This window comes from Streptomyces abyssalis (assembly GCF_001751365.1).
GTDB lineage: Bacteria > Actinomycetota > Actinomycetes > Streptomycetales > Streptomycetaceae > Streptomyces > Streptomyces abyssalis.
On record NZ_LJGT01000036.1, the window covers coordinates 342,373 to 454,478 of the forward strand.

A 112,106-nucleotide genomic window follows, 5' to 3' on the forward strand; every position below is an offset into this window, starting at 1 on the left:
GCTCCGGCTGCAGCAGGTCCGCGATCTTCGCCCGGTCCTCCAGGTTGGGGCAGGCGCCGTAGCCGAGGGAGAAGCGGGCTCCCCGGTACTTGAGGGCGAACATGTCGGCCATGGCGGCCGGGTCCTCCGCGGAGATGTCCAGCTCGGCGCGGACCCGGGCGTGCCAGTACTCGGCCAGGGCCTCGGCGAGCTGGACGGACAGGCCGTGCAGCTCCAGGTAGTCCCGGTAGGCGTCCTTCGCGAAGAGCTCAGCGGTGGCCTCGCCGATCTTCGAACCGACGGTGACGACCTGCAGCCCGACGACGTCCTGCTCACCGGACTCCTCCGCACGGAAGAAGTCCGCGAGGCACAGCCGCCGGCCACGGCGCTGGCGGGGGAAGGTGAAGCGGGTGCGCTCGCTGCCGTCCTCGTTGAGGAGGATCAGGTCGTCGCCCTTGGAGACGCACGGGTAGTAGCCGTATACGACGGCCGCCTCCAGCATGTTGTCCGTGTGCAGCCGGTCCAGCAGGCCGCGGAGCCGGGGACGTCCGTCGGTCTCCACCAGCTCCTCGTAGCCGGGGCCCTCGCCCGTACGGGACTCCTTCAGACCCCACTGGCCCTTGAAGAGCGCACCCTCGTCGATCCAGGACGCGTAGTCCTTCAGGCCGATGCCCTTGACCACGCGGCTGCCCCAGAAGGGCGGCGTGGGGACCGGGTTGTCGGTGGCCACGTCGGAGCGCACCGAACCGTCGTTGACCTCCTCCTCCGGCACCTCACCGGCGGCGGACGAGGGGCGCTTGGGCACACGGCGCTGCTTCAGCGGAGGCAGCTCGACGCCGGGGACGCCGCGCTTGACGCCGATGAGGGCGTCCATGAGGCGCAGGCCCTCGAAGGCGTCCCGGGCGTAGCGGACTTCGCCCTCGTAGACCTCGTGCAGATCCTGCTCGACGTACGCCCGGGTGAGCGCGGCACCGCCGAGGATGACCGGGAAGTCCGCGGCCATCTGACGCTGGTTCAGCTCCTCCAGGTTCTCCTTCATGATCACTGTCGACTTCACCAGCAGGCCGGACATGCCGATGACGTCGGCCTTGTTCTCCTCGGCGGCGTCGAGGATGGCGCCGACGGGCTGCTTGATCCCCAGATTGACCACGTTGTAGCCGTTGTTGGACAGGATGATGTCGACGAGGTTCTTGCCGATGTCGTGCACGTCGCCGCGGACCGTGGCCAGGACGATGGTGCCCTTGCCCTCGTCGTCGGACTTCTCCATGTGCGGTTCCAGGTAGGCGACCGCGGTCTTCATCACCTCGGCCGACTGCAGCACGAACGGGAGCTGCATCTTGCCCGCGCCGAAGAGCTCACCGACGACCTTCATGCCCGCGAGCAGGGTGTCGTTGACGATCTCGAGCGCGGGACGCTCCCCGAGCGCCTCGTCCAAGTCGGCTTCCAGGCCGTTGCGTTCGCCGTCGATGATGCGCTGCTGGAGACGCTCGTCCAGCGGCAGCGCCGCGAGCTCCTCGGCCTTGCCCGCCTTCATCGCCTTGGTGTCGACGCCCTCGAAGAGCTCCAGGAGGTGCTGCAGCGGGTCGTAACCCTCACGGCGCCGGTCGTAGATCAGATCCAGGGCGGTGGTGACCTGCTCCTCCTCCAGGCGCGCGATCGGCAGGATCTTGCTCGCGTGCACGATCGCCGAGTCCAGGCCGGCCTTGACGCACTCGTCGAGGAAGACGGAGTTGAGGACGATGCGCGCGGCCGGGTTGAGCCCGAAGGAGATGTTGGACAGGCCGAGCGTGGTCTGCACGTCCGGGCGGCGCTTCTTCAGCTCCCGGATGGCCTCGATGGTGTTGATCCCGTCCTTGCGGGACTCCTCCTGACCGGTGCAGATGGTGAACGTCAGGCAGTCGATGAGGATGCTCGACTCGGCGATGCCGTAGTTGGTGGTCAGGTCGTCGATGATGCGCTCGGCGATGGCGACCTTGTTCTCGGCGGTACGGGCCTGGCCCTCCTCGTCGATCGTCAGGGCCATCAGGGCGGCGCCGTGCTCGCGTGCCAGGGAGGCCACGCGGGCGAAGCGGGACTCGGGTCCGTCGCCGTCCTCGTAGTTGACGGAGTTGATGACGGCGCGGCCGCCGAGCTTCTCCAACCCGGCCTGGATGACCGGCACTTCGGTGGAGTCGAGGACGAGGGGAAGGGTGGAGGAGGTCGCGAAGCGCCCGGCGATCTCCGCCATGTCGGCGACGCCGTCACGGCCCACGTAGTCGACGCACACGTCGAGCATGTGGGCGCCCTCGCGGATCTGGTCGCGGGCCATCTCCACGCAGTCGTCCCAGCGGCCGTCGAGCATGGCCTCGCGGAACTTCTTCGAGCCGTTGGCGTTCGTGCGCTCGCCGATCGCCAGGTACGAGGTGTCCTGGCGGAAGGGGATCATCTGGTAGAGGGAGGCGGCACCCGCCTCGGGCGTGGGTGTGCGCGTGGCCGGTTCCTTGCCGCGTACGCGCTCCACGAGCTGGCGCAGGTGCTCGGGAGTCGTACCGCAGCAGCCGCCGACCAGGGAGAGGCCGTAGTCGCGCACGAAGCCCTCGTGCGCGTCGCACAGCTCCTCCGGCGTGAGCGGGTAGTGGGCTCCGTCCTTGCCCAGTACGGGCAGGCCCGCGTTCGGCATGCACGAGACCGGCACCTGTGAGTGCTGGGCGAGGTAGCGCAGGTGCTCGCTCATCTCGGCCGGCCCGGTGGCGCAGTTGAGGCCGATCATGTCGATGCCCAGCGGCTCCAGGGCCGTGAGGGCCGCACCGATCTCGGAGCCCAGCAGCATGGTGCCGGTGGTCTCGACGGTCACGGAGCAGATCAGCGGCAGCTCGTGCGCGCCGGCGGCTTCCATGGCGCGGCGGGCGCCGATGATGGCCGCCTTGGTCTGCAGCAGGTCCTGGGTGGTCTCCACCAGGAGGGCGTCGGCACCACCGGAGATCATGCCTTCGGCGTTCTGCTGGTAGGCGTCGCGCAGGGTCGTGTACGGGGCGTGGCCCAGCGTCGGCAGCTTGGTGCCGGGGCCCATCGAGCCGAGCACCCAGCGGGGGCGCCCGTCTGCCTCGAACTCGTCCGCCACGTCGCGGGCGATGCGTGTGCCCTTCTCCGAGAGCTCGAAGTTGCGCTCGGTGATGTCGTACTCGGCCAGCGCGGCGTGGTTGGTGCCGAAGGTGTTGGTCTCCACACAGTCCACGCCGGCCGCGAAGTACTCCTCGTGCACCGACCGGACGATGTCGGGACGGGTCACGTTGAGGATCTCGTTGCAGCCTTCGAGCTGCTGGTAGTCGTCGAGGGACGGGTCCTGCGCCTGAATCATGGTGCCCATCGCGCCGTCGGCGACGACCACGCGTTCCTTGAGCGCCTTGCGCAGCGCTGCTGCCCTCGGGAAGGCGGAATCGGGCGTACTGCTCGGCGAGGCCATGAAGGGTTCTCCCTAAAGTGCGACGGCTGTCGGCTATGCGCTGTCCGGTCACTGCACTGAGGACGGCGCACCTGATCAGGGTATCGGGCGAACACAAGAGTGCAGCCGGGCATTCCGCGGAGCGGGGGTACGAGACGGCATGAAACGGGAGGAAGCCTGCTCAGCCGCACGGCGCTGCCGGTCACGGGGCGCACGCAGGGCGTTCAGGCCCGGCACGGGGAGAAACCGGTGCGCTCGCTCGTAAGGGGACCGGGCTACCGCCGGTCCCCATCAAGCGATACCGTTCGGCATTGTCGAACTCGATTCAGAGCGGCCCGTTGCGAGCAGGTCAGGAGGTGCCCGGTGGCCCGGAACATCCAGTCGCTGGAGCGGGCGGCCGCCGTGCTGAGGCTTCTGGCGGGCGGTGAGCGCCGGCTCGGCCTCTCCGACATCGCCTCGTCCATGGATCTTCCGAAGGGCACCGCGCACGGTCTGCTGCGCACCCTCCAGCAGGAGGGCTTCGTCGAGCAGGACGAGGCGACGGGCAAGTACCAGCTGGGCGCGGAGCTGCTGCGGCTGGGCACCAGCTACCTGGACGTGCACGAGCTGCGCTCGCGTGCTCTGGTCTGGGCGGACGACCTGGCGCGGTCCAGCGGCGAGAGCGTCTATCTGGGCGTTCTGCACCAGCAGGGCGTGCTGATCGTGCACCACGTCTTCCGGCCCGACAACAGCCGTCAGGTGCTGGAGGTCGGCGCGATGCAGCCGCTCCACAGCACGGCGCTGGGCAAGGTGATCTCCGCGTTCGACCCGGTGGCGCACAGCGAGGCGGTGGACGGCGAGCGCCGGCGCTTCACGGAGCGCACGGTCACCTCGCTCGAGGACTTCGAGGACGTGCTGGAGCTGACGCGGGCGCGCGGCTGGGCCGCCGACGTGGAGGAGACCTGGGAGGGGCTCGCCTCGATCGCGGCGCCGATCCGCGACCGGCGCCGCATGCCGGTGGGAGCGGTCGGCGTGACGGGGGCGGTGGAGCGTGTCTGCGAGGACGTCACCGCCGGTACGGGCGTGGTCGGCTCCGCCGCACCGCCCGGCGCGGCGGGCGGTGCGGGGGGTGCGCCCGCCGAGGCCGAACTGCGGGCGGTGCTCGTCGCCGCCGTACGGGACTGCGCGCGCGCCGTCTCACGGGATCTCGGGGCCCGGCGGTTCTGACCGGTGGTCCCGGCCCGGCGGCTGCGGGCGGACCGTTCCGGGAGGGCGGCTCCGGCAGGCGGACGGGCCGGCGGGCCTCGGAACGGCCTGAGGGCAGCGGAGGCGCCTGAGGGGACCGGCCCTCCCGGCCGCCCCGGCGTTCCGAGAACGACCGTTCCCCGCCCGGGGCACGGCGCCGGGACGCGGCGCGGCCCTCGCTCGTGCGGGGCCGTCGCCGCGGTCCCGGCTCCGCCCTGCCCGGAGATGATCTCCCCTGCGTACACGGAGTGCGGGAGTCCTGGGTCACACCCCTTGACGCGACCGTCACCAGGGACAAAACTGCCCACTCGGCGGTCGGCATTGTCGAACAGCGGACGGAACCGGCCCGCCCTCCCCATCTGGACAAGACAAAGGAGTCGCGGGTGTCCAGCTCCGACATCTTCTTCGGCGAAGTCATAGGTACGGCGATGCTCGTACTGCTCGGCGGCGGCGTGTGCGCCGCCGTGACCTTCAAACGCTCAAAGGCCTCCAACGCCGGCTGGGTCGCCATCGCCTTCGGCTGGGGCATGGCCGTCCTCGTCGGCGGCTACGTCTCGGTGGGCGTCTCCGGCGCGCACCTCAACCCGGCAGTCACCCTCGCCCTCGCCATCGAGGGCACCACCCCGTGGGGCGACGTCCCGCTCTACTTCGCCAGCGAACTGCTCGGCGCCATGATCGGCGCCGTGCTGGTGTGGCTCACCTACTACGGCCAGTTCCACGCCGACCTCGGTGACATGGCGGATCGCAAGTCCGAGAATCCGGGACCCGTGCACGGCGTGTTCTTCACGTCTCCGGAGATCCGCAACACCGTTCAGAACCTCGTCACCGAGATCATCGCCACGTTCGTCCTCATCATCGCGATCCTGACCCAGGGCCTGACCAAGGAAGTCGGGCTCTCCGGCGTGGGCGTGCTGCTCGTGGCCCTCACGGTCGTCGGCATCGGTCTGTCGCTCGGCGGTCCGACGGGGTACGCCATCAACCCCGTCCGTGACCTCGGCCCGCGTATCGTGCACGCACTGCTGCCACTGCCGAACAAGGGCGGCTCCGACTGGAACTACTCCTGGATCCCGGTCGCGGGACCGCTGATCGGCGCCGCGATCGCCGCCGGAGTACACCAACTCGCCTTCGCCTGAGCCGTGGCTCCCGGGCTCCCGGCGCCCGGGCTGCTCAGCTGCCGGGCCGGACCAGGGCCTCGACGCCCGGTCCGGCCCGGCAGCCCGGAGCACAGGCCCGGCGGCCCGGAGGTTCCGGACGGCGCGCGCGGCAGAGACCTCTTCCCACCCCGAAACACTTGGAGCAGGACATGAGCGAGACCGAGAACCAGTCCGCGGGCGCTTCCACCCACGGCGAGGGCCCCTTCATCGCCGCCATCGACCAGGGCACGACCTCCAGCCGCTGCATCGTCTTCGACAAGGACGGCCGTATCGTCGCCGTCGACCAGAAGGAACACGAGCAGATCTTCCCGAAGCCCGGCTGGGTCGAGCACGACGCCGCCGAGATCTGGACGAACGTGCAGCAGGTGGTGACAGGCGCCCTGGACAAGGCCGGCATCACCAAGGCCGACGTGAAGGCTCTGGGCATCACCAACCAGCGTGAGACGACGCTGCTGTGGGACAAGGCCACCGGTGAGCCCGTGCACAACGCCCTGGTCTGGCAGGACACCCGCACGGACACGCTCTGCCGCGAACTCGGCCGCAACGTCGGCCAGGACCGCTTCCGCCGCGAGACCGGCCTGCCCCTGGCCTCCTACTTCTCCGGGCCGAAGATCCGCTGGCTGCTCGACAACGTCGACGGGCTGCGTGAGCGCGCCGAGCGCGGCGAACTCCTCTTCGGAACCATGGACTCCTGGGTCATCTGGAACCTCACCGGCGGACCTGACGGAGGGCGTCACGTCACGGACGTGACCAACGCCTCCCGCACCATGCTGATGAACCTGCACTCGATGAACTGGGACGAGAAGATATGCAGCTCCATGGGCGTCCCCATGTCGCTGCTGCCCGAGATCCGTTCCTCAGCCGAGGTGTACGGGGAGGCGACGGGCGCGCTCGCCGGTGTCCCGGTGGCCTCCGCGCTGGGTGACCAGCAGGCGGCCCTGTTCGGGCAGACCTGCTTCGCCGAGGGAGAGGCGAAGTCCACGTACGGCACGGGAACGTTCCTGCTGCTCAACACCGGACACGAGGCGGTCAATTCGTACAACGGGCTGCTGACCACGGTCGGCTACCGCATCGGCGACGAACGGCCGGTCTACGCCCTGGAGGGCGCGATCGCCGTCACCGGTTCGCTCGTGCAGTGGATGCGCGACCAGATGGGACTGATCAGCACCGCTGCCGAGATCGAGACCCTCGCCAGCTCCGTCGAGGACAACGGCGGCGCCTACTTCGTACCGGCCTTCTCCGGGCTCTTCGCCCCGTACTGGCGGGACGACGCCCGGGGTGTGATCGCCGGCCTCACCCGGTACGTCACGAAGGCCCACCTCGCCCGTGCCGTGCTGGAGGCGACCGCCTGGCAGACGCGGGAGATCGTCGACGCGATGCAGAAGGACTCCGGCGTCGAGCTGACGGCGCTGAAGGTCGACGGCGGCATGACGTCCAACAACCTGCTGATGCAGACCATGTCGGACTTCCTCGACGCACCCGTCGTACGGCCGATGGTCGCCGAGACGACCTGTCTCGGCGCCGCCTACGCGGCAGGGCTCGCCGTCGGCTTCTGGTCCGACACCGACGAGCTGCGCGCCAACTGGAAGCGGGCGGCCGAGTGGACGCCCGACATGGAAGCGGCCGACCGCGACCGCGAGTACAAGAACTGGCTCAAGGCCGTGCAGCGGACCATGGGCTGGATCGAAGAGGAGAACTGAGAACGATGAACACCCTGCAGAGCGTCCCCACCCTCGGGACGCACCCGGCTGCCGGCGGCAATCCGAGCCGCGCCGAGACCAGGGAGCTGCTCGCGGGAGCGACGTACGACCTGCTCGTGATCGGCGGCGGCATCCTCGGAACCTCGGTGGCCTGGCACGCCGCGCAGTCGGGGCTGCGGGTGGCGATGGTGGACGCCGGCGACTTCGCCGGCGCCACCTCCTCCGCCTCTTCCAAGCTGGTCCACGGCGGACTGCGTTATCTGCAGACCGGCGCGGTCAAGCTGGTGGCGGAGAACCACCACGAGCGGCGGGTGCTGGCCAAGGACGTGGCGCCGCACCTCGTCAATCCGCTCAAGTTCTATCTGCCCGTCTACAAGGGCGGGCCGCACGGTGCGGCGAAGCTGGGCGCCGGTGTCTTCGCCTACAGCGCGCTCTCCGCGTTCGGCGACGGCGTGGGGCGCCTCGTCTCGCCCGCGCGCGCCGCGGCCGACAACCCGGGGCTGCGTACGGAGAACCTCAAGGCGGTCGCGGTCTACGGCGACCACCAGATGAACGACTCCCGCATGGCCGTCATGACGGTACGTGCCGCAGTCGACTCGGGCGCCGTGGTCCTCAACCACGCCGAGGTGACCGGCCTGCGCCGCACCGTCGGCCGCGTGACGGGAGCCGAACTGCGCGACCGCACAGACGGCAGCGAGTTCGGCGTCGACGCCCGTCTCGTGCTCAACGCCACCGGCCCCTGGGTGGACCACCTCCGCCGTCTGGAGGACAAGGGCGCCGCCCCCAGCGTGCGGCTCTCCAAGGGGGCCCACCTCGTGCTGCGCCGCAAGTCGCCGTGGCGGGCGGCGATGGCGACGCCGATCGACAAGTACCGCATCACCTTCGCGCTCCCGTGGGAGGACCAGCTGCTGCTGGGCACCACCGACGAGGCGTACGAGGGTGACCCGGGCGACGTACGCGCGACCCAGGCCGACATCCAGCAGATCCTGGACGAGGCCGCGTTCTCCGTACGCGACGAGCACCTGGACCGCGATCTGATCAGCTACGCGTTCGCGGGCCTGCGCGTGCTCCCCGGCGGCCCGGGCGGCGTGACGGCGGCGAAGCGGGAGACGGTGGTCAGCGAGGGAATCGGCGGGATGCTCTCGGTCGCGGGCGGCAAGTGGACGACGTACCGCCACATCGGCCGCGCCGTGATGGACAAGCTGGCGAAGCTGCCGGGCGGCTCGATCGCGCAGGACATGGAGCCCGTCGGGGAGTTGGTACGCCGCACCCCGCTGCCCGGGATCTCGAACCCGAACGCGGTCGCGCACCGGCTGCTGGTGGACCGGGAGCGCGAACCGGGCCCGCGCATGGACCCGTCGACGGCGCGTCATCTGGCCACCCACTACGGCTCGCTCTCCTTCGACATCGCGCGGCTGGTCAACGAGGACCCGGCGCTCGGCGAACGCATCCACCCGGACGGGCCGGAGATCTGGGCCCAGGTCGTGCACGCGCGCGACCACGAGTGGGCCGAGACCCCCGAGGACGTGCTGCGGCGGCGCACCACGCTCACCATCCGCGGTCTGGACACCGACGAGGTGCGCGAGCGTGTCGCGAAGCTCCTCGCGGAGCGCCGCAACTGACGGCCTGGGAAGCGGAGACGGCACAGGCACGAGAGCAGGGGGGACGGGGGAAGCGTCCCCGTGCGGCCGTGACGGGACTGCACGGGGATCGCAGGCGGGCGGGTCACGCCGGGGGGCAGGCCCGCCCGCCGTCATGCGGACGCCGCCCCGCCGTGACGCGGACGCCGCCCACGCGGGGAGCTCAGCGGGGAGAGCCCGGGCGCTCAGCCCTCGCCGCCGGAAGGTCCGGGCCGAAGCCAGACCGCGGTGTCCGGTGCGAGCAAGCCGTCGTACGGACCCGGCTCGCTCGCCAGCAGCCGCACCGCGCCGCCCGGAAGCGGCACCGGCCGCCCGGAGAGATTGACCCGGCATTCGAGCAGGGAGCCCCGGCGGAAGGCCAGTTCGCCGTCGGCGGCGTCCAGCCACTCCAGCCCGCCGCCCCGGGAGCGGGTGGAGCCGGCGAAGTCGCGGCGCAGCTTCAGCGCGGAGCGGTACAGCTCCAGGAAGGAGTCCTCGACTCCGCTCTGTGCCTCCACCGAGTGGGCTCCCCATCCGTCCGGCTGCGGCAGCCAGGCTCCGGCGGGACCGAAGCCGCAGGAGGGTCCCCGCAGCTGCCACGGGATCGGTACGCGGCAGCCGTCGCGGCCCTTGTTCGTACGGCCTGTGCGCTCCCACATCGGGTCGCGCAGCGCCTCGGCGGGCAGGTCCGCGACCTCCGGAAGCCCCAGCTCCTCACCCTGGTAGAGGTAGGCGGTGCCGGGCAGCGCCAGGGTGAGCAGCGCGGCGGCGCGGGCCCGGCGGCGGCCCAGGTCGTGGTCGGCGGCCGGTTCACGTCCGCCGGAGGCCAGCCACCCGGCGAAGTCGGTGCCTTCGGGGAGGCCGTAGCGGGTGGCGTGCCGCACCACGTCGTGGTTGGAGAGCACCCAGGTCGGCAGGGTGCCGACGGAGCGCGCGCCGTCGAGCGACTCGTCGATGACCCCGCGGAAGGACGCGGCGTCCCAAGGGCAGCGCAGATGAAAGAAGTTGAAGGCCTGGTGCAGCTCGTCGGGACGGGTGTAGAGCGGCAGCCTGGCGGCGCTGACGCCCGCTTCGGCGACGGCAGCGCGAGGAGGCCGGCAGGAGTCGAGGATCTTCCGCCAGGACCGGTAGACGTCGTGCACCTGGTCCCGGTCCCAGAACGGGTGGTCGTCGCCCTGCGGCGGCGAGTTGAGCGGTGCGGCGTCGTTGCCGAGTGTGTTGCGCAGCGGGGGCGCGAGGTCCTTGCACAGGCCGTGCGCGACGTCGACGCGGAAGCCGTCGACGCCGAGGTCGAGCCAGAAGCGCAGTGTCCGCTCGAAGTCCGCGGCGACCTCCGGGTTCTCCCAGTTCAGGTCGGGCTGCTCGGCGGCGAATATGTGCATGTACCACTGCCCGTCCGCCGTCCTGGTCCAGGCCGCGCCGCCGAACTTGGACTGCCAGTCGGCGGGCGGCTCACTGCCGCCGGCGCCCTTGCCGTCACGGAAGACGAAGCGGTCGCGGGCAGCCGAACCGGGGGCGGACGCCAGCGCCTCCACGAACCAGGGGTGCTTGTCGGAGCAGTGGTTCGGGACGATGTCGACGATGACCTTCAGGCCGAGCCCGTGGGCCCGCGCGAGCAGGTCGCGGAAATCGCCGAGGGTGCCGTGACGCGGGTCGACGTCCCGGTGGTCGGACACGTCGTAGCCCCCGTCGGCCCAGGGCGAGGGGTAGAACGGCGTCAGCCAGAGCGCGTCGACACCGAGCCCGGCCAGGTGTCCGAGGCGGTCGGCGATTCCGCGCAGGTCACCCATGCCGTCGCCGTCGGAGTCGGCGAAGCTGGGCACGTAGATCTGGTAGACGACGGCCTCACGCCACCAGGCGTCGGTGGCTTCCGTGGCTTCCGTGGGTTCCGGGGACGGCTGCTGGGGCGTGCTGGCTGTCACGGTGTCCTCTCATGAAGTGGCGCGTGCGGCCGCGGCACCCTTCCGCCCGTACGGACGCGGCGCGATGCCGACGGGCACTGTACGTACACCGCCGCAGGGCCGGAAGCGGCGGCCGCTGCCGAGCCTCATCGGGAGCGCCGTGCAGGTCAAGTGGACGGCATGGGGCACTCACCTCGCTGCTTCCCCTGACTCCGCCGGGGTGCCCCAGGGGCCGTCGGCACTCCGGGGACCCTCCGGCGGACGGTGCGTACCCGCCGGGCGTACGGGTGCGGCCAGGGCTGCGGCGTGCGCGCTGTCACGCCGTAGGCTGGTTGCCGCACGGAACAGAACGGCAGCCGGGTGCGCGTCTACGCACACTTCCCGGCCGGAAGGAGGCGCTGGGTGATCGAGCTCGAGGGAGTACCCGAGCTGGTCGACCCCGTCATGGTGGCCGCGTTCGAAGGCTGGAACGACGCCGGCGACGCCGCCTCCACCGCGGTCGGGCACATGGAGCGGGAGTGGAAGGGCGAGGTCTTCGCGGCGCTCGACGCGGAGGACTACTACGACTTCCAGGTCAACAGGCCTCAGGTGTGGCTGGACGGCGGCTCACGCAAGATCACATGGCCGACGACACGGCTCGCGGTCGTACGCGTGGACAACGCGGGCGGCAAGGGGAAGCCGCGCGACCTGGTGCTGGTGCGCGGCATCGAGCCGAGCATGCGCTGGCGCTCCTTCTGCAACGAAATCCTGGGCTTCGCCCATGAGTTGGGCGTGGAGATGGTCGTCGTCCTGGGCGCGCTGCTCGGTGACACACCGCACAGCCGCCCCGTCCCTGTGACGGGCGTGACATCCGATCCCGATCTGGCCCGCACGATGAACCTGGAGGAGACGCGCTACGAGGGGCCGACGGGCATCGTCGGCATCCTGCAGGAGGCGTGCACCCACGCCGGCGTGCCGGCGCTGAGCCTCTGGGCCTCGGTGCCGCACTACGTCTCCCAGCCGCCCAACCCGAAGGCCACCCTCGCGCTGCTGAACCGCCTCGAGGATCTGCTGGAGCTGAACGTGCCGCAGGGCGAGCTCCAGGAGGACGCGCGCGCATGGCAGTTGGGCGTCGACCAGCTGGCCGCGGAGGACAGCGAGGTCGCCGAGTACGTGCAGTCGCTGGAGGAGGCAAGGGACACCGCCGAGCTGCCCGAGGCCTCGGGAGAGGCCATCGCGAAGGAGTTCGAGCGGTATCTGCGGCGGCGTGACGGCGGTCCGGGAGGCGCGGGCAGCGGTACGCCGGGCGGCAACCCACGGGATTCCGGGGCGGGTTCCTCCCCCGCATTCGGCTCGGAGGCCCCTAAGCCTCCTGCGGGCGGCGGACGCTCCCGTCGTACGAAGCCGCCGGCGCGCGACGGCGCCAAGGACGACCGGAAGGACGACGAGGACACCGGCGGTGCCGAAGGGGGCAGGGAGACCGGCGGAAGCGGGGACGCAGAAGACCGCGACGCCGACGCAGGCAAGGACGGCGGCGGCGAAACCAGCGGAAAGGACGGCGGCGAGGGCAAGGCTGCCAAGCCCGCCACGCGCCGCGGCACCGCCGGCGGCGGCAGGAGCGGCGGCGGGCGGACCAGAAGCACCGGTGGCGCCAAGGACACGAAGGGCACCGGCAGCAGCCGTGGCAGCGGCGCCGCCGGCCGCGGCAAGTCCGCCAAGGACGGCGGCGAGAGCAAGGACGAGAACGGAAGCGGAAGCAGCAACGGCAGCGGCAGCAGCAGCAACAGCAAGGCCAAGCCCGCCTCCGACGGGGAGCAGGACGGGAGCGGCGGAAGCGGCGAAAGCCGCAAGAAGGACGGCAGGGGCGGCAGGAGCAGCGGCACCCGCCGCAACGGCGGGAAGCGCAAGCCGGACGAGACCGTCGAGCCGGACAAGGGCAGCGACGGCAACAAGGGCGCCAACGGCCAGGACTCCGACGAGGAGTGAGCACCCGGCGCACCGGAAAGGCCGCCCCGCCCGAAGACGAGCGCGATCCCCAAGTCCAGCGGGATCCCGCTGATCAAGCGGGACGGCAATTCCGGCCGGGCGCCTCGGCGCTACAGCGCGACTCCCAGCAGCGCGTCGACCGCACGCGAGACCAAGCCGGGCGCACCCTCGTCCGTGCCTCCCCCGGCCTCCTGTGCCGCCGCCCAGCGGTCGACGGCGGCAAGCGCGGCCGGTGAGTTCAGATCGTCCGCGAGCGCGGCACGGATCTCCTCGACGACGGCGTCGGCCGGCGGGCCGTCCGGCCGCGAGACGGCGGTCCGCCACCGCGCCAGCCTGGCCCGGGCCTCGTCGAGCACGTCGCCCGAGTACTCCCAGTCCGACCGGTAGTGGTTCGCGAGCAGCGCGAGCCGGATCGCGGCGGGATCGACTCCCTCGCGGCGCAGCTGTGAGACGAAGACCAGGTTCCCCTTGGACTTCGACATCTTCTCGCCGTCCAGGCCCACCATCCCCGCGTGCACGTAGGTCTGGGCGAAGGGGTGTTCACCGGTGAGGGCCTGAGCGTGCGAGGCGCCCATCTCGTGGTGGGGGAAGGCGAGATCGGAGCCGCCGCCCTGTACGTCGAAGCCCATGCCGAGGTGCTCCAGCGCGATGGCCACACACTCGATGTGCCATCCGGGCCTCCCGGGGCCGAGCGAGGCCCCGTCCCACTCCGGTTCGCCGTCGCGGGCGGCGCGCCACAGCATCGGGTCGAGCGGGCTCTTCTTTCCGGGCCGCTCGGGGTCGCCGCCCCGCTCGGCGGAGAGGATCCGCATGGTCTCCGCGTCGAGGCGTGAGACTTCGCCGAAGTGGGTGTCCGCGTCGACCGAGAAGTAGACGTCCCCCTCCAGTTCGTACGCGGCACCCTGGTCGCGCAGCCGCTCGACGAGGGGCACGATGCGCGGGATCGACTCGACGGCACCGACGAACTGCCGTGGCGGCAGCATCCGCAGAGCCGTCATGTCCTCCCGGAAGAGGTCCGTCTCACGCTCCGCCAGCGCCGACCATGCCTCGCCCGTCTCCCGCGCACGTTCCAGGAGGGGATCGTCGATGTCGGTGACGTTCTGTATGTAGTGAACCTGCCGCTTGGTGTCGAGCCACACGCGCTGTACGAGGTCGAAGGCGTTGTAGGTCGCCGCGTGCCCCAGATGGGTGGCGTCGTACGGAGTGATCCCGCAGACGTATATGCGGGCGACGGGACCGGGCGCCAGGGTGGTGCGGGCGCCCGTCGCGGTGTTGTGGATCTCCAGGTCGCGGCCCTGACCAGGCAGGGCGGGAACCTCGGAAGCGGGCCAGGCATGCATTCCCTGAGCCTAACCCGGACAGGAGTTCGCCTTCCTGACGGGACGGCCCCCTCCGTCCCCGGCCTGCGGAAATGGCCGGATAGGCGCTCTTGACCGCGCACGGCGGCGTGCGTAGGCGTCATGCGGAACCTGCGCACGTGTCACACGGGGGGCCACGGGATCGCCGGCCAGTCGCCGCTGGGCAGCGGGTGACGGCCGGAACTGATCAAGCCGTCGGTCCGCTTGCGCAGGGCTTCGACCTCGGCTGTGGTGATCAGTGCGGAGAGCCTGGTGGCGAGTGGAGCGCCGTCGGCCAGTGCCGCGCCGAGTCCGCGCAGCGTCGCGGTCGCCTCGGAGGTCAGCTCCTCGCCCGCCCAGCCCCACAGCAGGGTGCGCAGCTTGTCGTCCACGTTGAAGGTGACGCCGTGGTCGATGGCGTACAGCGCGCCGGTGGCGAGAGTCAGCAGGTGACCGCCCTTGCGGTCGCCGTTGTTGATGACAGCGTCGAGCACTGCCAGCCGCCGCAGCCGCTCGTCGTCGGCGTGCACGAGCAGCGCCGGGCGCGCGGAGCCGGTGTCCACGTGCCCGACGGGCTTCCAGCCCTCCCCCGGCTCGTCGCCCTCGACGATGGCCAGCAGCTCCCGGCCGCCGGCGGCCTCTTCGCCCCCGGCGGACTCGTGGGCCCCGGCCGCTTCGTCCCCTGCGGACTCGCGGGCCCCGTCCCCGTCCTCGCCCCCGTCCTCCTCATCGTCCTCCGGTGCGGTTCCGGGCAGCGGCCCCACCCACGCCTGGCACATGCCCTCGCCGTACGGCCCGTCGCGCAGCACCGTCGCCGGGATCAGGTCCCAGCCGGTCGCCCGGGAGATCTCGTACGCCGCGACCTCCCGCTGTGCGAGCGTGCCGTCCGGGAAGTCCCACAGCGGCCGCTCGCCCGCCACAGGCTTGTACACGCACGCGACGCGGTGCCCTTCGTGTTCGACCTCGCCGAAGAGCACGGCGTTGGAGGCCTGCCGGATCTGTCCCAGTACGGTCAGCGTGCCGAGCTCAAGGCGTGTGCGCGTCTCCTCGGCCGCGGGCGAGGCGGCCTCCTGCTGCTCCTGTCGCGGCGGACGGCCGCAATCGGCTGCCTGGCTCATTCGCCGCGCCGGTATCCGTTCTGACGCGGACACACATGGCCTTCCGGGTCGAGCGGGAGGCTGCACAGCGGACACGGCGGCCTGCCGGCGTTGACGACTTCGAGTGCGCGCTTGGCGAAGGCCCGTGCCATGGTGCCGTCGAGCCGCACGCGGAGCATCGGCGGCCCGTTCTCGTCGTCCTGGAGCAGCCGTTCCTCCGCGTCGGCGAGATCCTCGTCGGAGTCGGCCTCCAGTTCGACGACGGCCTGCGCCTCGACGACCATCCGCTCACCGTCGCCGTCCCAGGCCAGCGCCATGGTGCCGACGCGGAACTCCTCCTCGACGGGGGTCTCCAGGGGCTGCGTGTCGTCGAGTTCGGCCGGTGCCACCGCGGGCACCGGTGCGTTGCCGCCGGAGCGGCGCACGACCTCGTCCAGCAGTTCGTCGATCCGTTCGGCCAGGGCCTCCACCTGCGCCTTCTCAAGGGCGACGCTGGTGGTACGTCCCGAGGCCGACGCCTGGAGGTAGAAGGTGCGCCGTCCTGGCAGCCCGACGGTACCGGCGATGAATCGGTCCGGCGGGTCGTAGAGGAACACCTGACGGGACACGTCCTGCTCCGTTGTCGTCGACGTCTGATCGGTCTAAGGCACCCTACTGCCGCGCCGATCTTCCTGCTTAGGCTCCGCCCCCCACAGTGGCGTCGCTGCCCTCCGGGGAGCCCTCCTGGCCCTTCGCGCCCTCCTCCCCGGCGTCGCCGGGCTCCGGCTCCGGCGGTACGAGGGAGTCGAGTTCGCCCGTCTCCCCCAGCCGCAGCAGGAAAGGCCGCAGCGGGGTGTAGCGGATGACGGTGAGAGAGCACGGGCCGACGGCGATGCGCTGGAAGAGGTCCAGATGCATGCCGAGAGCGTCCGCGACCACCGACTTGATGATGTCGCCGTGCGAGCACATGGCGAACAGCGCGTCCGCCCCGTGGTCCGCCTCGATGCGCGCGTTCCACTCACGGACGGCCTCCACGGCCCGCGTCTGCATCGCGCGCATCGACTCCCCGCCGGGGAAGACCGCCGCGGACGGGTGCTGCTGCACCGTGGTCATCAGCGGTTCGTCGCTCAGCTCCGCGAGTTTGCGCCCGCTCCAGTCCCCGTAGTCGCACTCGGAGATGCGCTCGTCGGTGTGCAGGGGAAGCTCCGGCCGAGCCTGCACGAGCGGTTCCAGGGTCTCCTGGCAGCGCTGCATGGGGCTGCTGACCAGCGCCGTCAGCGGCAGCACACCCAGCCGCCCGGGAAGCGCCGCGGCCTGGGCCCGGCCGTGGTCGTCCAGAGCCACTCCGGGCGTGCGGCCCGCGAGCAGGCCGGAGGTGTTGGCGGTGGAGCGGCCGTGCCGTACGAGGATGAGCGTGGGCATGCCTGCCAGCGTAGGCGAGCGGCGGGAAGCGCCCGCCGGTGGTCCGGTGGGCGGCGGAGGGGCACAATGACCAGTCGTGATCGTGGACTGCGCCATCTACCAGGAAGGACGCCGCATGGAGCGGCCGTCCGGCTACTCCGACGCCCTCGACGAGGCCAGGGCGGCCGGGGACGCCTTTCTGTGGATCGGGCTGCACGAGCCGACCGAAGCCGAATTCGAGCTCGTGACAAGCGAGTTCGGGCTGCACCCGCTCGCCGTCGAGGACGCGCTCCACGCGCATCAGCGGCCCAAGCTGGAGGTCTACGAGGACTCCCTCTTCCTCGTGCTCAAGCCCGTCTCCTACGACCAGTCCGCCGCCGCCGTCTCCGCCGGGGAACTGATGCTGTTCGTCGGCGACTCCTTCGTGGTGACGGTGCGCCACGGCGAGGCCAATCCGCTCCGTGCGGTGCGCGAGCGGCTGGAACGCGAGCCGGAGGTCCTGCGGCACGGACCGACGGCCGTGATGTACGCGGTGAGCGACGCCATCGTGGACCAGTACATGGACGTCGCCGAGGACCTCCACATCAGTCTCGACGGGCTGGAGGAGGACGTCTTCTCCCCGGAGGCCCAGGCCGCCCGTGACACCGCGGGCCGCATCTACGGCTTCAAGCGGCAGGTGCTGGGCTTCCGGCGGGCGACCGGGCCGCTGGCCGACCCGCTGGAGCGGCTGATGCGTGCGGGAGTGCCGTTCGTCCACGAGGACTCCCGGCCCTTCTTCCGCGACGTGAGCGACCACCTGACCCGCGTCAACGAGCAGGTGGACAGCCTCGACCGGCTGCTGTCGGACATCCTCTCCGCGAACCTCGCCCAGATGAGCGTCCGGCAGAACGACAACATGCGGAAGATCTCCGCCTGGGCCGCCATGTTCGCGGTGCCCACCGCCATCGCCGGGATCTACGGCATGAACTTCGAGCACATGCCGGAGCTGCACTGGGTGTGGGCGTACCCGACCGTGCTCGGGGTCATCGTGACGGCCTGTCTGCTCCTCTTCCGCCTCTTCAAGCGCCGCGGATGGATCTGAACGCACCTCTCGGCCGCGCCGGACCGGGCAGGCCCGCCCGGCGGGGCCGAGGAGGGGCGACCCGGAGGGCGTCCGACGCGGTGCGGACCGTTGCGTAACCCTTGCGCCTGCCGCGCGTTGAGATGCGTAGCGGCCGTGGCGGGGAAGACCCCCGAGCCCCCTCCACGGCCGTAGGCATGCCCTCCGGCGGCCGCTAGGACGCCACTCCGGCCCGCTCCAGCGCTTCGACGCCCGCCCTCAGTCCCGCGATGCGCTCCTCCAGCGCGAAGCCGGCCGGGGCGAGGGAGAGAGTGGTCACTCCGGCCTCGGCGTAGGCGCGCATCCGCTCGGAGATCCGCTCGACGGGGCCGAGGAGGGTGGTGGAGTCGATGAGTTCGTGCGGCACTGCGGCCGCGGCGCCCTCCTTGTCGCCCGCCAGGTACTTGTCCTGGATCTCGGCCGCCTCCTTGCCGTAACCCATGCGCTGTGCAAGCCGGTTGTAGAAGTTCTGCTTGCGGCTGCCCATGCCGCCGACGTACAGCGCGGTGTACGGGCGGAACTGGTCCGCGAGCGCGTGGACGTCCTCCCCCACCGCCATCGGCACCGTCGGGCACACGTCGAAGCCGTCGAGGCCGGGGCCCTTGCCGGCCTTCTCCCGTCCCGCGCGCAGGTACCGGAGCGTGGTCTCCTCCGCGTGCTCGGGCGAGAAGAAGATCAGCAGAGCACCGTCGGCGATCTCGCCGGTCTGCTCCAGGTTCTTGGGGCCGATCGCCGCGATGTAGAGCGGGATCTCCTCGCGTACGGGGTGCACTGTGAGCTTGATCGGCTTGCCGGGACCGCCGGGCAGGGGCAGCGTCCAGTGCTCGCCCTGGTGGCTGAGCCGCTCCCGGGACATGGCCTTGCGGATGATCTCGGCGTACTCGCGGGTGCGGGCGAGCGGCTTGTCGAACTTCACGCCGTACCAGCCCTCCGAGACCTGCGGCCCGGAGACGCCGAGGCCGAGCCGGAACCGGCCGCCGGAGAGGGTGTCGAGGGTGGCCGCGGTCATGGCCGTCATCGCGGGCGTACGTGCGGGGATCTGGAAGATGCCCGAGCCGACGTCGATGCGTTCGGTCTGTGCGGCCACCCAGGACAGCACGGTGGGGGCGTCGGACCCGTAGGCCTCGGCGGCCCAGCAGACCGAGTAACCGAGACGGTCCGCCTCCTGGGCGACGGCGAGGTTGTCCGCGTCCATCCCCGCACCCCAGTAGCCGAGGTTGATACCGAGCCGCATACCGGCCCCCTTACTGATCAGTAACGTCGCTGTCCCGGGGACTCTAACGTGCGCTCACAAGTAACCTCAACGCCCATGGAGGCAAGGCACCTCGGCCGTACCGGCCTGCGCGTATCCCGAATCGGCCTCGGCACCCTCACCTGGGCGCGGGACACCGGCGAGAGGGACGCCGCCGACCAGCTCAAGACGTTCTGGGAAGCGGGGGGCACGCTGGTCGACACGGCCGACGTGTACGGGGACGGCGGCGCCGAGTACCTCCTGGGCAGGCTGCTGGAAGGCCTCGTGCCGCGCCGCGATCTGGTGGTCGCCACCAAGGCGGGAAGCGTGCCCGACCCCGACCGCCGCTTCGACTGCTCGCGCGGACATCTCCTGGCGGCGCTCGACGCCTCCCTGGAGCGGCTGCGCACCGACTACGTGGACCTGTGGCAGGTGCACGCCTTCGACCCGGCGACACCTCTGGACGAGACGCTGCAGGCCCTGGACATCGCAGTCAGCACCGGCAGGGCCCGCTACGCGGGCGTCTCCAACTTCAGCGGCTGGCAGCTCGCCAAGGCTGCCACCTGGCAGCTCGCCGCCCCCGGTGCGCGCACCCGGCTGGCGAGCACACAGATGGAGTACTCGCTGCTCCAGCGCGGCGTCGAACGTGAACTGCTCCCCGCCGCCCTCGACTTGGGTCTGGGCCTGCTGCCCTCCTCGCCGCTGGGCCGCGGGGTGCTCACCGGCAAGTACCGCCGTGCCGACCCGCCTCCGGAATCCCGCGGGGCCTCCGAGCATCTGGCACCCTTCGTCGCCCCGTATCTCGACGAGACGGCCGGGTCGATCGTCGACGCCGTCTCGACCGCAGCCGACGGTCTGGCGGTCTCACCGCTGCAGGTGGCGCTGGCCTGGGTGCGGGACCGGCCGGGAGTGGCCGCGCCGATCGTCGGTGCGCGCACGGCCGCGCAGCTCACCGAGGCGCTGTCAGTGGAGGGCCTTAGTCTTCCTGACGAGATCTGCCGCGCGCTCGATGATGTGTCGGCGCCGGTGCACCGCTATCCCGACCAGGACTGGAGCGAGCTGTGACGGACGACAAGGCAGCCGAACTCCTCGCGGCGGTACGGGCGGTGGAGAGCGGCGAGCGCTCCGCCGCGTCGTTCTTCACCGAGTCCGGACAGCAGCCGTCTTCGCCGCGCCCGCAGGCGCCCGCGGCATCGGCGGGCCCGCGACCGGCAGCCGCCGCGAGCGGCGCTGCGCAGCGCGGCCCGGTCACTGTGACGGACGAGTTGCGCGAAGTTCTCGCCGAGGGCGGCGCACCGGGGACGCTCGCCCCGCGAGTCGCGGAGGCGCTCGGCGAGCAGGCCGGCGGGCTGCTGCGTTCCGACCCGTGGCAGCTGCTCGCCGTCCGGGGCGTGACGCCCGAGCAGGCGGACGGCTTCGCCCGCGCCCTGCTCGGCGACGACAGCGGCCCCGGCGACGAGCGTCGCGCGCAGGCCCTCGTGGTGTGGCTGCTGGAGCGCGCGGCGCTGGCCGGGCACACGGCCCTGGAGCCGGCCGGCCTGTCCAAGGGCCTCTCCCAGCACGCGGTCCCGGAGCCGGACGAGGCGGTCCGTACGGCCATCGACGCGGGAGCCGTCCTCGTCTTCGAGGACGCGCTGGACGCGATGCCCACGGGCGGGCTTCCGCCGCCGCCCGCCCCGGGCGGCGAGGGCCAAGGCGGCGAGGGCCAGGGAGAGGCCGAAGAGCGGCCCGTACGGCTGTTGTTGGGGCTCGACCGCTATGCGCTCGCGGAAGAGAGCCTCGCGGACGGGCTCGGCCGGCTGATCAGCGCTTCCGCCCAGGCGGCGTCGTCGGCCGACGCGCCCCCGGAAGTCCCGGCCCGCTGGGAGGCGGCCGCCGCCTCCGCTCCGTCGCCCTCCGCGGCGGAGCTGATCCGGGCGGCCGCCGTGCACGGCCTGGTCGCCCACACCGGCGGCGAGGCCGCCCGCGCCGAGCCCGCCGCGCTCCTCGCCGCAGCCGCGCGGTCGGGGCTGCGGGCCTGCGCCGCCGTACACAGCGCGCGCGGACGCGACCGACTCACCGGCCTGCTGCCCGGCAGTGCCGACGACGACGGGGGCGATCAGACGGCTCCGCAGGTCGTCACGGTCGCCGGGCTGCTCGACGGCCGGGAAGGTCCGGCGCGGGACGCGGAGGGCGCCTGGGAGCTCGACCTGCTGATCGTCTGCGACGCACCGCAGCTCGACGCGGAGACCGCCGCCGCCCTCGTGGAGTCCCTGCCCGACGGTGCTCGGCTGGTGCTCAGCGGCGACCCGAACGTGCTCGGTTCGGCCGGGCCCGGCGAGGTCTTCGCAGACGTCCTCTCCAGCGGCGCCTGTCCGCGCATCGCCTCGCGCACTCCGGATCCCGGTCCGGTCGGCGAGCTCGTCTCCGGCATCGGCATCGGCGAGCTGAACCAGGTGGAGGCCCCCGGCAAGGAGGTCGTCATCGTTCCGGTGCGGGACGCGGGCGAGGCGGTCCACCGCACCGTTCAGCTCGTGGCCGACTCGGTTCCCCGGGCGATCGGCGTCCCCTCCGGCGACACCCAGGTGATCACCACGGGCCACGGCGGAGCTGCCGGCACCCGCGCGCTGAACGCCGCACTCAAGGAGCGGCTCCACCCCGGCCCCGGGCGTCTCGGCGGCTTCGACCCGGGCGACCGCGTGGTCCACACCCCCTCCCGTGGCCGTACGGAGCCGGCCGTGGTCGTCTCCGGCGAGGAGGACGGGCTGCGCCTCGAGCACGCTGTGACGGGAGAGAGCGTCGTCGTCGCACGCGACCGCGTCGCGGAGGAGCTCAGGCTCGGCTGGGCGGTCACGGCCCACCAGGCCGCGGGCATGAGCTGGCCGGCCGTGGTCGTCGTGCTGCCGGGCGATGCCGCCCCGGTGCTCACACGGGAGTGGGTGTACACGGCCTTCGGGCGGGGCGAGCGGCATCTGTCGGTCGTCCACGGCGCGGAGGACGCCCTTCCCCGCGCTGTCGCTTCGGTGACCGCTCCGGCCCGCACCACACGGCTGCGGGCACTGCTGACCCAGTCGGCGCGAGCGGCACGAGCAGCGGCGGTCCCGGACGCCGGGAGCGGGACGCCGGACGGGCCTGGAGACCAGCCGCAGGCGGAGCTCCCGTAGTAAGAGGCTCCGCGTCACGAACGGGAGAAGCCGCCCGTACCGGAGGAGCGCGGAACGCACAGGACGCCTGCTGCCGCCGGCGGGCCGGAAGCGGCGCCGCCCCTGCGGGTCACACCACCTGTGCGGTCACTCTTCGTCGTCCAGTTCGATGTCGGCCTCGTCGAAGACGGAGCTGACGTCGAAGCGGCAGATCACCCTTTCGGGGTCGGCCTGCTCGAACGGCGCTGTCAGCCACTCCCCCGGCTCACTCGGCTCGTCGGCCGCCGCCACCCACAGCGTCGAGTCGCCCTCGTCCAGACCGAACTCCTTGTGCCGGGTGGCGATCTCGTCGGCCTCGTACTCCCCGAAGAGGACGCCCAGTGCCGCGTGCACGCTGCCGCCCGCCGAGCCCGTGGCAGGGCTGCCCTCGTCCGCCGAGTCCGGGTCGAGGTCGGTGACCCGCTGAGCCTGAGCCAGCAGCCTCTGCGGCTCCACGACGGTGTAGTCCCGCCGGATCAGCACGCTCAGGGCGCTGGGAATCTCGGGGCCCGTGTAAGCGGGCATCGAGTCCCCTCCGGGGATCTCGAACGGAGTGACCTCGTCGTACTTTTCGTAGAGCAGCTCGTCGTAGGTTTCGCCCGCCGCGGCGAGTTCGTCGAAGGCGGCGTAGACAGCCGTGTCGGAGGCGCCGTTCCCGTTGTCTTTTCCGGCCCCTTCCGCCCGGCGCTCGACCGCTTCGAGGTGCCGGTCCAGCGCGGCTTTCACCGCTTCGGCGGCGGCGCGTACGTCGGCAGCGGTGGGCTGCTCAGCATCAGACATAGTGCAGACGCTATCCGGATCCGTCCTCTGCCCGCACAATAGATGAGATGCCGGAATACGAATTTCGCGATGTGTACGTTCCTCGCGGGGTGTCCCGCAAGGCGGCGACCCGACTGCTGACCGACCATGCCGAGTACGGGCACTGGGAGTTGGCCCGTACACGGCTCTACCCCGACGGCAGCCGCAGGGTGCGGCTGCGCCGCCGGATCATCCGCCAGCTGCACGCGACCTGGTGAGCCTCCCGGAGCGAGGAGGCGGCACCACGGACAGGCCGGACAGGACAAGGCGGCGGAGCGGGCCCCACCCGTGTGGTGCCCGCTCCGCCGTCTTTCAGGCTGTCCCTACTCAGCGCCGCGCGAGCCGCGAGGCACGACGGTAGAGAACGAAGCCGCCGATCATCAGGCCCGCGCTCAGCGGTGCGCCGATGCCGATCATCTCGCCGGCACCGGTGTGCGCCAGCTCGCCGGTGATCGGCTCGGACGCGGTCCGCACGTCGGACGTCGGGGTGACGTCGTTGCCGCCACCGGGGTTGTCCGGGCCGCCCGGGTTCTCAGGCCCGGGGTCGTCCGGGCCCGGGTTGTCCGGTCCCGGGTCCTCCGGCCCGGGGTCCTCCGGGCCCGGGTTCTCCGGCTCCTCGTCGGTCGGCGGCGTCACGTCGGAGTCGCCGCCGCAGTCGCCCGACGCGCTGTTGGAGTTGCCGAGCGCGCTGATGCCGTTCCCGCACACGTTGACCGGGACGTCGACGGGAGCCTGGACGTTGTTCCCGGAGCCGATCCCGCCCGAGTCCCCGGCGGTGCCGCTCGTCCGCGTCGAGCCGCTGTCGCCGCAGCTGCCGCCCGATGCCGAGTTGAGAGACCCGAGGACGCTCACCGTGTTGCCGCACACGTTGACCGGGACGCTGATGGGCGCCTGGACGTTGTTGCCCGCAAGCACCCCGGACCCGTTACCGGCGACTCCCTGAGTCGCGGAGTCCGCGAACGCCGTACCTCCCGAGAACGTGGCGAGCACGCCGCCCGCCGCGGCCACGGTGATCAGGCCTTTTCTGGTGACCTGTCGCATGGTTCTGATTCCCCTGCCTTGCTTTCTGTGAGTACTACAAGGACGCACGTAGGGGAGGGATCGGTGAATTCGTGTGTCCGCCCCCCTTGGAAGGCCGGACGGCATCGAGGCCGCGTACATACGCGCTGCGCCGCCTGGCTTCACTTCGTCATGCGTTGAGGATGACCTCAGTTGCCGGGGCAGGCGTTGCCGCCGGCCATGTTCATGTTCCCGATCACGGACACCGTGTTGCCGCAGACGTTCAGCGGGACATGGACCGGGGCCTGCACGTTGTTGCCGGAGGCAACACCGGGAGCGTTTCCGGCGGCTCCCGCAACCCCCTGGTCGGCAGCGGCGACGCCCGCACCCGCGAGCATCAGACCACCGGCGGCAGCCGCGACAGCGGCGACCTTCTTGATCATGAATTCCTCCTCGTTGGCATGCGGTTCAAACTGCGAACCGCACCACCTGTAACGAAGATGGAGGAATCCGGGTACGAGCCGACGCGGGCATTCACCCATTCCGGGCTCCAGCGCACAGCTGCCCGAATTTCACGCCCGTACGGACGGACGAAGGATCGCACACCGTTCCGGGAAATCCGGCGGCGTCTCCTCCGAACTGACCGTACGGGCGGCTCAGTTCGGCACCGGCGGACCGAGCGCTGACCGAGTCAGCACTTGTCCAGGAAGCGGTCGAGTACACGGACCCCGAATTTCAGCCCGTCCACCGGCACCCGCTCGTCGACCCCGTGGAACATTCCGGCGAAGTCGAGCTCGGGCGGCAGTTTCAGCGGGGCGAACCCGAAGCAGCGGATGCCGAGGTCGTCGAACGACTTGGCGTCCGTGCCACCGGAAAGCATGTACGGCACCGCCCGCGCGGCCGGGTCCTCGGCCTTCAGCGAGGTCTGCATGGCGTCCACCAGCGCACCGTCGAAGCTCGTCTCAAGGGCCTTGTCGGCGTGGACGTCCGAGCGCCGGACGCGAGGCCCGAGGACCCGGTCCAGATCGGCGAGGAACTCCTCCTCGTGGCCTGGCAGGAAGCGGCCGTCGACGTGGGCGGTGGCCTGGCCCGGGATGACGTTGACCTTGTAGCCCGCGCCGAGCTGGGTGGGCGCCGCGGTGTTCTGCAGGGTGGCGCCGATGATCTTCGCGATGCCGCCGAGCTTGGCGAGCGTCTCCTCCATGTCCTCGGGGTCGAGTTCCGTGCCGAGGGCGTCGGACAGCTCGTCCAGGAACGAACGCACGGTCTTGGTCACGCGCACCGGGAACTTGTGCCGTCCCAACCGGCCCACGGCTTCGCAGAGTTCTGTGATCGCGTTGTCGTTGTTGGTCATCGACCCGTGCCCGGCCGTGCCGTCGACCGTCAGCCGCATCCAGTGCATGCCCTTCTGGGCCGTCTCCACCAGATACAGGCGCAGGTCGTCGTTGACCGTGAAGGAGAATCCGCCGACCTCGCCGATCGCCTCGGTGACGCCGTCGAAGAGGTCGCGGTGGTTGTCGACCAGGTGACGCGCCCCGTAGAGGCCACCGGCCTCCTCGTCGGCGAGGAAGGCCAGCACAACGTCGCGCGGCGGCCTGCGTCCGCTGCGCAGCCGGTCACGTACGACCGCGAGGGTCATCGCGTCCATGTCCTTCATGTCGACGGCGCCGCGACCCCAGACGCAGCCGTCCGCGATCTCCCCGGAGAAGGGGTCGTGCGTCCAGTCCGCGGCGTTGGCCGGCACGACGTCCGTGTGCCCGTGGATCAGCAGGGCCGGACGGGAGGAGTCCTCCCCCGCGATGCGGGCGACCGTGGAGGCGCGGCCCGGACTGGACTCGAAGATCTCAGGTTCCAGACCGACTTCGGCGAGCTTCTCCGCGACGTACTCGGCGGCGGCACGCTCCCCCGGACCCTCGTTGTTGCCGTAGTTGCTGGTGTCGATCCGGATGAGATCGCGGCAGAGGTCGACGACCTCGCTCTCGGCGCCCGGTCCGTCACCGGCCGGTGCAGGGGTCGACTGGTTCACGCTGCCTCCTCGTATAGCCGCGGGGTCCGTCCCCATACTCCCTCTCACAGCGCGGGCACCCAAGAGCAGGGCGGGGAGCCGGGGTGATCGGGACCCCCGGTCGCAGTGTTAAAGTTGTCTCCGGCCGCACGCCGAAGGCGGGCGCCGCACCTTGTCGGGGTGGCGGAATGGCAGACGCGCTAGCTTGAGGTGCTAGTGCCCTTTACAGGGCGTGGGGGTTCAAGTCCCCCTCCCGACACATCCACAGCGCACCGCAGATGGTGCCGACCGGGGTTCCGGTCGGCACCGTTTGCGTCTCATGGGCCGGGCCGGGCTGAGGCCGAGGGCCAAATGAGCTTCAGGCGCCCCTCGTTGGGCCGCGCCCGCCCGGCCCGATGCGGCCGGGCGGCGGGAAGGCGCTCGGCGCAGGTCGGCGCCCGGGACTGGAAGCCGCATTGGCCTATACCAGCTGCCCTCGTCCCCGTATCCTCATCTCTGGCCGGTGGCACACCATCCCCCCACCCAGGTTGCGTGCCGGCACGGGCGACGACCCACGCGACTCTGCCCCCGAGCAGCCGGGTGAACTCTCGATCCGCCGCCTCCAGGAGGGTCACCATGAAAGTTCGCACCAGAAGCTCGGCGATCGTCGGCACCGTCTGTCTCGTCGCGACCTGTCTCGTCGCGGCGTTGGCCTTGAACACGGCGTCCGCCGACGAGCCCGCCGCTCCGCGTCAGGCGGAGGTCGTACTCAACGAAGTGGCCACGGCCGAGAACCCGGCCGCGGGCAAGGCAGGGCCGGGCGACACGGTCTGGATAGCCGAACGCGCCGGCCGCGTACGGGTCCTGGACGATCAGGGGCTCGGCGAGCCAGTCCTCGACATATCCGACGAGACCACCACCGACGGCGAACGCGGCCTGCTGGGCATCGCGTTCGACAAGGAGTTCGCGCACTTCTACATCTCGTTCACGGACCTCGAAGGCACCAGCACCGTGGACGAGTTCGCCATGGAGGGCGGCGAGATCCAGCCGGACACCCGGCGCACCGTCCTCACCCAGGAGCAGCCGTACGCGAACCACAACGGCGGCGACATCGCGTTCGGCCCCGACGGCATGCTCTACATCGGGTTGGGCGACGGGGGCTCGGGCGGCGATCCGCACGACCACGGACAGAACCTCGGCACTCTGCTCGGCAAGCTGCTGCGGATCGACCCGGGCGGCGGCGACCCGTACGCGATCCCGCCTGACAACCCGTTCGTGGACGACCCGGACGCGAGGGACGAGATCTGGGCGTACGGGCTGCGCAATCCGTGGCGGTTCTCCTTCGACGCGGGGACGGGCGACCTGCTGATAGGGGACGTCGGCCAGAGCAAGCGCGAGGAGATCGACTGGGCGCCGGCCGGCAGCAAGGGCGGTGAGAACTACGGCTGGTCACGCATGGAGGGCACACTCGTGTTCTCGGGCGAGGAGCCCGAGAACCACGTGCCGCCGGTCCATGAGTACGGCCGCGACGGGCTGGCCTGTTCGGTCACCGGCGGATATGTGTACCGGGGCGAGGCGATACCGGACCTGCGGGGCCAGTACCTCTTCAGCGACTACTGCGACGGCACCGTCCGCGCCCTGCAGATGGACAACGGCGAAGTGACCGGCGAGACCGACCTCGGGGTCAACGGCGGCGAGGTCGTCGCGTTCGTGGAGGACGGCGACGGCGAACTGTACGTACTCGACATCGGCGGCAGCGTCTCCCGCATCGACCCGGCGTAGCGAGCCCGGTGCGGCGGGTCCGGCACAACGGGCCCGGGTCCGGCTCGCGTTCGTACCGGTGCTCCCGCCGTATCTGCGGCGGGGGCACCGGCCGGCGCCCGCAGAGGAACGCCGGCCGCCTACGCCGTGTTCATGATCGCTCTGGACGGTCTCGCCACGGCCGTCCGTACGGTACGGCGCGCACCGCGGCTCGAAGACGTGTGGCGTACGGAGTGATCCGGCGTGCGAGCGGTGCCGTGTCTGCTCCTCATCCGCCAGGCACGGTCAGCGGCTGCGCCTCACCCCTGTGCCGTTCCCGCGGCCGCACGCCTGAGCGTGGTGGCGGCGCGCCCCGCCCGGTGTGCCCGGTGCAGGGAGAAGAGGGCTGCGCCGCCCGCGAGGACGGCGAGGGCCGGTTCGAGCAGCAGCAGTGCGCCGCCGAGCAGGACGCCCGTGGCGCCGATGATCTGCCACTGCCGTGCCGAGGTGCGGTAGCCCTCCAGGGAACGCTCGACCTCGGACGGGCCGGGGAGCGGGCGGGCAGAGGGGGAAGCGGTCGCCGGCCGCGCCCCCTCGTGCACGCCGAGCCAGAAGTTCACGGCGGCGGCGACCACGAACACCGCTGCCCACACCGGCGCGTCATGCGACGCCCGTACGGCTGCGAGCCCGAGGAAGCCCAGGCCGATCACCATGTAACGCCACTTCAACCGCCGGTTCATGAGATGACCTCCGCGTACGAGAGCATCGCGATGACTCCGCAGACCGTGAGGAACACCGAGCCGACGGCCACGAGGCTGCGCAACAGCTTGCTCATCCGGTACTCGGTGGGCATGTTGACCTTGTCGATGTAGAGCAGTCCCGCGCCGTAGATGCCGCAGGCGAAGACACCGCCGACGATGGACGCGGGGGTGATCAGATCCACGAAGTCCGCTCCCGTGGCGATCATCAATATGGCGCCGATGCCGGTCCAGACGTAGACGTAGGGCCTGATGCCCCGCTGGCCGCGGGCGCGGACCTTCTCCGAGACGGCCGCGAGACTCTCGTACGTCGTCCAGGAGTACGCCTCCCACAGGGCGTAGACGGTGCCGAAGAGCACCATGACGATGGCCACGATGTAGAAGTACTCGAAGACCGGTGCCACCCCGGCGAGGAACTGCGACTGGTAGGTCAGCACGTCGTTGCCCTCGGGAACCTGCTGCTTCTCCCCGAGTATCGCCGCACCGTTGATCATGAACGCCGCCGCGATGACGGCCATCGCGAGGAACGCTGCCATCATGTCGAAGAGGGGGGCACGGTTCCACGCGCGGGCCTTCTCCACGTCCTCGGGCTCTGCGGAGAGCGGGATACGGGCCCTGGACTCCTGCGCGGCCAGCCTCCGGCCTATCGCGTCGACGTCCCGGTGCCCGAGCATCCCCCACTTCTTCTCCCGGAGCATGCCGGTGTAGCCGATGTAGTCGTACATGCCTCCGCCGAGGCCGCCCATGAACACCACGAGTTCGACCCAGACCGAAGTCTCGGGGATCTCCGGGTACTTGTCGGCCACGAACGGGGCGTACTCGAAGCTGCCGGGCACCAGGCCGCCCAGCACGCCGAGCCAGTCGGGCTGCGCGACGAAGACCCCGATCAGGACGAGCACCACCATCAGGCCGGCGATGACGACCTGCACCCTCTCCAGCACCGTGTAGCCGCCCGCCCAGGACAGCACCGCCGCGAAGAGGAGGATTCCGATGGCGTAGGCGGTGGCGTTGCCCGCTCCCTGCGATGCGAGGAAGTCGCCGAGCGCGACGGCCACTCCGCTCGCCCAGCCCGGGAACGAGGCGAGGCAGATCAGCGCCAGCAGCACCGGAAACCAGCCGCGCGGACCGGGCATGACCTTGCCGAAGCGCGTCATGGGGTGTTCGCCGGTGAGCGTGATGTGCCGGTTGGAGGCGTAGACGAGCGCCCCCTTGGCGACCGTCCCCACGACGATCGCCCACAGAACGGTGTAGCCGAAGACCGCGCCCTCGCGCGAGGCGAGGATCGATTCGCCGCTCCCGATGGTGAGCGAGGCGATGATCGCGCCGGGGCCGAAGAACTTGAGGACCGTGGCGAGGCTGAAGCCTCCCCGTCGCAGCTCCGGGGGTGGTTCCGGGAGACGCAGCACGGGCTCTGCGTTGCGACCGATTTCTTCTGTGGCCATGTCAGTCCAGACGATCGTCTTCGTATATCCTATAGGATACGTGGAACAGGTCGTACGATTATTCGAGCCGGTCAGCTGCGGCGTCAAGGGAGTGGACCGCTCTCGTTTACGTCACGCAAGCACCGGGGCCAGCACACTCAGGGGGACACACCATGGACGGGTCACCTGCGGAAACGGCGCGCGGCGCGGCGCCGGCGACACCACTGCCCCGGCGTCAGATGCTCACGGACGACGTCCACGAGGCCGTCAAGGCACTGATCATGGACCACGCCATCGCGCCGGGCGAGCGGGTCTCGATCGACGGGCTCGCCCGCCAGCTCGGGGTCTCCCCCACCCCCGTACGGGAGGCGCTGGCCCGGCTGGAGACGGCGGAGCTGGTGGTCAAGGAGCCTCTGCGGGGATACCGGACCACGCCGCTCCTCAACCGCGAACAGCTCGCCGACCTCTACCGGTTCCGGCTGCTCATCGAGCCGTGGGCGGCGGCGAGGGCCGCCGAGAAGGCGGACGAGCGCGGCCGCGGGAGGCTGCGCGCGGAGATGGCGGCCTGCGACGCCCCTCACGAGGCGACGTACGACGCCTACAAGGCACTGACGGCGCACGACACCCGCTTCCACGTGCTGGTGGCGGAGCTGGCCGGAAGTGCGCAGGTGCGGCTCGCGTTCGAGCGCACCCACTGCCACCTGCACATCTTCCGGCTCTACTACGACAGCGGCATCGGCCGGCGGACGCTGGAGGAGCACCGCGCGATCACGGACGCCGTCCTGGCCGGGGATCCGGGGGCCGCCGAGGCGGCCATGCGGACACACCTGGAGACGGCCTATTACGAGCGGCTGCGGCCGGTGTCGGAGGCCTCGGGCGCGGAGCCGACCTGACGGAGCATGGCCTGCCGCAGTCCTTGCCGTCTGCTCAGTAGTCGTACATGCGGGCCGAGTACGGCCTGCTGGTGCCGGTCCCCGTGCCGCCGTCGCTGCTCATCGAACCTTCCTCTGCCGGGCGGGAGCGGGCCTCACCGGTCGTACTCCTTCTGCAGACCCGTCAGATACGCACGGGCGTCGGGGACGAGCTTCGCGGCGAGCTGGGACATGCCGGTGTGCGTCTCCAGATGGGGCACGACGTCGCGGCGCTGGTCGTAGTAGAGCGCGCTGGTCAGCCCCACTTCGGTGTAGACGATGTCCTGCAACTCCCGCTCCCCGAAACGGAAGTATGTGAAGTGGCCGCTGGTGCCGGGGTGCGCGCCGGCGGCGAGCGGCAGGATGCGCAAGGTGATCCGCGGCCTTTCCAGTGCCTCGATGAGCCGGCCGATCTGGGTGCGCATCACCCGCGGCGGGCCGACGAAGCGGCGCAGCGCGGCCTCCTCCATGACCACCCAAAGGGACGGTGCGTCCGGGGAGTCGAGCAGGTCCTGGCGGCGCAGCCGCAGTTCGACACGCTGCTCGACGGCCTCCGCCGGCGCCTCGGGGAAGCCGGCGCGTATGACGGCACGTGCGTAGTCCGCGGTCTGCAGCAGCCCGGTGACGTAGTGCGGTTCGTAGACGCGCAGCACACTGGCCGAGGTCTCCAGACTGACGTAGGCGCGGAACCAGTCGGGCAGGGCGTCCCGGAAGGAGTGCCACCAGCCGGGCTTGTTGGCCTGCTCCGTCATCGCCAGGAACTCGCCGGCCTCTTCGGGCCGGACCTCGTACAGCTCCAGCAACGCCTTGACGTAGGGCAGCTTGAAGCCCACCTGACCGCTCTCCAGGCGGCGTACGGTCAACTGATTGACGTCCAGGACGCGTGCCGCGTCGGACAGGCCCAGCCGGCGCTCCTCACGCAGCTCACGCAGCCGCTTGCCCAGGACGATGCGCAGCACCGTGGGGGCGTTCTGACCGCTCGGCAGCGGGCCGCCGCTCACGCGCAACCTCCTGACCGGGTGACAAGTACGTGCGAGAACACCTCAGTTGAACGGCGTTGCTGTGAACTTCACCCCGATGCCGTCGAGTTGAAAATATCAGGTGACCGCTCGCTCCTTGAAGAGCCGGGCAGGCACGGAAATCCGCTCGGCCTGGCGCGATGAGCTGGGCTCATGGGTGCCGTGTGGCCGGTCCGCCCTGCGGGGCGCCGTCCTCGTCGGAGCCGTCGGCGTCCTGCCGGTCCAGCCAGCCTGTGGTGATCAGGTACTGCCCGAGGATGTAGCCGGTCATGATCAGCAGCTCTTGCGAGGGCACCTTGCGGCCGGCCGCCTGCAGCCCGATCAGCAGGTCGGAGCCGACGAACGCCGCGGCCCCCGCGCCCACCCGGCCGCCGACCCCGAGTGCCGTGGCGCCCATGACCGTCAGGGCGAGGCTGTAGCCGGCGACGGGCAGCCGCAGCCGCTTGTCCAGCGTGGGCGCGAGCACGCCGTTCACGGCGGCCCAGCCGGCGAGGCAGCCGGCGGCCGTCCAGGGCTTGCGCCGCAGCGAGCGCAGCGCGCCCAGCCGTGCGTACCCGGTGGTGTAGTTGACCTGGGTGCCCAGGAAGGCGGCCATCCCCAGGAGGAAGGCCGGTTCGTGCTCGTCGAAGAGGAGGGCGGTGTCCCCGGCGGTGGCGAAGGCGAGGCCCGTGACGAGGGGGGCGGGTGCTGCTGACGTCCCGTCGGCCCGGCGACGCAGCACGTACGAGGCGAGGGCCGGCATGAGGAGCGGCTTCGCGGCGCGGCGCAGGCCGCGCGTACGGTCGCTCGCGACGGCCGCCAGATCCGCGGCGGCGAGGGCGCCGAAGGCGACCAGGGCGCTGCGGCCGTTCCCGTCGGGGCGGGTGGTGCGCGCGGCCGCCGCTGACGTCGCTCTGCGGATTCTGTGGCGGGTGGAGCGTCCTGTGATCATCATGCCGGGCAGTCTTGTCCGCGCCCGCACGGCCGGTCAACAGGGCCGGGGCGGCGCCGGAAGGGACTCACCTGCGACGCATTCGGTCGAAGGGGGCGAGTGGCGCGGCGCGGCCGGGGGCGGGCGTTCCTACGGTTCGTCGTGAAGGGCCGGACCGGCCGTGCCCGTCCATCAACCGGAGGCGCAGATGACCTCGGAGACCGCACGGCGGGAGCAGACCGCATGACCCCGCCCATCGTCGTGCATCCTCCGGCGACGGGCGGCGGCCGCCGTGTCACCGCGCACGCGGAGCAGCTGGGCATCGCCTTCCGCCAGGAGGACGTCAGCGAGTTCCTGCGTCACGCGGGCCTGAGCGAGGACGAGATCCAGCTCGACGACCCCAATCTGATCGAGTGGCGCGGCGGCGGTCCGGAGGTATGGGGCTGAAGCGCTCCGGCGCTCCGCCCTGCCGGAGACGCCGGAGACGGAGGCCGCCGGGAGCCGCGGCTCCCGGCCCGCTCAGCGCCCGCGAAGGAGCACCCCTGACGCGATGAACCCTGCCGCCCGCGGCGGTCGGTCCATGCAAGAGCAATCGCGCACATCGTGGCCGAGGAGGACGGAAGCCATGCAGAAGATCACTACGTTTCTCTGGTACGACGACCAGGCCGAGGAGGCCGTGAACCACTACACGTCGGTCTTCCCCGACTCGCGCGTGATCGACGTGCAGCGGTACGGGGAGGCCGGGCCGGGCGAGGCCGGCACGGTCATGACCATCGCGTTCGAACTCTCCGGGCAGCGCTTCACGGCACTCAACGGCGGCCCGGAGTTCACATTCAACGAGGCCGTCTCGCTCTACGTGGACTGCGCCGACCAGGCGGAGGTCGACATGTACTGGGAGAAGCTCGGCGACGGCGGCGAGGAAGGTCCGTGCGGCTGGCTGAAGGACAGGTTCGGCCTGTATTGGCAGATCGTGCCGCGGATCCTGCCGGAGCTGATCGGCGACCCCGACCCGGAGAGATCCGCGCGGGTGATGAAGGCGATGTTCGGGATGAGGAAGCTGGACGTGCAGGCTCTGGTGGACGCCGGCAAGCCGTGAGCCGGACGCCGCGTCCCGAGGGCGCGGTGGCGGTGCGCCGGACGCGGATGCGGGAGCGGGAACGCGAGCGGGTGCGGGCACGAGGTGAGGGCCTCGTGCCCGCACCCGTATGCTGCCGGGGCAGCGCCGCGCGTGAAGGGGACGACCGATGACGCCTGATCAGTGGGCCACGATCCGGCGGCTCGTGGAGTGGCTGGACTCCGCCAACGGCGACGGCGAGCAGGAGACGGCGATGCGCCTGATGAAGCTCGCCGAGGAGTCCGGCGAGGTGATGCAGGCGTACATCGGCACGACGGGGCAGAACCCCCGCAAGGGCCGTACGCACACCTCCGCCGACGTGGCCGCGGAGCTGTGCGACGTTATCCTCACCGCCGCCGTCGCGCTGCACCGGTTCACCGGCGACCCGGCGGCCGCACTCGACGCCAGGATCGGTGAGGTGGCGCGGCGTTCCCTGGTGCCGCACGGCCCGGAGCCCGTGCAGACGGCGCGGGATCCGCACGGGCAGCACCAGCCGCACGAGGCGAACGAGGCGCAGTCGCCTGACGAGCCGGGGCGGCCCCGCTCCGGCACGACAGCCGGCTGACGCGTCAGGTCAGGGCTGCGGCTCGGGCTTCTGCCGCCCGGGCGCGGTGTCGCCGTGACCACCCGTCAGTACGGGGGCTGCCGTCGCGGACCCCGTGTGGTCCGCCGCAGGGTCCGCGCCGCCCGCGTCCTTTGCGAGGCGGGTGCCGTCCGGACCGTCCCCGTCGTCCACGCGGGCGGTCGCGACGTCAGCGAAGGCCGCCGCGTCGCCCTCCGGGCCGCCGGACGCCAGCGCGCCCTCCGTGTCCGGGGAGAGCGACTTCTGGGCGCGTCCCATGGCGAGCAGCACGACGACCATCACCGCCGGACACAGAGCGAAGACGGTGAACGCTCCGGACGTGCCCAGTCCCGCGTCGAGCAGCACCCCGCCGAGCCAGGGGCCCACCATGGCGCCGACCTTGGCAACGGAGGACGCCCAGGCGGCGCCGTTGGCACGTATCGCCGTGGGATAGAAGGTGCCGGCGATGCTGGTGATGCCCCCGTGCCCGCCGTTGATGAACATCTTCGCGGAGATGATCACGCAGATGTACAGCACCGGCCCCGGGGCCCCGAGCCCCAGTGTCAGCATCGCGGCCGTGGCCATCAGCGGCATCCACAGGATGCTGCCCACGCCCTTGCGGTCCACGAACCTGCTGATCGCAAGCTGCGCGCAGGCGCCCGCGACGCTCGCCGCGGCGGCGATGAGAGCCGCGGAGCTGACGCTGAAGCCCATCCGCTCGTTGATGAGCGGCGTCCAGAAGACCATGAAGTAGATCAGTGCGGACGAGCACACGTACACGGTCCACAGCAGCGGCGTGATGCGTGCGAGTGAGCCACGGAAGAGCGTGACCGGCGTGAACTTCCTGCCCGGGGCGGCCGGTTGTGGATCGCCGGGCACGAAGTGCGTTGCCGGCTCCACCGCTTGGCCGGGCCACAGCCGGGTGAGGATCTGCGCGATGCGCCGGTCGGCGTCCGGACGGCCGCGCTGTGCCAGGAACTTCACGGATTCGGGAAGGAAGAGCATCACCGGTACGAGTGCGAGCAGCGAGCAGACGCCGCCCGCCACGAAGACCGAACTCCAGCCGTAGCCGGGCACCATGAGGTTGGATACGGGCCCGCCGGCCGCGCCGCCGAGCGTGTAGCCGACCATGATCACCGAGATGGCGGTGACGCGGAACCGCTTCGGCGCGTACTCCGCGGTCAGCGCCCAGGACAGCGGCAGCACTCCGGCGAGGAAGAACCCCGAGACGAAGCGCAGCACGAAGAGATGTGCGTACGTGTCCGCCAGGGCGAAGGCCATCATGAAGACGCCGAAGCCCGCGACGCACATCGCTATGGAGGGCTTGCGGCCGATTCGGTCGCCCAGATACCCCATGCACAGACCGCCGACGAGCGTGCCGAAGAGACCGACCGTGCCGAGCGTGCCCAACTGGGTGTCGCTCAGGCCGAAGTCCCCTTTCAGGTACGTGGCGGTGAAGGAGAGGATCTGGAAGTCGAAGCCGTCGAGGAAGGTGATCAGGCAGCAGATCCCGAAGACCCTGTACCAGGCCCTGCGGCCCTGCTGTTTCTCGATGAGCGGTGCGAGTTCCACGACGGGCGGTGAGGCGGGCCCGTCCGGGGACGACGGTGCGGATGACATGGGAAGCTCCTCGTCATTGAGGGTGTGCCGGGTGCGCGGGACGGACGGTGACCAGGCCGCGCCCGTCGCCGGCGTCGACGCGGACGCGGTCGCCGGTGCGGATCACGGTGAGCGGGTCCCGGTCCAGCGCGGTGACGGCGGGGACGCGGGTGACGACCGCCCCGAGGGCGGCCTTGGTGGTGGTCGTGACGTAGATCATCGCCAGCGGTGCGGTGCCGAGCAGGCGCGTCGACTGGAAGAACCCGGCCCAGCCCGAGGAGCCCTTGGCGCCGGGGAAGACGAGCACCTTGCCGGCGAACGACTGCCCGTACAGGGGGTGGCGGCGTTCGATGATCACGCCGCGTGCGGGGTCGATGCCGCCCCAGCCGGAGATCGTCGCCTGCGAGACGAGAGCCTCGCCCTCGGCCGTGCCGGGGACGACGGTCCTGCCGTGCAACTCGACCACGGCGTGAGGGTGTCGGCCCGTCTCAGGGGGCGACGGTGACGGGGCGGGGGCGCCTGCCGCGGCCGTCCGGCGCGTGCTCATCGCAGCTCTCCCTTCCAGCGGCCGGTGACGGCCGCGGAGATGCAGTCCTGGAGCGTGCCGAACCAGGCCTCGATGCCGAGGATCGCGGGCAGGTAGTGCGCCTGCTTCGCCGAGTCGGTGGCGAAGACCCTGGTGCCGGGCGGTGCGGAGCGGGACATGGCGGGGCAGGAGTCGGTCAGGACGCGGGCTCCGGCCCGCTCGATCGTGCCCGTCCATCCGTTGCGGTCGGCGGTGGTGCGCAGGGCTCTGGGCACCATCAGCCACAGCTGCGTCCCGGAGTGCAGGCGGCGGCCTTCGAGAAGGTGCGCGGTCTCCCGTACCTGGTCGAGGGAGGCGTGCGGGCAGCCGAGCAGCACGAAGTCGACATCGGCTCGCTCACCCTGGGAGTTGAGGTCCTCGTAGACGCCGCGGCGCTCGCGCTCGCCGTACGGCACCGCCTCCGGCGGCGCGGCCCCGGCCCCGGTCCCGTTCCCGAACGCGGCCTGTGTGGTGGGCGCTTCGGGGGTTATGCCGGGCAGGTGGTAGATCTCCACTCCCCCGGACGATGCCGCCGCAGCGCCGAAGTGCTTCAGGTCGAGCAGGTCGGGCTGCCTCAACTCGCCGGTCACGACCGGGCGTTCGTCCTGGACGAGACCGCCCGCGAAGTAGCCGAGCATGCCCCACTCCAGCGGTCCGTCGACGGGCGTGCGTGCCTCGATGAGATGGGTGCCGCGGCGGTTGGCGGCGTGGTGGTTGCCCCAGCAGGGGATGCGGCCGGTCAGCGACGCCGCGCCGGTGGACGCGGTGCCCTCGCAGTTCGTACGGGCGCCGAGCACGGAGTTGGCGTACACCACCGCGGAGGACTCCATCCACGCGACGTGCTCGCCGCGTACGGGGATGTTGCCGACCTGGTAAGGCGTGCACGTCGCGAGGATGTTGACGCCCTTGCGGCCGTAGAAGGACTCCGCGTCGCTCTGCAGCTCGATCATTTCCTTCGGGTACGGGGCGATGCCCTCGGAGTCCGGGCCGAAGGACTGCTGGAGCTGGCACGTGGGCACGCGCATGGCGGGAATACGCAGATCCTCGTCGCTGTCCAGGTTGATCACGGCGTACGCCTTGTCCCAGCCGCCCTCGCGCACGAGCCGGGCCTTCACGGGCGAGGGCTGGGTCATCGTCCCGGCGACGTTGCGGACGTCGCAGAGCCGTTCGGCGTCGAGCGCGCGGCCGTAGCGGACGAGGAGGTCCATCGCCGCCGCGGTCGCGGGGCCCTCGGCGCCGTCCAGCATGGCCTTGTCGGAGTCGGTGAGCAGCATCAGCGGTGGGCTCCTCGTGTGCGGGGTGAGAGGACCGCTCCCTCCTGCAGGGGGCGTACGGTGCGCCGGTAGACCGAGAGCCAGCCGCGCGCCGCCGTGCCGGCTTGGGAGGGCTCCTGCGTCCGTGTCTCCAACTCCTCCCGGCGCCGGGCGAGTTCGTCGTCCGGGACGAGGAGGTCGGCGCGGCGCGAGGTGAGGTCGACCGTGATGGTGTCTCCGTCGCGTACGAGTGCCAGCGGCCCTCCGTCGGCGGCCTCGGGCGACACCTCGCCGACGACGACGCCCTTGTTGACCAGACCGGACAGCTGCCCGTCGGTGACCACGGCCACCTGCCCCGTCAAACCCGCCCCGTCGAGGGCGAAGACAGGGCGGGACGCCATGCCCATGCCGGGCGTGCCCTTGGGGCCGAGGCCGCGGAGCACCAGCACGTCTCCGGCCGCGACTGCGCCCTCGCGCAGCCCGTCGAGGGCCGCGTGCGGGTCCTCGTAGACCCTGGCCGGTCCGGTGAAGGACGTCTCGCGCTGTTCGTCGACGGCGAGTTTGACGATGCCGGTCGCGGGGGCGAGGCTGCCGCGCACGAGGACGATGGTGGGCCGCCGTCCGTGCGGCTTGTCCGCGGGGCGGATCACCCGGCCGTCGGGGTGCGGCGCCCCGGCCAGGTTCTCGCCGAGAGTGCGCCCGGTCACCGTCCCCGCGCTCGTGTGCAGCAGCCCGCCGAGGCCGCGCATCACGCACGCCGCGCCGCCTGCCGCGTCGAACTCCTCTATGGAGTGGGGTCCGTTGGGGCGTACGGCGGCCAGCAGCGGGACGCTGTCGGCGAGTTGCTCGTACAGGCCGTAGACGTCGATGCCGGACTCGGCCTCCTCGGCGATCGCCTGCAGGTGCTTCACCGAGTTGACGGAGGCGCTGACCGACAGCATCAGCGTGACCGCGTTCTCGAATGCCGGGGGTGTGAGCACGTCGCGCGGGCGCAGATCCTCGTGCACGAGAGCGACGGCCCGGCTCGCGGCGGCACGCACGTCGTCCCGCATCTTCGCGCTCTCGGCGAGCACGGGAGTCGAACCCGGCAGTGCCATGCCGAGGGCCTCGCAGGCCATGTGCATGGAGTTGGCGGTGCCCATGCCCGCGCACACCCCGGGGCCTGCGACGGCGGTCTCGCTCATGCCGGTCAGCTCCTCCAGGGAGAGCCGTCCCTGCGCGTGGTGGCCGGCGCCGAGGAAGACGTCCTCGATGTCGCAGTGCCTGCCGCGGTAGGTGCCGCACGCCTGGTAGCCGCAACCGGCCATGACCGTCGGGAGGTTGATGCGGGCGGCGGCCATCAGCTGGCCCGGCGCGGTCTTGTCGCAGGAGGCCAGGCAGATCATCCCGTCAAGCTGTGCGCCCTCCACCGCGGCCTCGATGTCGTGGCTGATCAGGTCGCGTGCGGAGAGGATGTAGCCGCCGCGTCCTCCGGCGCTGTGGATGAAGTCGCTGGGTGCGACGGTGCGGATCTCGAAGCCCAGGCCGCCCGCTTCGTCGACCGCCTCCTTCGCCGCCCGGGCGACCGCGTCCAGGTGGCTGTAGCAAGTGGCCAGCGAGGACGAGGAGTTGACGATCGCGATCTTCGGCTTGGCCATGTCCTCGTCGGTGAGGCCGAGGGCGCGCCACTGTGCCCGGCGTACGGCCCACGGGGATGTGCCCGGCCGGTAGTTGCTGCGCAGTTCCGTCATGGCCTGCTCCTGCTCCTCGGTCCTCTTGCCTCTGGTCTGCCTCTTGCCTCTGGTCTGCATCGGGCTTCTGGTCCGCCTCGGGCCTCTGGGCGTCCTCTGCCGGCCGTCGCGGCCTGGCCGCCGGTCAGCCGTCGAGGTTGGCCTTGAGCCGTTCGCGCAGTGCGGGGACCTCGATGTCGTGCACGCTGCCGTCACCTCCCGCGAGGTCGAGGGCATGTGCCGCCCCGGCGCCCATCGCGGCGCACGGGCCCATCACCCGGACGCTGGAGAGGGCGGCTGCGTCGCCGTCGGCGCAGCGGCCCGCGGCGACGAGGTTGTCGGCGTCCGGGGAGAGCATCGAGCGCAGCGGCACGTAGTGCAGGTGGTCGGCGTCGAACATCTCCCACACGTAGCCCTCGGCGCGGTCGTGCAGTTCGATCGGCCACGCCGTACGGGCGACGGAGTCGGGGAAACGGGTGCCGGCGCGCACCTCGTCGAGGGTGAGCGCGTGCACGCCCTTGATCCAGCGGGTCTGACGGCGGCCCGGCAGCCCGTAGGAGCGCACCCGCGCCCTCCCGAACGCCTTGGGATATTCGGCGCGCAGGAACTCGACTACGAGGTCGGCCTGTTCGCGTCCTTCGAGCTGGGCCTGCGCGGCGCGTACGGGATCGAGCGGCGCTTCGACGTGGGTCATGTTCATCACGGCCGTGTTCCGGCCGGGGAAGAAGAAGGCGAGGCCGTCCCCGCGCAGCAGCCCGTACTCGCCGGCCTTGCGGGCGACGTGCTCGGCGAGTTCCTCACGTCCGGGCTGGTGCGTCTCGTCCAGGTGCTCCAGCACGATCTGCTGCGAGCCGTAGATGGTGCGCTCGGGGACCCGGCAGGGCAGTCCCGCCTCCCATGCGAGCGCGGCGTCGCCGGTCGCGTCGACGAAGCCGGGTGCCGTGACGCGGACGTCGCCGAAGCGGGTCGCGAAGGTGACGGTCCCGATGCGGCGCCCGGCGCGTTCGACGCCGGTGATGGAGGCGCCGAGGACGACGCGTATGCCCAGTTCGCGGATGCGCCGCTCGACCCACCGTCCGAGAGCCACTTCGTCATAACTGACGGTGATGGTGTGCCCGCGGTTGAAGTGCAGGTCGTCGCTCGCGCCGAGGCTGTCGAAGATGTCGTCGAACATGCCGTGGGTGAGCTGTCGGTAGCCGGGTGCGTTGCCGAACACCCCGCAGAAGAGCCCGATGAGGGAGTTGACCATCTGACCGCCGAGCACGGGCAGGCTGTCGACCAGCACGACGTCGCGTCCCAGCCGGGCCGACTCGATCGCCGCGGACACCCCGGAGACGCCCGCCCCCACCACGCACACGTCCGCGTCCAGGGCGTGGGCCGCGGGGCCGGGCGCCTTGGTGACGGTGCGCAGGGTGAGTTCGGACAGCGCGTGGGGCATGCGGCCTCCCTGGGTGAGCTGCGGCGGCTCCCTGCGGCGGGCGGGTGCGCGGCGGAGCAGGCGTCGCGGGCAGACTAGGAAGCCCACTTCCGGAAAAGGAACGTCCGGTTCAATAGCCTCTTCGGCTGGCTGCCATCAACGGCGCTTATGCCGTGGTCTCGACCCCAGGTCAGCCGGGCCGCAGGTCACGGCGCCGCCTCGGCCGCGGCCCGCGCCACCAGACCGCGCAGCCAGACGTTCGCCGGGTCCTTGTCGTAGACCGTGTCCCACCACAGGAGTTCGTCGATCTCGTCGAGCGGGACGGGCCACTCCACGGCCCGCACTCCCCGCTCGGCCGGCAGCCGGGCCGCGAGACGCGCGGGGTACAGCGCCACGCGGCGCGTGCCGGCGATGAAGTCGGGCACGGCCCGGTAGCTCTCCACCCGTACGGCGATCCGCGGGCGTATGCCGAGCGCCGTCAGCTGCCGGGTCGCCGGGGATGCGGAGGGATAGCCCGCGTCCCGGTGGTAGGGCACCACCCACGGCAGCGGCGTCAGGTCCGCCGGCCCGAAGGACTCCGCCTCGCACAGCGGATGGTCCGCCGAGAGGAGGCACATCCAGCGGTCCCTGAAGAGCGGCTGCGAGCTGACCGGCGTACGGAAGTGACCCAGCCGCGGGGAGACCATCCCGTCGACGAGCCTGATGGTCTCGACGATGTCGCCGCCGATCGTCTCCCGTACGAGCCGCATGTGCAGCGCCGCCCGTGGCGCCTCGCGGGCCAGCAGCCGCGAGAGCCGGTCGCCGAGCACGGTCGCCGGATAGTCGGACATCAGCAGCGTGAACTCGCGCCGGGAGTCGGCCGGTTCGAAGGCGCTGCCGGTGGCGAAGAGGCGTTCGGTGGCGGCGCAGACCGTCTCCACCTGCTCGGTCAGCTGCGTGGCGAGCGGGGTGAGGACGTAGGCGCCGCCCGTACGCAGCAGCAGCTCGTCCCCGAAGTGCCGGCGAAGCCGCGACAGCGAGGCGCTGACGGCGGGCTGGGACACCCCGAGTCGCTTCGCAGCCCGGGTGACGTTGCGCTCCCGGAACAGCTCGCGCAGTGTGACCAGGAGATTCAGGTCGAGATTGGCGAGGTGGGCGGGCGTGCGCTCGGGCGGGGTGGCCATGCGGGCAGCGTGCGTGGTGGGCCGCCGGGCGGCAAGCCCTCCGCAGGCAGAAACGGAAGTCACCATTCCTGCTCCCGGACCTCCGGTGCCGCCCCGGACCCCGTCCGTACGGTCCGCTCCCCCGCAGGCACCGGGCGTCATGTGCGTTGACGGATGGCGTCCGCCTGTCTAGCTTTCGCCGCGGGACGGCCCGTCCGATTCGTCCGAAGGAGAGCCACCATGCGCGAGGGGAACCGGGCGGCGGCGCACAGCGGCACCGGCACCGGCACCGGTTCGGTGACGGGCAGAGCGCTGCGCGTGCTGGAGGCCTTCACGCCCTCCGCTCCGGTGCTCACGCTCACCGAGATCTCCCGCCGCAGCGGACTGCCGCTCACCACGGCGCACCGCCTCGTGAGCGAGCTGGCCGACTGGGGCGCACTCGAACGCGACCCGGAGCGGGGTTACCGCATCGGCCTGCGCCTGTGGGAGATCGCGGCGCTCGCCCCGCGCGGCCTGGGCCTGCGCGAGGTCGCACTCCCCCACCTGTCGGACCTCGCGCGCGTCACCGGCGAAAACGTGCAGCTGGCGGTGCGCGAGGACCTGTCCGTGGTGTACGTGGAGAGGCTCGCGGGATGCGCTTCGGTGCCCGTTCTCACACGCGTCGGCGGTCGTTTCGCGCTCACTCCGACCAGCGTCGGACGCGTACTGCTCGCCCACGCGCCCGCGGACGTGCAGGAGCGCGCGCTGGCGCAGCGGCAGCGGAGCTACACCGAGCGGACCGAGTGCGATCCCGTACGGCTGCGCCAGGCGCTCGCGGAAGTCCGGCAGACCGGCGTCGCCGTGTGCGAGCGGCAGGTGACGATGGACAGCGTGTCCGTTGCCGCTCCGGTGCACGGTCCGGGCAACGGGCCGGGGAACGAAGTCGTCGCGGCGGTCTCGGTCGTCGCCCACGTGGAGACCGTCCAGGCCCACACGCTGGTGCCGCTCGTCCAGGTCGCCGCCTCCGGCATCTCGCGCGCGCTCGGCGCGCCGGCACCCGGTTCCCGCAGCGGCTACGGGGGCTCCGGCAGGTCGCGCAGCCGTACGGACAGGCAGGTCACGCAGCCCTCCAGCTTCTCGAACTCGCCGATGTCCACCGGGACGGGCTCATAGCCGAGCCCGGCGAGCAGCTCCGCGCTGCGGGGCGCTCCGGAAGCCATCAGGAGGCGGTTCCCGCCGAGGAGCACGACGTGGGCGCCGGCCTCCTCCGGCACCGCCCGGAAGCGGGGGAAGTACGACGGGTCGTCCACGAGCGGCGGATGGCCAATGACCGTGCCGTCCGGCAGCGCGGTGACGGCGGATTTCAGATGGAGCACCCTGGTCACGGGCACGGGGACCACGTGTGCGCCCAACGGCTCGAAGGCGGCGCGCAGTTGGCGCACGCCCTCCTCGTTCGTACGTCCGCCGAGGCCCACGTACACCGTTCCCCCGCTCTTGAGCACGTCCCCGCCGTCGAGCGTCCCCGGCGGTTCCACGCGGAGGACGGCGCAGCCCAGGGCGCGGACCGACTCCTCGACGGCTGCGGTCTCGGAACGCCGCGAAGCGGCCCCGGGCCGGCAGATCAGCGCCGTACCGCCCAGGACGACCACGGCGTCCTCCACGAACACGCTGTCCGGGCAGGTCTCTTCGGCCGGCACCTCGACCGTCCGCCAGCCGTTGTCCCGCAACGCCCGTACATAGCCGTCCCATTGGCGCACGGCGAGCGCCGGGTCGACCGGCACCCGCTCCAGGTGGGTGATCAGACCCTCCGCGAGACGCGGGACGGGCGGGCGTACGAGGGCGAGGGCCTTCGCTTCGGGCACGGGCTGACTCCGTATGTCGGCGGGCGGCGGGCGGTGATCGGCGGGCGCGGTCGCGCTACGGCGGGGTGATCGCACCCAGCAGCGCCCGCGCGCACAGGTCCCGCACGTGGTCGCGCGGCATGCGGGGCTCCTCCTCCAGCCACTCCAGGCAGACCGTCACCATGAAAGAGAGCCAGCCGCGCACGGCGATGCGGAGCGTGGGCAGGTCCGCGGCGATGCTCGCTGCTTCCGGGTCCGCGGCGAGCACGTCCAGGATCTGCCGTTCCTGTGCGGCGAGGCCTTGCCGGTAGACCTTGCGCACCGCCGGGTCTCCGGCCGCCTCGGCGCGGTGGAAGGCGCGGAAACCCTGCGCGTGGTTCTCGACGTATTCGAGGAAGCAGTCCAGGCCGCTGGTCAGCTGCTCCCGTACGGGCACGCCCGGATCGGCTGCGGTCAGGCGCAGCATCCGGCGGCTCTCCCGCTCGACGACGGCGGCGAAGAAGTCGTTCTTGGTCGGGAAGTAGTGGTACAGAAGCCCGCGCGAGACACCCGCGATCTCGGCGACGTGCTCGATCGAGACGTCCTCGTGGGGCCTGCTCGCGAACAGCCGCGCACCCACGGCAAGAAGCTCCTCGCGGCGCTCTTCGGTGCTCAGCCGGCGGCGCGTGCGCTCCCCCTGCTTCCCGCCCATGGAGCGTCACTTTACTTGACGCCCGTACGGCCCCTGCTCAGACTGGAGGTCTTATTGAACCGATGTATAACAAGCCCATACGGGCTTGCGGCACGGGGAGTTGAGGCGGATGGCCCAGGCACGGACAGCGGGCACGGCGGCCGGACCGGCGGGGCACGGCAGCGCGGGCAAGGGATTCCGCAGCGCCCGGCTGGGCTGGCCCGAGCTGCACCGCATTCCGCATCCGCCGCGCCGCGTACCGGTTCTGGGCGACGTGCTCGGTGCGAGCGTCCGCTCGCCGGTTCAGGACTCGATGCGCGTCGGGCGCCAACTGGGGCCGGTCTTCCGGCGCAAGGCGTTCAACAAGGAGATCGTCTTCGTGTGGGGCGCGGACCTCGCGGCCGAGCTCGCCGACGAGTCGCGCTTCGCCAAGCACGTCGGCCTCGGTGTCGCCAACCTCCGCCCACTCGCCGGCGACGGCCTCTTCACGGCCTACAACCACGAGCCCAACTGGCAACTCGCGCACGACATACTCGCGCCCGGCTTCAGCCGTGCGGCCATGGAGGGCTATCACCCGCTGATGCTCGACGTGGCCCGGCAGCTCACCGCCTTCTGGGACGAGCGCAGCCACGCCGGGGAAGCGGTCGACGTTCCGGGCGACATGACGAAGCTGACCCTGGAGACCATCGCGCGCACCGGGTTCGGGCACGACTTCGGCTCCTTCGAACGCTCACGGCCGCACCCGTTCGTGACGGCCATGGTCGGAGCGCTCTCGTACGCGCAGCGCCGCAACACCGCCCCTCCGCTGCTGGGCCCGCTGATGCAGCGCGGCGCCGCGAAGCGGGACAAGGCCGACCGCGCCTACCTCGACAGCACCGTCGACCAGGTCGTCGAGGCCCGGCGCGGCAGCGACGGCACCGGCGCGCGCGGCGATCTCCTGGACCGCATGCTGGAGACCGCCCACCCGGACACGGGCGAGCGTCTCTCGCCGCGGAACATCCGCCGCCAGGTCGTCACCTTCCTCGTCGCCGGGCACGAAACGACCTCCGGGGCACTCTCGTTCGCCCTCCACTACCTCTCGCGGAACCCCGCCGTGCTGCGGCGTGCGCAGGCCGAGGTGGAGCAGGTCTGGGGCGGCACCGAGGAACCCGCGTACGAGCAGGTCGCGCGGCTGCGGTACGTACGCCGTGTGCTGGACGAGTCGCTCCGGCTGTGGCCGACCGCTCCTGCCTTCTCCCGGGAGGCGCTGCGGGCGACGACGCTCGGCGGTCTCCACCCGATGCACAAGGGCGCCTGGGCGCTCGTACTGATCATGCTGCTGCACCGGGACCCGGCCGCATGGGGCGAGGACGCGGAGACCTTCGACCCCGACCGCTTCGAGCCGAAGGCGGTGCGTGCCCGGCCGCCGCACGTGTTCAAGCCGTTCGGTACGGGCGCACGTGCCTGCATCGGGCGGCAGTTCGCGCTGCACGAGGCGACCCTCGTTCTCGGGCTGCTGCTCCGGCGCTACGACTTCCGGGCGGACCCGGACTACCGGCTGGAGGTCTCCGAGCGGCTCACCCTGATGCCGCGCGGCCTCCGGCTGCATCTCACCCGGCGTACCCACTCGCCGCAGGCGCGGACGCCGGCCGCGGCCCGCGGCTGACGCGCAACGCGTCGCGTTCGCGCCCCTGTTCAGGTTCGGTGGCCGCCCGGCCCGCTTCCGGGCACTGCTCAACTGCCCTGTACGGCGGGCGAGTCGGCGGTCAGCGGCGTGTCCCAGTCCAGCTGCCGCGCCAGTTCACCGTCGGAGGTGGCGGCGGAGGCTGAAGAAGGCGCGGGCGCTCCGGTGCGGCTCTTCCACTTCGCCCGGTAGCCCTCCAGCGTCCGCTGCAGACGGCTGGGAGCCCGACGGGGCGTCAGCCGGGCGCTGTCGACGATGTTGCGCTCGACGCGCGGCCTGCGGAGCCTCTCGTACCGCTCCAGCGCCGAGCGCGTATCGGGGGCGTCGCGCAGCGACTTGGCGAGCACCACCGCGTCCTCCAGGGCCATCGACGCGCCCTGGCCGGTCGCCGGGGAGGCGGCGTGCGCGGCGTCGCCGATGAGGAGCATGCGCTCCGTACGCCACCGCGTGACGGTCGACAGGTCGCGGGCGTTCGTCACCATGAGCCTGCCGTCGGTCGCCGCGACGATGTCCGCGGCGGGTGTCGCGTCGGGCCGCAGCAGCGGCAGGAGCCGCTCACGCCACCGGGCCGGCGTGGTCTCCGCGATCTCGGCGTCGCTCAGCTCCTCCGCCGACACGCGGGCGAACCAGAAGGTCTCCCCGCCGGGAGAGACCGCATAGCCCATGGCGGCCGTGCTGCCCCGCAGCATCTCGATGCGTCCGGGTTCGTTCGGGGGCGTGGCCTCGGTGGTGTAGCCGTAGAAGACACGCTGTCCCGCATAGCGCGGCCGTGTTGCCTCCGGGTCGGTCAACGGCCGTACGACGGAGTGGATTCCGTCGGCGCCGAGCAGCAGATCGCCGCGCGCCGTGCTGCCGTCGGCGAACCCCGCCGTGACGCCGGCCTCGTCCTCGGTCGCCGTCACGAACCGTTGGCCGTGCCTGACGTCGATTCCGCGGCGTACCGCCTCCTCCCGCAGTACGGCGCAGAGTTCGGCCCGGCGCAGACAGCGGAAGCGCCGCAGCGGGTCGCCCGTCTCACCGAGCGGGACGGTGGAGACCACGGAACCGGTGTCGCCGGTCAGACGCATCGCCGTCAGTTCGAAGCCCGCGCGGGCCACGGCCTCGGCGGCGCCGAACTGCGCCAGGGCGAGCATGCCGTTGCTCGCGAGGGTCAGGAAGGCACCGATGTCCGCGCCGCTGTCCGGATGGGCCTCGTGCACGCTGACCTGGGCGCCCGCCTTGTCCAGGGCCAGCGCCGCGGCGGTTCCGGCGATGCCGCCACCGATGATCAGGATCCGCATCTTCGAAGCCCTCATTCGCTGGTCGGTGCGCCGGCTGCGGCGGCCCGTCGACGAGTCGTCTGCGCGGACGGGACTCTCCCGCACCGCTGATGGCCGCACCGTCATGCCGCCCGGGTGAACGGTACCCGCTTCCCGGACTCGGCATCCGGGGGCGCACGCGGCTGCGCCGCCGGCGCCCGTTCGGCGTCCATGCATCGGTGCCGGAGAGCCGGCTGATCTGGTCGGGCCGGTATATCAGGGTGCCGCGGCGCACGGGCGGTCGTTCTGTCACGGGGACGAGGCCGAGGTTCGCGCGGCCGGCCGTCCGGAGAGTGCGCGCGAGGCGGGGGCGCCCGGGAACCTCTCGGGTCGCCCGCCGGACAACCGGACAGGGCTCCGCAGCAGCGGGCGGGGGGGCGTTGGGCCGGGTGCGCCGGGGCGGCCGACGGGAGGCGCCGCGTGCGGGCGCCGCCGACGGGTCGCCCGCTCCCGGACCGGCTTCGCAGGCCGCAGCAGAAGCCGCTCCGGGAGCGGGGCCCTTCGCTGGGCCGGTCAGGTCCTGTCCGGGTGGTCTTCTCGTGCCCGCGAAGACCACCCGGACAGGACCTGGCGCTTGGGCGAAGCCGCACTCCCCGCTGTGCGACCCCGCACCCCCCAAGCCCGGCCCTTCCCCGGCAGGTTGACGGACGGAACACCGGGCACCCGGTGTTCAGCATCACGTTGACACTATGTCGTTGTGGGCTTCAAGCCGCAAGCATCGTTCTGATAATTTCAAAGCAAGTCGCAAGGAAAACGCTTGTGTTGACGCTCACACAGCTGCCCCGTCGGTCTGCCGGGGCCGGCACCCGTGTGCGGACGTTCGTCTGGAAGCGCTCACATGTGTCTCGTTGCCGGCCGCACCACTGCGTACGTGCTCTCGACCGCGCACGTACCCGATCAACCTGCGTAAGGAGTTCGGAAGATGAACCCTGATGCTGTAACCGGCCCTGACACCGGCAGCCTCCGTAACGGGATGTCCGCACGCGAACTGGGCGCCGAAGGCTGGCACAAGCCCTGGAGCGGGCAGAACGGCGGCGCCTGCGTCGAGGCGAAGAAGCTTCCCGACGGCCGGGTGGCGCTGCGCCAGTCGACCGACCCCGAGGGGCCCGTGCTGCTCTACACCCCGGAAGAGATCACCGCGTTCATCGAGGGGGCCAAGGCAGGGGCTGCCGACTTCCTCACGGCCTGAGACGGCACGGTGCCGCCCGGCGGCACCCCGTCGTGACCCGATCAGAAGGCAGGCCGGGTGCGGGAGTTGTGCCCGTACTCCGGCTTGCCCTGGAGCGCACTCCAATTCGTACCGTTCGCTCCATGACCACATCCGCAGCCACACCATCCACGGGACCCACCCCTCAGCGCGGTATCGCCTCGGGCTTCGGAGCCCGCACCACCGCGGCCGAGGTCCTGCACGGCATCGACCTGTCCGGGAAGCTCGCGCTCGTCACCGGCGGCTACTCGGGCCTGGGCCTGGAGACGACGCGTGCCCTCGCCGAGGCGGGCGCCCGTGTCGTCGTTCCCGCCCGGCGGCCCGACGCGGCACGGGAGGCGCTCACAGCGGTCCCCGGCACCGAGGTGGACACGCTCGACCTCGGTGACCTCGGCAGCGTCCGGGCGTTCACCGGCCGGTTCCTCGCCACGGACCGCGGCATCGACATCATGATCAACAGCGCGGCGGTGATGGCCTGCCCGGAGACGCGGGTGGGGCCGGGCTGGGAGGCCCAGTTCGCGACCAACCACCTCGGTCACCACGCGCTGGTCAACGGGCTCTGGCCGGCGCTCGCGCGGGACGGCGGCGCGCGTGTCGTCTCCGTTTCCTCGGCGGGCCACCGCCGTTCCGCGATCCGCTGGGACGACATCCACTTCGAGCAGGGCTACGACAAGTGGGCCGCGTACGGTCAGGCGAAGACCGCGAACGCCCTCTTCGCCGTCGAACTGGACGCGCGCGGCCGCGAGTCGGGCGTCCGTGCCTTCTCGCTGCACCCGGGGGGCATCCTCACCCCGCTCCAACGCCACCTGCCCACCGAGGAGATGGTCGCGTTCGGGTGGATCGACGAGGACGGCAATCCCCTGCAGCCGTCCTTCAAGACCCCCGAGCAGGGCGCGGCGACGCAGGTGTGGGCGGCGACTTCCCCGCAGCTGGAGGGCATGGGCGGCGTCTACTGCGAGGACTGCGACATCGCTCCGCAAGTGCCCGACGGGCAGAACTCCGGCCCCGGCGTACGTGAGTACACGACGGACCCGGAGCAGGCGGCGCGGCTCTGGGCGCTGTCGGCCGGACTGACCGGTCTCGACGCGTTCGCGGGGAAGTCCGGGGCCTGAGGGCGGGCGGCGGCGCCGGCCAGGACGTCCGGCGCCGCGGGCCGAGAGCCCGAGCGGCGCGTAACCGGATGCCGCCACCGGCACCCGCATGGCGCAGGCGGCCGCATTTCCTTCGGCTGACACGACGTCCGGCCCGGCCCGTGAGCCGGCGGTCTCCGGCGAGCCCGGTGTGCCGTGAGCGATCCGGTGCGGGAGCCGCCCGGCACAGGGAGGACCTGTCGCACCGTCAGCTGACGGTGCGACAACCTGCGCTTTCAGTGGGCCGACCACAGGAGGCGGGGCCCGGTTCGCTCTGCTACAGGTGATTTCGTGGTCCGCGTTTCTTTCAGAACTCCGAGAAAGTCAGAACGCGTTGCCCCGATGGGGTTGTCGCGTTCATGGCGTACTGCCTTTACTGGCGGGGCGCGGAATCCGATTTCAGCCCGTGCGGGGGACGGCAGGTCTGCCGCTCCCCGCACGGGTCCCCCCACGCATCGGTGCCCGAACTCCGAGCGCGGGAGTCATTCCTTCCCACTCCCGAAGGAGACCGAGATGGCTGCACATCCAGGCTTCGACCGTCGCGCGCTGCTCCGCGGTGGTGTGGCTGCCACGGCCGCCGGTGCGATCGGCCTGGGCGCCGCCGGCACCGCGCACGCCGCCGCCCCGGCCGCAGCGGCGGCCCGCCCGCTCCGGAAGTCCCGCGCCAAGGCCGCAGAACCGCGTATCTACACCACCGAGGAGTGGGGCGCACGGCCGCCCTCGGGTGAGATCGTCATCGAGGACCACGTACCGACCTTCATCGTCGTGCACCACACCGCCGAGCCGGGCAACAGCGAGGACTACTCGCTTGAGCACGCGAAGAAGATCTGCCGGGACATCCAGAACCACCACATGGACGGCAACGGCTGGTCCGACAGCGGCCAGCAGTTCACCAACTCCCGCGGGGGATTCCCCCTGGAGGGCCGCCACCAGAGCCTGTCCGTCGTCCGCGGCGGCACGCAGCACGTGCAGGGCGCCAACGTCGGCGGCCACAACAGTGAGGTCATCGGGATCGAGAACGAGGGCCTGTACACCGACGTCGACGTGCCGGTGGCGCTGTGGAATTCGCTCGTCCAGCTCGTCGCGTGGATCGCGGCCCAGTACGGCACGCAGCTGCAGAACATCCAGGGCCACCGGGACTTCAACTCGACCGAGTGCCCCGGCGACGTCCTCTACGGACGCCTGCAGGAGCTGCGCGACGCGGTCGGCGGCGTCCTCGGCGTCCCCGCCCCCTCCGAGGACGACGTGCTGACCTGGCCGCTGCTGAAGCCCGGGTCCGCCGGCGCGGACGTGCGCGCCGCCCAGCATCTGCTGCGCGGCAAGGGCTACCGGGTGCCGGTCGACGGCATCTTCGGTGCGTCGACCAGGCGGGCCGTGGCCGAACTGGCAGACCGGCACGGCGTCAAGCGCCACACCTGCTCGGCCGCGTACCACTGCAAGGACGACGAGACCGGCTACCTCGGCTCCGACATCTGGCCCCTGATCACCCCCTCGTCGCGCGCCGCGGGCGGCGACGACGCGGACGACGCCGTCAATGCGCTGCTGCGCAAGAACCGGCGCCGTGCCCGGGTCGCGTCCTCGGGGAAGCTCACCCAGTCCGACTGGAAACGGCTGCTGTCCTGACGCGGCAGCCCTGACGCGAGGGATGCGGCCGGGTCGCGCTCCCCGGCCGCATCCCTCGCTCTTTCCTCCGCCTCGGGGTCTGCGATGCTGGTCCGGTGCCGCAGACGCCCCGGGAACCGCTGCCCGTCACTCCCGACCCGCCGGTCTCCACGTCGCCGCCGCTGCTCACCCAGTCCTGGCTCGACCTGGCCTTCGTGCACTGGGCGGCCGACCCGGCGGACGTCGCGCCGCTGCTGCCGCCGGGCACCGTGCCGGACGTGCTGCACGGCAGCACGTACGTCGGCCTCGTCGCCTTCCGCATGCACCGCGTGGGCTGGTTCCGCCTGCCGGGCATCCCGTATCTCGGCAGCTTTCCCGAGACGAACGTACGGCTGTACTCGGTGGACCGACTCGGGCGCCGGGGCGTGGTCTTCCGGTCGCTCGACGCGGCACGCCTGATACCCGTCACGGTGGCACTCGCCGCGTTCCGCATGCCCTACAGGTGGTCGCGCATGTCGGTGCGCAGGGACGGCGCGGCCATCACGTACACCAGCAGCCGGCGGTGGCCGGGGCCGCGGGGCGCGCGCTGCCGGATGACCGTACGGACCGGTGAGCCGGTCCAGGAGCCCACTGAGCTCGAACACTTTCTGACAGCCCGCTGGGGCATGCACAACACCTTCTTCAACCGGGCGGTGTATCTGCCCAACGACCATCCCCGCTGGCCGCTGCACCGGGCCGAACTGACCGAGTGCGACGAGGACTTGGTGACGGCGGCGGGGCTGCCCGCTCCGGCCGGCGGGCCCGTCAGCGTGCTGTACTCGCCGGGTGTGCCCGTACGGTTCACGCGCCCCGCCCGCCCGGCGGGGGTACCGACTCCCTGAACCGGCGCTCCGCCACGGCTTTCTGCACCGGCTCTCCGGACCGCTTCTGCCCCGGCTCCGCCTGCCGCCGCCCCGTCACCTGCCGCCGCGCGCGCCGGAACGCCTCTCAGAGGGGGCCGCGGCGCAACCGCACCCGGTAGGAGTACTGCTCCGGCAGGAAATGACTCACCGCCAGCTCGACGCGCTCCCCGGCGGCCGTCGCGTAGAGCCGGTCGATACGCAGCACCGGATGACCCGGCTCGCAGCGCAGCTCCGCCGCCACCCGCCCGGGTGCCGCCGCCACCGTGATGCTCTGTTCGGCGTCGGTGATCGGCGCGGGCAGCCGCTCGTCCAGCAGACCGATGACGGTGACGGTGCTCACCGCTCCGCACTCGGTGAGCTCCGGCACGGACCGCAGCGTCTCACCGACGCCGGGCGGCAGCCAGACGGCGGTGTGGCAGAACGGCACGTCGTCGTGGAGCCGCAGAAAGGCGGCGGACTGCACCACGTCGCTGTCCAGACCGAGTCTGCCCGCGGCGTCCACGTCGATCTGCCGGCGCAGCGGGGACGACAGGCGCATCGTGGTGTCGACGGACAGGCTCATCAAGTCGTCCACCGAACCGAACTGGCGCAGATAGCGGCTGCCGCGCGGCGCCGCGAACGTGCCGCGCCCGGGCACCCGGTGCACCAGGCCCTCCGCCACCAGGTCCTGGAAGGCGCGTCGCACGGTCTGCCTGCTGACCTGGTACGTACGGGCCAGCTCGGCCTCCGTGGGCAGGCGCGCCCCGTCGGGGTAGCGGCGGGAGAGGAGACCGGCCCGGAGGTCGTCGGCGAGACCGCGGTACGCGCTGCGGGCACGGCCCGCCGCCCGAGCGGCGCCGGCCGGGGCAGCGGCGCCGGCCGGGGCGGCGGTGCCGGAGTCCGTCACGCGAGGGTCACCTCCGCGGTGGCGTGCGCGTCCTCGCGGCAACTGGCCACCCGCAGCCGCACGCCGGTACCGCCCCCGGTGCCGCTGCCATGGCCACCGCGGCCGCCCGCCGGCCCGCCCTCCCCGCACGTCAGCAGCCGCTCGCCGCAGAAGACGGGCTTGCGCAGCCTGTACGACAGCGCGCGCACGCTCCGCCCGGGCACCTCGCGCCGTACCAGCTCCAGCATCGACAGCACCAGCAGGGGCCCGTGCACGACCAGCCCCGGATACCCCTCGGTGCCGGTGGTGTAGGGCTCGTCGTAGTGGATGCGGTGCGCGTTGGCGGTGAGGGCGCTGAAGCGGAAGAGCAGCGTGGGGTCGGTCCGCCACGGCCGCTGCCAGCCGGCGTCCGCCTCGGGCGCCGTCACGGTGTCCGGCACGAGCTCCGCCGGTACGGGCGCTCCGCCACCGCTGCGGTAGACCAGGTCCACCTCTTCCGTCACGCACAGCGCGCCACCCTGCCGGTATTCGCTCCGTACAGTCACGAACAGCAGTCCGCCGCTCCGGCCCTCCTTGACCTCGGCTCCTCCGAGCGAGCTGGTCAGTTCGGCGTGAGTGCCGAGCGTCAGCGGTGCCCGCACATCGAGGCGGCCGCCCGCGAACATCCTCCTCCGCTGCGGCAGGGGCGGGAGGAAGTGCCCGTCGCGTGGATGCCCGTCGGCGCCGAGTTCGCTCTGCCGAGGCCAGTTCAGGAAGTGCAGCCAGTGCCACAGCGGGGGCAGCGGCTGCCCGGCGGCCGCCGCCGGGAACGGCAGTCCGAGCACGGCGGACAGCGCGGCTGACGGCCCCGGGTCGAGGGCGTCGGTGCTGTGCACCGGACCGGGCCGCCACGTACGGGCGATGTCGCGGAGTGCATCTGTGCCGCCGGCGGCCGTCGGCTCGGACACTGCCATCCCCTCGCTCTCGCGCTCCCGCCCTCAGGACACCGGCGGTTCCGGTACGTACAAAGCAGGGGCATTCTCTGGAGCGCACCGCCCAGCAGTCAACAAGAGCAGAAGTCTTCGCAGTTCACAACGGCATTGACACGGCGCGTGAATTGGCCGTACAAATCTGGGCGTACGGCGGCGGACGAGCCGGACGGCGGGCGTACGGACCGGGGGCGGAGTGCCCGTCGGCGGGTACGGAAGACAACGGACCGGAACGGAACGATCCGAACGGAGCGGAGCCCATGACCGATGTCCGGCCGCTGGACGGCATCACGGTCGTCAGCCTCGAACAGGCCGTCGCCGCGCCCTTCGCCACCCGCCAGCTCGCCGACCTCGGCGCCCGCGTCATCAAGGTCGAACGCCCCGGCGGCGGCGACTTCGCCCGCCGCTACGACACGACGGTGCACGGCAGCTCCAGCTATTTCGTATGGCTCAACCGCTCCAAGGAGTCCCTGAGCCTCGACGTCAAGGACGAGCGGGGGCGTGCCGTGCTGGACGAACTCCTCGCCCGCGCCGATGTGTTCGTCAGCAATCTCGCTCCCGGCGCCGCGGGCAGGCTCGGTCTGTCGCCCGCCGAACTCACTGCCGCACATCCGCGCCTGATCCCCTGCACCGTCTCCGGTTACGGCACGAGCGGACCATGGGCGGACCGCAAGGCCTACGACCTGCTTGTGCAGTGCCAGACCGGTCTCGTCTCGCTCACGGGCACGGGCGGCGAGTCCGCGCGGGCCGGGGTGTCGGTCGCGGACATCGCAGCGGGCATGTACGCGTACAGCGGCGTCCTGACGGCCCTGTTCACCCGCGCGACCACAGGCGTGGCCCGACCCGTCGAGGTCTCCCTGTTCGAGGCGCTCGCCGAGTGGATGGGCCAGCCCGCCTACTACACGGCGCACACGGGCACGCAGCCGCCGCGCCTGGGCACCCAGCACCCGACCATCGCCCCGTACGGCGCGTACACCGCCGCCGACGGCAAGGACGTGCTCTTCTCCATCCAGAACGAGCGCGAATGGGCCGCACTGTGCACGGAGTTCCTCCAGGACCCCGACCTGGCAGGCGATCCCCGTTTCGCCACCTCCCCGGCCCGCGTCGCGCACCGGGAGGAGCTCAACACCATCGTGGCGGAGCGCTTCGCGCGCTCGGAGTCCGAGGAGGTCATCGCGGTCCTCGACCGGATCGGCGTGGCCTGCGCGGGGGTCAACTCCGTCGCCGAGTTCCTCTCGCATCCGGTGCTCAGCGGGCGCGACCGCTGGCGCGAAGTGGCCGTTCCCGGCGGTGCGCACGTGCGGGCGCTGCTGCCGCCGGCGGACCTGGCCGGAACCGCCGCCCGCATGGGCCCGGTTCCGGCTCCCGGCGAGCACACGGACGCGCTCCTCGGCGAACTCGGCCGCTCTCCGGAGCAGGTGGAGGCTCTGAGGGCGGACGGCGTCGTCTGACGCCGCTCCCCGCCGGCATCCGCACGGGCGAGTTCGGCCGCGGCCCGCTCCCGCAGCCCTGCCGTTCCGCCGCGGCCCAGGCCCGGCCCGGGAGGTGACGGCGGGACCACCGGCGGCCGGCGCCGCGGGAGCTGCCCGGCCCGCACCTCACCGGCGTGACCCGCACGGGCCGCGGCGCGTGTTCTCCGGGAGGCGGGCCGCCCGCTGCTGGCTTAGCGTCGGCACATGGGATCAGGTGAGTCTCACTTCGACATCCTTCTGCAGCCGCAGACGGCCGACTTCGAGGGCCACCCCGAGCACGGCCCCGTCCTGCGCGTGATCAGCGTGCGGGCGACGGGCGCGCAGGGCGAGTCCGGATATCCGCGCTACGCCGGCGAAGGGGTCGAGGCGGACATCGACCCGCGGACCCGTACCGTCGAGGCGATCACCGTCGACGGGGACGAACTCCCCTACGGATGGGTCGCGGAGATCGCCGAGGAGGACGGCGCCGCGAGCTGACGGTGGTGCCGGGCCGTCACTCAGCCCGACCTGTCCGCGCGCAGCCGCACCTGCTCCGCCAGCCGGTCGAGGCTCTCGTCGAGCGCGGCGGTCACCTCGTGGTCCGGCGGCGCGTGCCCCTCGTCGAGGAACGAGAGATGCACGGTGACCGCACTCGCGCCGCCGCCGATGCCCTCCACCTGCAGCCAGCCCGCGTAGCGTCCGTCGTCCCGTGTGCCCCACTCCAGGCGGAGCTGGTCCCTGCGGGCGCGCAGCAGCGCCGGGGCGTCCCTGCCGGTGTCGTCGTCGTGCACGGTGACGGCGGGCGGTTCCTCCGCGTGTACGTGCAGCTCCCGCGGAAGCCACGTGTCGATCTGTTCGACGTCGCCGGCCTGCGCGAAGACCTCTTCGGGGAGGGCCGCCACGGTGCGGGAACGCTCGTGTTCGCTCATCGGCTCCAGGTTCCCGCCCGCAGGTGGTCAAAACGGACAGCACCGCGGGTGGTGCCGGTGCCCGCCCGGACGGGTTCAGACGGCCCGTACCCCGGCGAGGGTCAGTTCCGTGATCCGCTGCGCCGCGTCGGTGCGGAAAAGCGCGGCGCCCTCGCGGATGCGCTGTTCACGTACCGGCCCCGGCCGCACAGCGGTGTCCAGCGCTTCCGCCAACTCCTCTTGGCCGCGGGCGAGTCCGGACAGGCCGGCCTCGGCCATCGCCCGTACGCCCTCGGCGCCGTGCCCCGGCAGCGGCCGGTATCCGATCACCGGAACCCCGGCGGCGAGCGCCTGCGCGGCCGTCTGCCCCGCGGCGTTGTCGACGAGCGCGTCCGCGGAAGCCATCAGGTCCGCCATGTCATCGACCCAGCCCAGCGCGAGCGTCCCCGGCAGTGCGGCTGCCCGGCGCCGCAGCCGCTCGTCGCGGCCGCACAGCAGTACGGGGCAGAACCCGTGCGCCGCCAACTCCCGTGCCGTGTCCGGCAGTCCGGACCCCACACCCCACGCTCCGGCGGAGAGCAGGACCACCGGGCGCCCGGGAGCCAGCCGTCCGAACTCGCCACGCCAGTACCCGGGCGCGGATTCCCGAGCCGCCGTGAACGCCTCCGGTACCACGGGCCCGGTCGCCTCCGCCGGCCTGCCCGTGACCGCCGAGGCCGTACGGGCGGCCGACCCGGTCACGCACAGATACACGTCGTTGCCCGGGTGGAGCCATCCGCGGTGCACGGCGAAGTCGACGACCGTGACCACGCTCGGGATCTGCAGCACGCGGCGCTTGCGCAGCCTGCCCGTCACCTGGGCGGACAGATGGAAGGTGGAGATCACGGCATCGGGCTGCCAGGAGTCCACGATGCGCATCAGGGGACGTTCCGCCAGCGCCGCGAGGGGCGCGCTGCCCGGTCTCGGCACCGTGGCCCCGTCCGGACGGCCCGCCCCGTACCCTCCGTGCGCTCCGTCCGGCCCGGCCGCTCCGTGCTGCCCGCGCGGCCCCGGCGCGAGGAACGCGGCGTAGATCCACGCGTACAGCTGCGGCACGTGCCGGACCGCGCCCTTGTACCCCGCCCGCAGCGCGGGCCCCACCCCCGACGGGAGCAGTGTCAGGACATCCTGGATACGCGCCGAGTGGCCACGTGCCTGAAGCCGCTCGGCAAGCTCGCCGGCGACCGCGTCGTGACCCGCGCCCATGCTCGCGCTCAGCAGCAGAAACCGTTGCCGCACAGTGCTCCACCAGGTCCGATCGTCGGCGCCGGACCCCACGGCACGGCGCCCGTACGGGTGACTGGGTGCCGCGCTACCGGCAGGCCGAACCGGGCCCGATCGAGTGATTCGGGCTGCTGTACGAACGAACCCCCACAGGCGGCTGCGGCCTATAGCCAGCATTCTGGGAGTCCTGCTCCTGATCACCCGGAGGGTGTCATGTTCGAGGGTTCTGGGCGTCTCGCAGCGCGCGGCACGCAGCGGCCGGTGGCGCTCATCACCGGTGCCTCGTCGGGCATCGGTACGGCGGTCGCCGAGCAGCTCGCGACGGAAGGCAGCTGGCGCCTGCTGCTCAACGGACGTGACGAGGAGCGCCTCGGCGACGTCGCCGTGCGCACCCGGGGCACCGCTCTGCCCGCCGACGTCACCGACCCGCAGGCACGCGCCCGTCTCGCCCGCGAGGCGCTGGCGCACGGCGGGCGGGTCGACGCGCTGGTCGCCGGGGCGGGCATCGGCTGGGCCGGCCCCTTCACGGCACAGCCGGTCGAGTCCATCGACCGGCTGCTGGCGGTCAATCTCTCCGCTGTCGTGCACCTGGTGCGGCTGCTGCTGCCCGGGATGGTCGCCCGTCGCATGGGCCGCATCGTGCTCATCGGCTCCATGGCCGGCAGCGTGGGCGTACGCGACGAGGCGGTCTACTCCGCGACGAAGGGCGGCCTCATCGCGTTCGCCGACAGCCTGCGCTACGAGCTGTCCTCCACGGGCGTGCGAGTCTCCGTGGTGATGCCGGGCGCCGTGGACACCCCCTTCTTCGGCCGCCGCGGTGCCCCGTACCACCGCACCAGACCCCGGCCGGTGCCTCCTTCACTGGTGGCGGCGGCCGTACGCAGATCCCTCGTGCACGGCAGGCCCGACGCGTACGTGCCCGGCTGGCTCGGTCTGCCGGCGCGGCTGCACGGCGTCGCGCCCGGTGTCTTCCGCTCCCTCGCCCAGCGCTTCGGCTAGGAGTCGGTACGACGTGTTGCTTCTGGCGGTAAGTGTCTTCCTCGCGCTGCTGGCGGCCCTGGCCAACGCTGCGGCGTCCGTGCTGCAGCGGCGTGCGGCGGCGACGGAACGGGTCACCTCCAGCGGCAGGCGCTTCTCCTGGCTCACCCATCTCCTGCACCGGCCGGTGTGGATGTGGGGCTCGGCGATGCTCGTCTTCTCCGGGATCTTCCAGGCAGGCGCCCTCGCCACGGGCCCGCTCGCAGTGGTGCAGCCGGTCATGGCGACGGAACTGCTGTTCACGCTGGTCGTGGGCAGCGTCTTCTTCCACCGCCGCCCGGACGCCCGCGCCTGGTGGGCGTTCCTGTCGATGGTCACGGGCCTCGCCGTCTTCCTCATCCTCGTGCACCCCTCGGTGGGCACGACGCGGGTGCCGGTCGGCCGGTGGGTGACGGTCGGGGCGGTGGTGCTCGCCGCCGTGATCGGGCTGCTCGTGCTCGCCGCGAGACTGCCGTCGTCGCCGCGCGCGACGGTGCTCGGCACGGCGACGGCCTTCGGGTTCTCCGGTACGGCCGCGCTGATGAAGGACGCGGTGGCCCGGCTGTCGGACGGGCTGGTGGCTCTGCTGACGGCGTGGCAGACCTACGGCGTCGCCGTGGTCGGCCTGGCCAGCTTCCTGCTGCTGCAGATGACGCTGCGCGCGGGAACCCTGGTCGCCTCCCAGCCGGCCCTCACCCTGGGCGACTCCCTGATGAGCCTCGTGCTGGGCGCGGTGCTCTTCGACGAGCATCTCCGGCTCGGGTGGCTGATCTTTCCGGAGCTGGGCGCGCTGGCCCTGGTCGGACTGGGCAGCCTCCAGCTGGCGAGGACACCGGAGGTCTCGGGCGACCAGCAGGGACAAGTGTGGTGAGCGCCGGCAACCGGCGGTCCTCCGGCACGCTTCGCGCGTCCCGGGAGGGTGCGCTGTGGGCGGGAGCCGCCGCACTCGTGACGGCGGGCTGGCATCTGGGGCCGGCCGCCAGCTGGCTTCCCGCCGTGCGCAGAGTGGTGAGCCCTGCCCTGGACGGCCGCGGCAACCCCGCCCATGTCGCGCTGACCTTCGACGACGGGCCGGATCCGGTGAGCACTCCGTACTTCCTGGAGGAGCTGGGACGGCTCGGCGCGCGGGCCACCTTCTTCGTACTCGGCAGCCGGCTGGAGCGGTATCCGCAGCTGGGGCGGCGCATCGTGACGGAAGGCCACGAACTGGCCGTGCACGGCTGGCAGCACGAGCGGTTCTGGCATCCGAGACCGCGCCGGGACCTGCGCGATCTGGCGAGGGCGACGGGCTCGGTGCAGCGAGCCTCCGGTTCGCGCCCCCTCTGGTACCGGCCGCCCTACGGCGTTCTCACCGCGACCCGGCTGGCGGCGGCCCGGCGGCTGGGCCTGCGGCCCGTGCTGTGGACGGCGTGGGGCCGTGACTGGACCGCGACGGCCGACGCGGACAGCGTCCTCGCGGAGCTGGCCGAACGGATGGGCGGCGGAGCGACCGTACTGCTGCACGACAGCGACCACGCCTGCGCCCCCCGCGCATGGCACTCGGCCCTGGAGGCGCTGCCGCACCTCGTGATGCGGTGCCGGGCCGAGGGGCTGACGGTGGGGCCGCTGGCCGAACACGGTCTGCGGTCCGCGTGACGTCGCCGCCCCCGGCCCGGCACCGCTGCCGGCGGGGTGGTTCAGCAGATGCGCGGAAGCTGCTCCCCCACCGGAAGGTCCACCACGCGTGTGCCGCCCAGTCCGGTGCGGGCGACGACCATGCCGGGGTGCGCCTCGACGCACTCGCCGATCACCGCGGCCTGCGCACCCAGCGGGTGCTCCCGCATGGCGGCCAGCACCGCCTCCGCGTGCTCGCGGGGAACGAAGGCGACGAGCTTGCCCTCGTTCGCGACGTACATCGGGTCGAGTCCCAGCACCGCGCACGCGTTGGCCACCGGCGGCGGGACCGGCACCGCCTTCTCCTCCAGGACCACGCCGGCCCTCGCCGCGACCGCGATCTCGTTGAGCGCCGCCGCGAGCCCGCCCCGTGTCGGGTCGCGCAGCACATGCAGGTCCGGTGTGACGGCCAGCATCGCCTCGACGAGACCGCCGAGCGCGGCGCAGTCGCTCTCGACCTCCACGCCGAACTCCAGTCCGTCGCGGACGCTCATCACGGCGACGCCGTGCACGCCGATCTCCCCGCTGACGATGACGACGTCACCCGGCACGGCGCGCTGCGGGCGGATGTCCACTCCCTCGGGGATGAGGCCGATGCCCGCGGTGTTGAGATAGATGCCGTCGCCGCGTCCCGCCTCGACCACCTTCGTGTCGCCGGTGGCGACCTCGACGCCCGCGGTGCGTGCCGCGGCACCGAGCGCCTCGGCGACGCGTGAGACCAGCGTCACCTCTACGCCCTCCTCCAGGATGAAACCGCAGGAGAGGTAGGCCGCACGCGCGCCGCTCATGGCCAGGTCGTTGACGGTGCCGTTCACGGCGAGGTCGCCGATGCTGCCGCCGGGGAAGAACAGCGGCCGTACGACGAACGAGTCGGTGGAGAAGGCCAGACGCGTGCCGCCCAGCGTGAGGGCCGCGGAGTCGGAGAGCCCGGCGAGCAGTTCGCCTCCGAAGGCGGGCGCGAAGATGTGCTCGACGAGTTCGGAGGAGAGCGCTCCCCCGCCGCCGTGGCCCATCACCACACGCGGCTGGTCGCGCAGCGGCGCGGGGCAGGTCCAGCCGGAGAAGTCGGGCGCGGCGGGTTCGGCGGCCGGGGCGGCGAGGCCGGTGGTCTCAGACAACGGGGCTTCCCTCCAGCGGTGCGGACGCGGACGCGGTGCTCGTGCCGTCCGGCGTACGGGGGCCGCCCAGGGCGGGCGGCTCGGCGTTCTCGTTCACTGACGGCCTCGTGCGCGCACCCGTGCCCGCGCCCCTGTCCGCGCCGGCTGCCGGGCCCGTGCTCCGAAGCCTGCGGTAGAGGTAGTACGCGGCGCACGCGCCCTCGCTGGAGACCATCGTGGCGCCGAGCGGCGTACGGGGGGTGCACGTCGTGCCGAACGCCTCGCACTCGTGCGGCTTGAGAAGCCCCTGCAGAACCTCGCCGCTGCGGCACTCCTCGGGCTCCCGGGTGTCGATGCCGGTGACCGAGAAGCGGTGCTCGGCGTCGAACTCCCTGTACCGGGACGCGAGTCGCCATCCGCTGCCGGGGATCACGCCGATGCCCCGCCAGGCCCGGTCGGTGACCTCGAAGATGTCCGCGAGCATCGCCTTCGCCGCCGGGTTGCCCTCCGGCGGCACCACACGGGCGTACGCGTTGTCGACCGTGTACTCGCCGCGCTCCAGTTGCCGCACTGTGCGCCGTACGCCTTCCAGCACGTCGAGCGGCTCGAAGCCGGTCACCACGATCGGCACCCTGAACCGCTCGGCCAGCGCCGGGTATTCACCGGTGCCCATCACGCTGCACACATGTCCCGCAGCGAGGAAACCCTGCACCCGGCACGACTCCGACTGCATGATCGCCTCGATGGCCGGGGGGACGCGTACGTGCGAGACGAGCAGGCTGAAATTGCGGATGCCCAGCTTGCGTGCCTGATGCACCGTCATCGCGTTGGGCGGCGCGGTGGTCTCGAAACCGATACCGAAGAAGACCACTTCACGGCCGGGGTTCTGCTGCGCGATGCGCAGCGCGTCGAGCGGCGAGTAGACGACCCGGACGTCGCCGCCCTCGCCTCGGACCCGGAACAGGTCGCGGTCCGTGCCGGGCACGCGCAGCATGTCGCCGTAGCTGCAGAAGATCACTTCCGGCCTGGAGGCGATCTCCAGGGCCTTGTCGATGACCTCCAGCGGCGTCACGCACACCGGGCAGCCCGGGCCGTGAATCAACTCCACCTGTTCCGGCAGCAGTTGGTCGATGCCGTGCCGGATGATGGAGTGCGTCTGACCGCCGCAGACCTCCATCAGGGCCCAGGGCCGCGTGACGGTGGCGTGGATGTCGTCCAGGAGTCTGCGCGCGAGGGCGGGGTCCTGGAATTCGTCGATGTACTTCATTTCGCCGCCTCCTGTGCAGCAAGCGCCCAGGGGTCGCCGAACTCCTCTTCCAGCAACCCGAGTTCCTCGAACAGTGCGAGCGTCTGCCGCGCCGACTCCTCGTCCAGCCGCTGCAGCGCGAAGCCGACGTGGACGATCGTGTACTCGCCGGGCTGCAGGTCCGGCAGGTATTCGCAGCACACCTCCTTCGCCACGCCGCCGAAGTCGACGGTGGCCATGCGGGTGCCGTCCCGCTCCTCGATCTCCAGCACCTTGCCGGGTACCGCCAGGCACATGGTGTCTCTCCTTGCTCTTCGGGTCGGCCCGGAGCCCTCCGGACCTCCGTGACGTAGCGGTGCCGTCTCAGCGGACGGTCCGCCTGCGCGGCGGCGGCGCGGTCTCCGCGCGGGCAGCGACCATCAACTGGCCCAGGGCGAGGCCGCCGTCGTTGGGGGGTACGAGGCGGTGCCGCAGCACGGTGAATCCGTCCTCGTTGAGCAGGCGCGCACAGGCCGCGGACAGCAGGGAGTTGGTGAAGACACCGCCACTGAGTGCGACCGTCCCCAGCCGGTGCCGCTCCCGCGCGATGCGGCACACCCGCAGTACGAGCGCGGCGACGGAACGGTGGAAGCGCGCCGCGGTGGACCCGGCGGGCACTCCGGCCCGTACGTCCGCGGCGATGCCCGCCAGGACCGGTGCCGGATCGCAGGTGAGGGTCTCGGCGGCCGTGGTGCGCAGCGTGAACGCCCAGTCGCGGCGTTCCGGTTCGTCCCCGTGCCCGGCAGCGGCCGCCTCGAACTCCATGGCGGCCTGCGCCTCGTAGCCGGCGTGGTGGCACACCCCCGCGAGTGAGGCCGCCGCGTCGAAGAGCCGCCCCATGCTGGAGGTGGGCACGCAGCCCAGGTTCCGCTCCAACTGGACGGCGAGCGCCTTCAGTTCGTCCTCCGGGCAGGCGGCGGTGCACGGCAGGTCCGCGTCCCACGGCAGACCCGCGGCGTGGAGGTGGGCCAGCGCCATCCGGTAGGGGCGCCGGACCGCCGCGTCGCCGCCGGGAAGCGGCACCGGGCTCAGATGTGCCAGCCGTCGGTAGCCGTCGTAGTCGGCGAGGAGGAACTCACCGCCCCACACGGTCGCGTCGTCCCCGTACCCGGTGCCGTCGAAGGCGACGCCGATGACGGGAGCGCTGCCGTCGAGGCCGTGCTCTGCCATGACGGAGGCGATGTGGGCGTGGTGGTGCTGCACCCGGTGTACGGGCCGTCCGTCCGCGTTGCGCTCGGCCCAGCCGGCGGAACGGTATCCGGGGTGCCGGTCGGCGGCGAGCAGCGCGGGACGTACTCCGGTGATCGCCTCCAACTGCCGTTCCGCGCCGTCGAAGGCGTTGAGCGTGGCCAGATCGTCCATGTCGCCGATGTGCGCGGAGAGCCACGCGTGGTGGCCCTCGCCCGCGCAGAAGGTGTTCTTCAGGTCGCCGCCCACGGCGAGCCCCGCCGTCACCGGCACCGGCAGATTCACGGGGAAGGGCGCGTATCCGCGCGAGCGGCGCACGGGCAGCTGCTCCCCGTCCGTGACGCGCACGACCGAGTCGTCACACGGCACATGGATCGGCCGGTCGTGCGTGAGCCAGGCGTCGGCGAGCGGGGCGAGCCGCTCCAGCGCCTCCTCGTCGGAGGTGACGATGGGCTCACCGCCGAAGTTGCCGCTGGTCATGACGAGCAGCCGCGGGCCTGGAGGGTCCCCGGGAAGCCCGAGGAGGAGATGGTGCAGGGGCGAGTACGGCAGCATGATCCCCAAGTCGGCGCTGCGCGGTGCCACTTCGCCGGCCACTGCCGGCGCCTGCCCGGCGGGCCCCGTGCCGTACGCGCGCCGGCGCAGCAGCACGATCGGACGGCGCCCCCCGGTCAGCAGTTCCCGTGCCACGGCGTCGAGGTGCACGAGCCGCGCGGCGTCCTCCAGGTCCCGCGCCATGAGCGCGAACGGCTTGTCGCCGCGGGCCTTCCGGCGGCGCAGCAGGCTGACGGCACCGGCGTTCGAGGCGTCACAGGCGAGGTGGTAGCCGCCGATACCCTTCACCGCCACGATCGCCCCTTCGGCGAGCAACCGCCGTGCGGCGGCGACCGGTTCACCGTCCGGCGAGCCGCCGGCGCCCCGGGCACCGGCGGGTACGTGCAGCCTCAGCCGCGGACCGCAGTCGTGGCACGAGACGGGCTGTGCGTGGAAGCGGCGGTCGCCGGGGTCGGAGTACTCCTGCGCGCACCGCTCGCACATCGGGAAACCGTTCATGGTGGTGTGCGAGCGGTCGTACGGAAGCCCGGTGACGATCGTGAAGCGGGGGCCGCAGTGCGTGCATGTGATGAAGGGATGCCGGTGACGCCGGTCGGCCGGGTCGCTCATCTCCGCGAGGCAGTCCGCGCAGGTCGCGGTGTCCGGTGCGACGAGAGTACGGGCGGTCCCGCCGCGCCCCCGCGACTCCGCGATGGTGAATCCGCGGCCGCCGGCGGGGGTCATCGGCTCGTGCGTCACCGACTGGACGACGGCGAGCGGCGGAGCGTCCGTGCTGATGCGGCCGCAGAAGGCCGTGAGTGCCTCGGACCCGCCCTCGACCTCGGCGACGACGCCGTCCCCGGTGTTGGCGACATGCCCTGAGAGACCGAGTTCACCGGCGAGGGCGTACACGAACGGCCGGAAGCCGACCCCCTGGACGACGCCCCGCACGGTGACCCTGCGGCGCTGCGCCGGATGGGTGTGCTCCGTGCCGTTGCGTGCCGCGGTGGCGGTGCCCTGCTGCGGGTTCACGAGTGGCTGCGGGCCGGCACGCCGGCGGCAGAGGCGGTGGTGATGGTGGTGTGCGGGTGCGCGTGTGCCCCGGCGTCCGCATGGGCGTGCGGGTGCGCGTGCGTGTGGGTGTGGGTGTGCCCGTACGAGCTGCCACCGCCGGAACCGGACCCGGTGCGGGCCATCACGGGCCGGTGCGCCTCCTCCCCTCCGGCGACGGCCAGCGCACGCTCCAGCAGCAGACCCGTGCCCGTGCCCCTGCGCGCCGAGGTGAGCACCACGTCGACTCCCGGGTTGACCTGGTGGACGTTGGCCCGGAACGCCTCCTCGTCGAAGCCGGCCGCCTCGGCGATGTCGTCCTTGGTGACGATCACGAGCTGCGCCAGCCCGAACGCCGTGGGGTACTTCAGCGGCTTGTCCTCCCCCTCCGTCACAGAGGCGAGGACGACGCGCAGCGATTCCCCCAGGTCGTAGGAGGCGGGGCAGACCAGGTTGCCGACGTTCTCCACGAACAGCAGCCGCGTGCCGGCGGGCAGCCAGCCCTCCAGCTGCTCGCCGAGCATGCCGGCCTCCAGGTGGCACAGCCCGTCCGTGAGCACCTGTTTGACGGGAACGCCCGCCCGGGCGAGGCGCTCCGCGTCGTGCTCGGTCGCCAGGTCGGCGGTGAGCGCCGCCACGGGCACACCACGCGAGGCCGCCAGGGCGAGTTCGGCTTCGAGCAGCGCCGTCTTCCCGCTGCCGGGGCTGGAGAGGAGGTTGACGACGGTGGTTCCGCGGGCGGTCAGTTCCGCGCGCAGTGAACCGGCGCGCTCGTCGTTCTTCACGAGCACCGCCTGCTGCAGATCGACGACTCGGCACATGCGTCTCAGCTCTCCTTGACCTGTACGGATGCGTGGTGGGCGGCGCCTCCGCCGTCGGCGCCGTCCGCGTGGCGGAGGCCGGTGATCTGAAGCTCGCGCCCGGACACCAGCTCGGCCTTGCCCCCTTCGCACTGGGGGCAACACAGCTGCGGCGGCATGCCGGTGGCCCACTCGGCTCCGCAGGGTTCGCAGCGGGCACGGCCCGGTACGTGTTCGATGAGGAGTTCGGCGCCTTCCAGTACGGTCCCGGCGCACGCGAGTGAGAAGCAGAAGCGCAGTGAACCGGCCACCACTCCGGCCAGTTCGCCGAGCCGCAGCCGTACGGCGGACACCGCTTGGCACCCGTCCGCAGCGGGGGTCTCCGTCACCTGCTCCACCATCGCCACAGCGATGGACATCTCGTGCATCTCATCCCTCCGCTTCGCGGTTCATTACAGGCCCGCCCCCGCAGGCGGCCTCCCTGACACGCCGCCCTCCGGGGACAAGGTGATCCGTTCGGCTCACCCGCTCCGGCGCGCTTACGTTGTGGCGTATCTCCCTATATGTCAGATTTTTGAACGGTATTGCTCTGAGAGCGGTACGGGCGGTCGACGACGGTGCGAAGGGATCGGTCCCATGGGCGGCGAGGCGGCAACGACAGCAACGGCACCGGCGGCGGCGACCGCACTCGACGAGATCCATATCCTGTGGACCTCGGAGGGCATGAGCTGCGACGGCGACACCGTCTCGGTGACAGCGGCCTCGCTCCCCAGCCTGGAGGACGTGGTGCTGGGGGCCGTCCCCGGTCTTCCCAAGGTCCATCTGCACAACAAGGTGCTGGCCTACGAGACCGGCGAGGACTTCCTCACCGCCTTCCGCAAGGGAGCGCGCGGCGAACTCGGGCCCTTCATCCTGGTCGTCGAGGGCTCCATCCCGAACGAGAACATCAACGGTGACGGCTACTGGACGTCCATGGGCAACGACCCGGACACCGGCGAGCCGATCACTCTCAACACCTGGCTGGACCGTCTGGCCCCGCAGGCCTGGGCCGTCGTCGCCATCGGCACCTGCGCCACGTACGGGGGCATCCACGCGATGGCGGGCAACCCGACCGGCTGCATGGGCCTGGCCGACTACCTCGGCTGGGACTACCGCTCCAAGGCCGGGCTACCGATCGTCAACGTGCCGGGCTGCCCCGTACAGCCGGACAACTTCATGGAGACCCTGCTGTGGGTCCTGCACCAGGCGGCCGGGCTCGCCCCGACCATCCCGCTCGATGAGAACCTCCGGCCGACCTGGCTGTTCGGCAAGACCGTCCACGAGGGCTGCGACCGTGCCGCGTACTACGAGCAGGGGGACTTCGCCAAGGACTACAACTCGCCCAAGTGCCAGGTGAAGATCGGCTGTTGGGGTCCGGTGGTGAACTGCAACGTCACCAAGCGCGGCTGGATGGACGGAGTCGGCGGCTGTCCCAACGTGGGCGGCATCTGCATCGGCTGCACCATGCCGGGCTTCCCCGACAAGTTCATGCCGTTCATGGACGAGCCTCCCGGTGCCTCGCTCTCCTCGTCGCTGATGAGCCTCTACGGGCCGTTCATCCGCAGCATGCGGTCGATCACGAACCGGTCGGCGAACCGCGAACCCAAGTGGCGGCACGACGAGCCCGCCCTCACCTCCGGCTACCAGCCCCGCTGGACCGGCCGCAAGTAATCAGCGAAGCACCCGCGAGAGGAACGAGAAGTGGCGACCGCCCAGCAGACGACGAAGGCATCCGGCACCGGGGACCGCGAGCTGACCGAGGTGGCCTTCGATCCCATCACCCGGATCGTCGGCAACCTCGGCATCTACACGAAGATCAACTTCCCGGGCCGTGAGGTGGCGGAGTGCCGCAGCACCTCGTCCATCTTCCGCGGCTACAGCGTCTTCATGAAGGGCAAGGATCCGCGGGACTCGCACTTCATCACCAGCCGCATCTGCGGCATCTGCGGCGACAACCACGCCACCTGCTCCGTGTACGCGCAGAACATGGCGTACGGGGTGAAGCCGCCGCCGCTCGCCGACTGGATCATCAACCTCGGCGAGGCGGCCGAGTTCATGTTCGACCACACGATCTTCCAGGACAACATGGTCTTCGTCGACTACTGCGAACGCATGGTCAGGGAGACCAACCCCGGTGTGCTCGAACGCGCCGAACGCACCCCCGCTCCCCGCGCCGGGACCCACGGCCACCGCACGATCGCCGACATCATGCGCTCCTTCAACCCCTTCGAGGGCGAGACGTACAAGCAGGCGCTGGTGATGAGCCGGCTGACCCGCGAGATGTGCTGCCTGATGGAGGGCCGCCACGTCCACCCCTCCACGCTCTACCCGGGCGGCGTCGGCACGGTCGCCACGCCCCAGCTCTTCACCGACTATCTCGTGCGGCTCATGCGCTGCATGGACTTCGTCAAGCGCGCGGTCGCCATGAACGACGACGTCTTCGACTTCTTCTACGAGGCGCTGCCCGGATACGAGGAGGTCGGCCGCCGGCGCACGCTGCTCGCCTGCTGGGGATGCTTCCAGGACCCCGAAGTCGTCGACTACGACTACCGGACGATGAACACGTGGGGGAACTCCATGTTCGTCACCCCCGGCATCGTCGTGGACAACAAGCTCGTGACGACCGACCTCGTCGACATCAACCTGGGCATGCGCATCCTGCTGGGCAGCAGCTACTACGAGGACTGGGCCTCCGAGGAGACGTACGTCGACCGTGACCCGCTCGGCAACCCGGTCGACCGGCGCCACCCCTGGAACCAGACGACCCTGCCGCAGCCGCAGAAGCGCGACCTGGACGGCGGCAAGTACAGCTGGGTGATGAGCCCCCGCTGGTACGACAAGCGGACGGGCGACCATTTGGCTCTCGACACCGGAGGCGGCCCCATCGCCCGGCTGTGGGCGACGGCGCTGGCGGGCAAGGTCAGCACCCCGTACGTACGTTCCACGGGGCGGAGCGTGCAGATCGACCTGCCGAAGACCCCGATGACGCCCGAGACTCGGCTGGAGTGGACGCCGCCGCCCTTCCCCAACACCCTGGAGCGCAACCGCGCCCGGATGTACTTCGTCGCGTACGCCGCCGGCATGGCGCTGCACTTCGTGGACCAGGCGCTGGCGGAGGTGCGGGCGGGGCGCACCAAGGTCTTCGAGGACTTCAAGGTGCCGGAGGAGGCCATCGGCGTCGGCTTCCACGAGGCGGTGCGCGGCGTGCTCTCGCACCATCTCGTCATCCGCGACCGCAAGATCGCCAACTACCACCCGTATCCGCCGACGCCGTGGAACGCCAGCCCGCGCGACCACTACGGCACACCGGGACCGTACGAGGACGCCGTGCAGGGCATGCCGATCTTCGAGGAGAACAGCCCCGAGAACTTCAAAGGCATCGACATCATGCGCACGGTCCGCAGCTTCGACCCGTGTCTCCCGTGCGGCGTGCACATGTACCTCGGCGGCGGGCGGACCGTGCGGGAGAGCCACTCGCCGACCTTCGGCGCACTCGCGTAGGCCGCGGCGATGACTTGGAACGAGCGCGAGGCGCGTGAACACGTCGCCCGCACCGAGGAGTTGCTCTCCGGTCTTGACGGCCTGGCGGACACGGACGCGCGTGAGCAGGCACTGGACGCGCTGCACGCGCTGGCCGGGCTGTACGGCGAATGCCTCGCCCGCGTCATGAGCCGGGCGGACGACGCGACGCGGTCGGCCTTCGCGGACGACGAACTGGTGGGCCGTCTGCTGCTCGTCCACGAACTGCACCCCGAGACCGCCGGGGAGCGGGTGCGGCGCGCCCTCGCGGACGTGGGGGGCGTGACGCTGCTGTCCGCGGACGAGCAGGAGGTGCGCGTGCGCATCGCCCCGCAGGGCTGCGGCTCTCCGCCGGCGGAGCAGCTGGCGCTGACGGTGCGGGACGCGGTGGCCTGGGCCGCGCCCGAGGTCGAGCGGGTGGAGACCGAGGACGCCGCGCCGGAGCCGTCGCTGATCCCGGTCGAGTCACTCTTCCGCGGCGCCGGCGCCGGCGCCCAGCCCGCGGGGAACCGGTGACCACGGTGGCCGAGGGGAGCGGGACCGTACTCACAGTGCCCGGCGACGGGCTGCGTGGTCTGCTGCGCCGGCCCGTCGGCGCGGGCGCCACCGCCACGGGTGCCGCCCCGTCCGCCAAAGCCGCAGCCGCCGCCGTCGAGCGCTGCGACCTGTGCGCCGAGCCCGTCACCGAGGCGCACCGGCACATGCTGGACGTCCAGAAGGACACGGTGCTGTGCACGTGCGGACCGTGCTCGCTCCTCTTCGGGCAGAGCGCCGCGGGCGGACGGCACTACCGGCTGCTGTCCGGGCGCCGGACGCGGCTGGAGCACTTCCGTATCGGCGCCCCGCTGTGGGCGCGGCTCGGTGTGCCGGTCGGCCTGGCCTTCTTCGTACGGGACGGGGCGAGCGGCGAGGTGCGGGTGGGGTACCCCAGCCCGCTGGGAGTGACCCGTTCGGCCGTGGAAGCGGAGGTCTGGGAAGCGGTCGCACAGGGGTACCCGGAGCTCGCGGAACTCGCCGACGACGTGGAGGCACTGCTGGTGCACCGCACGGAGGGTGCCGACGAGCACTGGATCGTCCCCCTGGACGACTGCTACCGGCTCGCGGCCCTCGTCCGTACCCACTGGCGGGGGCTGTCGGGCGGCACCGAGGTGCGCGAGCACCTCGACGCGTTCTTCGCGGGACTCGGCGGAGCCGCCGCGCAGGACAGCACGAGCTGAGGCGCTGGGCCACCGGGCACAGCAGACAACCGAGGAGTCAGCATGGCTGAGATCAAGGTCGGTGAGCCGCACGTGCGGCCCGACAAGGCGGCGCACGTCCCCGGCGTGCGGCAGGGCAACCACCAGGGGATGTACAAGCGGCAGCCCGGGCATCTGCCCGACGACACCTCCACGGCGCGCCGGTCCACGGGCGTCAACTCCGAGGCCAAGGACCCGATCCTGCCCGGCATGCCGAACCTCTCCCCCGCGTGAACGCGGAAGCACACACCGCCGCGGACGCGCACCACGCCGGCGATGCGGGGACCGGCGACGGCAGGCGTACGGAGGTTCCCGACCTGGACTTCACCGTCACCGGCGTACGCGCCATGCCGGACTCCGCCGTTCCGACGCTGGCCTTCCGGATCGCGCTCAGCCGTACCGGAGGCGGCCGGGTCCGCTCGGTCTCCCTGAACACGGACGTGCGGATCGCGGTAGCCCACCGCGGCTACGAGAGCGCCGACCGGCTCGTCATGGCCAGGCTCTTCGGCCAGCCGGAGCAGTGGGCGACGAGTATGCGGCCGCTGGCCTGGGCGCGGATCAGCACGGTCGTACCGGCCTTCGACGAGCGCACCGAGACCGACCTGCCGGTGCCCTGCAGCCGGGACATGGAGCTCGCCGTGACGTCGTACTTCCACGGAGTGCGCGACGGGGAGATCCCGCTGGACCTGCTCTTCAGCGGGACCGTCTTCCACGACGGCCCCGACGGGCGGCTGCGCACCGCGCAGATCTCCTGGACGAAGGACGCCGTCTGCCGGATGCCGGCATCGCTGTGGCACGAGGTGACGGGCCGCTACGGCGGCGGAACGAGCTGGCTGCCGCTGTCGCCGGGCGCGTACGGGGAGCTCACCGCCCACCGGGACCGGCACGCCCTGACGGGCTGGGACGAGACGGTCGCCGATCTGCTGGACCGCGCACGCACCATCGCTGGAGGTACGGCGTGGACGCCGTAGAGAAGATCGCCCGTGCCTGTCTTTACGAGGGATACCTGCTGTGGCCGTACCGCCGGGGCGCGCTGAAGAACGCCCGGCGCTGGACCTTCGGCGGGGTCTATCCGCAGCGGTGCGCCGGGGTGATCGGCGAGCCGTCGCACATGCGGACCGAGGTGCTGCTGCGGGCGGGACCGGCGGCGAAGCTCACCGTCCACGTGCGGTTCCTGCAGGTCATCGACCGGCAGGTGTACCGCAACGGGCCGACGGGCCCGGTGCCGGTCGACGAGCTCCGCGTCGAGGGCAACAGCCATCTGACGTGGCAGGAGGCGACGGAGCGGCGCTGGGTGTGCCCTCCGTGGTCGCCGCGCCGCGGGCCGCGCACCAGCACGGTCGACATCGCGGCCGGCACGGACCGGGAGGCGCTCCGCGCGGAGTCGGGGAGCGTCGCCGGGACACTGGTACGGAGCTGGCAGCGGCTGACCGGGAAGGTCCGGCTCAGTTCCGTACCCGTCACGGACAAGGTGATGCGCGTGACGGTGGACATGCAGAACACCTCACCGTGCCCGCTGCCGGCCACGGGAGCACGGGGCGCACGGGACGCGCTGGCTCCGTACGCCTTCGCCTCCACGCACGTGGTGCTGAACAGCGAGGCCGGGGATTTCGCCTCGCTGACCGATCCGCCGGAGGAGCTGCGGGAGGCGGCCGCCGCCTGCGAGAACGTCGGCGTGTGGCCCGTACTGGTCTCCGACGACCCGCAGGCCGCTCAGCGCAGCCCGCACTTCTCGGCCGGGGTGCTCTCCTCCCCCATCACGCTGTACGACTATCCGGCGGTCGCTCCGGAGAGCCCCGGTGACCTGTTCGACGGTGGTGAGATCGACCAGCTTCTGATCCTCAGCGTGCTCAGCCTGACCCCGCAGGAGCAGGAGGAGGCGCGGGCCACCGATCCGCGCGCACGGGAGATCCTGGACCGCTGTGCGTCCCTGGAGCCCGAGGACCTCGCCGCGCTGCACGGCACGATCCGCTCCTTCGGGCCGGTACTGGGGGGACGGTGAGCGCGGGTCCGGGCCGCACGGTCCGGGTGGGAGACGTGCGGGTGGGGCGCGGCAGCCGCGTTCGGCTGCGTCCCGGGCAGTCGGCCGACGTTCTCGACCTGGCGCTCACGGGACGCACGGCGGAGGTCGACGCCGTCGAGGAGGACCTGGAGGGCCGGGTCCACGTCGTCGTGACGCTCGACGGAGACGACGGACGGGACTTCCGCACCGGTCTCGGTCACCGCTTCTTCTTCACGCCGGAAGAGGTGGAACCACTCGGTGAGGGCCCGGCGGGTCCACGGATCCTCGTCGCGGGGATCGGCAACATCTTCATGGCCGACGACGCGTTCGGACCGGAGGTGGTGGCCGCCATGCGGGGGCGGACGCTCCCGGAGGGCGTGCACATCGCGGACTTCGGCATCCGCGGCATGGACCTGGCCTACCGGCTGCTGGACGGCTACGACGTCGCCGTGCTCGTCGACGCGGCGCCACGCGGCGGGGAACCCGGCACCGTCCACCTCATCGACCCGGGGCCCCCTGACGCCGCGCCGGAGGCCGCGGAGCGGACGCTTCCGCAGGCGCACGGGATGGACCCGGTGCAGGTGCTGGCCCTGGCGCGGCAGCTGGGCGACGGCACAGGGGCGCTGCCTCGGGTGCTCGTCCTGGGATGTGAACCCGCGGTGCGGATGCGCGGCGACGAGCCGGACGTGGTGGTCGGGCTCAGCGGGCCCGTGCGGGATGCCGTGCGGCGGGCCGCCGACATGCTGGAGTCGCTCACCGCCGAGCTGCTGCTCGACCCGCGACGCGATCTGAGCACACCGGCAGTGGGGAGGTGAGAGAGATGAGGAAAGGGATCTTCGTCCCGGCGGTCGCCGTGCGCGTCGCCGTGGGGACCGTGGTCGTGGCGGTGGCCGCGATGGCCGCGGTCAGCGCACCGGACATGGTGCGCTACTTCAAGATGAAGTCGATGTAGACGAAGCGGGCCCGGGCCGACAGCCGGGGCGAGGGCCCGCGGCCGCTCACCTTTCGCGGGAGTGCACGGTGAACAGGCCGCCCTCGGGGTCGAACAGGCCGGCCGAGCGCCCGAAGGGGTTGTCGCCGGGGCTGATGGCGATGGCGCCGCCCGCCGCGACCGCGGTCTTGGCGGCGTCGTCGACGTCGTCCACGGAGAAGGAGACGTGCCAGCGGGGGCGGATGTGGGGGTCGGGCGCCGATTCGACGGCGCCGCCGCGCAGGGTGGCCACGGCCCGGCCGTCGACCCGTACGACGACGGCCTCGTGCTGATAGTCGACCTCGCAGCGCCCGGTGTCGGACGCCCAGTCGAACACCTCGGCATAGAAGATCGCCGCGGCGAACGCGTCCCGGGTGCGCAGCTCCAGCCGTGCCGGCAGGTCCCGGCGCCCGGCCTCCCAGCTCGAGAGGACCGCGCCCTCCCAGAAGCCGAACGTCGCTCCGGCGAGGTCTGCCGCCAGTGCGGTGCGTCCCTCGCCCATACGGATGGGTCCGACGGCCACGGTCGCGCTCCGCTCGCGCACACGCGCGGCCGCGGTGTCCGCGGACGGCACGGAGAAGAACGGCGTCCACTGCACGGCCACGCCCATCGTGCGGGCGATGGCGCCCAGACCGGCGACGGGGACGTCGTCGCAGTAGGCCACGCTGAACTCCTCGCCGATGCTGCCGGGGCGGAAGGTCCACCCCAGCACCTCGCCGTAGAAGCGCTGAGCGCTCTCCAGCTCGCCCGTCGCGAGGCTCACCCAGCATGGCGCCCCGTGCACGGGTGACGCCTGGGAGGCCACGCCGGCTCTCCTCGTCGCCCCTGCGTAGCCGATCAGCGGCCCAGTGCCTTCTGAAGCTGCTGCTTGGTCATCGAGGAGCGGCCCTCGACCCCGCGCTGCCTGGCCTCGTTGTAGAGCTGGTCGCGGGTCGGTCCGCCCTTGGGGCCCATGCCACGGCCGGAGCGGGTGCCGCCGCGGGCCGCGGCGGACTTGCCCTTGACGGAGGTGCGGGCGGCGCGGTCCGCCTCGCCCGTGCGGGCACGCTCCTTGTTGACCGTCCGGGAGGCGATCTCCTTGGCGCGGCCAGTGGAGGCGCCGCGCTTCTCGGCGCTCTCCTTGATGTGCTCGTACTGGCGCTCACGCTTCGCATTCGATCCAGCAGGCATGACTCCTCCTGTGACAGTTCGAGTCAGTGCCCCGGTTACCCCTGCACCCCGATTGCTAACAAGGACACGCGAAACGGATCGGGCTGCCCGGCGGTCACCGGCCCGTACGCGGCTCAGGGCTTGCGTGCCACGGCGCCGTAGCAGGCGGCTTCGGCGTCGGTCACCTGCGAGAGGTCGTGGTCCGCGTCGGGGCGCCAGCGGTGGGTGACGGTGATGCCCGGGTCGAGCAGTTCCCAGCCGTCGAAGAAGCGGGTGAAATCCTCGCGGGTACGCGGGTGTACGGCCGTACCGGCGGCCTCGTACGCGCCGACGGCACGGCCCAGTGCCTCGGGGTCGAAGTCCGGTGTGACGTGACTGACGGTGAGGGTGCTGCCGGAGGGCAGGGCGTCCTTGAAGTACTCGACGACGCCGTGTGCGGTGCGCCCACCGGGGACGCTGCGCCCATCGGAGACGCTGCGCCCATCGGAGACGAAATGGAGGAGCGCGATCAGGCTCAGGGCGACCGGGCGGCTCAGGTCGAGGGTCGCCTGCACCTCCGGCGACTTCAGGAGCCTCTCGGGGTCCCGGGCGTCGCACTGCGAGTAGGCGGTGCGGCCTTCGGAGCTGCTGCGCAGCAGGGCCTGGGCGTGGGTGAGGACGATGGGGTCGTTGTCGGTGTAGACGACGCGGGACTCGGGCGCGGTCGCCTGTGCGATCTCGTGGAGATTGGGCGACGTGGGGATGCCGGTGCCCACGTCCAGGAACTGGCGCATGCCCAGCTGTGTCAGGTGACGCACGGATCGGTGCATGAACTGGCGGTTGGCGCGTGCGGCGACGAGCACCGCGGGGAAGGCCGCCATGGCCTTGCCGGCGCTCTCGCGGTCCGCGGGGAAGTTCGTGGTGCCGCCGAGGAAGTAGTCGTACATCCGGGCCGAGTGGGCACGGTCCAGCTCCAGATCCACTGCGCCTTCGTCAACGGCCACCGGATTCCGCCTTTCTCGTCTTCCTCGACACGCACGGTCCTTCGGACCGCTATCGTGCGTCACTCGGGCGAACTTGCCCAGGGCACATGGGAGTTGACGGGCACTACCGGCCAGCGCGTGGCGTGAGGACACCGCACGGACCTGGCCGGGATGCGGTAGCCATGTTTTTACTCTGTGTAGTATTTTGACCGGACTTCCGCGGACACGGGCCTTCAGGGCTGTTCGCGCCTTCTGACCGCTGTTCTCCCGTGAGAGGGCTCCTCCATGAGCGCCGAGGACCACCAGCCGCCGGGCTCCGCGGCACCGCCCGCGGTGTGTGCGGCGGCGGCAGCGGCCGACGGTGCGCCGGCGTCCCACGACGGGGACGCCCACCGCCGGCTGATGCTCTCCTTCGACGCGTTCGACGCCTCCCACCACCGCCTGTGGCTGCGCTACGCGCACACGCAGTCCGGCAGCCGCGAGGCCGCGCAGCACATCGTCGGTGACGCCTGCCGCCATCTGCTGGACCACTGGGAACACGCGCTGCGCCAGGAGTCGCTCACGGAGTACGCCTGGACGGTGCTCAAGGAGCACGTCGCACGCTGGCTGAGCGAGCGGGGACTGCGCCCGCTGCTGGCGGAGACCGCGGCCTTCCACGCCGCCGCACGCAAGGCGCTGCTGCACGAGCTGCGGGACGAATTCGCCGTCCTGGAGGGCGAGATCGGGCTGTACGCGGCGATCGGCCGGCTCCCGGAGCGTCAGTACGACGTGGTGGTGCTGCGGTACGTGCTCGGCTGCACGGAGGAAGAAGTCGCCGGCTATCTCGGTTTCGAGACCGCGGCGGTGCGCTCCCACATACGCTATGCGAAAAGGAAGCTCGCCCGGGAGCTGCGCACGGCACCGGGGCCCGGCACGGGGGACTGATGATGCGGGGGAAGCGGGGGAAGCACCGCCCAGGCGGCGAACACCCCACCATCGACGCGCTGTTGAGCGGCGCGGAGGTGCTCGCCGGGGCCTACGACGAGAGCGACGTCGCCGCGGTGCGCGAGCGGGTCCTCGCGGGGGCAGCGGATGCGGCAGCCACCTCCGGCCGCGCCCGCCCCGCCGACCGGTCATGTCCGCCGGATCACGCCGACGACTCAACTGCCGTGGGTCCGGCTGCCGTTGGCGGGGCCTCGGCCGCCCCGGCCGCGGGCGGTGCCGGCGCGGCGGCGGCCGGCACGGCCGCACCCGCGCTCCGCTACCCGACGGAGTGCGAACAGGCGGCGCACGACCTGGACCTGGCGGTGAGTCTCGTCGTCAACGCTCCCGAGGCTGCGTCGAGCCTGACGCGCCTCGTCGACGACCAGGAGTCCATCGCGCCGGAGGGCGCACTGGTCTTCGGCTGTCTCCTGCATCTGGCGCGATACCGCGAAGCCGCCCAGTTCTGGTGGCAGTTCGCCGCGGGCGGCGGTTCCCGGACCGCCGCGTTCTGTCTGTGTCTGCATCACCGGCGGCACGGCGAGTTCCGGGACGCCGACTACTGGCGTGCGCAGGCGGCGAGGCTGGCGCAGCGCGCCCGTACGAGCAGCGCTCCGGAGGGTCGCCCGCAGCGGCCGTCCGCTCGCCCCCTCCTCCCGGACGGGGTGCGGCACGGACTGCTGAGCGAGTGTCACGGCGGCGGCCATCCGAGCCTGCCGCATGCCCTGGAGGCAGTCATCCACCGGCTTCCCGTGCTGGAGGACGACGAGGACTTCGGTGAAATCCCCCAGCCGGCATGGGACTTGGCGGGACATCTGGCCGCCCGGTGAGGGCGCGTGCCCGGCGTTCTCAGTGAGTCCGCCCAGCCGGTGTGCAGCGGTGTGCCCGCGTACGCGGCCTGGCCCGGCAGGCGCCCGCCTGCCCAGCCGGGCGCCTGCCGGTGGCCTGTCCGGACGTACGGCGGTGTTACAGCCGCCCGCCGGTGAACCGGGTGAAGGGACCTGCCTTGCGGCGGGCCGAGTAGCGGCCGGCGGCGAAGGAGGCCGCGACGGCGCTGATCGCCCCGGTGCCGATGCCGGCCGCGATGCCCTTGCGGTTCTTCACGACGCTCCAGGTCGTGGTCGCCGCGGTCGCGGCGGTGCTGGACGCGGAGACGAGCTTCTGCCGCCCCGCCTCGGCACCCCTGCTGGCGACGTGACCGGCACGCCTCGTGGCGTCGCCGAAGCTCCGGCCACCGCCCTCGACGGCGTCACCGACGGAGCGGGTGGCCGAACTGGTCTTCGTGGCGGCCTTGTTGATGCCGCGGTCCGCCTTCTCCCCCGCGACGGCGGGCTTCTTGGTGCTGCTCGCGGCCTTTCCCGCGTTGCTTGAGGTCTTGCCGTTCTCAGTCATGGCCAACGGGTTGCCGTGTGTGTCGGCTTGAAACATTCGGTGTCCGGAGTGTGCAGACGCCTTCCGCCGATGCCGCGGCAGGACGGCGCCTCACGCCCGGGTCCGCTGGCTATCCGTCCTGCCGGGGCAGCAGCGAACCGAGCGGTCCCAGATCGAGGTTGAGGTCCTCCATCGTAAGCCCGTAGCGCTCGCACAGCTCCGTCATGCGCTCGTGCAGGATCATCAGCGTCATGCCGATCCGCTCTTCCTGGTCCTCGTCCAGGTCGCCCTGGTCGACCCTGTTCAGAGCGGTGCGTTCCATGAGCTGACGCAGCAGCTCCACGATCGTCAGGACGAGTTTCATCAGATCGCGTTCGACGGTGTCCGGGTCCGTGCGCAGACGCCTGGCCAGCCTGCCGCTGCCCCGTGGACCCTCCTCGGGCCCGGCGGGCAGCAGGTCGAACGCGCGGGCGGCCGAACGTGCCACATCGTCCAGGCTGATGCCGTCCGTGACGCCGTCGGGGAGCCGCGCGGGCCGCGGTGCCGGTGACTGTCCCGGCTGCGGGTCCCCAGGACCGTGCCGGTGCCCGGCCTCGCCGTCGCGCCCGTTCTCACGTTCGCGCCGAGGTCCGGGCCCGTGCTCCTGCTCGGACCCGCGCTCGTGCTCGTGCTCGTTGCTCATACCTCGCCGCCTGTCCGCCTGCTCTCCCCGCTCACCACGGCCCCGGCTCGTCGGCCGTGACGGAGTGGATGACGGCACGGAGATTGATGTGTACGAGATCGACGTCCGCGATGGACAGCACGATGTCACCGGTCAGCACGGCACCGCCCGACAGCAGCCGGTCCAGCAGGTCGATGAGGGCGACCTGGCGGCCGGCGAGTCCGTTCTCCTCGGCGATGCCGTTCGCGAAGCCGTCGGAAGCGGACCGGGTGCCCGCTTCGACCGCTCCGGCGAAGCCGCTGCCGGGCAGTTCAGCTTCCATCGCCGGCAGTCCCGGTGGCGTGCGGCTGCGGTGAGGAAGGCGGCGTCGCGAACGAGTACGGCGCCCACGGCCCTGTCAGTTCGACCCGGACACCCGGCACGTCCTCGGCGATGCCGCCGATCGCCGCCTTGAAGTCCTCGCTGCGCGAGGCCGGCACCAGATAGGCGTCGTTGGTGATGTTCTCGCCAGGCCCGGCGGCCAGTTCGCCCTGCTGAGGGCGGTGCGCGACCTTGGCGGTGGCGACCCCGTCGGCCAGTTCCGTCACGCGCTCGGCGACCGCTCCGGCGGCACGGTAGGTGTCGCGGTGCGTGCTGCGCTGCCGCCTGCGCTGCTGAAGGTACGCACGCCCCGGGCTGCCGGATGCCGTCCCGGCACCGCCGGAGCTCTCCCCGGCCGCGCCGGCCGCCGCCTCACGCGGATCGGCGTACACCTTCACGCCCCACTCGACATGGCCTTCCAGCCGTGAGAGCAGCGCCTCGAACTCGGCGCCCCGTTCGGCCAGCATCTCCGAGACACGTCCGTCGCCGAGATAGACGGTCGCCAGCCGCATCGGCAGCACCGTCGTGTGCTCGTACGCGGCCGCGACGACGTCGTGGTGCGAGCGGGCAAGGGTCTCCAGCCGCTCCATGTCCTCCAGTTGGGCCTTCAGCCCCGCCTCGTCGTACATCCCTGCCGGGACGTCCGAGACCAGCGCGCCCAGACCGGCACCCTCCACCGTGCGCACCGGCGCCCCGGACGGACCGGTCAGCCCGGCGGCCGCGGCGTCGAGCGGTGCGCCCCGGCGGCCGACGGCGAAGACGTAACGGGCCTGCTCGCTCTCCTGCGCCTGCTGCGGCGCTCCGGGAACTCCCTCCGGAACCGGCATCGGTCTCGTCACCTTCCACGCTTGCGAGCGCCGTCGCCGTCAGCGGTCCCCCGTGCGGCCCTCTTCTCGGAGGGACGCTGCCCGGAGGAACGCTGCCCGGAGGGACGCTGCCCGGAGGGACGCTGCCCGGCCGCGGAACCGCCGCCGGACGCGGACCCCTCGTCCGCGTGCTCCTCGCCGGCGGGCAGTTCGGCGGCCGAGCGCAGCCGCTCGATCTCCCGGCGGAGCCTGTCGTTCTCCTCGGCCAGGGCGTTGCCGCCCTCGCGTCCGTCGAGGGCTTCGCCGGACTGCCGCGAGCGGGCGGCGGACGCCCGGGAGGAGAGCGACGGGTCGTTCTCCCACCAGTCGATCCCCATCTCCTTGGCCTTGTCGACGGAGACCACAAGCAGACGCAGCTTGATCGTCAGCAGCTCGATGTCGAGCAGGTTGATCTGGATGTCGCCCGCGATGACGACACCCTTGTCGAGCACCCGCTCGAGGATGTCCGCCAGGTTGGCGGACGAACTTTGCTGACCGTACGGGACCGCCCTGTTGGGGGACGGTCCCATACGCCCGGCCAGTGAATCGGACACGTGGTATCAGCCTTGTCTGCTCGGTCGGGGTGGATTCTTCGGACGGTCAGCGGCCGGCGGAGACGGTACGGCGGCCACGCTCGTCTTCCTCTTCCTCGTCTTCCGCCTCGTCCTCCTCGTACTCCTCCTCGGGCTCCAGCTCCTCCTCGTACTCGCCCTCGGGCTCGTCGTCGGCGTATTCCTCTTCCGCCTCGTCCTCGTCGTACTCCTCCTCGGGCTCCAGCTCCTCCTCGTACTCGCCCTCGGGGCCGTCTTCCGCGTCGTCCTCGTCCGCCGGGCCGTCCTCGCCCGCGAGTCCGTCCTCGGTCTCCGGCTCCTCGGATTCCTCGGACTCCGCCTTGGCGCGCTCTTCCTCCTCGACGGCGTCTTCGTGTTCGACCACGACTTCGCCGTCCCGGATCTCACCGCGCCATCCGTCGGTGGCTTCGCCCCGCATCATGATGAACTTGCGGTACAGCTTCAGGTCCAGCCGCGCGCGACGGCCCTGCGCCCTCCAGATGTTGCCGGTCTTCTCGAAGAACCCGCCCGGGAAGTACTCCAGGACGAGCAGGACGCGGGTCAGGTTGTCGGTGATGCGGTGGAAGGTCACCACACCCTTGACGGTGCCCTTGGCGCCGCTGGTGGTCCAGGTGATGCGCTCGTCGGGGACCTGCTCTGTGACGTTGGCCTTCAGGCTGCGCTTGGACTTGGCGACCTTGACGTTCCAGTTGCTGCTGACGTCGTCGGACTTCTCGACGCTGACGACGCCCTTGGCGAAGGTGGAGAACTCCTGGAACTGGGTCCACTGGTCGTACGCCTCGCGCACGGGCACGCCCACGTCGATGTCCTCGACGATGGTGACGCTCTTGGACTTGCCTCCGCCGCTCTTGCCTTTGCCCTTGCCGAACAAACCCTTGACCTTGTCCTTGACCATTTCCTTGACGTGCGAGGTGCCCGCCGTCATCGCCGCCTGCGCGGGGGACTTGCCCTCGCTCAGCGCCTGACCGCCCTTGGCGAGGCTGCCCATCAGGCCGCCCGCGCCCTGGCCGCCCTCACCGAACTTCGTGACGCTCTCGCCCAGCTTGGTGCCCAGCCCGGAGACCGCCTTGACGGCTCGCGCCTGGAGGTAGGACTGCAGCTCTTCCTTGAGACGGTCGGTGGCCGGGTCGTTCGCCACGTCGTCCTTGAACTTGCTCAGCGCGGAGTCAGCCATTGCCGCCTCCCCGGTTCGCAGCCTTCCGCGCACCGCCGGACGCGGTCTTCGCGGCCGTCTTGCGGGCACCGCCGGTGGCCTTGCCCGCACCGGAGGTGGTCTTCCGGGCGCCGGAGGCGGTCTTGCGGGTGCCGGAGGACGCCGTCTTCCGGGCACCGTCGCCCGTACCGCCGGAGCGGCTGCCACGGCTGCCGGAAGCGGCCCTGCCGTTGGCGGACCCCGAACCCGAACCCGTGGCGGACTTCGCCGACTTGGCCGTCCTGCTGCCCGCGGCTGCGGGCTTGCGTGCCCTCGGGCGTTCCTCCCGGCGCGGCGACTCGCGCTCCTCACGGCCGCCTTCGGCGCGCTCATCGTCGCCCTGGGCGTCCTCGGCGTTCTCGTCCCCGGCGCCGTCGGAGCCCCGCACGCGCCGCGTCGGGTCCTTCATGTCGAGCGTGCGCTCGTGGAGGGAGTCGGCGAGGGTGCCGGCCCGCTGGGTGACCGCGGAGGTCAGTGCGGACTTGGTGTTGTCGACCAGATCCTTGCGCACCTGTTCGCTCAGCTGACCGGCGACGGGTGAGTTCGCCACCATCTTCATCAGCTGCTGAGGGCTGAGGTTGAGTTTCTTGCCGGCCAGGAACATGCCCAGGCCGATGGCCATCTTGGCCTTTCTGGTGCGCCCAAGGAGGTAACCCCCCACGAGCGCCATCCCTATCTTGCCGTTGTTCATCATCTTCCAGTCACCTTCTGTCTCCCCCGTCGATGCGGCCTGGCTCTGACGCTCATGGGTCCCGCTGATGCTGTCGTTGCCACGCTTGACGCCATTCCAGTTCGTCCAGGAGCTCGTCCTCGATCCGGTCGAACTCCTCTTCCGTGATGCGGCCGTCGAGCAGCTCCTGCTCCAGTGCTGCCAGCTGCTGCCGTACGGGCTCGGGGTCGTAGTACTGCTGCTCCGCGGTCAGTACGAGCTGGTCCATGACCCAGACCGCTCCGCGTACGGGTGCCAGCGGCAGGGTCAGCAGCTGTGTGATGAGGCCCATGGAGGCCCTCCGATCACCCGTGTCAGACGAAGCTGTACGGGGGCAGCGGACCGTGGAGGTTGAGGGAGTAGACGTCCCCGCGCCGTTCGGCCTCCTCGTGCACGGACTGGGCGAAGGCCGCGGAGTCCTCCCGCCGTACCAGGAACGAGACGTTCAGGAAGTGCGACTGCGTGGGCTCGGCCACGGAGTGGCGCTGTGCGCCGCCCGACAGCCGCTCCACCAGGTCCCTGGCTTCGGCCTCGTGGCGGGCCTGCACCTCGTTCGAGACCAGCTCGCCCAGCCGCACCTTCTCCTCCTGGGCCTCCGGGTGCTCCCGGGACACCTCGCGCAGACGCTGGATCTCCGCGGAGCCCGCGACGATCTCGCGGAGCAGGTCGTCCTCCTCGCGAGCCGCCTTGAGGTTGTACTCCACGCAGCCGTTCAACTCGGCGAGCCGCTCGGCGTACGCGTCCTTGTTCTCCTCCAGCACCGACTCGACGGAGCCGTCGTCGGGACCGACAAGGCCGAAGCGCATCGGCAGCGTCGCTCCGTCCGCCATCAGCTGCTCCAGTACGGCCTGGTGCGCGGCGAGATCACGGCGCTTGGCACGGAGGTCCTCGGGTGCGTCGCTGACGACGGCGCTGAGGGACTTCGTCCCGACCGTGCGCAGCGTGCCCGCGGGCTCGCCCACCCCGCTCAGTCCTTGCAGGTTCTGCGGGTGCTCAGCTGACGTGATGGCGTAGATGTAGGTGGACACGTATTAGTCCTCCTTCCGGCGGGTGGTGCGACGGGCACCGGACGAGCTCGAGGAGGCCGCCTTCCGCGGCTCCCGCTCCCGCTCCTGCTCCTGCTCCTCACCGTCGCGTCCCCTCTGGAAGGACTCGCTGAAGGCTTCGACGGCTCCGGTCAGCGCGCCCTTGGACTTGCCCTTCGCTCCGCTCTCCGTGGCGTCGCCGACGATGTCGGTGAGCTGAGAGGGGGCCTTGCGGCCGGCTTCGAGGTCGAGCCTGTTGCACGCCTCGGCGAAGCGCAGGTAGGTGTCCACGCTGGCGACGACCACACGGACGTCGATCTTGAGTATCTCGATACCGACAAGGGAAACCCGTACGAATGCGTCGATCACGAGACCACGGTCCAGGATCAGTTCGAGGATGTCGTAGAGGTTTCCGCCGCCGGCACCGGTGCTCTGCTGGGAATTGGTCTGCGGGACTACCGTCACGTTCTTCGTCCTTTCGGAACGATGCTGCGTTCGGCGGCCGTCGATGCGTGGTCAGTGAGACGGATCACGCCGGGCCGCGCGCTCATTTCCGCTGATCGATCTGACCGCGTGCGTAACGGCGGGTGCGCTCGTAACCGAGAAGATTTCCGTCGCCGTCGAGCTGCACGCGGTAGGAACCCATCACGCTGGTCGTGTCGGGGACGCGCTCGATCTCGACGACCTCGACGTCCGCCGTCCAGCCTTCGTCCGTGGCCTTCACCGAGGACACGGAGCCGGGTTCGCACTGCAGGAGTTCGGAGAGCTGCCCGGCCGCGAGCCGCATGGCCTTGGCTATGGGGACGCGTCCGTTCTGCGCGCTCTGGCCCCGGTCCTGCTTCTGATCGCTCTTCGCCTGCGGCCTGCTGCTCTGCTGCGATTGCGATTTGTTCTCTTTGTCACCAGTTGTCGCCATGCTCTCACCCCTTTCCGGGCCGCCGGGTTTCAGACCTGTGTTCCAGGTCTCACCGCTTGCATCCTGCGGAGGGTGTGTTGGGTGCCCCGGGTGTGAAGACCTATGCACCGCAGTTACGTGATTGCCACAACTGCCTTGTGGGCACCGGGGGGATGGCTGCCCTGTGCAGACGCCTCCGCCGGGGGCGCGGCTACTCCTTGACCGCGCCGCTCAGCATGCCCTCGATGAAGCGCCGCTGCAGGGCCACGTACACCACGACGACCGGCAGCGCTATCAGCACCGACGCGGCCGCGAGCAGCGCCGTGTCGGAACTGTGCTGCCCCTGGAAGAAGGCCAGTCCGAGCGGAACCGTCCGGTGGGCCTCGTCGCTCACCATGACCAGGGCCATCAGGAACTCGTTCCACGTCCACATGAAGACGATGACGACCATGGTGGACAGCGCGGGCCTGCCCATCGGAACGAGTACGCGCCACAGCGTCGTCCAGCTGGACGCCCCGTCGATACGGGCGGCCTCGATGACCGAGCGGGAGCTGCCCCGGAAGTACGTACGCATCCAGAACACGCCGAAGGCGAGGGACTGCGCCGTCTGCGGCAGGATCAACGCCCAGTAGGTGTCGGTCAGTTGCCAGTACCGCAGGTCGAAGTAGAGGGGTACGACGAGGGCTTCCTGCGGCAGCGTCAGACCGAGGACGAAGAGGTAGAAGAGCAGGTTCGAGCCGGGGAAGCGCATCACGCCGAAGGCGTACGCGGCCAATACGGCGAGAACGGCCGTGGCGGTGACGACCACGGCGGCGACCAGCACCGAGTTCGTGAGGTACGTGCCGAAGTGGCCACGGGTCCAGGCGTCCGCGAAATTGGACCAGTTGAGGCCGTCCGGCAGTGAGAAGCCGGTGTCGAGGGAGGACTGCCGGCCGAACGCGGTGGCCAGGACGCCGATCACAGGCGTGAGGCTGATGGCCGCGAAGAGCGCGAGGATGCCGTAGGTGGCACTGCGTTCGAGGCGTCCGGTCATCGGTCCGGTCATCGGCTGCGTCCTTCGCTGCGTCCTTCTACGAGCCGCGCGACGGAGACCGTCAGCGCGAAGATCAGCACGGTCAGGCCGACGCCCATCGCTGCCGCCGATCCGACCTCGTTCGTCTCGAACGCGCGGTGGTAGACCTCGTACGCGGGTACGGACGTCGCGTTGCCGGGACCGCCGCTGGTGGTGATGTAGATCAGGTCGAAGTTGCGCAGTCCGGCGACGATGGTGAGCGTCAGCGCCACGGCGGTCTCCGCGCGCAGCGCGGGAAGGGTCACGGCGAAGAACTCCCGCAGCGGGCCCGCCCCGTCGATGCGCACCGCCTCGTACAGCTCACGCGGGATCCGCTGGACTCCGGCGAGGAAGAGCACCACGCAGAGACCCGTCTCGACCCAGGTGCCGATCGTGCCGACCGCGGGCAGCGCCCACGTGTAGTCCCCGAGCCAGGAGCGGGTGAGGGAGCCGAGACCGACGGCGCGGAGGGTGTCGTTGAGCAGCCCGTCCGGCGCAAGGATGGAGCGCCAGGCGACGCCGACGACGACCATCGCCAGCACCTGCGGCAGGAAGAGCACGGTGCGGAAGAACGTCATGCCCCGCACCCGGAAGCGGGAGAGCGCCGCAGCCAGCATCAGCCCCAGGGCGACGGGCAGCGCGGCGTAGAAGACGAGCAGCGACAGGGCGTGCAGGAACGGGGCGCGCAGCGACGGATCGGTCAGCAGGGCACGGTAGTTGTCCGTTCCGGCCCAGGTGGCGGCGGTCAGTCCGTCCCAGTGGAGCAGCGACAGCCACACCGTCTGCCCGAGGGGGACGAGGAGGAAGACGGCGTAGAGCGCCAGGGCGGGCAGTACGTAGAGGTAGCCGACGGCGCGGGGCTGCCCGGGGGCCCGGCGGCGGTAGCGGCCGGCGGTGTGCCGCAGCAGACGTACGGGCAGGCCCGCACGGCCGCCGTCCCGGTCAGGCCCCGCACCGGCTGCGGCACCGGTTGCGGCATCGGTCGCCGTGGGCGGGGCGCTCACGGCTTCGGCTTCCCTTCGGCGCGCTTCTTCTCCTGGCTGTTCTTCTTGTCCTGGAAGGCGGTGTAGGAGCGCTGCATCTTCGACGACAGCTCGTCAGGCGAGAGCGAGCCGTTGACGACGCCCTGGAGGTCGGCGGAGAGCGAGTCGTAGAAGTCGGGGGTGGTGTAGTCGAGATACGGCACGAGGCCGTCGGCGGCGTTGAGCTGCTCCCAGCCCTCGACCATCTGCTCGTCGACGCTGCCTTCGGGGACTTCGCGGGAGGCGCTTCCCGGTACGGCCGGCAGTACGCCCTCCTCTGTCATCACGTCGGCCGCGTGCCGGCTGGTGATGAAGTCCAGGTAGGCGGCGGCCACTTGGGGGTGCCGGGACTTCGATGTGACCGACCACGCGAGGCCCTGTCCGCCGGTCGTGACGGGCTCGGCGCCCCTTTCCGCGGGAGGCGGCGGCATGAATCCGAGCTTGTCGCCCATCGACTTCTTCAGATCCGGCAGCTGCCAGGTGCCGGTGATGAGGAAGGCGCCCTCGCCGTCGGCGAACTTCTTCGCGGCGTCGTCGTAGCCCGTGCCGTTGGCGCCCTCGGGGATGTAGCCCTTCTTCTTCCAGTCGGCGAGGGTGCGGGCGGCCTCCCGCGTCGGCTCGTTGTCGAAGCCCTTGCCCCGTCCGAAGACGCTCTCGCGGGCCTCCTCGGCTCCGCCTGCCTGGTTCTGCAGGACGCCGAAGGTGTGGATCGCCGGGTACTTGTCCAAGTTGCCGAACTGGACGGGGAGTTCGCCCTCGTCCTTGATCTCCGGCAGAGCGTCCGTCAGCTCGCCCCAGGTCCCGGGGGGCTTCACGCCGGCCTTCTCCAGTACGTCCTCGTTGTAGTAGACGCCGATGTATTCGCCGGTCTGGGAGATGCCGTAGAGCCGTCCGGTGCCGAAGTCCCGGCCGTCGGCGGACACGCGGTTGAGGTTGAGGAGCGTGGAGGGATAGCGGGTGTTCCAGGCGTAGAGGCCGGCGTAGTCGTCGAGCGGGGTGAGAAGGCCGGCCTGCACGAAGGCCACCATGTCGGGATAGCCCTGGTTGGCCTGGATCACGTCCGGCGGCCTGTTCCCCGAAATGGCCAGCTTCAGCGTCGTCTTGAGGTCGGAGAAGCTGCGGGCGACGCGCTTGATGCGGATGTTGGGGTACTTCTTCTCGAACTCGGCGTTGAGCCGCTCCAGTTCGTCGTTCTGGCCGCCGCGTACCTCCTGGTCCCAGACCGTGAGGGTGGCCTTCCCCGCCTTGGACGGGTCGGGCTTCGCGGTGGCGCCCGCCCCGGGTACGCCCGCGCCCGCCGCGCCGGAGCCGTCGGTGCCGGGCACGCAGGCGGCGGCGAGCAGCATGCCGGCCGCGGCCAGCGCGAGCGGCACCGTCCGCCTGCGGTGCCGGCTGTGCGGCCGGCGCGGGCTCGTGCCGCTGTCCGTGCCCGTCACTCGTGCAGAGCGCATGGGAGTCTCCTCTCGGCGGGACCGCGCGGTACGGGCCGGGCCCGTACCGCCGCCCCGGTCAGGACGCACGGAAACCGATGGTGGGGGTGGCCCGGCGGAGCGCCGAGCCGCGTGCCGCCCCGGGAAGCAGCTCGGACAGGAAGGCGTACCGCCGCATCACCTCGTCGCTCTGCCCGCCGCAGCGCGTGGCGTACTGCCACCAGGCGGCGACCTCGGGCCAGCCGGGCGCGGAGAGCGAGCCGCCGAAGTGCTGTACGGACAGGGCGGCGGTGAGGTTGGCGAAGGCGAGCCGGTCGGCGAGCGGCCAGCCGGCGAGTGTCCCGGTGATGAAGCCGGCGACGAAGACGTCTCCGGCACCGGTCGGGTCGAGCGCCTGGACGGGCAGAGCGGGCAGGTCGGCGCTCTCACCGGTGAGCGAGTCGACTGCCACGGCCCCTCCGGAGCCCTTGGTGACGACGGCGATCGGGACGAGCTCGGCCAGTGCCCGCACCGCCTCCTCGGGACTGCCAGTGCGGGTGTAGTGCTGGGCCTCGGCGGCGTTGGGCAGGAAGGCGTGGCAGTAGGAGAGGTCGGCGAGGGTGTCCGGGTCCCAGGCGCCGGTGTCGTCCCAGCCGACGTCGGCGAAGACCTTGCTGCCCTCGTCGCAGGCCTCGCGGACCCAGCTCTCCAGCCGGCCCGGAGCAAGGTCGGTGAAGCAGGCGCGGGAGCGGGGACGCCCGGCCGCGCGTACGCAGGGGGCGGGGGCCTCGTGTCCGTGGGAGACCATCGTCCGCTCTCCCTCGTACGCCATGGAGACGGTGACGGGCGAGTGCCAGCCCTGCGCGCGGTGGGACGGGGCGAGGTCGATGCCTTCGCTGTCGGCGAGGGACTCCCAGCAGTAGTCGCCGTAGACGTCGTCGCCGAACGCGGCGGCCAGCGAGGTGCGCAGGCCGAGACGGCGCAGGGCGGTGGCCATGTTGGCGACGCCGCCGGGGGACGATCCCATGCCGCGGGCCCAGGACTCGGTGCCCCGTACGGGCGCGTGGTCGAGGCCCGTGAAGATGATGTCGAGGAAGACGGTGCCGGTCAGGAAGACGTCCTGCTCCGGGCCGCCGTCGTCGCGCAGGGCCGACAGCGGGTCCAGGGCCGCCGATGTCGGCGCGGGCTGCGCGCTCCCGGTCGTGCTCATCGCCCTTCCCGCCCCCTTCCGCGGCCCTTCGGCTCCGCATCGACTGCCGCGGTCCCTCGATGCTTTGAGCGACACCTTGCACGTCAGCGGCAGCGAGTGCAAGACCCCGGTCACACTCGCGCAAAGACGCTCACTCGCGCTACATTGCCGACATGTTGCGCGAGACCCGGCACGAGCAGCTGCTGAAGCTGCTCCGCGAGGAGGGCGTGCTGCCCGTCGGGCGGATCGCACAGCGTCTCGGCGTCAGCGAGGCCACCGCGCGCCGCGACCTGACCGACCTGGACAGGGCCGGAATGCTGACGCGTGTCTACGGTGGCGCCGTGGCCCGCGGCCCCGTCGAGCGCCCCTTCGCGGCGGAGGAGGCCGAGGGCCGTGCAGGCAGGGACGCGGTCGCCCGTACCGCCGCCGCGACCGTCGAGGACGGCGAGACGGTGCTGCTCGACATCGGCACCACGACCCTGCAGCTCGCGCGGCGGCTGCGCGGCCGGAGCATCACGGTGGCGACCAGCAACCTCGCCGTCTACGACGAGCTCAAGGACGACCCGGAGGTCACGCTCGTGCTGCTCGGCGGCCAGGTGCGCCGCAACTACCGTTCGCTGGTCGGTCCGTTGACGCAGTCGGGCCTGGGCCAGCTCTACGCGGACCGGCTCTTCCTCGGCACCAGCGGCGTGCTCCCGGACGGCCGTGTGCTCGACACCACCGACGTCGAAGTGCCCGTCAAACAGGCGATGCTGGCGGCGGCGCGGCACGTCGTGCTGCTCGCCACCGCGCGGAAGTTCCCCGGTACGGGGACGGCCCGTATCTGCGGACCCCAGGACATCGACGCACTGATCACCAATCAGGCATCCGACCCCGGCACCCTCGCCGTCTTCCGCGAGGCCGGAGTGGAAGTGACAGCTGTGGACGCGGAGTTGGAGGGACGGCGATGAGGCTGACCGTGCTGGGCGGCGGCGGGTTCCGGGTACCGCTGGTGCACCGGGCGCTGCTGGAGGACGAGGGCGACGACGCGGGCCGCGTCACCGAACTCGTGCTGCACGACACCGACTCGGGCCGCCTGGACGCCGTCACGGCAGTCCTCGCCCACCAGGCGGCACGGCACACGGGCCGTCCCGCTCCCGCCGTACGGGCCACGACCGGCCTCGACGAGGCGCTGCGCGGCGCGGACTTCGTCTTCTCCGCCGTCCGCGTCGGCGGTCTGGAGGGCCGTACCCGCGACGAACGTGTTCCGCTCGCCGAGGGCGTGCTCGGCCAGGAGACGGTGGGCGCGGGCGGGGTGCTCTACGGGCTGCGGACGCTTCCCGTCGCCGTGCGGATCGCCGAACGCATCGCCGAAGTCGCCCCCGACGCCTGGGTCATCAACTTCACCAACCCGGCGGGCATGGTCACCGAGGCGATGAGCCGCGTCTTCCGCGAACGCGGCCTGGGCGAGCGGGTGATCGGCATCTGCGACTCCCCGGTCGGCCTGTGCCGGCGGGCCGCCCGCGCCCTGGGCGCCGACCCCGGCCGCGCGGACTACGACTACGTGGGCCTCAACCATCTCGGCTGGCTGCGCCGCGTCGTCGTGGACGGACGGGACCGGCTGCCCGGACTCCTCGCGGACGGGGGCCGGCTGGAGTCCTTCGAGGAGGGAAGGCTCTTCGGCGCCGGCTGGCTGCAGGCGCTGGGCGCGCTGCCCAACGAGTATCTGCACTACTACTACTTCAACCGGGAGGCCGTCGCCGCGATCCGGGACGCGCAGGCCACCCGCGGCGAGTTCCTGCGCGAGCAGCAGTCCCGCTTCTACGCCGGACCGCACCCCCGCGACCCCGCCGGTGCGTACGCGGCCTGGGAACGTACACGCCGGGAACGCGAGGAGACCTACATGGCCGAGAGCCGTGAGGCCACGGGCGGATGGGAACGCGACAGCTGCGACCTGGAAGGGGGCGGGTACGACCGTGTCGCCCTCGCCCTGATGCGCGCCGTCTCCCGCAACGAGCGCACCACCCTGATCCTCAACGTGCCCAACCGCACGGCCGTGCCGGGCCTGGACGCCGAGGCTGTGGTGGAGGTGCCGTGCCTCGTCGACGCGGGCGGCGCCCGGCCGCTGTCGGCCGGCCCCGTCGCCCCGGACCAGCTCGGGCTGATGCTCCAGCTCAAGGCGGTGGAACGCGCGGCGATCGAGGCGGCGGCCGGCGGCTCACGTCCCGCGGCGCTCCGGGCCCTGGCTCTGCATCCCCTGGTGGACTCGGTACGCGTCGCCGGGCGCATCCTCGACGCGGCGGGCGGCGTGTGAACGACCGCGCCGGGCTCGGAGTGCTCGGAGTCCGCGACGCGGTTCAGGGCCGGGGGAAGGAGTTGAGGAGCGGCTCCCCCGCGGCGTAACGGCGGACCTGCTCCACGACGAGCCGCTCCGCGCGCGGCCTGAACGTGGCGGAGCCGCCCGCCACATGGGGGGTGATCAGCACGCCGGGCTGCCGCCGCAGCGCGTGGTCCCCCGGCAGCGGTTCGGGGTCGGTGACGTCGAGGGCCGCGCGCAGCCGTCCCCCTCGGACCTCCTCCAGCAGCGCCCCCGTGTCGAGGGTACGGCCGCGTCCGACGTTGACGACGAGCGCGCCGTCGGGCAGCGCGGCCAGCTGCGCCTTGCCGAACAGGCCTGCCGTGGCGGGGGTTTCGGGGAGGACGAGGACGGCGATGTCCACGTCCGGCAGCAGCTGCGGCAGGGCCGTGACGGCATGCACGTCCTCCTCGGGCCTGGCCCGCCGTGCGACCCGCACGACCTCCGCCTCGCACGCCAGCAGCCGCTTCTCCAGGGCCTGTCCGATCGATCCGTAGCCCACGACGGCGACGCGGGAGTCGGCGAGCGAACGCGTGAAGTGCGGTGCCCAGCGGCCGGCTTGCTGGTCCGCGACCCACACGGGAAGGTCGCGCTGCGCGGCGAGCATCAGGCCGAGGGCGTGTTCGGCGGTGCTGGCGTCGTGCAGGCCGCGGCCGTTGTACAGGCGTGCGCCCTCGGGCATCACCGGCAGCAGCTTCTCGACGCCGGCGCTGAGGGACTGCACCGCCCGTACGGCGGGGAGCCGCGGGAGCAGACGCTCAGCGCCCGGAACGGCGTACGGCATCACCCACAGGGCGGTCGACTCCAGGACACCGGCGGGCAGTTCGTCCTCCGGGGTGAGTCCGTCCCAGACGTGTACGCGGACGTTCGGGGGCCACGGCCCGTGCCGTGCGTCGAGGCCGGACCAGGGCAGGAGCACCCCGACTGCGGTATCGGTCGTGTCGGACATCGGCGTGTGACTCTCCTCGTCGGATGCGGCGGATTCGGCGGACGGTTGGGGACGACGAAGGGACGGACATACCGGACGTCGGCCGCGGTGAAGCCACTCCGACCCGTCCGCTGCCATTGACCCGCCCCTCTCACACTCGTAACGTCCTTCCCGCCCAGTGAAACACTTTCCACCCGACGGAAAAAGGGGGTCCGGGAATGACAGCGGCGTCTCCCGCCGGCGCCGGCAGCGGCGGTTTCTGGTCATCGACCCGCGCCCGGTATCTGATACCGATCGCGTTCGTCACGTACTCGCTCGCCTACCTCGACAGGTCCAACTACGCGATCGCCTCGGCCGGCGGCATGGCCGAGGAGCTGAACCTCTCGGCCGGGACCGACTCCCTCATCGCGGCCTCGTTCTTCCTCGGCTACTTCTTCTTCCAGATCCCGGGCACCATCTACGCCGAACAGCGAAGCGTGCGCCTGATGGTCGCCTTCTCGACGATCGCCTGGGGCGTGCTGGCGACCGCGCAAGGGTTCCTCAGCAGCCCGGGCCAGCTCATACCGGTGCGCTTCGCGCTCGGTGTCGTCGAGGGTGCGGTGCTCCCGGCGCTGGTCGTGCTGCTGAGCCGCTGGTTCACCAAACGCGAGCGTGGCCGCGCCAACTCCCTGCTGATCCTGGGCAATCCCATCACCGTCATGTGGCTGTCCGTGCTCTCCGGATGGCTCATCGAGATCTCCGACTGGCGGATGATGTTCATCGTCGAGGGCGTGCCGTCCATCGTGTGGGGCCTGCTGTGCCTGCGGCTGATCAAGGACCGTCCCGGCGACGCCCGCTGGCTGCCCGAAGCGGAGCACGGCAAGCTGCGTGGGGAGCTCGCCGACGAGCAGCGCGCCGCCGCCGAGTCCCCCGGCTCCGCGGTGACGTCCACCGAGGTCGGCGCGGGCTCCCCCGCCTCCCCCGACGCTCGCTCGGACCCCGGCGCCCAGGCCACCACCGCCGACGCACCGCGAGCCAGTGCCGCGGACTACAAGAAGGTGCTGCGCTCACGGCCCGTGGTCGTGCTCGCCGCCCAGTACTTCTTCTGGTCGTTCGGCATGTACGGCTTCATCTTCTGGCTGCCCTCCATCGTGAAGCAGGCCTCCGGCCAGGGCATCGGCGCGACCGGTCTGATCTCGTCGATCCCGTACGCCTTCGCCGTCGTGGTGATGATGCTCAACTCCCGCTTCTCCGACCGGACCGGGCGCCGCCGCGGCGCCGTGTGGCCGTGGCTGGGTACGGGCGCCCTGGCGCTCCTGGGCTCCTATTTCGCGGGGGCGAACTTCCCGCTCGCCCTGACGCTGCTCACCGTCGCAGGCCTGTGCATGTACGCGCCCTACGGTCCGTACTTCGCCTTCGTCTCCGAACTGGCACCGGCAGGCGTCGCGGGCGCGGCCGTCGCCGCCGTCAACTCCTTCGGCGCGCTGGGGTCGTTCGCCGGCACCTATCTCGTGGGCTGGGTACGCGGCACACCGCTCGGCGACGCGGGCGCCTTCGGTTTCATGGCCGTGTGCACGCTGATCTCCGCGGCGCTCATGTTCGGCGTCAGGGAGCCGAAGGCCACCGCGGGCACTACGGGTACGGTGAGTGAGCATCCGCGCCCGGCCGCCTCCCGTACGGCCGCGGACGACGGCGGACGCGACTGACCTTGCCGCGCACGATCTTCGAGGGAGCACCGACGGTGACCGCACCGCCCGGCGACGACATGCTCAGCCGGGGCCTGCGGCTGATGACCGTGCTGGCCGACAATCCGTCGGGGCTGGGCGTCAGCGCGGCCGCACGCACCGCCGGACTGCCGGTCAGCAGCGCACACCGGCTGCTGGGACGGCTGGCCGCCGAGCGGTTCGTCGCCTACGACGAGGACACCCGCCGCTACGCCCTGGGCGTGCGGGTCCTCGAATTCTCCCGCGGCTTCCAGCGCTCCCCCGCCGGCTACTCCGCGGCGGCGGCACCGATGCGGCGCCTCGCCGCCCGTACGGGACTACCGGCGATCGCCGGAATCCTCGACGGCGGCGAGGTGCTGCTGGTGCTCAGCGCGGAGGGCACACAGCACCTGCAGCTGCGCAGCGCCGAGGGCACCCGCAACCCCTGGCACGCCACGTCCATGGGCCACGCCCTCGCCTCGGTGCTCCCGGAGAAGGAGCTGGCCGCGCTCCTCGCCGCCGATCTGCCCTCCCCCACCGCTCATACGGTCACCGACCCGGAGGCGCTGCGCGGGAGGCTGGCGCGGGTGCGGGAGCGGGGATGGGCCGAGGTGGACGAGGAGAACGAGGTGGGTGTCCGCTCCGTCGCCACCGTCGTCCCGGATCTGAACGGGGGGCTGCGTCCCCGCCTGGCCGTGTCGCTCGGCGCCACGGTCGTGCTGACGACCTGGGACGAACTCCACAGCCACGTACCGGCGTTGCGTGCCTGCGCGGAGGAGATCGCCTCCCTGATGGGGTGACGCCGGCGTGCGGGCACGGAGGCAGGAGCCCGGGCCGCCGGGCCGAGGTGCCGCCGGGCCGAGGTGCCGCTGGATCGCTTCACAGGGTTCGTCCCGAAAGGTGACGCCCACCGGACGGAACACCTTGGCCGGAGGGAACACCTTGGGGTGACACGATCGGCCGGCGGCCGCGTACCCGGGATCGATCAGTACCCGCAGGGGTAGGACTGGGGCGATCAGACGCCGAACGGCCTGTGAGGCGGACAGGCCATGGGGGAGGAATTCACCGTGCGGACAGGCATCAAGACACTGACCTTCGTCGTCGGCACAGGACGCAGCGGCTCGACGGCGCTGTCCCAGGTGCTGCGGCTGCACCCGGAGGTGCTCAGCCTCAACGAGCTGTACTCGTGTATCGACGGTCCGCCGGCCCTGTCCCATCAGCACCTGACGGGGGCGGAGTTCTGGCGATGTCTGCGCGAACCGATGGCGGTCTTCGACGCGATGGTGCGCAGCGGCACGCCGCTCCCCGAGTTCATCTACAACCGCCATCCCGAGTGGCGCTACTCGGCGGAGACCACGGGCATTCCCGCGATCAGCATGATGACGCTGCCGCACCTCACCGACGCCCCCGACGCATTGCTCGACGCGCTGGAGCCAGAAGTCAGCGCCTGGCCCGAACGCCCCGCCCCGCAGCAGTGGCACGCCCTGTTCGGCACACTCGCCTCGCGCGTCGGCGGACGCGAGGCCGCGGTCGAACGCTCCGGCTACTCGCTGCACCGTGTCGACACGCTGTACGAACTCTTCCCCGAGGCCCGCTTCGTCCATCTCCACCGGAGCGGACCCGACTGCGCCCTGTCCATGAGCCGCCACAACGGCTACCGCATGATCTCCCTGCTCCGCGAGATCCTGCGCCGCTCCGGCGTCGAGTCCGCGTCCGACCTGACGGACGACCACATCAAGCAACTCCCCGATGATCTGGCCCCGTTGCTGGGTCCGCAGTACGATCCGGCGCTCGTGCTCGACCGTGAGATGCCGGTACCGGACTTCGGCACGCTGTGGTCGGATCTCATCTGCGAGGGAGTGGACCACCTCTCCGCGGTCCCGGCGGAGCAGCGCACGTCGCTGTCGTACGAGCGGCTTCTGGACGCCCCTCGCCAGGAACTGGCCCGCCTGGCCGACTTCATCGGCGTCCAGCCGTTCGCGGAGTGGCTGGAGGAGGGCGACGAGATCCTCGACGGCACCGGCCGCCGCGACTCGTCGCTGCGCCTTCCGGAGCGGGCGCTCAGCGCGCTCCGCGACAACTGCGCACGCGGCGAGGCGGCGCTGGGCACCGGCGGCACGAACTCGGCTGCGGTGCAGGCGAGTACGAGCGGGAGCTGACCAGCAGGAGCTGGCGACCGGGAGCCGTCCGGCGCGCACCTGCCGCCAGGCGGGGAGCGGCCCGCTGCGTCACTTCCCGTAGACCAGCAGAAAGCGCCAGAAGAGCAGTCTGCGCAGCGAGCATCCGGGAAGCAGCACCGCCGCCTCCCGCCGGATCTGCGGCAGCGGCATCCCGGGCTGCTTCACGGGTGCGCGTACCCGTGGCCCGTGGCGTGTGCCGGCCGCCGTCTCCCGTACGGCGACCGCGGCGCGCGCCACCGCGTTCACGGGTACGGCGGCCAGGCTCCAGGCGTGGTCCGCCGGTGACGTCTCCGGATAGCAGCCCAGGACGACGAGAATGCCGCCCGGCGCCAGCGCGTCGCGCAGGCCGGCGACGGTGTCGAACGGCATGTGGTGAAGGCTCGCGAGGCAGGAGATGAAGTCGTAGTGGTTCCGGGGCAGTTCGGCCCGGGTGACGTCGGCCTGGCGGAAGCGCGGCCGGGGCCTGCCCTGGTTCCCTTCCGTTTGTGAGGCCGCCGCCGCGGCGTCGATCACTTCCGCCGACGGGTCCACCGCGTCGACCTCCACGCCCAGTCCGGCGAGCCGCCGGGCGAAGCGGCCGGTGCCGCATCCGACGTCCAGTGCCGTGCGGCAGCCGTGCGGGACATGGCGCAGCAGCAGCCGGTGGTAGTGGTCGTTGTGGTCGAAGGGCATGCCCGGAGCCTGCCACCCGCGGCCGTCTCCCCACAGCCGTACGGCAATCGCCAACACTTCTTCGCAAAGAACTCTTCGCAAAGAAGTGTTGGCAGTCTAGGGTGCCCAGCATGACCGAGCCCCAGAACCCTCCCGCGAGCGAGCCCGGAAGCGAGCGCGGGAACGACATCGTCGTCCTGGACGCCAAGGGGCTGCGCGCCCTGGCGCACCCGGTGCGCGTCCAGCTCGTCGGACTGCTGCGCAAGCACGGCCCGTCGACCGCCACCCGCCTCGCCGACCAGCTGGGGGTCAACTCCGGTACGGCCAGCTACCACTTGCGCCAGCTCGCCGCGGCCGGCTTCGTCGAGGAGGACACCCAGCGCGGCAACGCCCGGGAACGCTGGTGGCGTTCGGTCCACCGCTCGACGCGATTCCACGACATGGAGCTCGCCGAGCGCGAACCCGAGGCGACGCTGGCCTATCTGCATTCGGTGGCCGCCGCCTACACCCTGCGGACACAGCGGGCCGTGAACGAGTTCCAGACGCTGCCCCGCACGTGGCGGGACGTCGCCGACATGAGCGACTGGGCCCTCCGGCTCACTCCGGAGGAAAGCCGTTCCCTGTACGAGGAGTTGGTCGCGCTCGTCGGCCGCTACCGGCGTGACGCACCGGGAGTGGATGCTCCGCAGGACGCGGAACGCGTCACGATCATCACGCACGTCCTCCCGGAACCGGACGCCCCCGGGAGGCCGGAGTGACGTCCGGCTTAAGGGAGTCGCGGCCGCTGGCAGCGGTGCTCGCAGCGATGTGCGTGTCGCTGACCGGCACCCGCACCTCGGCCGTGGCACTTCCCTGGTTCGTGCTCGTCACGACCGGCAGTGCGACACGGACCGGCCTGGTGGCCTTCTGCGAGATGGCGCCGTACGTCGCGGCCAAGGCGTTCACGGGACCGCTGGTTGACCGGAGCGGCCCGCGCGTCATCTCGTGGTCGGCCGACGCCGTCAGCGCCGTCGCCGCCGCGGCCATGCCGCTGCTGCACGCGGTGAACCTGCTCCCCTTCTGGCTCTTGCTGGTCCTCGTCGCCGTGATCGGCGCGGCGCGCGGACCCGGCGACCTGGCCAAGGAGGTCATGGTTCCCGAAGCCGCCGAGCGCGGCCGCATGCCGTTGGAGCGCGCCACCGGACTCAGCGGTATGACGGAACGGCTTGCCTTCACCGTCGGCCCGGCGCTCGGCGGATCTCTTTCGGCGCTGGCCAGCCCGCTGACGTGCCTGTTCGTGATCGCTGGGTGCTTCGCGCTGGGGTCGGTCGTCACCGTACTGGCACTGCCTCAGGACATGGGACGCGCCGCCGTCGCAGCCGACGGCGGACCGGGCTACTGGCAGCGCTTCGGCGAGGGCTGGCGATTCCTGCGCGGCGATCCGCTGCTGCTCACCGTCATCGTGATGGTCGGCATCACCAACGGGCTCAACGCGGCGTTCCACTCGGTGTTTCTGCCCGTGTGGGCGAAGGAATCCGGTCACGGCGCCGCCGCGGTCGGGCTGAACAGCGCGGTGGCAGGCATCACGGCGGTCTGCGCCAGTCTGATCGCCGCTGTGGTGGCACACCGGATGCGGCGCCGGATGGTGTTCTTCGCCGGCTTCCTGCTCGCCGGCGCCCCCCGGTATCTGATCCTCGCCGTGGACGCACCGATGTGGGCGGTGGTGGGGGTGTTCGCCCTCAGCGGCTTCGGCTCGGGCTTCCTCAACCCCATCCTGGCCGCGGTCTGCTTCGAGCGCATACCGCGCCATCTCCTGGGCCGCGTCAACGCGCTGGGCGACTCGCTCGGTTGGGTCGGCATACCTCTCGGCGGGCTGCTGGGCGGCGCGGCGGTGGCGGCCTTCGGGCTCCTGCCCGCCTTGCTGACGAGCGGAGCCGCGTTCTTCCTCACCACGAACCTGGCCGGACTCCGACCGGAGTGGCGGCAGATGGACCTGCGCCGCACGGAAGGGCGTGACGGCGCAGGAGAAACCGGACGGACCGCCGGGCCGCAGACAGCGACCCGGGGGACGGGGGAGGAAGGTCAGGGGCCGGGAGCGCTTACGCCTTGATGTCGCCGAACTCCGGTGCCTTCTCCACCAGTCCGCTCTCCAGGTGGAAGCGGCGGGCCGTCTCGTACGGCTCGCGCTCGACCGCCGGGGTCTGCGGCATCTCCCTGCGCAGGATCGGCACCAGCGCGTCCAGGGCCTTGGGGTCGGTGTCCTTGAGGTACTTCTCCAGCAGCTCCCGTACCTTCTGCGGATCGCCCTGGACGTCCTGCTGGGCGCGCTTGATCGCGCTCTGGAAGCCCTTGACCTCCTTGGCTTTCTTCTGCAGCAGCTTCTGCGTGGAGAAGACGACCCCGTGCAGGGCACCCGTCATGTCGGTCACATCGCCTCGCGCCGGGGATATGAGAATGCGGCCCGAGCCGTCGGCCTCGGCCTGCTGGCCGATCGGCTGGAAGAAGGAAAGCGCGTCCACGCGGCCCGACTTGAGCGCCCCGATGGCCGACGTGGCGGCGCTGCCGAGGTTGACGAGGGTCGCGTCGGTCTTCGCCTTCTTCCCGATGCCCTCGAAGAGGTGGTCGACCAGAGCCTCCGTGCCGCTGCCGGGGCCGGTGATGCCGATCTTCCTACCCACCAGCGCCTTCGTGCGTGCCTCCAAACTCGCCTTCGCGGCGGGCCCGCCGAAGTCCTTCCCCACCACGATGTCCACGTAGTACTCGGTGACCAGGCTGCTCACGACACGGGTCGTGCCGGATTCCGACTCGGCCAGGTTGAAGGCGTCCGTCAGCACCCCCGCCCCGAGGTCGATGGAGCCGGACTTCAGCGCCGCGGCGACTTTCGCGCCGGTGCCGAGTCGCGGGCGGTCGCCGAGCTTGATCCCCTCGTCCTTGAAGTACCCCTTCTCCTCGGCCACGAACAGCGGGAAGAACGCGACCGAGTTGCTGATCTGGCCGATGTTGAGGGTGCCGGCCTTCGTGGAGGACGCCCCGTGCTTCGCGCATCCTGCGGCGAGCGGGGAGAGAAGTACGGGGGCGGCTGCGAACGACTTCAGCAGCGCCCTGCGCTCGATGTGCATTGCCATGGTTCCGGCTCCAGTCGCATGGGTTCCAGCTCCAGTCGGAGAGGAGGGGTTCGGAATGGGGGCAGGCTTGGGACTCGTGGAGGACTCTGGACGGACCGGCTCGGTGTGGGTCAGCCCTGGGACTCGACCGGTTTCCACCGGTTGACGCGACGGCCGATGAGGCCGACGAACACGTTCAACAGGCCCGCGACGACGCTCAGTACGACGAGGGTCGCGAAGACGCCCGCGGTGTCGAACTGCGCCGCCGCGTCGTTGATCAGATATCCGAGGCCCTGGTTGGACGCCACCAGCTCACCGATGACGGCTCCGATCAGGGCGTAAGGGATGGCGACCTTGAGTCCGGTGAGCACACCCGTCATCGACGCCGGGAGCACGACCTTCAGCGCGATGTCGCGGCGCGTGCCGCCCATGAGCCGCACCGCGTCGACGAGCCCGCGGTCCACCTCCCGTACGCCCGCGGCCGTGTTGAGGAAGACGAGGAAGAAGACCGTCGCGGCCGCGAGCAGCACCTTCATGTGCATCCCGATGCCGAACCAGACGATGAACAGCGGTGCCAGCGCGACCTTCGGGATCGAGTACAGCGCCATCATGAACGGGTCGACGACGCGGTAGGCGGTGCGGAGCGACGCCAGTACGAACCCGGCGAGCGCACCGGCCAGCGCGCCGAGCAGGAATCCGTAGACGATCTCCTGGATGGTCACCCAGCTGTGCGTCCAGAGGGTGCCGTCGGCCGACCACTCACCGAGGCGTTCGGCGATGGCGCTCGGCTTGCTGGTGAAGGTGATGTCGAACAGGCTGCCCGCGGTGGCCTCCCAGCCGGCGAGCAGCACGACGACGAGGAGGAGCCGCAGGCTCCACACGGTCGTGGTGCTCCCATGCCGCTGCCACCAGGTCCGCTGTACGGGGATGCGTACGGGGCCGCTCGCCGCGGTCTCCGCCTGCTCCCGGTGCTCCGCGTCCGGCCTGTCCGGCGGGGCGTTCGTCGCACCGCCGTCCGGGCCCTGCGCCGGCCTCACGGTCTGCCCGGTCATGACGAGCCCTCCTTCAGCGCGGCGGCCATCGCCGTGTGCAGCCGTACGAACTCCCGGTCCACGCGGAGCGCGTCGACGGAGCGCGGCCGGGGCAGGGTGATCTCCTCGTCTGCGACGATGCGGCCGAGACCGCCGAGCACGACGATCCGGTCGCCCAGCAGCAGCGCCTCCTCGATGTCGTGGGTGACGAACACGACGGTCTGTCCGCTGCCCTGCCACAGCCGCAGCAGCTCCTCCTGGAGCTCGGTGCGCAGCTGCGCGTCGAGCGCGCCGAACGGCTCGTCCATGAGGAGCGTCCGGGGGGTGCCGGCGAGCATCCGGGCCAGCGAAGCCCGGCGCCGCATCCCGCCCGAGAGTTCGCGCGGGTAGTGCTTGCCGAATCCGGCGAGGCCGACGCGCTGGAGCAGCCCGGCGGCCGTCCTCCGGCGCTCCTCGGCCTTCACTCCGCGGATCTCCAGTGGCATCTCGACGTTGCGCTGCACGTCGCGCCACGGCATGAGCGTGTCGGACTGGGTGAGGTAACCGATGTCGATGTCCGGGCCGGTCAGCTTCTCACCGCGGTACGAGACGACGCCCGCGGAGGGTTCGGTGAGCCCGGCGAGGAGGTTGAGCATCGTGGACTTGCCGCAGCCGCTGCGTCCGAGGACGGTCACGAAGCTGCCCTCCTCGACGGTGAGGTCGAAGTCCCGCAGCGCGACGATGGCGCTGTCGTCCTTGGTGAACTGCTTGGTGAGCTTCTCCGCGCTGAGTACGGCCGTCATCACGCTCATGTCACAGCACCCGCCCGCGAGTTGCCGCCCGCCGTGTCGTCCGCCTCGCGCATGCCGTACGCGTCGTAGCTGAACTCGCCGGCGGCCCACCGCTCCCGCAGGCCGTCCTCCTTGGCGATGCGCTGCCGCACGGCCCCGGCGGTCGCCTCCGCGTCCGCGGCGGCCACGGCGGTGACTCCGTCGTCGTCGAGGACGAGCACGTCGCCGGGAGCGACACCGGTGCCGCCGATCGTCACCGGGACGTCGACGCTGCCGCGTATCTCCTTCGTCGCCCCGCGGGCCCGGCGCCAGCGCGTCCAGACGCCGTACTCCAGCCGCGCCAGGTCGGCGCTGTCGCGCACCGCCGCGTCGACCAGCACGGCCGCCGCGCCGCATGCCGCGGCCTGGGTGGCGAGCAGATCGCCGAAGAGCGCGACGGGTTCCGGCTGCGGCATGGTCAGGACGAGGACCTCGCCGGGGCGCAGATGCGTCATCACCTCGTGCACCGCACGGTTGTCGCCCTGACCGCAGCGGGCGATACGGGCCGGACCGGCCGTGCGGCGCCCCGGCTGCAGGGGCACCCACTCGGCGTCGAGCAGACCGCGGCGGCCGTATGCCTCGTAGACGGTCGCGACTCCGGCGGCGGCGAGTTCGTCGACGGCGGCGACCGTCACCGCCGCGCTCACAGGGCTCCCACCACGTTGGGCAGCAGCCGGTGGAAGGCCTCCGCCTGCCGGATCCTCTCGTCGCCGGTGACCTTGCGGGCGTGGTTGCCGCGCTGGTCGGCGCGTTGTGCGTAGTACTCCTGCAGATACTGCTGAGCAGCCATGCAGCTCATGGCGTCGACCTTACGTTTGAATACGGGCGTTATGTCCACATAGACGGTCGGCGTGAAACCGCACAGCTCCGGCTGGTGCGGTTCGAAGGCCAGGAACTCCGGCGGCGGCGCCGTACGGAAGCCGCTGGCGACCCCGGCGCCGGAGGTGAGCAGACGGGCACGGGCCACGGCCTCGTGGGCGACGGGGTGATCCGGGTTGAAGGGGTCCTTCTCGGGGTGGGTGAGCACCACGTCGGGGGCGAAGTCGCGCATCAGGTCGGCGAGTTCGCCGACCGACTCCGGTGAGACGTTCAGGGGGTAGTCACCGAGGTCGAAGGCGCGGAACTCGGCGCCGACCTCGGCGGCGGCCTTCGTCGCCTCCTCGTGGCGTATCCGCTTCACGTTCTCCTCGGTCTGGCCCTCCTGCTTCCACAGCACTCCGGACTCGCCGCGCTCGCCGTAGGAGAGGGCCACGACGAGGGCTTCGCCTCCCCGGGCGGTGTGGGCGGCGACCGTACCGGCGGAACGCCAGACGAAGTCGGCGCTGTGCGCGCCGACGACCAGCAGGCGGCGCTCGCTCATACCAGGCTCTCCTTCCGGTGCCGGGCGGGCGCGTCGGCGAGGGGGGCGGCACCGACGAGCCACCGGCTGTTGTGCACGGTCATGGTGCGTACGTCGGCCTCCGCGAAGCCCTCGCCGAGCAGGCGGTCGGCACAGATCGCGAGTCCGTCCTCGACGGGCGGGTTGAAGGGCTGGCCGAGGTCGCTGGAGATCACAGAGTGCTCCGGACCGGCCTCACGGATGGCACGGAACCAGGTCTCCCAGTCGACCTTGCCGGTGTACGGCGTGGTGAAGCAGCGTTCCAACAGGGCGCCACGGGCGGCGAGTTCGCGCTGACGGTCGACCGCGACCCGCTGCGAGGTGAACTCGGGGTGCGTGACGACAATCCGCTCGACGCCCTCCTGTGCGGCGGCCTCCACGACGACGGCGATCTCGTCGGCGTGCAGATGTCCGGTGGCCAGCACCATGTCGTGGCGGGCTACCAGCCGGAAGACCTGACGTGCGGCGGGGACGACCTCGCCGTCGGCCGTGAGGACCTCCACGGGGTCGGCGGCCATGCCGTCGGCACGCAGGTCCTCCTGGAGCTTGGCCCACATGGGAGGCGTGGCGCCTTCGGGTTCGCCGGCCTGGCAGTGGCGCTGGTTGGCGCTGTCGACGGTGGGCAGCCACACGAACGTCGCGCCGCCCCGGCCGGCGATCTCGACGGCGACGGGGTTGAGACCGCCGACGGAGGCGTTGAGCGTGATGGCGCCCAGGGCGGTGGCTCCCGGCTCGGCGCGTCGTACGACGGCGGCCCGTTCGGCGGTGGGCGCGTAGTGCGACTTCAGCACGAAGCCCGCCATGCCGACCGCGGCGAAGCGCTCCGCGAGCGTCACATCGTCGATGCGGCGGCGCATCACGTCCGGCGCCACGTGGATGTGCACGTCGTACGCCCCGCGCACGAGTTCACGGGCGCGGTCGGACGGCTGGGGGTGCTCCGTCATGTCTCTCCCTTTGCAGCCATAATCTCCGCTCAGATTGTTAACAATCTTGGCTACAGAGGTCAAGGGTGCTGCGGACATGGAAAGGCCCCGGCCGGAGTGACCGGGGCCAAGGCGGCAGGGACGGCAGAGGGTCCGGGGCGACGGGACGCCGGGACGGAACACGGAGAGCCGTCCACCTGCCCGGCGGCCCGGCGATGGAGACAGCGGGCCGCGGCGAGGCGGCTCCCTCAACGGGCGGGCGGCGCCCCCGACCTGTCGACCTCCTTGAGCGCCTTGATGACGCTGCGCAGATGGCCGCGCGCCGCCGCATCCGCGGCCTCCGGATCATGGGTGCAGATCGCCTCGATGATCGCGAGGTGCTCCGGCAGCGACACCGACGGCCGGCCGGGGTGCATGGCAAGCCGGAACTGGTGCCGGACGTTCTGCCCCCGCAGCCGCTCCAGCAGCCGCGAAGCGGTGGCCTGACCGCCGATCTCCCGTACGCGCCGGTGCAGTTCCTGGTTGAGGGAGGAGTAGCCGAGCAGGTCGCCCTCGGCAACGGCCTCGCACATGGAGGCGCCGATCGACTGCAGTTCGCGGATCTCCTCACCGGTGACCGCCACCGCTGCCTTCGCCGCACAGAGCCCCTCCAGCACCATGCGGACCTCGGAGATCTCGACCGCCTCGCTCAGGGAGACGGCGCGCACGCGGGCACCGCGGTTCTGTATGCGCTCGACGAGCCCCTCGTTGGTCAGCTCCAGCAGCGCCGCCCGTACGCTGGCGCGGCTGGCGTCGAACTGCGTGGACAGATCGCTCTCGACGAGCCGCTGATTGGGCACGAACTCGCCGCGGACGATTGCCTCACGAATGGCTTCCACCAAGGGCGTTCCGGCCCGGTCCTCTGCCACGGTCGCTCCGGTTCCTCTTCGCTCCACAGATGCACACCGATATTGTCAACAATATTGTGCGAGCTTAGTGTAGCGGGGGTGGACTCCTCACCGGGCAGCGATTTCCGCACAGTCACCACCCCCGTCACCACCACCGTGGCCGTCCTCGGCCTCGGCGAGGCCGGCGGCGCGATCGCGGGCGACCTCGCACGCGCCGGCGCGGCCGTACGAGGCTACGACCCCGCTGTGGTGCCCGTGCCGGAAGGAGTGACCCGGACGGACAGCGAGGCCGAAGCCGTGACCGGCGCGCACCTCGTACTCAGCGTCAACAGCGCCTCCTCCGCAGCCGCCGCACTGCACGCCGCGGTCGGCTCCCTCCAGGACGAGGCCGTCTGGGCGGACCTCAACACCGCCTCCCCCGGCGCGAAGCGGGCCCTGGCCGCCACGGCGGCCGGACACGGAGCGGCGTTCGCGGACGTCGCCGTCATGGCCCCCGTCCCCGGCCGCGGCCTGCGCGTGCCGATGCTGGCCTGCGGACCCGGTGCCCCCCGGGCCGCCGGGCTCCTCGCTCCGCTCGGGGCGTCGGTCGGCCTCGTCGACGGGGAGGCGGGCACCGCCGCCCGGCGGAAGCTGCTGCGCAGCGTGTTCTTCAAGGGCATGGCCGCAGCCGTCGTCGAAGCGCTCGAAGCGGGCCGGGCCTCCGGCTGCGAGGAGTGGGTACGGGAGAACATCGCGGCCGAACTCGCCGGCGCCGACGCCGGGACCCTCGACCGCCTCGTCGACGGCACCCGCCGGCACGCGGTCCGCCGCACGTCGGAGATGGCGGCAGCGGCGGAGATGCTCACCGAACTGGGCGTCGAGCCGGCCGTCGCGAGCGCGAGCCGCGATCTGCTGGCGCGGCTGTCCGCGGACCGGTAGCGGACGGGCAGCGGCTCTCACTCAGCTCCCGGCAGCAGGCAGGCGGGCCAGGCGGGCCAGGCGGGCAAGTGCTAGCCCACCGCTTTCGCCGCCGCCCTCCCCGCCGTACGGCCGGAGAACAGGCATCCCCCGAGGAACGTCCCCTCCAGCGACCGGTATCCGTGAACGCCGCCGCCTCCGAAGCCCGCGGCCTCCCCCGCCGCGTACACCCCGGGCAGCGGCTTCCCGTCCTCGCTCAGCACGCGCGCGTCCAGATCGGTCTCCAGGCCGCCGAGCGTCTTGCGGGTGAGGATGTTGAGCCGCACCGCGATCAGCGGCCCGGCCTTCGGATCGAGCAGCCGGTGCGGCGACGCGACGCGGATCAGCTTGTCGCCCAGGTACTTCCGGGCGCCGTTGATCGCCGTGACCTGGGAGTCCTTGGTGAAGGGGTTGCGGATCTCCCGGTCGCGGGCCTCGATCTCGCGCCGCAGCCCGGTCTCGTCGATGAGCTTGTCGCCGGTGAGTTCGTTCATCCGCCGTACGAGAGCCCCGAGTTCGCGTTCGATGACGAAGTCCGCGCCGTGATCCATGAAGGCCTGTACGGGACCCGGCGCGCCGGAGCCCACCCTCGCCATGAGCAGCCGCAGGTCCCGTCCCGTCAGATCCGGATTCTGCTCGGAGCCGGAGAGCGTGAACTCCTTCTCGATGATCTTCTGGCTGAGCACGAACCAGGTGTAGTCGTGCCCCGAATGCATGATGTGGTCGAGGGTGCCCAGCGTGTCGAAGCCCGGGTACAGCGGCACGGGAAGCCGCTTGCCGGTGGCGTCCAGCCAGAGCGACGAGGGGCCCGGCAGGATGCGGATGCCGTGCAGGTTCCAGATGGGGCTCCAGTTCTCGATGCCCTCGGTGTAGTGCCACATGCGGTCGCGGTTGATGATGCGTCCGCCCGCCTGTTCGGTGATGCCGAGCATCAGCCCGTCGACGTGCGCGGGCACGCCGGAGAGCATCCGCGCGGGCGGAGTGCCCAGTCGCTGCGGCCAGTTGGCGCGTACGAGATCGTGGTTGCCGCCGATGCCGCCGGCCGTGACGACGACGGCCTGGGCGCGCAGATCGAACGTGCCGGCGACCTCCCTGCCGCTGGCCGTGCCGCGCTCCGCGTCGCTGGGCTCCAGCACCTCGCCGCTGACCGTGTCCACGGTGCCCGCGCTGCGCCCCAGACCGGTGACGCGGTGCCGGAAGCGCAGCTCCACGTTCCCCCGCTCGACCCCGGCCCGCACGCGCCGCTCGAACGGCTCGACGAGGCCGGGACCCGTGCCCCAGGTGATGTGGAACCGCGGCACCGAATTGCCGTGGCCCGTCGCGCCGTAGCCGCCCCGCTCGGCCCAGCCGACGACGGGAAAGAACTTCAGGCCCTGCTGCCGCAGCCACGCCCGCTTCTCCCCCGCTGCGAAACCGACGTACGCCTCGGCCCAACGCCGGGGCCAGTGGTCCTCCTCGCGGTCGAACCCGGCGGTGCCCAGCCAGTCCTGCCATGCCAGCTCGTGGCTGTCGCGGATGCGCATGCGGCGCTGCTCCGGCGAGTCGACGAGGAAGAGGCCGCCGAAGGACCAGTGGGCCTGCCCGCCGAGGGACTGCTCCGGCTCCTGGTCGAGCAGGAGCACCTTGCGTCCTGCGTCGGCCAGTTCGGCCGTCGCCGCGAGGCCGGCGAGCCCCGCTCCGATCACGATGACATCGGCGTCGTACGCCATGCGTCCCACCTGTTCCGCGCCCGGTTGTCCGCCCGGACGTCCGCCCGGAAGATCTCGTGACCGGAGGGTAGCCCCCGGGGGTGGCGCACACGACCCCGAGGTGGGGAGTTCTCGTCGCGAGGTGGAGAGTTCCCGTCGCCAGGTGGCCGCGCCGCGTCCTTCCGGCACGGGCGCAGAGGGCGCATTGACGCCTCTCCTTCTTGCGCCTGCGTACGGGCCGGATCCCGTGCGCTCCACCATACGGGGGGTGGGCCGCCCCAAGTCTTGTTCCCTCTGTTCACCCGACTGCCTACTGGAGGGGCTCCGGTCCTGTTTCTCAGCTCGCCCTCTTCCCTGAATCGCGGAATGCGCAGGAACTCCAATTCCCTTGTCATCCGCTCCAGTCGGCCGTCGTGGCCGGCGACAGGGAAACAACGGCAGCCCGATCAGGCTCAACAACTCCTCAAGGGAGAACAAATGGCCGTGCGCAGACCCCTCGTCAAATCACTTCTGACTACCGGCATGGCGGCCCTTCTCTGGGTGACCGCTCTCGCCGCACCGCCGCCGGCCGCCGCCCTCGCGGTGATCGTCGTGGGAACACCGAGCGCGACATGCCCGAATCCCCAGCACGCGACCATTCAGGCCGCTGTCGACGCCGCCGCCCCCGGAGACACGATCGAAGTCTGCGCCGGTACGTACAACGAAGGCGTGAACGTAAGCAAGTCCCTGAATTTCAGGGGAGCCAGGGCTGGTGTGGACGCACGCAGCGGCCGAACGAATCCCGCCCAGGAATCCATCGTCACGCCCCCGGCGGACGATGACGGCTTCTTCGTCGAAACCGGAGTCAGCAACGTCACCATCGACGGATTCACCATCCGGGGTGCGACCGAGGTGGCATCCGACGTGCAGGGGATCAGCACACTCTTCGGCGGCAGCGGCTTCCGCATCGTCAACAACATCATCACCGACAACACGATGGGCATCAACTTCCGGTCGAGGGGCCCGGATGCGATTGCTTCGCTGATCAGCCGGAACCGGATCGTGGACAACAACAGGCCGGGTTCGGGCCTGCAGGGAATCTTCATCGGCGGGGGCTCGGCTCCGGCGAACGTCGGCACCGACAACACGACGATCACCGAGAACCTATTCGGTGAACACGAGGGCCAGGACATCAATACACAAGGAGTCCTGGACGGCAGCGACCCCTCGGAAGACCTGACCATCACGGGCAACAGGAGCGTCGACAGCAGGGGATTCCTCATCCTGCTCAACTCCAACGACCCGGTGGTCAGCTCAAATCACATCCAGAAACCGGTCACCGGCATCAGCGGGAACTCGATGAGGATCGACGCGAACACCCACCGGGCGGACGTCTCGGGAAACGTCATCTCGAGCGGCAGGGGCACGGGCATCAACGTGTCGGCGATTTTCGGCAACCTGGAGCCGAGCACCGAGCTGAACCTCGAGAGGAATGTCATCAACCGCATCGCTCTCGGCACCGCCGCCGAGCACACCGGCGCCGGCGTGAGGGTCTCCGCACTGGACTCCGGCACGTTCTTCTCGAACGTACTCAGCCGGAACCACCGGGGAATCCAGGTGGTCTCGACCGTGGACCCGGTCACCCCACTGTTGTTCAACCGCAATGTCGCCCGGGGCAGCACGCTTCTCGATGCCGAGGACGAGACGACTGGAGGCGGCACGCAGGGCACGGCCAACACCTGGACGCAGAACGTCTGTCCCAAGGATTCCCCGCCCGGGATCTGCGTCTGACGACGCCTCCGGCCCGGCATGCATGATCCCGGGGCCGGCGGACCCGCAACGGGCCCGCCGGCTCCCGGCGCATGTCTGGGACCCTGGACACCGTCCCGCACAGAGGACACCGTCCCGCACAGGAATCCTGCGCCGCCCGGCGCGGGAGAGCATTCAAGAGAGATCCGATGACCGAAGAGCCCCGCTCGGCGGAGGAGTTGCTCGACATCGTCGACGAGCACGACCGCGTCGTCGGCCGGGCCCCGCGCGGGGAGGCGACAGCGCGGCGGCTGCGCCACCGCTGCACCTCCGTGCAGGTGCGCGATCCCCTCGGCCGGATCTTCGTACACCGGCGCACACCGCAGAAGCTGGTCTTCCCCTCGATGCACGACGTGGTGGTCGGCGGCGTCGTCGGCGCCGGCGAGACCTACGACGAGGGCGCCCTGCGCGAGGCCGAGGAGGAACTGGGCGTGCCGGGACTGCCCGCGCCCGAGCCACGCCTGACCTTCCTCTACGAATCACCACAGCACACCTGGTTCCTGCGGGTCTACGAGCTGGTGTGCGACCAGCCGGTGCGGCCGCAGCCCGAAGAGATCGACTGGTGGGACTTCCTCCCCGAGGACGAGCTGGAGCGGCGGCTGCGGCTTCCGGACTGGCCGGTCGTACCGGACGGGCTGGAGTGCCACCGGCGCCTGCGCGCCTGGCACGGGCGGAGCTGACCGGGCCCGCAGCCGGGCAGGCCGGGGGACGACGTCCGCGAGGACCGGCACCGCGGAGGCCGTCCGCCGGGGACGGGCACCCCGCCGGGCCGTAGGCTCGGGTGCATGATCGACCGGCTCATGGCGACGCTCCGGCTGTGGTTCGCACCGCAGCGCATGCGGGCTGAGGGAAGCACCCCCGACTACCGCTTCTCGCTCGCCAACGAGCGCACCTTCCTCGCGTGGATCCGCACCGCGCTGGCGCTCGTCGCGGGCGGCATCGCCGTGGACCAGTTCCTGACAGGCCTGAGCTGGGGCGTGCGTACGACGATCTCGGTTGCCGTGCTGGCCTGCGGGGCGCTGTGCGCGTTCCGCGCGGTCAATCACTGGATGCGCTGCGAGCGGGCGATGCGGCGGGGCGAGGATCTGCCCGTGTCCCGCTTCCCGGTGCTGCTGGCGACGGCGACCGCGATCGCCGCTCTGCTGGTGCTGGGCGCGGTCGTCCTGGGGGCCGGCAGGTGAGCGGAGGACGCGGCGGCGCACCGGACTCACGCACGGGCGATCCCGCCGCCCAGCCGGAACGTACGCGCTTCGCATGGCGCCGCACGACGCTCACGTTCGCCGTCGCCGTCGCTCTCTCCGTACGGGAGGCGGTGTACGGGGGCGGCGGCGTATCGGCGACCGAGGCGGGAGCCGCCGCGGCCGGTGTGCTGGCATGGCTGCTCTTCCTGGTCCTGGCGCACCGCCGCATCACGGACATGCGGGCGGACCGCCCGGCGGGCATGGGGCCCGGGGCCGTACGCGCCGCGGCCCTGTGCACACTGGCCATGGCGACGGTTGGGGTGGTGTTGCTTTGGTAGGCGACCGGCGTGGTGACGCAGAAGAGACGGCGAAGGGCGGGCCGCCGCCCCTCGTCGTCGTGATGGGGGTTTCCGGGTCGGGCAAGTCCACGGTGGGCGAGCTGCTCGCGGAGCGGCTGCAGGTGCCGTACGCGGAGGCCGACTCCTTCCATCCGCCCGCCAACATAAGGAAGATGTCGGCCGGCACCCCGCTGGACGACGAGGACCGGCGTCCCTGGCTCGACGCCATCGCGGGCTGGCTCTCGGAGCGCGACGGGCGCGGCGGCGTCGTCAGCTGCTCGGCGCTGCGCCGCCGCTACCGCGACCGGCTGCGCGCAAGCGGTGCGGCGATGTTCTTCCTGCATCTGGACGGCTCCGAGGAGCTGATCGCACAGCGCCTGCAGGGCCGCGAGGGCCACTTCATGCCGCGTTCGCTGCTGCGCTCGCAGTTCGCGAGCCTGGAGCCGCTGGAGCCGGACGAGCACGGCACAGCGCTCGCGATCGGGGGCACTCCGCAACAGGTCACCGAACGGGCTCTGGCTGCCCTCGCGCCGTAGCCGCCGCACCGGATGCCCTGACAAGCTTCGGGGTGCCGCGTCACCGGACCGCAGGGCCCCGCGCGGGCGGCGGCC

General features: G+C 71.6%; 110 protein-coding genes, 1 tRNA gene and 1 pseudogene (1 of these 112 running past the window's edge). 50 read left to right on the plus strand and 62 right to left on the minus strand.

Features of this window, described 5'->3' with window-relative positions:
• Positions 1-3,421, minus strand: the 5' portion of a protein-coding gene (gene metH, locus AN215_RS02325) for a methionine synthase (protein ID WP_070012447.1). Its footprint begins 104 nt before the window's first position; 3,421 of the gene's 3,525 nt are visible here — the first part of the coding sequence; its start codon is at positions 3,419-3,421; the stop codon falls past the left edge of the window.
• A gap of 342 nt (positions 3,422-3,763) precedes the next feature.
• On the opposite strand from metH, the gene AN215_RS02330 reads away from it, so the two are divergent.
• The 4 genes from AN215_RS02330 to AN215_RS02345 all read left to right on the plus strand — a co-directional run bounded on the left by AN215_RS02330 (position 3,764) and on the right by AN215_RS02345 (position 9,100).
• Positions 3,764-4,606 carry an IclR family transcriptional regulator gene (locus tag AN215_RS02330; protein ID WP_070031091.1) on the plus strand — a complete coding sequence of 281 codons (843 nt, stop codon included), beginning with the start codon at positions 3,764-3,766 and terminating at the stop codon, positions 4,604-4,606.
• Positions 4,607-5,007: 401 nt separating this feature from the next.
• The gene (locus AN215_RS02335; RefSeq protein WP_070012446.1) at positions 5,008-5,757 is read left to right on the plus strand and encodes an MIP/aquaporin family protein; all 750 of its coding nucleotides are present in this window, start codon (positions 5,008-5,010) and stop codon (positions 5,755-5,757) included.
• Positions 5,758-5,927: 170 nt separating this feature from the next.
• The gene (gene glpK / locus AN215_RS02340) at positions 5,928-7,478 is read left to right on the plus strand and encodes a glycerol kinase GlpK (RefSeq protein ID WP_070012445.1); all 1,551 of its coding nucleotides are present in this window, start codon (positions 5,928-5,930) and stop codon (positions 7,476-7,478) included.
• A gap of 5 nt (positions 7,479-7,483) precedes the next feature.
• The gene (locus AN215_RS02345) at positions 7,484-9,100 is read left to right on the plus strand and encodes a glycerol-3-phosphate dehydrogenase/oxidase (RefSeq protein WP_070012444.1); all 1,617 of its coding nucleotides are present in this window, start codon (positions 7,484-7,486) and stop codon (positions 9,098-9,100) included.
• Positions 9,101-9,303: 203 nt separating this feature from the next.
• Here the strand turns inward: AN215_RS02345 and AN215_RS02350 are convergent, their stop codons facing one another.
• Positions 9,304-11,019: a glycoside hydrolase family 13 protein gene (locus AN215_RS02350; protein ID WP_070012443.1), complete on the minus strand. Its 1,716-nt coding sequence runs from the start codon at positions 11,017-11,019 to the stop codon at positions 9,304-9,306.
• A 381-nt stretch (positions 11,020-11,400) separates the two neighbouring features.
• On the opposite strand from AN215_RS02350, the pseudogene AN215_RS29030 reads away from it, so the two are divergent.
• A pseudogene (locus AN215_RS29030) lies at positions 11,401-12,612 on the plus strand (PAC2 family protein); the annotation flags it as partial.
• Positions 12,613-13,073: 461 nt separating this feature from the next.
• On the opposite strand, the gene mshC reads toward AN215_RS29030, so the two are convergent.
• From mshC to AN215_RS02375, 4 genes are all read right to left on the minus strand, one after another.
• A complete protein-coding gene (mshC, locus tag AN215_RS02360) occupies positions 13,074-14,303 on the minus strand; it encodes a cysteine--1-D-myo-inosityl 2-amino-2-deoxy-alpha-D-glucopyranoside ligase (protein ID WP_070012442.1) in 1,230 nt (409 codons plus the stop codon).
• A 140-nt stretch (positions 14,304-14,443) separates the two neighbouring features.
• Positions 14,444-15,418, minus strand: coding sequence for an SCO1664 family protein (locus tag AN215_RS02365; RefSeq protein ID WP_070012441.1), 975 nt, complete (start codon positions 15,416-15,418; stop codon positions 14,444-14,446).
• Entirely contained in the window at positions 15,415-16,005 is a 591-nt protein-coding gene (locus AN215_RS02370) for a DUF3090 domain-containing protein (RefSeq protein ID WP_070012440.1), read from the minus strand. Before AN215_RS02370 ends, AN215_RS02365 begins: the two co-directional genes overlap by 4 nt.
• Positions 16,006-16,072: 67 nt before the next feature.
• Entirely contained in the window at positions 16,073-16,798 is a 726-nt protein-coding gene (locus AN215_RS02375) for a histidine phosphatase family protein (protein ID WP_070012439.1), read from the minus strand.
• 76 nt (positions 16,799-16,874) lie between these two features.
• On the opposite strand from AN215_RS02375, the gene corA reads away from it, so the two are divergent.
• The gene (gene corA / locus AN215_RS02380) at positions 16,875-17,858 is read left to right on the plus strand and encodes a magnesium/cobalt transporter CorA (RefSeq protein ID WP_070012438.1); all 984 of its coding nucleotides are present in this window, start codon (positions 16,875-16,877) and stop codon (positions 17,856-17,858) included.
• 193 nt (positions 17,859-18,051) lie between these two features.
• Here corA and AN215_RS02385 read toward each other — a convergent pair whose 3' ends face one another.
• Entirely contained in the window at positions 18,052-19,110 is a 1,059-nt protein-coding gene (locus tag AN215_RS02385; protein WP_070012437.1) for an LLM class F420-dependent oxidoreductase, read from the minus strand.
• Positions 19,111-19,185: 75 nt separating this feature from the next.
• Between AN215_RS02385 and AN215_RS02390 the strand changes: the two genes are divergently transcribed.
• Positions 19,186-20,172, plus strand: a complete 987-nt coding sequence (locus AN215_RS02390) for an aldo/keto reductase (RefSeq protein ID WP_070012435.1) — start codon at positions 19,186-19,188, stop codon at positions 20,170-20,172.
• The gene (locus AN215_RS02395; RefSeq protein WP_070031092.1) at positions 20,169-22,250 is read left to right on the plus strand and encodes a helix-hairpin-helix domain-containing protein; all 2,082 of its coding nucleotides are present in this window, start codon (positions 20,169-20,171) and stop codon (positions 22,248-22,250) included. Before AN215_RS02390 ends, AN215_RS02395 begins: the two co-directional genes overlap by 4 nt.
• A gap of 126 nt (positions 22,251-22,376) precedes the next feature.
• Here the strand turns inward: AN215_RS02395 and AN215_RS02400 are convergent, their stop codons facing one another.
• Positions 22,377-23,048: a hypothetical protein gene (locus tag AN215_RS02400; protein WP_070012433.1), complete on the minus strand. Its 672-nt coding sequence runs from the start codon at positions 23,046-23,048 to the stop codon at positions 22,377-22,379.
• Between the two features lie 47 nt (positions 23,049-23,095).
• Between AN215_RS02400 and AN215_RS02405 the strand changes: the two genes are divergently transcribed.
• Entirely contained in the window at positions 23,096-23,284 is a 189-nt protein-coding gene (locus AN215_RS02405) for a DUF5703 family protein (protein WP_037976561.1), read from the plus strand.
• A gap of 109 nt (positions 23,285-23,393) precedes the next feature.
• On the opposite strand, the gene AN215_RS02410 is transcribed toward AN215_RS02405, so the two are convergent.
• The 3 genes from AN215_RS02410 to AN215_RS02420 all read right to left on the minus strand — a co-directional run bounded on the left by AN215_RS02410 (position 23,394) and on the right by AN215_RS02420 (position 26,091).
• Positions 23,394-24,107: a chaplin family protein gene (locus tag AN215_RS02410; RefSeq protein WP_070012431.1), complete on the minus strand. Its 714-nt coding sequence runs from the start codon at positions 24,105-24,107 to the stop codon at positions 23,394-23,396.
• A 167-nt stretch (positions 24,108-24,274) separates the two neighbouring features.
• Entirely contained in the window at positions 24,275-24,508 is a 234-nt protein-coding gene (locus AN215_RS02415) for a chaplin (RefSeq protein WP_070012430.1), read from the minus strand.
• Positions 24,509-24,756: 248 nt separating this feature from the next.
• Complete coding sequence (locus AN215_RS02420; protein ID WP_070012429.1) at positions 24,757-26,091, minus strand: M20/M25/M40 family metallo-hydrolase; 1,335 nt, start codon at positions 26,089-26,091, stop codon at positions 24,757-24,759.
• Between the two features lie 153 nt (positions 26,092-26,244).
• On the opposite strand from AN215_RS02420, the gene AN215_RS02425 reads away from it, so the two are divergent.
• Positions 26,245-26,329: transfer RNA gene (locus AN215_RS02425), tRNA-Leu, on the plus strand.
• Between the two features lie 356 nt (positions 26,330-26,685).
• Positions 26,686-27,831, plus strand: a complete 1,146-nt coding sequence (locus AN215_RS02430) for a PQQ-dependent sugar dehydrogenase (RefSeq protein WP_070012428.1) — start codon at positions 26,686-26,688, stop codon at positions 27,829-27,831.
• A 278-nt stretch (positions 27,832-28,109) separates the two neighbouring features.
• On the opposite strand, the gene AN215_RS02435 is transcribed toward AN215_RS02430, so the two are convergent.
• Positions 28,110-28,529: a hypothetical protein gene (locus AN215_RS02435; RefSeq protein WP_070012426.1), complete on the minus strand. Its 420-nt coding sequence runs from the start codon at positions 28,527-28,529 to the stop codon at positions 28,110-28,112.
• A complete protein-coding gene (locus tag AN215_RS02440; RefSeq protein WP_079122608.1) occupies positions 28,526-29,989 on the minus strand; it encodes an Nramp family divalent metal transporter in 1,464 nt (487 codons plus the stop codon). The genes AN215_RS02435 and AN215_RS02440 overlap by 4 nt, the downstream gene beginning before the upstream one ends.
• A gap of 152 nt (positions 29,990-30,141) precedes the next feature.
• Between AN215_RS02440 and AN215_RS02445 the strand changes: the two genes are divergently transcribed.
• On the plus strand, positions 30,142-30,861 hold the full coding sequence (locus AN215_RS02445; RefSeq protein ID WP_070012423.1) for a GntR family transcriptional regulator: 720 nt from the start codon (positions 30,142-30,144) through the stop codon (positions 30,859-30,861).
• A gap of 134 nt (positions 30,862-30,995) precedes the next feature.
• On the opposite strand, the gene AN215_RS02450 is transcribed toward AN215_RS02445, so the two are convergent.
• Positions 30,996-31,880, minus strand: coding sequence for a Sco1979 family transcriptional regulator (locus AN215_RS02450; RefSeq protein WP_070012422.1), 885 nt, complete (start codon positions 31,878-31,880; stop codon positions 30,996-30,998).
• A 169-nt stretch (positions 31,881-32,049) separates the two neighbouring features.
• Positions 32,050-32,832, minus strand: a complete 783-nt coding sequence (locus tag AN215_RS02455; protein ID WP_070012420.1) for a lysoplasmalogenase — start codon at positions 32,830-32,832, stop codon at positions 32,050-32,052.
• A gap of 219 nt (positions 32,833-33,051) precedes the next feature.
• Here AN215_RS02455 and AN215_RS02460 point away from each other — a divergent pair, with 219 nt between their 5' ends.
• From AN215_RS02460 to AN215_RS30190, 3 genes are all read left to right on the plus strand, one after another.
• Positions 33,052-33,255: a death domain-containing protein gene (locus AN215_RS02460; protein WP_070012419.1), complete on the plus strand. Its 204-nt coding sequence runs from the start codon at positions 33,052-33,054 to the stop codon at positions 33,253-33,255.
• A gap of 178 nt (positions 33,256-33,433) precedes the next feature.
• Positions 33,434-33,904 carry a VOC family protein gene (locus AN215_RS02465; protein ID WP_070012417.1) on the plus strand — a complete coding sequence of 157 codons (471 nt, stop codon included), beginning with the start codon at positions 33,434-33,436 and terminating at the stop codon, positions 33,902-33,904.
• Positions 33,905-34,052: 148 nt separating this feature from the next.
• Positions 34,053-34,487, plus strand: coding sequence for a MazG-like family protein (locus AN215_RS30190; protein WP_070012416.1), 435 nt, complete (start codon positions 34,053-34,055; stop codon positions 34,485-34,487).
• Positions 34,488-34,496: 9 nt separating this feature from the next.
• On the opposite strand, the gene AN215_RS02475 is transcribed toward AN215_RS30190, so the two are convergent.
• The 6 genes from AN215_RS02475 to AN215_RS02500 all read right to left on the minus strand — a co-directional run bounded on the left by AN215_RS02475 (position 34,497) and on the right by AN215_RS02500 (position 42,190).
• Positions 34,497-36,104 (minus strand): MFS transporter, encoded by a 1,608-nt coding sequence (locus tag AN215_RS02475; RefSeq protein ID WP_070012414.1) that lies wholly within the window; start codon positions 36,102-36,104, stop codon positions 34,497-34,499.
• Positions 36,105-36,117: 13 nt separating this feature from the next.
• Positions 36,118-36,549: an aconitase X swivel domain-containing protein gene (locus AN215_RS02480; protein WP_070012413.1), complete on the minus strand. Its 432-nt coding sequence runs from the start codon at positions 36,547-36,549 to the stop codon at positions 36,118-36,120.
• 77 nt (positions 36,550-36,626) lie between these two features.
• A complete protein-coding gene (locus AN215_RS02485; protein WP_070012412.1) occupies positions 36,627-37,922 on the minus strand; it encodes an aconitase X in 1,296 nt (431 codons plus the stop codon).
• Positions 37,922-39,691, minus strand: coding sequence for a dihydroxy-acid dehydratase (gene ilvD / locus AN215_RS02490; protein WP_245694154.1), 1,770 nt, complete (start codon positions 39,689-39,691; stop codon positions 37,922-37,924). The genes AN215_RS02485 and ilvD overlap by 1 nt, the downstream gene beginning before the upstream one ends.
• 64 nt (positions 39,692-39,755) lie before the next feature.
• Positions 39,756-41,048 carry an FAD-dependent oxidoreductase gene (locus tag AN215_RS02495; RefSeq protein WP_070012411.1) on the minus strand — a complete coding sequence of 431 codons (1,293 nt, stop codon included), beginning with the start codon at positions 41,046-41,048 and terminating at the stop codon, positions 39,756-39,758.
• 185 nt (positions 41,049-41,233) lie between these two features.
• Positions 41,234-42,190 carry a LysR family transcriptional regulator gene (locus AN215_RS02500; RefSeq protein WP_070012409.1) on the minus strand — a complete coding sequence of 319 codons (957 nt, stop codon included), beginning with the start codon at positions 42,188-42,190 and terminating at the stop codon, positions 41,234-41,236.
• Between the two features lie 219 nt (positions 42,191-42,409).
• Here AN215_RS02500 and AN215_RS02505 point away from each other — a divergent pair, with 219 nt between their 5' ends.
• Entirely contained in the window at positions 42,410-43,321 is a 912-nt protein-coding gene (locus AN215_RS02505; protein WP_070012408.1) for an IclR family transcriptional regulator, read from the plus strand.
• Here AN215_RS02505 and ddaH read toward each other — a convergent pair.
• Together ddaH and AN215_RS02515 are read right to left on the minus strand one after the other, a co-directional pair.
• Complete coding sequence (ddaH, locus tag AN215_RS28320; RefSeq protein WP_070012406.1) at positions 43,222-44,010, minus strand: dimethylargininase; 789 nt, start codon at positions 44,008-44,010, stop codon at positions 43,222-43,224. The two genes, AN215_RS02505 and ddaH, sit on opposite strands and share 100 nt — an antisense overlap.
• Positions 44,011-44,065: 55 nt before the next feature.
• Entirely contained in the window at positions 44,066-44,680 is a 615-nt protein-coding gene (locus tag AN215_RS02515) for a TetR/AcrR family transcriptional regulator (protein WP_070012405.1), read from the minus strand.
• A 109-nt stretch (positions 44,681-44,789) separates the two neighbouring features.
• Between AN215_RS02515 and AN215_RS02520 the strand changes: the two genes are divergently transcribed.
• Positions 44,790-46,304: a cytochrome P450 gene (locus tag AN215_RS02520; protein ID WP_070012403.1), complete on the plus strand. Its 1,515-nt coding sequence runs from the start codon at positions 44,790-44,792 to the stop codon at positions 46,302-46,304.
• Positions 46,305-46,372: 68 nt separating this feature from the next.
• Here AN215_RS02520 and AN215_RS02525 read toward each other — a convergent pair whose 3' ends face one another.
• Positions 46,373-47,602 (minus strand): FAD-dependent monooxygenase, encoded by a 1,230-nt coding sequence (locus AN215_RS02525; protein ID WP_070012401.1) that lies wholly within the window; start codon positions 47,600-47,602, stop codon positions 46,373-46,375.
• 940 nt (positions 47,603-48,542) lie between these two features.
• On the opposite strand from AN215_RS02525, the gene AN215_RS02530 reads away from it, so the two are divergent.
• From AN215_RS02530 to AN215_RS02545, 4 genes are all read left to right on the plus strand, one after another.
• On the plus strand, positions 48,543-48,809 hold the full coding sequence (locus tag AN215_RS02530) for a DUF397 domain-containing protein (protein WP_070012399.1): 267 nt from the start codon (positions 48,543-48,545) through the stop codon (positions 48,807-48,809).
• 122 nt (positions 48,810-48,931) lie between these two features.
• Positions 48,932-49,939 (plus strand): SDR family NAD(P)-dependent oxidoreductase, encoded by a 1,008-nt coding sequence (locus AN215_RS02535; RefSeq protein WP_070012398.1) that lies wholly within the window; start codon positions 48,932-48,934, stop codon positions 49,937-49,939.
• 531 nt (positions 49,940-50,470) lie between these two features.
• Entirely contained in the window at positions 50,471-51,580 is a 1,110-nt protein-coding gene (locus tag AN215_RS02540) for a peptidoglycan recognition protein family protein (RefSeq protein WP_070031094.1), read from the plus strand.
• Between the two features lie 95 nt (positions 51,581-51,675).
• Complete coding sequence (locus AN215_RS02545; protein ID WP_070012394.1) at positions 51,676-52,440, plus strand: YqjF family protein; 765 nt, start codon at positions 51,676-51,678, stop codon at positions 52,438-52,440.
• Positions 52,441-52,546: 106 nt separating this feature from the next.
• Here the strand turns inward: AN215_RS02545 and AN215_RS02550 are convergent, their stop codons facing one another.
• Both AN215_RS02550 and AN215_RS02555 read right to left on the minus strand, forming a co-directional pair.
• Positions 52,547-53,347 carry a GntR family transcriptional regulator gene (locus tag AN215_RS02550; protein ID WP_079122610.1) on the minus strand — a complete coding sequence of 267 codons (801 nt, stop codon included), beginning with the start codon at positions 53,345-53,347 and terminating at the stop codon, positions 52,547-52,549.
• On the minus strand, positions 53,344-54,279 hold the full coding sequence (locus AN215_RS02555; RefSeq protein WP_070012393.1) for an HTD2 family dehydratase: 936 nt from the start codon (positions 54,277-54,279) through the stop codon (positions 53,344-53,346). The genes AN215_RS02550 and AN215_RS02555 overlap by 4 nt, the downstream gene beginning before the upstream one ends.
• A 275-nt stretch (positions 54,280-54,554) precedes the next feature.
• Here AN215_RS02555 and AN215_RS02560 point away from each other — a divergent pair, with 275 nt between their 5' ends.
• Entirely contained in the window at positions 54,555-55,745 is a 1,191-nt protein-coding gene (locus AN215_RS02560) for a CaiB/BaiF CoA transferase family protein (protein ID WP_070012391.1), read from the plus strand.
• A gap of 225 nt (positions 55,746-55,970) precedes the next feature.
• On the plus strand, positions 55,971-56,243 hold the full coding sequence (locus AN215_RS02565) for a hypothetical protein (protein WP_070012390.1): 273 nt from the start codon (positions 55,971-55,973) through the stop codon (positions 56,241-56,243).
• Positions 56,244-56,263: 20 nt separating this feature from the next.
• Here the strand turns inward: AN215_RS02565 and AN215_RS02570 are convergent, their stop codons facing one another.
• On the minus strand, positions 56,264-56,674 hold the full coding sequence (locus AN215_RS02570) for an SRPBCC family protein (protein ID WP_070012389.1): 411 nt from the start codon (positions 56,672-56,674) through the stop codon (positions 56,264-56,266).
• A gap of 75 nt (positions 56,675-56,749) precedes the next feature.
• On the minus strand, positions 56,750-57,931 hold the full coding sequence (locus tag AN215_RS02575; RefSeq protein WP_245694156.1) for an MGDG synthase family glycosyltransferase: 1,182 nt from the start codon (positions 57,929-57,931) through the stop codon (positions 56,750-56,752).
• A gap of 198 nt (positions 57,932-58,129) precedes the next feature.
• Between AN215_RS02575 and AN215_RS29035 the strand changes: the two genes are divergently transcribed.
• The 3 genes from AN215_RS29035 to AN215_RS02590 are packed head-to-tail and all read left to right on the plus strand — an operon-like array spanning position 58,130 to position 60,568.
• Positions 58,130-58,915, plus strand: a complete 786-nt coding sequence (locus tag AN215_RS29035; protein ID WP_070012387.1) for an SDR family NAD(P)-dependent oxidoreductase — start codon at positions 58,130-58,132, stop codon at positions 58,913-58,915.
• A gap of 13 nt (positions 58,916-58,928) precedes the next feature.
• On the plus strand, positions 58,929-59,804 hold the full coding sequence (locus AN215_RS02585) for a DMT family transporter (RefSeq protein ID WP_079122613.1): 876 nt from the start codon (positions 58,929-58,931) through the stop codon (positions 59,802-59,804).
• Between the two features lie 53 nt (positions 59,805-59,857).
• Entirely contained in the window at positions 59,858-60,568 is a 711-nt protein-coding gene (locus AN215_RS02590; RefSeq protein WP_070012551.1) for a polysaccharide deacetylase family protein, read from the plus strand.
• Positions 60,569-60,609: 41 nt separating this feature from the next.
• Here the strand turns inward: AN215_RS02590 and hypE are convergent, their stop codons facing one another.
• The 6 genes from hypE to hypA all read right to left on the minus strand — a co-directional run bounded on the left by hypE (position 60,610) and on the right by hypA (position 66,968).
• Positions 60,610-61,704 (minus strand): hydrogenase expression/formation protein HypE, encoded by a 1,095-nt coding sequence (gene hypE / locus AN215_RS02595; RefSeq protein ID WP_070012386.1) that lies wholly within the window; start codon positions 61,702-61,704, stop codon positions 60,610-60,612.
• A complete protein-coding gene (gene hypD, locus AN215_RS02600) occupies positions 61,697-62,950 on the minus strand; it encodes a hydrogenase formation protein HypD (RefSeq protein ID WP_079122614.1) in 1,254 nt (417 codons plus the stop codon). The genes hypE and hypD overlap by 8 nt, the downstream gene beginning before the upstream one ends.
• A complete protein-coding gene (locus AN215_RS02605; RefSeq protein WP_070012385.1) occupies positions 62,947-63,225 on the minus strand; it encodes a HypC/HybG/HupF family hydrogenase formation chaperone in 279 nt (92 codons plus the stop codon). The genes hypD and AN215_RS02605 overlap by 4 nt, the downstream gene beginning before the upstream one ends.
• 67 nt (positions 63,226-63,292) lie before the next feature.
• Entirely contained in the window at positions 63,293-65,722 is a 2,430-nt protein-coding gene (gene hypF / locus AN215_RS02610) for a carbamoyltransferase HypF (RefSeq protein ID WP_070012384.1), read from the minus strand.
• Positions 65,719-66,561 (minus strand): hydrogenase nickel incorporation protein HypB, encoded by an 843-nt coding sequence (gene hypB / locus AN215_RS02615; protein ID WP_070012383.1) that lies wholly within the window; start codon positions 66,559-66,561, stop codon positions 65,719-65,721. Before hypB ends, hypF begins: the two co-directional genes overlap by 4 nt.
• Before the next feature lie 5 nt (positions 66,562-66,566).
• Complete coding sequence (gene hypA, locus AN215_RS02620; protein ID WP_070012382.1) at positions 66,567-66,968, minus strand: hydrogenase maturation nickel metallochaperone HypA; 402 nt, start codon at positions 66,966-66,968, stop codon at positions 66,567-66,569.
• Between the two features lie 208 nt (positions 66,969-67,176).
• Here hypA and AN215_RS02625 point away from each other — a divergent pair, with 208 nt between their 5' ends.
• The 9 genes from AN215_RS02625 to AN215_RS30600 all read left to right on the plus strand — a co-directional run bounded on the left by AN215_RS02625 (position 67,177) and on the right by AN215_RS30600 (position 74,287).
• Positions 67,177-68,250 carry an NADH-quinone oxidoreductase subunit B family protein gene (locus tag AN215_RS02625; protein ID WP_070012381.1) on the plus strand — a complete coding sequence of 358 codons (1,074 nt, stop codon included), beginning with the start codon at positions 67,177-67,179 and terminating at the stop codon, positions 68,248-68,250.
• A gap of 90 nt (positions 68,251-68,340) precedes the next feature.
• Positions 68,341-70,080, plus strand: coding sequence for a nickel-dependent hydrogenase large subunit (locus tag AN215_RS02630; RefSeq protein WP_420856209.1), 1,740 nt, complete (start codon positions 68,341-68,343; stop codon positions 70,078-70,080).
• Between the two features lie 9 nt (positions 70,081-70,089).
• Positions 70,090-70,614 carry a hypothetical protein gene (locus AN215_RS29040; RefSeq protein ID WP_070012379.1) on the plus strand — a complete coding sequence of 175 codons (525 nt, stop codon included), beginning with the start codon at positions 70,090-70,092 and terminating at the stop codon, positions 70,612-70,614.
• The gene (locus AN215_RS02640) at positions 70,611-71,315 is read left to right on the plus strand and encodes a DUF5947 family protein (protein WP_245694158.1); all 705 of its coding nucleotides are present in this window, start codon (positions 70,611-70,613) and stop codon (positions 71,313-71,315) included. Before AN215_RS29040 ends, AN215_RS02640 begins: the two co-directional genes overlap by 4 nt.
• Positions 71,316-71,357: 42 nt before the next feature.
• Positions 71,358-71,567, plus strand: coding sequence for a hypothetical protein (locus tag AN215_RS02645; protein ID WP_070012378.1), 210 nt, complete (start codon positions 71,358-71,360; stop codon positions 71,565-71,567).
• Complete coding sequence (locus AN215_RS02650) at positions 71,564-72,304, plus strand: DUF6084 family protein (RefSeq protein WP_070012377.1); 741 nt, start codon at positions 71,564-71,566, stop codon at positions 72,302-72,304. The genes AN215_RS02645 and AN215_RS02650 overlap by 4 nt, the downstream gene beginning before the upstream one ends.
• A complete protein-coding gene (locus AN215_RS02655) occupies positions 72,292-73,335 on the plus strand; it encodes a hypothetical protein (RefSeq protein ID WP_070012376.1) in 1,044 nt (347 codons plus the stop codon). Before AN215_RS02650 ends, AN215_RS02655 begins: the two co-directional genes overlap by 13 nt.
• Positions 73,332-74,150, plus strand: a complete 819-nt coding sequence (locus AN215_RS02660) for a hydrogenase maturation protease (protein ID WP_338057905.1) — start codon at positions 73,332-73,334, stop codon at positions 74,148-74,150. The genes AN215_RS02655 and AN215_RS02660 overlap by 4 nt, the downstream gene beginning before the upstream one ends.
• Positions 74,151-74,155: 5 nt before the next feature.
• A complete protein-coding gene (locus AN215_RS30600; protein ID WP_275520694.1) occupies positions 74,156-74,287 on the plus strand; it encodes a DUF6893 family small protein in 132 nt (43 codons plus the stop codon).
• A gap of 46 nt (positions 74,288-74,333) precedes the next feature.
• Here the strand turns inward: AN215_RS30600 and AN215_RS02665 are convergent, their stop codons facing one another.
• The 3 genes from AN215_RS02665 to AN215_RS02675 form a co-directional block, all read right to left on the minus strand.
• Complete coding sequence (locus AN215_RS02665; RefSeq protein ID WP_107374269.1) at positions 74,334-75,068, minus strand: VOC family protein; 735 nt, start codon at positions 75,066-75,068, stop codon at positions 74,334-74,336.
• 74 nt (positions 75,069-75,142) lie between these two features.
• The gene (locus AN215_RS02670) at positions 75,143-75,475 is read right to left on the minus strand and encodes a plasmid stabilization protein (RefSeq protein WP_070012374.1); all 333 of its coding nucleotides are present in this window, start codon (positions 75,473-75,475) and stop codon (positions 75,143-75,145) included.
• 113 nt (positions 75,476-75,588) lie between these two features.
• The gene (locus AN215_RS02675) at positions 75,589-76,437 is read right to left on the minus strand and encodes an SAM-dependent methyltransferase (RefSeq protein WP_070012373.1); all 849 of its coding nucleotides are present in this window, start codon (positions 76,435-76,437) and stop codon (positions 75,589-75,591) included.
• A gap of 264 nt (positions 76,438-76,701) precedes the next feature.
• On the opposite strand from AN215_RS02675, the gene AN215_RS02680 reads away from it, so the two are divergent.
• The gene (locus tag AN215_RS02680; protein ID WP_070012372.1) at positions 76,702-77,340 is read left to right on the plus strand and encodes a sigma-70 family RNA polymerase sigma factor; all 639 of its coding nucleotides are present in this window, start codon (positions 76,702-76,704) and stop codon (positions 77,338-77,340) included.
• Positions 77,340-78,206: a glycoprotein gene (locus tag AN215_RS02685; protein ID WP_245694160.1), complete on the plus strand. Its 867-nt coding sequence runs from the start codon at positions 77,340-77,342 to the stop codon at positions 78,204-78,206. Before AN215_RS02680 ends, AN215_RS02685 begins: the two co-directional genes overlap by 1 nt.
• 136 nt (positions 78,207-78,342) lie before the next feature.
• Here AN215_RS02685 and AN215_RS02690 read toward each other — a convergent pair whose 3' ends face one another.
• The 15 genes from AN215_RS02690 to AN215_RS02760 form a co-directional block, all read right to left on the minus strand.
• A complete protein-coding gene (locus AN215_RS02690; protein WP_139140681.1) occupies positions 78,343-78,768 on the minus strand; it encodes a hypothetical protein in 426 nt (141 codons plus the stop codon).
• A gap of 109 nt (positions 78,769-78,877) precedes the next feature.
• Positions 78,878-79,249, minus strand: coding sequence for a gas vesicle protein K (locus AN215_RS02695; RefSeq protein ID WP_070012548.1), 372 nt, complete (start codon positions 79,247-79,249; stop codon positions 78,878-78,880).
• 211 nt (positions 79,250-79,460) lie between these two features.
• Positions 79,461-79,730: a gas vesicle protein gene (locus AN215_RS02700; RefSeq protein WP_079122616.1), complete on the minus strand. Its 270-nt coding sequence runs from the start codon at positions 79,728-79,730 to the stop codon at positions 79,461-79,463.
• Entirely contained in the window at positions 79,720-80,595 is an 876-nt protein-coding gene (locus AN215_RS02705; RefSeq protein ID WP_079122617.1) for a GvpL/GvpF family gas vesicle protein, read from the minus strand. The genes AN215_RS02700 and AN215_RS02705 overlap by 11 nt, the downstream gene beginning before the upstream one ends.
• Before the next feature lie 8 nt (positions 80,596-80,603).
• Positions 80,604-81,167, minus strand: a complete 564-nt coding sequence (locus tag AN215_RS02710; protein WP_420856202.1) for a gas vesicle protein — start codon at positions 81,165-81,167, stop codon at positions 80,604-80,606.
• 46 nt (positions 81,168-81,213) lie between these two features.
• On the minus strand, positions 81,214-82,359 hold the full coding sequence (locus AN215_RS02715) for an SRPBCC family protein (protein WP_070012369.1): 1,146 nt from the start codon (positions 82,357-82,359) through the stop codon (positions 81,214-81,216).
• On the minus strand, positions 82,352-83,071 hold the full coding sequence (locus AN215_RS02720) for a hypothetical protein (protein ID WP_070012368.1): 720 nt from the start codon (positions 83,069-83,071) through the stop codon (positions 82,352-82,354). The genes AN215_RS02715 and AN215_RS02720 overlap by 8 nt, the downstream gene beginning before the upstream one ends.
• A 49-nt stretch (positions 83,072-83,120) precedes the next feature.
• Positions 83,121-83,378: a gas vesicle protein GvpG gene (locus tag AN215_RS02725; protein WP_070012367.1), complete on the minus strand. Its 258-nt coding sequence runs from the start codon at positions 83,376-83,378 to the stop codon at positions 83,121-83,123.
• A 22-nt stretch (positions 83,379-83,400) separates the two neighbouring features.
• Positions 83,401-84,114, minus strand: coding sequence for a GvpL/GvpF family gas vesicle protein (locus AN215_RS02730; protein ID WP_070012366.1), 714 nt, complete (start codon positions 84,112-84,114; stop codon positions 83,401-83,403).
• Positions 84,115-84,117: 3 nt separating this feature from the next.
• Positions 84,118-84,576, minus strand: a complete 459-nt coding sequence (locus AN215_RS02735) for a gas vesicle structural protein GvpA (RefSeq protein WP_070012365.1) — start codon at positions 84,574-84,576, stop codon at positions 84,118-84,120.
• An 82-nt stretch (positions 84,577-84,658) separates the two neighbouring features.
• Complete coding sequence (locus AN215_RS02740) at positions 84,659-85,027, minus strand: gas vesicle protein GvpO (protein ID WP_079122619.1); 369 nt, start codon at positions 85,025-85,027, stop codon at positions 84,659-84,661.
• A gap of 190 nt (positions 85,028-85,217) precedes the next feature.
• Positions 85,218-86,039, minus strand: coding sequence for a carbohydrate ABC transporter permease (locus AN215_RS02745; RefSeq protein WP_070012545.1), 822 nt, complete (start codon positions 86,037-86,039; stop codon positions 85,218-85,220).
• Between the two features lie 8 nt (positions 86,040-86,047).
• Complete coding sequence (locus AN215_RS02750; RefSeq protein ID WP_420856208.1) at positions 86,048-86,965, minus strand: carbohydrate ABC transporter permease; 918 nt, start codon at positions 86,963-86,965, stop codon at positions 86,048-86,050.
• A gap of 92 nt (positions 86,966-87,057) precedes the next feature.
• Positions 87,058-88,452, minus strand: coding sequence for an extracellular solute-binding protein (locus tag AN215_RS02755; RefSeq protein ID WP_070012544.1), 1,395 nt, complete (start codon positions 88,450-88,452; stop codon positions 87,058-87,060).
• A 136-nt stretch (positions 88,453-88,588) separates the two neighbouring features.
• On the minus strand, positions 88,589-89,698 hold the full coding sequence (locus AN215_RS02760; protein WP_070012363.1) for a PfkB family carbohydrate kinase: 1,110 nt from the start codon (positions 89,696-89,698) through the stop codon (positions 88,589-88,591).
• A 152-nt stretch (positions 89,699-89,850) separates the two neighbouring features.
• Between AN215_RS02760 and AN215_RS02765 the strand changes: the two genes are divergently transcribed.
• Both AN215_RS02765 and AN215_RS02770 read left to right on the plus strand, forming a co-directional pair.
• Positions 89,851-90,627 (plus strand): DeoR/GlpR family DNA-binding transcription regulator, encoded by a 777-nt coding sequence (locus AN215_RS02765; RefSeq protein WP_070012362.1) that lies wholly within the window; start codon positions 89,851-89,853, stop codon positions 90,625-90,627.
• Positions 90,624-91,970 carry a 6-phospho-beta-glucosidase gene (locus AN215_RS02770; protein ID WP_070012361.1) on the plus strand — a complete coding sequence of 449 codons (1,347 nt, stop codon included), beginning with the start codon at positions 90,624-90,626 and terminating at the stop codon, positions 91,968-91,970. The genes AN215_RS02765 and AN215_RS02770 overlap by 4 nt, the downstream gene beginning before the upstream one ends.
• A gap of 43 nt (positions 91,971-92,013) precedes the next feature.
• On the opposite strand, the gene AN215_RS02775 is transcribed toward AN215_RS02770, so the two are convergent.
• The gene (locus tag AN215_RS02775; RefSeq protein ID WP_070012360.1) at positions 92,014-92,961 is read right to left on the minus strand and encodes a 2-hydroxyacid dehydrogenase; all 948 of its coding nucleotides are present in this window, start codon (positions 92,959-92,961) and stop codon (positions 92,014-92,016) included.
• Between the two features lie 197 nt (positions 92,962-93,158).
• Between AN215_RS02775 and AN215_RS02780 the strand changes: the two genes are divergently transcribed.
• The 3 genes from AN215_RS02780 (at position 93,159) to AN215_RS02790 (ending at position 96,781) form a co-directional block, all read left to right on the plus strand.
• On the plus strand, positions 93,159-94,625 hold the full coding sequence (locus AN215_RS02780) for an MFS transporter (RefSeq protein WP_070012359.1): 1,467 nt from the start codon (positions 93,159-93,161) through the stop codon (positions 94,623-94,625).
• A 35-nt stretch (positions 94,626-94,660) separates the two neighbouring features.
• A complete protein-coding gene (locus AN215_RS02785) occupies positions 94,661-95,422 on the plus strand; it encodes an IclR family transcriptional regulator (protein WP_245694162.1) in 762 nt (253 codons plus the stop codon).
• 267 nt (positions 95,423-95,689) lie between these two features.
• Positions 95,690-96,781, plus strand: a complete 1,092-nt coding sequence (locus tag AN215_RS02790; protein WP_245694164.1) for a sulfotransferase — start codon at positions 95,690-95,692, stop codon at positions 96,779-96,781.
• Between the two features lie 69 nt (positions 96,782-96,850).
• Here the strand turns inward: AN215_RS02790 and AN215_RS02795 are convergent, their stop codons facing one another.
• The gene (locus AN215_RS02795; protein WP_070012357.1) at positions 96,851-97,474 is read right to left on the minus strand and encodes a class I SAM-dependent methyltransferase; all 624 of its coding nucleotides are present in this window, start codon (positions 97,472-97,474) and stop codon (positions 96,851-96,853) included.
• Positions 97,475-97,584: 110 nt separating this feature from the next.
• On the opposite strand from AN215_RS02795, the gene AN215_RS02800 reads away from it, so the two are divergent.
• Together AN215_RS02800 and AN215_RS02805 are read left to right on the plus strand one after the other, a co-directional pair.
• Positions 97,585-98,211 carry an ArsR/SmtB family transcription factor gene (locus AN215_RS02800; protein WP_070012356.1) on the plus strand — a complete coding sequence of 209 codons (627 nt, stop codon included), beginning with the start codon at positions 97,585-97,587 and terminating at the stop codon, positions 98,209-98,211.
• Positions 98,208-99,542, plus strand: a complete 1,335-nt coding sequence (locus AN215_RS02805) for an MFS transporter (protein WP_275520700.1) — start codon at positions 98,208-98,210, stop codon at positions 99,540-99,542. The genes AN215_RS02800 and AN215_RS02805 overlap by 4 nt, the downstream gene beginning before the upstream one ends.
• Here the strand turns inward: AN215_RS02805 and AN215_RS02810 are convergent.
• From AN215_RS02810 to AN215_RS02840, 7 genes are all read right to left on the minus strand, one after another.
• Positions 99,532-100,557: an ABC transporter substrate-binding protein gene (locus AN215_RS02810; protein WP_070012355.1), complete on the minus strand. Its 1,026-nt coding sequence runs from the start codon at positions 100,555-100,557 to the stop codon at positions 99,532-99,534. The genes AN215_RS02805 and AN215_RS02810 overlap by 11 nt on opposite strands.
• Positions 100,558-100,667: 110 nt before the next feature.
• Positions 100,668-101,588, minus strand: coding sequence for an ABC transporter permease (locus AN215_RS02815; RefSeq protein ID WP_079122621.1), 921 nt, complete (start codon positions 101,586-101,588; stop codon positions 100,668-100,670).
• Complete coding sequence (locus AN215_RS02820; RefSeq protein ID WP_216093855.1) at positions 101,585-102,358, minus strand: ABC transporter ATP-binding protein; 774 nt, start codon at positions 102,356-102,358, stop codon at positions 101,585-101,587. Before AN215_RS02820 ends, AN215_RS02815 begins: the two co-directional genes overlap by 4 nt.
• Positions 102,355-103,023, minus strand: coding sequence for a 4-carboxy-4-hydroxy-2-oxoadipate aldolase/oxaloacetate decarboxylase (locus AN215_RS02825; protein WP_216093854.1), 669 nt, complete (start codon positions 103,021-103,023; stop codon positions 102,355-102,357). Before AN215_RS02825 ends, AN215_RS02820 begins: the two co-directional genes overlap by 4 nt.
• Positions 103,020-103,736 carry a PIG-L deacetylase family protein gene (locus tag AN215_RS02830; protein ID WP_070012354.1) on the minus strand — a complete coding sequence of 239 codons (717 nt, stop codon included), beginning with the start codon at positions 103,734-103,736 and terminating at the stop codon, positions 103,020-103,022. Before AN215_RS02830 ends, AN215_RS02825 begins: the two co-directional genes overlap by 4 nt.
• Positions 103,733-104,698 carry a DUF6282 family protein gene (locus AN215_RS02835; RefSeq protein WP_070012353.1) on the minus strand — a complete coding sequence of 322 codons (966 nt, stop codon included), beginning with the start codon at positions 104,696-104,698 and terminating at the stop codon, positions 103,733-103,735. Before AN215_RS02835 ends, AN215_RS02830 begins: the two co-directional genes overlap by 4 nt.
• Before the next feature lie 227 nt (positions 104,699-104,925).
• The gene (locus tag AN215_RS02840; RefSeq protein ID WP_070012352.1) at positions 104,926-105,585 is read right to left on the minus strand and encodes a GntR family transcriptional regulator; all 660 of its coding nucleotides are present in this window, start codon (positions 105,583-105,585) and stop codon (positions 104,926-104,928) included.
• Between the two features lie 78 nt (positions 105,586-105,663).
• On the opposite strand from AN215_RS02840, the gene AN215_RS02845 reads away from it, so the two are divergent.
• Positions 105,664-106,482, plus strand: coding sequence for a DUF1932 domain-containing protein (locus AN215_RS02845; protein WP_070012351.1), 819 nt, complete (start codon positions 105,664-105,666; stop codon positions 106,480-106,482).
• Between the two features lie 71 nt (positions 106,483-106,553).
• On the opposite strand, the gene AN215_RS02850 is transcribed toward AN215_RS02845, so the two are convergent.
• Positions 106,554-108,209, minus strand: coding sequence for an FAD-binding dehydrogenase (locus AN215_RS02850; protein ID WP_070012350.1), 1,656 nt, complete (start codon positions 108,207-108,209; stop codon positions 106,554-106,556).
• Between the two features lie 345 nt (positions 108,210-108,554).
• Here AN215_RS02850 and AN215_RS02855 point away from each other — a divergent pair, with 345 nt between their 5' ends.
• The 5 genes from AN215_RS02855 to AN215_RS02875 all read left to right on the plus strand — a co-directional run bounded on the left by AN215_RS02855 (position 108,555) and on the right by AN215_RS02875 (position 112,031).
• A complete protein-coding gene (locus AN215_RS02855) occupies positions 108,555-109,958 on the plus strand; it encodes a right-handed parallel beta-helix repeat-containing protein (RefSeq protein WP_139140682.1) in 1,404 nt (467 codons plus the stop codon).
• Between the two features lie 167 nt (positions 109,959-110,125).
• Positions 110,126-110,656, plus strand: coding sequence for an NUDIX domain-containing protein (locus AN215_RS02860; RefSeq protein WP_070012348.1), 531 nt, complete (start codon positions 110,126-110,128; stop codon positions 110,654-110,656).
• Between the two features lie 105 nt (positions 110,657-110,761).
• On the plus strand, positions 110,762-111,157 hold the full coding sequence (locus AN215_RS02865; protein ID WP_070012347.1) for a YidH family protein: 396 nt from the start codon (positions 110,762-110,764) through the stop codon (positions 111,155-111,157).
• Positions 111,154-111,495, plus strand: coding sequence for a DUF202 domain-containing protein (locus AN215_RS02870; RefSeq protein ID WP_070012346.1), 342 nt, complete (start codon positions 111,154-111,156; stop codon positions 111,493-111,495). The genes AN215_RS02865 and AN215_RS02870 overlap by 4 nt, the downstream gene beginning before the upstream one ends.
• Positions 111,496-111,557: 62 nt before the next feature.
• The gene (locus tag AN215_RS02875) at positions 111,558-112,031 is read left to right on the plus strand and encodes a gluconokinase (RefSeq protein WP_070012539.1); all 474 of its coding nucleotides are present in this window, start codon (positions 111,558-111,560) and stop codon (positions 112,029-112,031) included.
• Positions 112,032-112,106: the final 75 nt, after the last annotated feature.

What these genes read in the sequence shown, in the direction of transcription:
- glpK (WP_070012445.1), top strand. Translation starts at nt 5,928, where the DNA reads ATGAGCGAGACCGAGAACCAGTCCGCGGGCGCTTCCACCCACGGCGAG.
- AN215_RS02345 (WP_070012444.1), top strand. Translation starts at nt 7,484, where the DNA reads ATGAACACCCTGCAGAGCGTCCCCACCCTCGGGACGCACCCGGCTGCC.
- mshC (WP_070012442.1), bottom strand. Translation starts at nt 14,303, where the DNA reads ATGCATGCCTGGCCCGCTTCCGAGGTTCCCGCCCTGCCTGGTCAGGGC.
- AN215_RS02365 (WP_070012441.1), bottom strand. Translation starts at nt 15,418, where the DNA reads ATGAGCCAGGCAGCCGATTGCGGCCGTCCGCCGCGACAGGAGCAGCAG.
- AN215_RS02375 (WP_070012439.1), bottom strand. Translation starts at nt 16,798, where the DNA reads ATGCCCACGCTCATCCTCGTACGGCACGGCCGCTCCACCGCCAACACC.
- AN215_RS02385 (WP_070012437.1), bottom strand. Translation starts at nt 19,110, where the DNA reads ATGCGGCTCGGTATCAACCTCGGCTACTGGGGTGCGGGGATGGACGCG.
- AN215_RS02390 (WP_070012435.1), top strand. Translation starts at nt 19,186, where the DNA reads ATGGAGGCAAGGCACCTCGGCCGTACCGGCCTGCGCGTATCCCGAATC.
- AN215_RS02400 (WP_070012433.1), bottom strand. Translation starts at nt 23,048, where the DNA reads ATGTCTGATGCTGAGCAGCCCACCGCTGCCGACGTACGCGCCGCCGCC.
- AN215_RS02405 (WP_037976561.1), top strand. Translation starts at nt 23,096, where the DNA reads ATGCCGGAATACGAATTTCGCGATGTGTACGTTCCTCGCGGGGTGTCC.
- AN215_RS02410 (WP_070012431.1), bottom strand. Translation starts at nt 24,107, where the DNA reads ATGCGACAGGTCACCAGAAAAGGCCTGATCACCGTGGCCGCGGCGGGC.
- AN215_RS02415 (WP_070012430.1), bottom strand. Translation starts at nt 24,508, where the DNA reads ATGATCAAGAAGGTCGCCGCTGTCGCGGCTGCCGCCGGTGGTCTGATG.
- AN215_RS02430 (WP_070012428.1), top strand. Translation starts at nt 26,686, where the DNA reads ATGAAAGTTCGCACCAGAAGCTCGGCGATCGTCGGCACCGTCTGTCTC.
- AN215_RS02435 (WP_070012426.1), bottom strand. Translation starts at nt 28,529, where the DNA reads ATGAACCGGCGGTTGAAGTGGCGTTACATGGTGATCGGCCTGGGCTTC.
- AN215_RS02440 (WP_079122608.1), bottom strand. Translation starts at nt 29,989, where the DNA reads ATGGCCACAGAAGAAATCGGTCGCAACGCAGAGCCCGTGCTGCGTCTC.
- AN215_RS02445 (WP_070012423.1), top strand. Translation starts at nt 30,142, where the DNA reads ATGGACGGGTCACCTGCGGAAACGGCGCGCGGCGCGGCGCCGGCGACA.
- AN215_RS02455 (WP_070012420.1), bottom strand. Translation starts at nt 32,832, where the DNA reads ATGATGATCACAGGACGCTCCACCCGCCACAGAATCCGCAGAGCGACG.
- AN215_RS02460 (WP_070012419.1), top strand. Translation starts at nt 33,052, where the DNA reads ATGACCCCGCCCATCGTCGTGCATCCTCCGGCGACGGGCGGCGGCCGC.
- AN215_RS02465 (WP_070012417.1), top strand. Translation starts at nt 33,434, where the DNA reads ATGCAGAAGATCACTACGTTTCTCTGGTACGACGACCAGGCCGAGGAG.
- AN215_RS30190 (WP_070012416.1), top strand. Translation starts at nt 34,053, where the DNA reads ATGACGCCTGATCAGTGGGCCACGATCCGGCGGCTCGTGGAGTGGCTG.
- AN215_RS02475 (WP_070012414.1), bottom strand. Translation starts at nt 36,104, where the DNA reads ATGTCATCCGCACCGTCGTCCCCGGACGGGCCCGCCTCACCGCCCGTC.
- AN215_RS02485 (WP_070012412.1), bottom strand. Translation starts at nt 37,922, where the DNA reads ATGCTGCTCACCGACTCCGACAAGGCCATGCTGGACGGCGCCGAGGGC.
- ilvD (WP_245694154.1), bottom strand. Translation starts at nt 39,691, where the DNA reads ATGCAGACCAGAGGCAAGAGGCAGACCAGAGGCAAGAGGACCGAGGAG.
- AN215_RS02495 (WP_070012411.1), bottom strand. Translation starts at nt 41,048, where the DNA reads ATGCCCCACGCGCTGTCCGAACTCACCCTGCGCACCGTCACCAAGGCG.
- AN215_RS02500 (WP_070012409.1), bottom strand. Translation starts at nt 42,190, where the DNA reads ATGGCCACCCCGCCCGAGCGCACGCCCGCCCACCTCGCCAATCTCGAC.
- AN215_RS02505 (WP_070012408.1), top strand. Translation starts at nt 42,410, where the DNA reads ATGCGCGAGGGGAACCGGGCGGCGGCGCACAGCGGCACCGGCACCGGC.
- AN215_RS02515 (WP_070012405.1), bottom strand. Translation starts at nt 44,680, where the DNA reads ATGGGCGGGAAGCAGGGGGAGCGCACGCGCCGCCGGCTGAGCACCGAA.
- AN215_RS02520 (WP_070012403.1), top strand. Translation starts at nt 44,790, where the DNA reads ATGGCCCAGGCACGGACAGCGGGCACGGCGGCCGGACCGGCGGGGCAC.
- AN215_RS02525 (WP_070012401.1), bottom strand. Translation starts at nt 47,602, where the DNA reads ATGCGGATCCTGATCATCGGTGGCGGCATCGCCGGAACCGCCGCGGCG.
- AN215_RS02530 (WP_070012399.1), top strand. Translation starts at nt 48,543, where the DNA reads ATGAACCCTGATGCTGTAACCGGCCCTGACACCGGCAGCCTCCGTAAC.
- AN215_RS02535 (WP_070012398.1), top strand. Translation starts at nt 48,932, where the DNA reads ATGACCACATCCGCAGCCACACCATCCACGGGACCCACCCCTCAGCGC.
- AN215_RS02540 (WP_070031094.1), top strand. Translation starts at nt 50,471, where the DNA reads ATGGCTGCACATCCAGGCTTCGACCGTCGCGCGCTGCTCCGCGGTGGT.
- AN215_RS02555 (WP_070012393.1), bottom strand. Translation starts at nt 54,279, where the DNA reads ATGGCAGTGTCCGAGCCGACGGCCGCCGGCGGCACAGATGCACTCCGC.
- AN215_RS02560 (WP_070012391.1), top strand. Translation starts at nt 54,555, where the DNA reads ATGACCGATGTCCGGCCGCTGGACGGCATCACGGTCGTCAGCCTCGAA.
- AN215_RS02565 (WP_070012390.1), top strand. Translation starts at nt 55,971, where the DNA reads ATGGGATCAGGTGAGTCTCACTTCGACATCCTTCTGCAGCCGCAGACG.
- AN215_RS02570 (WP_070012389.1), bottom strand. Translation starts at nt 56,674, where the DNA reads ATGAGCGAACACGAGCGTTCCCGCACCGTGGCGGCCCTCCCCGAAGAG.
- AN215_RS29035 (WP_070012387.1), top strand. Translation starts at nt 58,130, where the DNA reads ATGTTCGAGGGTTCTGGGCGTCTCGCAGCGCGCGGCACGCAGCGGCCG.
- hypD (WP_079122614.1), bottom strand. Translation starts at nt 62,950, where the DNA reads ATGAAGTACATCGACGAATTCCAGGACCCCGCCCTCGCGCGCAGACTC.
- AN215_RS02605 (WP_070012385.1), bottom strand. Translation starts at nt 63,225, where the DNA reads ATGTGCCTGGCGGTACCCGGCAAGGTGCTGGAGATCGAGGAGCGGGAC.
- hypB (WP_070012383.1), bottom strand. Translation starts at nt 66,561, where the DNA reads ATGTGCCGAGTCGTCGATCTGCAGCAGGCGGTGCTCGTGAAGAACGAC.
- hypA (WP_070012382.1), bottom strand. Translation starts at nt 66,968, where the DNA reads ATGCACGAGATGTCCATCGCTGTGGCGATGGTGGAGCAGGTGACGGAG.
- AN215_RS02625 (WP_070012381.1), top strand. Translation starts at nt 67,177, where the DNA reads ATGGGCGGCGAGGCGGCAACGACAGCAACGGCACCGGCGGCGGCGACC.
- AN215_RS29040 (WP_070012379.1), top strand. Translation starts at nt 70,090, where the DNA reads ATGACTTGGAACGAGCGCGAGGCGCGTGAACACGTCGCCCGCACCGAG.
- AN215_RS02645 (WP_070012378.1), top strand. Translation starts at nt 71,358, where the DNA reads ATGGCTGAGATCAAGGTCGGTGAGCCGCACGTGCGGCCCGACAAGGCG.
- AN215_RS30600 (WP_275520694.1), top strand. Translation starts at nt 74,156, where the DNA reads ATGAGGAAAGGGATCTTCGTCCCGGCGGTCGCCGTGCGCGTCGCCGTG.
- AN215_RS02670 (WP_070012374.1), bottom strand. Translation starts at nt 75,475, where the DNA reads ATGCCTGCTGGATCGAATGCGAAGCGTGAGCGCCAGTACGAGCACATC.
- AN215_RS02680 (WP_070012372.1), top strand. Translation starts at nt 76,702, where the DNA reads ATGAGCGCCGAGGACCACCAGCCGCCGGGCTCCGCGGCACCGCCCGCG.
- AN215_RS02685 (WP_245694160.1), top strand. Translation starts at nt 77,340, where the DNA reads ATGATGCGGGGGAAGCGGGGGAAGCACCGCCCAGGCGGCGAACACCCC.
- AN215_RS02690 (WP_139140681.1), bottom strand. Translation starts at nt 78,768, where the DNA reads ATGACTGAGAACGGCAAGACCTCAAGCAACGCGGGAAAGGCCGCGAGC.
- AN215_RS02700 (WP_079122616.1), bottom strand. Translation starts at nt 79,730, where the DNA reads ATGGAAGCTGAACTGCCCGGCAGCGGCTTCGCCGGAGCGGTCGAAGCG.
- AN215_RS02705 (WP_079122617.1), bottom strand. Translation starts at nt 80,595, where the DNA reads ATGCCGGTTCCGGAGGGAGTTCCCGGAGCGCCGCAGCAGGCGCAGGAG.
- AN215_RS02715 (WP_070012369.1), bottom strand. Translation starts at nt 82,359, where the DNA reads ATGGCTGACTCCGCGCTGAGCAAGTTCAAGGACGACGTGGCGAACGAC.
- AN215_RS02720 (WP_070012368.1), bottom strand. Translation starts at nt 83,071, where the DNA reads ATGATGAACAACGGCAAGATAGGGATGGCGCTCGTGGGGGGTTACCTC.
- AN215_RS02725 (WP_070012367.1), bottom strand. Translation starts at nt 83,378, where the DNA reads ATGGGCCTCATCACACAGCTGCTGACCCTGCCGCTGGCACCCGTACGC.
- AN215_RS02740 (WP_079122619.1), bottom strand. Translation starts at nt 85,027, where the DNA reads ATGGCGACAACTGGTGACAAAGAGAACAAATCGCAATCGCAGCAGAGC.
- AN215_RS02745 (WP_070012545.1), bottom strand. Translation starts at nt 86,039, where the DNA reads ATGACCGGACGCCTCGAACGCAGTGCCACCTACGGCATCCTCGCGCTC.
- AN215_RS02760 (WP_070012363.1), bottom strand. Translation starts at nt 89,698, where the DNA reads ATGAGCACGACCGGGAGCGCGCAGCCCGCGCCGACATCGGCGGCCCTG.
- AN215_RS02765 (WP_070012362.1), top strand. Translation starts at nt 89,851, where the DNA reads ATGTTGCGCGAGACCCGGCACGAGCAGCTGCTGAAGCTGCTCCGCGAG.
- AN215_RS02770 (WP_070012361.1), top strand. Translation starts at nt 90,624, where the DNA reads ATGAGGCTGACCGTGCTGGGCGGCGGCGGGTTCCGGGTACCGCTGGTG.
- AN215_RS02775 (WP_070012360.1), bottom strand. Translation starts at nt 92,961, where the DNA reads ATGTCCGACACGACCGATACCGCAGTCGGGGTGCTCCTGCCCTGGTCC.
- AN215_RS02780 (WP_070012359.1), top strand. Translation starts at nt 93,159, where the DNA reads ATGACAGCGGCGTCTCCCGCCGGCGCCGGCAGCGGCGGTTTCTGGTCA.
- AN215_RS02795 (WP_070012357.1), bottom strand. Translation starts at nt 97,474, where the DNA reads ATGCCCTTCGACCACAACGACCACTACCACCGGCTGCTGCTGCGCCAT.
- AN215_RS02800 (WP_070012356.1), top strand. Translation starts at nt 97,585, where the DNA reads ATGACCGAGCCCCAGAACCCTCCCGCGAGCGAGCCCGGAAGCGAGCGC.
- AN215_RS02810 (WP_070012355.1), bottom strand. Translation starts at nt 100,557, where the DNA reads ATGGCAATGCACATCGAGCGCAGGGCGCTGCTGAAGTCGTTCGCAGCC.
- AN215_RS02815 (WP_079122621.1), bottom strand. Translation starts at nt 101,588, where the DNA reads ATGACCGGGCAGACCGTGAGGCCGGCGCAGGGCCCGGACGGCGGTGCG.
- AN215_RS02820 (WP_216093855.1), bottom strand. Translation starts at nt 102,358, where the DNA reads ATGAGCGTGATGACGGCCGTACTCAGCGCGGAGAAGCTCACCAAGCAG.
- AN215_RS02830 (WP_070012354.1), bottom strand. Translation starts at nt 103,736, where the DNA reads ATGAGCGAGCGCCGCCTGCTGGTCGTCGGCGCGCACAGCGCCGACTTC.
- AN215_RS02835 (WP_070012353.1), bottom strand. Translation starts at nt 104,698, where the DNA reads ATGACGGAGCACCCCCAGCCGTCCGACCGCGCCCGTGAACTCGTGCGC.
- AN215_RS02850 (WP_070012350.1), bottom strand. Translation starts at nt 108,209, where the DNA reads ATGGCGTACGACGCCGATGTCATCGTGATCGGAGCGGGGCTCGCCGGC.
- AN215_RS02855 (WP_139140682.1), top strand. Translation starts at nt 108,555, where the DNA reads ATGCGCAGGAACTCCAATTCCCTTGTCATCCGCTCCAGTCGGCCGTCG.
- AN215_RS02860 (WP_070012348.1), top strand. Translation starts at nt 110,126, where the DNA reads ATGACCGAAGAGCCCCGCTCGGCGGAGGAGTTGCTCGACATCGTCGAC.
- AN215_RS02865 (WP_070012347.1), top strand. Translation starts at nt 110,762, where the DNA reads ATGATCGACCGGCTCATGGCGACGCTCCGGCTGTGGTTCGCACCGCAG.
- AN215_RS02875 (WP_070012539.1), top strand. Translation starts at nt 111,558, where the DNA reads ATGGGGGTTTCCGGGTCGGGCAAGTCCACGGTGGGCGAGCTGCTCGCG.